Annotated in this window: 104 protein-coding genes, 1 other RNA gene and 1 pseudogene (2 of these 106 only partly in view); 68 read left to right on the top strand and 38 right to left on the bottom strand. The window is 62.1% G+C overall.

Annotated elements, in window-relative coordinates:
- Window positions 1-382: the end of a MerR family transcriptional regulator gene (locus G7009_RS12345; RefSeq protein WP_181130359.1), read on the top strand. Its footprint begins 554 nt before the window's first position; only the last 382 of its 936 coding nucleotides appear in the window; its start codon lies off the left edge, out of view; it ends in the stop codon at window positions 380-382.
- On the opposite strand, the gene G7009_RS12340 is transcribed toward G7009_RS12345, so the two are convergent.
- Window positions 367-984 (bottom strand): hypothetical protein, encoded by a 618-nt coding sequence (locus tag G7009_RS12340; protein ID WP_181130358.1) that lies wholly within the window; start codon window positions 982-984, stop codon window positions 367-369. The genes G7009_RS12345 and G7009_RS12340 overlap by 16 nt on opposite strands.
- Window positions 985-1,057: 73 nt before the next feature.
- A complete protein-coding gene (locus G7009_RS12335; RefSeq protein ID WP_181130357.1) occupies window positions 1,058-1,495 on the bottom strand; it encodes a PAS domain S-box protein in 438 nt (145 codons plus the stop codon).
- A gap of 112 nt (window positions 1,496-1,607) precedes the next feature.
- On the opposite strand from G7009_RS12335, the gene G7009_RS12330 reads away from it, so the two are divergent.
- Entirely contained in the window at window positions 1,608-2,063 is a 456-nt protein-coding gene (locus G7009_RS12330) for a flavodoxin (protein WP_181130356.1), read from the top strand.
- A 250-nt stretch (window positions 2,064-2,313) separates the two neighbouring features.
- The gene (locus G7009_RS12325) at window positions 2,314-3,219 is read left to right on the top strand and encodes an alpha/beta fold hydrolase (protein ID WP_181130355.1); all 906 of its coding nucleotides are present in this window, start codon (window positions 2,314-2,316) and stop codon (window positions 3,217-3,219) included.
- Between the two features lie 300 nt (window positions 3,220-3,519).
- Here G7009_RS12325 and G7009_RS12320 read toward each other — a convergent pair whose 3' ends face one another.
- Window positions 3,520-4,302, bottom strand: coding sequence for an IclR family transcriptional regulator (locus G7009_RS12320; RefSeq protein ID WP_181130354.1), 783 nt, complete (start codon window positions 4,300-4,302; stop codon window positions 3,520-3,522).
- A 182-nt stretch (window positions 4,303-4,484) separates the two neighbouring features.
- On the opposite strand from G7009_RS12320, the gene hmgA reads away from it, so the two are divergent.
- Genes hmgA through maiA form a run of 3 tightly spaced genes read left to right on the top strand, consistent with a single transcriptional unit; the run spans window position 4,485 to window position 7,721 of the window.
- Window positions 4,485-5,780 carry a homogentisate 1,2-dioxygenase gene (gene hmgA / locus G7009_RS12315; protein ID WP_181130353.1) on the top strand — a complete coding sequence of 432 codons (1,296 nt, stop codon included), beginning with the start codon at window positions 4,485-4,487 and terminating at the stop codon, window positions 5,778-5,780.
- Between the two features lie 3 nt (window positions 5,781-5,783).
- A complete protein-coding gene (gene fahA, locus G7009_RS12310; protein ID WP_181130352.1) occupies window positions 5,784-7,076 on the top strand; it encodes a fumarylacetoacetase in 1,293 nt (430 codons plus the stop codon).
- 12 nt (window positions 7,077-7,088) lie between these two features.
- A complete protein-coding gene (gene maiA, locus G7009_RS12305) occupies window positions 7,089-7,721 on the top strand; it encodes a maleylacetoacetate isomerase (RefSeq protein WP_181130351.1) in 633 nt (210 codons plus the stop codon).
- On the opposite strand, the gene G7009_RS12300 is transcribed toward maiA, so the two are convergent.
- Entirely contained in the window at window positions 7,715-8,521 is an 807-nt protein-coding gene (locus G7009_RS12300; RefSeq protein WP_181130350.1) for a SirB1 family protein, read from the bottom strand. The two genes, maiA and G7009_RS12300, sit on opposite strands and share 7 nt — an antisense overlap.
- Window positions 8,522-8,642: 121 nt before the next feature.
- On the opposite strand from G7009_RS12300, the gene G7009_RS12295 reads away from it, so the two are divergent.
- Window positions 8,643-9,662 (top strand): Leu/Phe/Val dehydrogenase, encoded by a 1,020-nt coding sequence (locus G7009_RS12295; RefSeq protein ID WP_181130349.1) that lies wholly within the window; start codon window positions 8,643-8,645, stop codon window positions 9,660-9,662.
- A gap of 10 nt (window positions 9,663-9,672) precedes the next feature.
- On the opposite strand, the gene G7009_RS12290 is transcribed toward G7009_RS12295, so the two are convergent.
- The gene (locus G7009_RS12290) at window positions 9,673-9,939 is read right to left on the bottom strand and encodes a YebG family protein (RefSeq protein ID WP_181130348.1); all 267 of its coding nucleotides are present in this window, start codon (window positions 9,937-9,939) and stop codon (window positions 9,673-9,675) included.
- Window positions 9,940-10,439: 500 nt separating this feature from the next.
- On the opposite strand from G7009_RS12290, the pseudogene G7009_RS12285 reads away from it, so the two are divergent.
- Both G7009_RS12285 and G7009_RS12280 read left to right on the top strand, forming a co-directional pair.
- A pseudogene (locus tag G7009_RS12285) lies at window positions 10,440-11,638 on the top strand (MFS transporter).
- Window positions 11,639-11,783: 145 nt separating this feature from the next.
- A complete protein-coding gene (locus G7009_RS12280) occupies window positions 11,784-12,227 on the top strand; it encodes a phosphate-starvation-inducible protein PsiE (protein ID WP_181130347.1) in 444 nt (147 codons plus the stop codon).
- 48 nt (window positions 12,228-12,275) lie between these two features.
- Here G7009_RS12280 and G7009_RS12275 read toward each other — a convergent pair whose 3' ends face one another.
- Both G7009_RS12275 and G7009_RS12270 read right to left on the bottom strand, forming a co-directional pair.
- Window positions 12,276-12,569 (bottom strand): DUF3509 domain-containing protein, encoded by a 294-nt coding sequence (locus G7009_RS12275; RefSeq protein WP_181130346.1) that lies wholly within the window; start codon window positions 12,567-12,569, stop codon window positions 12,276-12,278.
- 557 nt (window positions 12,570-13,126) lie between these two features.
- Window positions 13,127-13,489: an HPF/RaiA family ribosome-associated protein gene (locus G7009_RS12270; RefSeq protein ID WP_181130345.1), complete on the bottom strand. Its 363-nt coding sequence runs from the start codon at window positions 13,487-13,489 to the stop codon at window positions 13,127-13,129.
- 277 nt (window positions 13,490-13,766) lie between these two features.
- Here G7009_RS12270 and G7009_RS12265 point away from each other — a divergent pair, with 277 nt between their 5' ends.
- From G7009_RS12265 to G7009_RS12255, 3 genes are read left to right on the top strand one after another with little or no spacing between them, the layout of a single operon-like run.
- Window positions 13,767-14,069 (top strand): DUF3649 domain-containing protein, encoded by a 303-nt coding sequence (locus G7009_RS12265; protein WP_181130344.1) that lies wholly within the window; start codon window positions 13,767-13,769, stop codon window positions 14,067-14,069.
- Window positions 14,069-15,652 (top strand): PepSY-associated TM helix domain-containing protein, encoded by a 1,584-nt coding sequence (locus G7009_RS12260; protein WP_181130343.1) that lies wholly within the window; start codon window positions 14,069-14,071, stop codon window positions 15,650-15,652. Before G7009_RS12265 ends, G7009_RS12260 begins: the two co-directional genes overlap by 1 nt.
- Window positions 15,652-15,978 (top strand): DUF3325 domain-containing protein, encoded by a 327-nt coding sequence (locus tag G7009_RS12255; protein WP_181130342.1) that lies wholly within the window; start codon window positions 15,652-15,654, stop codon window positions 15,976-15,978. Before G7009_RS12260 ends, G7009_RS12255 begins: the two co-directional genes overlap by 1 nt.
- A gap of 37 nt (window positions 15,979-16,015) precedes the next feature.
- Here G7009_RS12255 and G7009_RS12250 read toward each other — a convergent pair whose 3' ends face one another.
- The gene (locus tag G7009_RS12250; RefSeq protein ID WP_181130341.1) at window positions 16,016-16,891 is read right to left on the bottom strand and encodes a helix-turn-helix domain-containing protein; all 876 of its coding nucleotides are present in this window, start codon (window positions 16,889-16,891) and stop codon (window positions 16,016-16,018) included.
- A gap of 134 nt (window positions 16,892-17,025) precedes the next feature.
- On the opposite strand from G7009_RS12250, the gene G7009_RS12245 reads away from it, so the two are divergent.
- Entirely contained in the window at window positions 17,026-17,928 is a 903-nt protein-coding gene (locus G7009_RS12245; protein WP_181130340.1) for a DMT family transporter, read from the top strand.
- 74 nt (window positions 17,929-18,002) lie between these two features.
- On the opposite strand, the gene G7009_RS12240 is transcribed toward G7009_RS12245, so the two are convergent.
- Together G7009_RS12240 and G7009_RS12235 are read right to left on the bottom strand one after the other, a co-directional pair.
- Entirely contained in the window at window positions 18,003-18,974 is a 972-nt protein-coding gene (locus G7009_RS12240) for a 2-hydroxyacid dehydrogenase (RefSeq protein WP_181130339.1), read from the bottom strand.
- Window positions 18,975-19,102: 128 nt separating this feature from the next.
- On the bottom strand, window positions 19,103-20,050 hold the full coding sequence (locus G7009_RS12235; RefSeq protein WP_181130338.1) for a LysR family transcriptional regulator: 948 nt from the start codon (window positions 20,048-20,050) through the stop codon (window positions 19,103-19,105).
- Between the two features lie 184 nt (window positions 20,051-20,234).
- Between G7009_RS12235 and G7009_RS12230 the strand changes: the two genes are divergently transcribed.
- Genes G7009_RS12230 through G7009_RS12215 form a run of 4 tightly spaced genes read left to right on the top strand, consistent with a single transcriptional unit; the run spans window position 20,235 to window position 24,996 of the window.
- Window positions 20,235-21,761 carry an efflux transporter outer membrane subunit gene (locus G7009_RS12230; RefSeq protein ID WP_181130337.1) on the top strand — a complete coding sequence of 509 codons (1,527 nt, stop codon included), beginning with the start codon at window positions 20,235-20,237 and terminating at the stop codon, window positions 21,759-21,761.
- Window positions 21,758-23,935: an FUSC family protein gene (locus tag G7009_RS12225; RefSeq protein WP_181130336.1), complete on the top strand. Its 2,178-nt coding sequence runs from the start codon at window positions 21,758-21,760 to the stop codon at window positions 23,933-23,935. Before G7009_RS12230 ends, G7009_RS12225 begins: the two co-directional genes overlap by 4 nt.
- The gene (locus G7009_RS12220; RefSeq protein WP_181130335.1) at window positions 23,925-24,125 is read left to right on the top strand and encodes a DUF1656 domain-containing protein; all 201 of its coding nucleotides are present in this window, start codon (window positions 23,925-23,927) and stop codon (window positions 24,123-24,125) included. The genes G7009_RS12225 and G7009_RS12220 overlap by 11 nt, the downstream gene beginning before the upstream one ends.
- A gap of 10 nt (window positions 24,126-24,135) precedes the next feature.
- Window positions 24,136-24,996 (top strand): efflux RND transporter periplasmic adaptor subunit, encoded by an 861-nt coding sequence (locus tag G7009_RS12215; RefSeq protein ID WP_181130334.1) that lies wholly within the window; start codon window positions 24,136-24,138, stop codon window positions 24,994-24,996.
- Window positions 24,997-25,213: 217 nt separating this feature from the next.
- Here G7009_RS12215 and G7009_RS12210 read toward each other — a convergent pair whose 3' ends face one another.
- A complete protein-coding gene (locus tag G7009_RS12210) occupies window positions 25,214-25,660 on the bottom strand; it encodes a universal stress protein (protein ID WP_181130333.1) in 447 nt (148 codons plus the stop codon).
- A 321-nt stretch (window positions 25,661-25,981) separates the two neighbouring features.
- Between G7009_RS12210 and G7009_RS12205 the strand changes: the two genes are divergently transcribed.
- The 5 genes from G7009_RS12205 (at window position 25,982) to G7009_RS12185 (ending at window position 32,777) form a co-directional block, all read left to right on the top strand.
- Window positions 25,982-26,890: a LysR family transcriptional regulator gene (locus G7009_RS12205; protein ID WP_181130332.1), complete on the top strand. Its 909-nt coding sequence runs from the start codon at window positions 25,982-25,984 to the stop codon at window positions 26,888-26,890.
- A 682-nt stretch (window positions 26,891-27,572) separates the two neighbouring features.
- Window positions 27,573-29,114: an MFS transporter gene (locus G7009_RS12200; RefSeq protein WP_181130331.1), complete on the top strand. Its 1,542-nt coding sequence runs from the start codon at window positions 27,573-27,575 to the stop codon at window positions 29,112-29,114.
- A gap of 29 nt (window positions 29,115-29,143) precedes the next feature.
- Window positions 29,144-30,205, top strand: a complete 1,062-nt coding sequence (locus G7009_RS12195) for an HlyD family secretion protein (protein ID WP_181130330.1) — start codon at window positions 29,144-29,146, stop codon at window positions 30,203-30,205.
- Complete coding sequence (locus tag G7009_RS12190; protein ID WP_181130329.1) at window positions 30,202-31,653, top strand: efflux transporter outer membrane subunit; 1,452 nt, start codon at window positions 30,202-30,204, stop codon at window positions 31,651-31,653. The genes G7009_RS12195 and G7009_RS12190 overlap by 4 nt, the downstream gene beginning before the upstream one ends.
- A gap of 329 nt (window positions 31,654-31,982) precedes the next feature.
- Complete coding sequence (locus G7009_RS12185) at window positions 31,983-32,777, top strand: SDR family NAD(P)-dependent oxidoreductase (RefSeq protein WP_181130328.1); 795 nt, start codon at window positions 31,983-31,985, stop codon at window positions 32,775-32,777.
- Here G7009_RS12185 and G7009_RS12180 read toward each other — a convergent pair.
- Window positions 32,774-33,598: an SDR family oxidoreductase gene (locus G7009_RS12180; protein WP_181130327.1), complete on the bottom strand. Its 825-nt coding sequence runs from the start codon at window positions 33,596-33,598 to the stop codon at window positions 32,774-32,776. The two genes, G7009_RS12185 and G7009_RS12180, sit on opposite strands and share 4 nt — an antisense overlap.
- A 130-nt stretch (window positions 33,599-33,728) precedes the next feature.
- On the bottom strand, window positions 33,729-35,069 hold the full coding sequence (locus tag G7009_RS12175) for an aminotransferase-like domain-containing protein (protein ID WP_181130326.1): 1,341 nt from the start codon (window positions 35,067-35,069) through the stop codon (window positions 33,729-33,731).
- Between the two features lie 155 nt (window positions 35,070-35,224).
- On the opposite strand from G7009_RS12175, the gene G7009_RS12170 reads away from it, so the two are divergent.
- Window positions 35,225-36,400, top strand: a complete 1,176-nt coding sequence (locus tag G7009_RS12170) for an MFS transporter (RefSeq protein WP_181130325.1) — start codon at window positions 35,225-35,227, stop codon at window positions 36,398-36,400.
- A 17-nt stretch (window positions 36,401-36,417) separates the two neighbouring features.
- On the opposite strand, the gene G7009_RS12165 is transcribed toward G7009_RS12170, so the two are convergent.
- From G7009_RS12165 to yaaA, 14 genes are all read right to left on the bottom strand, one after another.
- Window positions 36,418-36,882, bottom strand: a complete 465-nt coding sequence (locus G7009_RS12165) for a multidrug transporter (RefSeq protein WP_181130324.1) — start codon at window positions 36,880-36,882, stop codon at window positions 36,418-36,420.
- A 139-nt stretch (window positions 36,883-37,021) separates the two neighbouring features.
- Complete coding sequence (locus tag G7009_RS12160; protein WP_181130323.1) at window positions 37,022-38,473, bottom strand: mannose-1-phosphate guanylyltransferase/mannose-6-phosphate isomerase; 1,452 nt, start codon at window positions 38,471-38,473, stop codon at window positions 37,022-37,024.
- 35 nt (window positions 38,474-38,508) lie between these two features.
- Entirely contained in the window at window positions 38,509-39,156 is a 648-nt protein-coding gene (locus G7009_RS12155; protein ID WP_181130322.1) for an alginate O-acetyltransferase AlgF, read from the bottom strand.
- Window positions 39,157-39,170: 14 nt separating this feature from the next.
- Window positions 39,171-40,328 carry an alginate O-acetyltransferase gene (locus tag G7009_RS12150; RefSeq protein ID WP_181130321.1) on the bottom strand — a complete coding sequence of 386 codons (1,158 nt, stop codon included), beginning with the start codon at window positions 40,326-40,328 and terminating at the stop codon, window positions 39,171-39,173.
- A 10-nt stretch (window positions 40,329-40,338) separates the two neighbouring features.
- Window positions 40,339-41,796, bottom strand: a complete 1,458-nt coding sequence (locus tag G7009_RS12145) for an MBOAT family O-acyltransferase (RefSeq protein ID WP_181130320.1) — start codon at window positions 41,794-41,796, stop codon at window positions 40,339-40,341.
- A gap of 197 nt (window positions 41,797-41,993) precedes the next feature.
- A complete protein-coding gene (locus G7009_RS12140; protein WP_181130319.1) occupies window positions 41,994-43,097 on the bottom strand; it encodes a mannuronate-specific alginate lyase in 1,104 nt (367 codons plus the stop codon).
- A 7-nt stretch (window positions 43,098-43,104) separates the two neighbouring features.
- Window positions 43,105-44,547, bottom strand: a complete 1,443-nt coding sequence (locus G7009_RS12135) for an alginate O-acetyltransferase (protein ID WP_181130318.1) — start codon at window positions 44,545-44,547, stop codon at window positions 43,105-43,107.
- 13 nt (window positions 44,548-44,560) lie between these two features.
- Window positions 44,561-46,123, bottom strand: coding sequence for a mannuronan 5-epimerase AlgG (gene algG / locus G7009_RS12130; RefSeq protein WP_181130317.1), 1,563 nt, complete (start codon window positions 46,121-46,123; stop codon window positions 44,561-44,563).
- Window positions 46,124-46,141: 18 nt separating this feature from the next.
- The gene (locus tag G7009_RS12125; RefSeq protein WP_181130316.1) at window positions 46,142-47,620 is read right to left on the bottom strand and encodes an alginate export family protein; all 1,479 of its coding nucleotides are present in this window, start codon (window positions 47,618-47,620) and stop codon (window positions 46,142-46,144) included.
- Window positions 47,617-48,990 carry an alginate biosynthesis TPR repeat lipoprotein AlgK gene (algK, locus tag G7009_RS12120; RefSeq protein WP_181130415.1) on the bottom strand — a complete coding sequence of 458 codons (1,374 nt, stop codon included), beginning with the start codon at window positions 48,988-48,990 and terminating at the stop codon, window positions 47,617-47,619. Before algK ends, G7009_RS12125 begins: the two co-directional genes overlap by 4 nt.
- Before the next feature lie 144 nt (window positions 48,991-49,134).
- Window positions 49,135-50,298, bottom strand: coding sequence for an alginate biosynthesis protein Alg44 (locus G7009_RS12115; RefSeq protein WP_181130315.1), 1,164 nt, complete (start codon window positions 50,296-50,298; stop codon window positions 49,135-49,137).
- A 37-nt stretch (window positions 50,299-50,335) separates the two neighbouring features.
- A complete protein-coding gene (gene alg8 / locus G7009_RS12110; RefSeq protein ID WP_181130314.1) occupies window positions 50,336-51,826 on the bottom strand; it encodes a mannuronan synthase in 1,491 nt (496 codons plus the stop codon).
- Window positions 51,827-51,883: 57 nt separating this feature from the next.
- Window positions 51,884-53,200 (bottom strand): nucleotide sugar dehydrogenase, encoded by a 1,317-nt coding sequence (locus G7009_RS12105; RefSeq protein WP_181130313.1) that lies wholly within the window; start codon window positions 53,198-53,200, stop codon window positions 51,884-51,886.
- A gap of 930 nt (window positions 53,201-54,130) precedes the next feature.
- Window positions 54,131-54,910, bottom strand: coding sequence for a peroxide stress protein YaaA (yaaA, locus tag G7009_RS12100; protein WP_181130312.1), 780 nt, complete (start codon window positions 54,908-54,910; stop codon window positions 54,131-54,133).
- Window positions 54,911-55,043: 133 nt separating this feature from the next.
- On the opposite strand from yaaA, the gene G7009_RS12095 reads away from it, so the two are divergent.
- From G7009_RS12095 to moaE, 5 genes are all read left to right on the top strand, one after another.
- On the top strand, window positions 55,044-56,168 hold the full coding sequence (locus G7009_RS12095; protein WP_181130311.1) for a polysaccharide deacetylase family protein: 1,125 nt from the start codon (window positions 55,044-55,046) through the stop codon (window positions 56,166-56,168).
- Window positions 56,169-56,779: 611 nt separating this feature from the next.
- Window positions 56,780-58,174 (top strand): PhoH family protein, encoded by a 1,395-nt coding sequence (locus tag G7009_RS12090; protein ID WP_181130310.1) that lies wholly within the window; start codon window positions 56,780-56,782, stop codon window positions 58,172-58,174.
- A gap of 95 nt (window positions 58,175-58,269) precedes the next feature.
- Window positions 58,270-58,740 carry a cyclic pyranopterin monophosphate synthase MoaC gene (gene moaC, locus G7009_RS12085; protein ID WP_181130309.1) on the top strand — a complete coding sequence of 157 codons (471 nt, stop codon included), beginning with the start codon at window positions 58,270-58,272 and terminating at the stop codon, window positions 58,738-58,740.
- Entirely contained in the window at window positions 58,740-58,985 is a 246-nt protein-coding gene (moaD, locus tag G7009_RS12080; RefSeq protein ID WP_181130308.1) for a molybdopterin converting factor subunit 1, read from the top strand. Before moaC ends, moaD begins: the two co-directional genes overlap by 1 nt.
- 2 nt (window positions 58,986-58,987) lie before the next feature.
- Entirely contained in the window at window positions 58,988-59,434 is a 447-nt protein-coding gene (gene moaE / locus G7009_RS12075; protein ID WP_181130307.1) for a molybdopterin synthase catalytic subunit MoaE, read from the top strand.
- 93 nt (window positions 59,435-59,527) lie between these two features.
- Here the strand turns inward: moaE and rhlB are convergent, their stop codons facing one another.
- Window positions 59,528-60,985 carry an ATP-dependent RNA helicase RhlB gene (rhlB, locus tag G7009_RS12070; protein ID WP_308813321.1) on the bottom strand — a complete coding sequence of 486 codons (1,458 nt, stop codon included), beginning with the start codon at window positions 60,983-60,985 and terminating at the stop codon, window positions 59,528-59,530.
- A 101-nt stretch (window positions 60,986-61,086) separates the two neighbouring features.
- The gene (locus G7009_RS12065) at window positions 61,087-61,743 is read right to left on the bottom strand and encodes an alpha/beta hydrolase (protein WP_181130305.1); all 657 of its coding nucleotides are present in this window, start codon (window positions 61,741-61,743) and stop codon (window positions 61,087-61,089) included.
- Between the two features lie 334 nt (window positions 61,744-62,077).
- Here G7009_RS12065 and G7009_RS12060 point away from each other — a divergent pair, with 334 nt between their 5' ends.
- From G7009_RS12060 to G7009_RS12045, 4 genes are all read left to right on the top strand, one after another.
- Complete coding sequence (locus tag G7009_RS12060) at window positions 62,078-63,106, top strand: amino acid ABC transporter substrate-binding protein (RefSeq protein ID WP_181130304.1); 1,029 nt, start codon at window positions 62,078-62,080, stop codon at window positions 63,104-63,106.
- 67 nt (window positions 63,107-63,173) lie between these two features.
- Window positions 63,174-64,352: an amino acid ABC transporter permease gene (locus tag G7009_RS12055; protein ID WP_181130303.1), complete on the top strand. Its 1,179-nt coding sequence runs from the start codon at window positions 63,174-63,176 to the stop codon at window positions 64,350-64,352.
- A gap of 10 nt (window positions 64,353-64,362) precedes the next feature.
- Complete coding sequence (locus G7009_RS12050) at window positions 64,363-65,460, top strand: amino acid ABC transporter permease (RefSeq protein ID WP_181130302.1); 1,098 nt, start codon at window positions 64,363-64,365, stop codon at window positions 65,458-65,460.
- A gap of 11 nt (window positions 65,461-65,471) precedes the next feature.
- A complete protein-coding gene (locus G7009_RS12045; protein WP_181130301.1) occupies window positions 65,472-66,236 on the top strand; it encodes an amino acid ABC transporter ATP-binding protein in 765 nt (254 codons plus the stop codon).
- Window positions 66,237-66,420: 184 nt separating this feature from the next.
- Here the strand turns inward: G7009_RS12045 and algW are convergent, their stop codons facing one another.
- Complete coding sequence (gene algW / locus G7009_RS12040) at window positions 66,421-67,581, bottom strand: Do family serine endopeptidase AlgW (protein ID WP_181130300.1); 1,161 nt, start codon at window positions 67,579-67,581, stop codon at window positions 66,421-66,423.
- Between the two features lie 212 nt (window positions 67,582-67,793).
- Here algW and G7009_RS12035 point away from each other — a divergent pair, with 212 nt between their 5' ends.
- The 3 genes from G7009_RS12035 (at window position 67,794) to cysN (ending at window position 71,524) form a co-directional block, all read left to right on the top strand.
- Complete coding sequence (locus G7009_RS12035) at window positions 67,794-68,552, top strand: Nif3-like dinuclear metal center hexameric protein (protein WP_181130299.1); 759 nt, start codon at window positions 67,794-67,796, stop codon at window positions 68,550-68,552.
- A gap of 136 nt (window positions 68,553-68,688) precedes the next feature.
- On the top strand, window positions 68,689-69,606 hold the full coding sequence (gene cysD, locus G7009_RS12030) for a sulfate adenylyltransferase subunit CysD (protein WP_181130298.1): 918 nt from the start codon (window positions 68,689-68,691) through the stop codon (window positions 69,604-69,606).
- Between the two features lie 16 nt (window positions 69,607-69,622).
- Window positions 69,623-71,524: a sulfate adenylyltransferase subunit CysN gene (cysN, locus tag G7009_RS12025; protein WP_181130297.1), complete on the top strand. Its 1,902-nt coding sequence runs from the start codon at window positions 69,623-69,625 to the stop codon at window positions 71,522-71,524.
- Between the two features lie 779 nt (window positions 71,525-72,303).
- Here cysN and G7009_RS12020 read toward each other — a convergent pair.
- On the bottom strand, window positions 72,304-72,783 hold the full coding sequence (locus G7009_RS12020) for an Lrp/AsnC family transcriptional regulator (protein WP_181130296.1): 480 nt from the start codon (window positions 72,781-72,783) through the stop codon (window positions 72,304-72,306).
- 126 nt (window positions 72,784-72,909) lie between these two features.
- Between G7009_RS12020 and G7009_RS12015 the strand changes: the two genes are divergently transcribed.
- Window positions 72,910-74,106: a methionine gamma-lyase gene (locus G7009_RS12015; RefSeq protein WP_181130295.1), complete on the top strand. Its 1,197-nt coding sequence runs from the start codon at window positions 72,910-72,912 to the stop codon at window positions 74,104-74,106.
- A gap of 423 nt (window positions 74,107-74,529) precedes the next feature.
- Here the strand turns inward: G7009_RS12015 and G7009_RS12010 are convergent, their stop codons facing one another.
- Window positions 74,530-74,967: a YhcB family protein gene (locus tag G7009_RS12010; protein ID WP_181130294.1), complete on the bottom strand. Its 438-nt coding sequence runs from the start codon at window positions 74,965-74,967 to the stop codon at window positions 74,530-74,532.
- 139 nt (window positions 74,968-75,106) lie between these two features.
- Here G7009_RS12010 and G7009_RS12005 point away from each other — a divergent pair, with 139 nt between their 5' ends.
- The 3 genes from G7009_RS12005 to zapE all read left to right on the top strand — a co-directional run bounded on the left by G7009_RS12005 (window position 75,107) and on the right by zapE (window position 78,295).
- A complete protein-coding gene (locus G7009_RS12005; protein ID WP_181130293.1) occupies window positions 75,107-75,742 on the top strand; it encodes an alpha/beta hydrolase in 636 nt (211 codons plus the stop codon).
- A gap of 25 nt (window positions 75,743-75,767) precedes the next feature.
- A complete protein-coding gene (locus tag G7009_RS12000; RefSeq protein WP_181130292.1) occupies window positions 75,768-77,117 on the top strand; it encodes a tryptophan--tRNA ligase in 1,350 nt (449 codons plus the stop codon).
- A gap of 83 nt (window positions 77,118-77,200) precedes the next feature.
- On the top strand, window positions 77,201-78,295 hold the full coding sequence (gene zapE, locus G7009_RS11995) for a cell division protein ZapE (protein WP_181130291.1): 1,095 nt from the start codon (window positions 77,201-77,203) through the stop codon (window positions 78,293-78,295).
- 87 nt (window positions 78,296-78,382) lie between these two features.
- Here zapE and G7009_RS11990 read toward each other — a convergent pair whose 3' ends face one another.
- A complete protein-coding gene (locus tag G7009_RS11990; protein WP_181130414.1) occupies window positions 78,383-79,303 on the bottom strand; it encodes a GlxA family transcriptional regulator in 921 nt (306 codons plus the stop codon).
- Between the two features lie 514 nt (window positions 79,304-79,817).
- On the opposite strand from G7009_RS11990, the gene rplM reads away from it, so the two are divergent.
- From rplM to G7009_RS11955, 7 genes are all read left to right on the top strand, one after another.
- Window positions 79,818-80,246 carry a 50S ribosomal protein L13 gene (gene rplM, locus G7009_RS11985; protein WP_181130290.1) on the top strand — a complete coding sequence of 143 codons (429 nt, stop codon included), beginning with the start codon at window positions 79,818-79,820 and terminating at the stop codon, window positions 80,244-80,246.
- Between the two features lie 14 nt (window positions 80,247-80,260).
- Window positions 80,261-80,653, top strand: a complete 393-nt coding sequence (gene rpsI, locus G7009_RS11980) for a 30S ribosomal protein S9 (RefSeq protein WP_181130289.1) — start codon at window positions 80,261-80,263, stop codon at window positions 80,651-80,653.
- A 264-nt stretch (window positions 80,654-80,917) separates the two neighbouring features.
- Complete coding sequence (gene petA, locus G7009_RS11975; protein WP_181130288.1) at window positions 80,918-81,511, top strand: ubiquinol-cytochrome c reductase iron-sulfur subunit; 594 nt, start codon at window positions 80,918-80,920, stop codon at window positions 81,509-81,511.
- On the top strand, window positions 81,511-82,722 hold the full coding sequence (locus G7009_RS11970) for a cytochrome b (RefSeq protein ID WP_181130287.1): 1,212 nt from the start codon (window positions 81,511-81,513) through the stop codon (window positions 82,720-82,722). Before petA ends, G7009_RS11970 begins: the two co-directional genes overlap by 1 nt.
- The gene (locus tag G7009_RS11965) at window positions 82,722-83,501 is read left to right on the top strand and encodes a cytochrome c1 (protein WP_181130286.1); all 780 of its coding nucleotides are present in this window, start codon (window positions 82,722-82,724) and stop codon (window positions 83,499-83,501) included. Before G7009_RS11970 ends, G7009_RS11965 begins: the two co-directional genes overlap by 1 nt.
- Before the next feature lie 118 nt (window positions 83,502-83,619).
- Window positions 83,620-84,243 (top strand): glutathione S-transferase N-terminal domain-containing protein, encoded by a 624-nt coding sequence (locus G7009_RS11960; RefSeq protein ID WP_181130285.1) that lies wholly within the window; start codon window positions 83,620-83,622, stop codon window positions 84,241-84,243.
- Window positions 84,244-84,253: 10 nt separating this feature from the next.
- Complete coding sequence (locus G7009_RS11955; protein ID WP_181130284.1) at window positions 84,254-84,685, top strand: ClpXP protease specificity-enhancing factor; 432 nt, start codon at window positions 84,254-84,256, stop codon at window positions 84,683-84,685.
- 73 nt (window positions 84,686-84,758) lie between these two features.
- On the opposite strand, the gene G7009_RS11950 is transcribed toward G7009_RS11955, so the two are convergent.
- From G7009_RS11950 to G7009_RS11935, 4 genes are all read right to left on the bottom strand, one after another.
- On the bottom strand, window positions 84,759-85,337 hold the full coding sequence (locus G7009_RS11950; protein ID WP_181130283.1) for a BON domain-containing protein: 579 nt from the start codon (window positions 85,335-85,337) through the stop codon (window positions 84,759-84,761).
- Window positions 85,334-85,927, bottom strand: coding sequence for a phosphoheptose isomerase (locus tag G7009_RS11945; protein WP_181130282.1), 594 nt, complete (start codon window positions 85,925-85,927; stop codon window positions 85,334-85,336). Before G7009_RS11945 ends, G7009_RS11950 begins: the two co-directional genes overlap by 4 nt.
- Window positions 85,928-86,013: 86 nt before the next feature.
- Window positions 86,014-86,385, bottom strand: a complete 372-nt coding sequence (locus tag G7009_RS11940) for a YraN family protein (protein WP_181130281.1) — start codon at window positions 86,383-86,385, stop codon at window positions 86,014-86,016.
- Window positions 86,385-88,199: a penicillin-binding protein activator gene (locus G7009_RS11935; RefSeq protein ID WP_181130280.1), complete on the bottom strand. Its 1,815-nt coding sequence runs from the start codon at window positions 88,197-88,199 to the stop codon at window positions 86,385-86,387. Before G7009_RS11935 ends, G7009_RS11940 begins: the two co-directional genes overlap by 1 nt.
- Window positions 88,200-88,386: 187 nt before the next feature.
- Between G7009_RS11935 and rsmI the strand changes: the two genes are divergently transcribed.
- The 18 genes from rsmI to lpxC all read left to right on the top strand — a co-directional run bounded on the left by rsmI (window position 88,387) and on the right by lpxC (window position 107,776).
- Window positions 88,387-89,262: a 16S rRNA (cytidine(1402)-2'-O)-methyltransferase gene (rsmI, locus tag G7009_RS11930; protein WP_181130279.1), complete on the top strand. Its 876-nt coding sequence runs from the start codon at window positions 88,387-88,389 to the stop codon at window positions 89,260-89,262.
- A gap of 66 nt (window positions 89,263-89,328) precedes the next feature.
- An RNA gene (gene rnpB / locus G7009_RS11925) (RNase P RNA component class A) lies at window positions 89,329-89,688 on the top strand.
- 308 nt (window positions 89,689-89,996) lie between these two features.
- Window positions 89,997-90,452: a division/cell wall cluster transcriptional repressor MraZ gene (mraZ, locus tag G7009_RS11920; RefSeq protein WP_181130278.1), complete on the top strand. Its 456-nt coding sequence runs from the start codon at window positions 89,997-89,999 to the stop codon at window positions 90,450-90,452.
- The gene (rsmH, locus tag G7009_RS11915) at window positions 90,449-91,396 is read left to right on the top strand and encodes a 16S rRNA (cytosine(1402)-N(4))-methyltransferase RsmH (protein ID WP_375139552.1); all 948 of its coding nucleotides are present in this window, start codon (window positions 90,449-90,451) and stop codon (window positions 91,394-91,396) included. The genes mraZ and rsmH overlap by 4 nt, the downstream gene beginning before the upstream one ends.
- Window positions 91,393-91,686 carry a cell division protein FtsL gene (gene ftsL, locus G7009_RS11910; protein ID WP_181130277.1) on the top strand — a complete coding sequence of 98 codons (294 nt, stop codon included), beginning with the start codon at window positions 91,393-91,395 and terminating at the stop codon, window positions 91,684-91,686. Before rsmH ends, ftsL begins: the two co-directional genes overlap by 4 nt.
- Window positions 91,686-93,425: a peptidoglycan D,D-transpeptidase FtsI family protein gene (locus G7009_RS11905; protein WP_181130412.1), complete on the top strand. Its 1,740-nt coding sequence runs from the start codon at window positions 91,686-91,688 to the stop codon at window positions 93,423-93,425. Before ftsL ends, G7009_RS11905 begins: the two co-directional genes overlap by 1 nt.
- Window positions 93,425-94,888: a UDP-N-acetylmuramoyl-L-alanyl-D-glutamate--2,6-diaminopimelate ligase gene (locus G7009_RS11900; protein ID WP_181130276.1), complete on the top strand. Its 1,464-nt coding sequence runs from the start codon at window positions 93,425-93,427 to the stop codon at window positions 94,886-94,888. The genes G7009_RS11905 and G7009_RS11900 overlap by 1 nt, the downstream gene beginning before the upstream one ends.
- 4 nt (window positions 94,889-94,892) lie before the next feature.
- Window positions 94,893-96,248 (top strand): UDP-N-acetylmuramoyl-tripeptide--D-alanyl-D-alanine ligase, encoded by a 1,356-nt coding sequence (locus G7009_RS11895; RefSeq protein WP_375139554.1) that lies wholly within the window; start codon window positions 94,893-94,895, stop codon window positions 96,246-96,248.
- Window positions 96,248-97,330 (top strand): phospho-N-acetylmuramoyl-pentapeptide-transferase, encoded by a 1,083-nt coding sequence (mraY, locus tag G7009_RS11890; protein ID WP_181130274.1) that lies wholly within the window; start codon window positions 96,248-96,250, stop codon window positions 97,328-97,330. Before G7009_RS11895 ends, mraY begins: the two co-directional genes overlap by 1 nt.
- Before the next feature lie 6 nt (window positions 97,331-97,336).
- Complete coding sequence (gene murD / locus G7009_RS11885; RefSeq protein WP_181130273.1) at window positions 97,337-98,683, top strand: UDP-N-acetylmuramoyl-L-alanine--D-glutamate ligase; 1,347 nt, start codon at window positions 97,337-97,339, stop codon at window positions 98,681-98,683.
- Window positions 98,680-99,894 carry a putative lipid II flippase FtsW gene (ftsW, locus tag G7009_RS11880; protein WP_219856557.1) on the top strand — a complete coding sequence of 405 codons (1,215 nt, stop codon included), beginning with the start codon at window positions 98,680-98,682 and terminating at the stop codon, window positions 99,892-99,894. The genes murD and ftsW overlap by 4 nt, the downstream gene beginning before the upstream one ends.
- Window positions 99,884-100,963, top strand: coding sequence for an undecaprenyldiphospho-muramoylpentapeptide beta-N-acetylglucosaminyltransferase (gene murG / locus G7009_RS11875; protein ID WP_181130272.1), 1,080 nt, complete (start codon window positions 99,884-99,886; stop codon window positions 100,961-100,963). Before ftsW ends, murG begins: the two co-directional genes overlap by 11 nt.
- On the top strand, window positions 100,956-102,404 hold the full coding sequence (gene murC / locus G7009_RS11870) for a UDP-N-acetylmuramate--L-alanine ligase (RefSeq protein WP_181130271.1): 1,449 nt from the start codon (window positions 100,956-100,958) through the stop codon (window positions 102,402-102,404). The genes murG and murC overlap by 8 nt, the downstream gene beginning before the upstream one ends.
- The gene (locus tag G7009_RS11865) at window positions 102,401-103,360 is read left to right on the top strand and encodes a D-alanine--D-alanine ligase (RefSeq protein ID WP_181130270.1); all 960 of its coding nucleotides are present in this window, start codon (window positions 102,401-102,403) and stop codon (window positions 103,358-103,360) included. Before murC ends, G7009_RS11865 begins: the two co-directional genes overlap by 4 nt.
- 5 nt (window positions 103,361-103,365) lie before the next feature.
- Window positions 103,366-104,232 (top strand): cell division protein FtsQ/DivIB, encoded by an 867-nt coding sequence (locus tag G7009_RS11860; protein WP_181130269.1) that lies wholly within the window; start codon window positions 103,366-103,368, stop codon window positions 104,230-104,232.
- Between the two features lie 14 nt (window positions 104,233-104,246).
- Window positions 104,247-105,500, top strand: a complete 1,254-nt coding sequence (ftsA, locus tag G7009_RS11855; protein ID WP_181130268.1) for a cell division protein FtsA — start codon at window positions 104,247-104,249, stop codon at window positions 105,498-105,500.
- A gap of 55 nt (window positions 105,501-105,555) precedes the next feature.
- Window positions 105,556-106,752, top strand: a complete 1,197-nt coding sequence (ftsZ, locus tag G7009_RS11850; protein ID WP_181130267.1) for a cell division protein FtsZ — start codon at window positions 105,556-105,558, stop codon at window positions 106,750-106,752.
- 112 nt (window positions 106,753-106,864) lie between these two features.
- Window positions 106,865-107,776, top strand: a complete 912-nt coding sequence (lpxC, locus tag G7009_RS11845; RefSeq protein ID WP_181130266.1) for a UDP-3-O-acyl-N-acetylglucosamine deacetylase — start codon at window positions 106,865-106,867, stop codon at window positions 107,774-107,776.
- Window positions 107,777-108,486: 710 nt separating this feature from the next.
- Here lpxC and G7009_RS11840 read toward each other — a convergent pair.
- A complete protein-coding gene (locus tag G7009_RS11840; RefSeq protein ID WP_181130265.1) occupies window positions 108,487-108,954 on the bottom strand; it encodes a DUF721 domain-containing protein in 468 nt (155 codons plus the stop codon).
- A gap of 278 nt (window positions 108,955-109,232) precedes the next feature.
- Here G7009_RS11840 and secA point away from each other — a divergent pair, with 278 nt between their 5' ends.
- The 4 genes from secA to G7009_RS11820 all read left to right on the top strand — a co-directional run.
- Window positions 109,233-111,971 carry a preprotein translocase subunit SecA gene (gene secA / locus G7009_RS11835; RefSeq protein WP_181130264.1) on the top strand — a complete coding sequence of 913 codons (2,739 nt, stop codon included), beginning with the start codon at window positions 109,233-109,235 and terminating at the stop codon, window positions 111,969-111,971.
- A 126-nt stretch (window positions 111,972-112,097) separates the two neighbouring features.
- Window positions 112,098-113,315 carry a bifunctional glutamate N-acetyltransferase/amino-acid acetyltransferase ArgJ gene (argJ, locus tag G7009_RS11830; protein ID WP_181130263.1) on the top strand — a complete coding sequence of 406 codons (1,218 nt, stop codon included), beginning with the start codon at window positions 112,098-112,100 and terminating at the stop codon, window positions 113,313-113,315.
- 105 nt (window positions 113,316-113,420) lie between these two features.
- Complete coding sequence (locus tag G7009_RS11825; RefSeq protein ID WP_181130262.1) at window positions 113,421-114,053, top strand: glutathione S-transferase family protein; 633 nt, start codon at window positions 113,421-113,423, stop codon at window positions 114,051-114,053.
- A protein-coding gene (locus G7009_RS11820) for a Nudix family hydrolase (protein WP_181130261.1) crosses the window boundary here: on the top strand, window positions 114,050-114,267 show its 5' end (the start). 727 nt of this gene lie beyond the right edge of the window; only the first 218 of its 945 coding nucleotides appear in the window; it begins with the start codon at window positions 114,050-114,052; the stop codon falls past the right edge of the window. Before G7009_RS11825 ends, G7009_RS11820 begins: the two co-directional genes overlap by 4 nt.

Genomic DNA, 114,267 nt, shown 5'->3' with positions numbered 1-114,267 from the left:
GGAGCACCGTGTGCTGGTCGCGCCCTTGCCAGGCCCTGGCCATGAACTGGAACTGCTGGTGGCCGGACTGACGCTCGGGGGGGACGACATCGCGGTTACCGTACTGGCGCCCGGTCAGCCCTTCGAGGAGCTTGCCCTGGTCTGTGAGCGCCTGCATCCCGCTGCCTTGGTGCTGTTCTCGAACCAGCAGCAGGGGCCGACGCTGGTCAAACGCCTGAAACGCCTGGGACTGGGTCTGCAATGCCCACTATTGCTGGCCGGAGAGGCTTCGGAGCTGGCGCGGGCGAGTCTGGAGGGTACGCCGGTGGCCTGTCTGGGTACGGTAGGTTCCGCGATGCGCCCCCGCCTGAACCAATTCCTGGCCGGTCACCTGGATACGTGAGCGTGCAGTTCCGGGTGGGCCTGACGGTGGGCCTGGAGAATGTATTCGCGCAGGCGATCGGTTTCCTCGGGAAGGCTCTGGCTAAGATCATACGCGGCGAGATGCCCGTTGATGCGACGACGTAAAGTGCCGTGCAAGCCGATCGGCTCGGTGCCACCTGGGGAGAAGTACAGGTCGAAGCGGGTCGGGGGCTGTGGCAACTCACGAATTTCCACCAGCGCGCCCTTGAACGAGATGTCCCGAACCCATAGCCCGCTACCTGCGCCCTGCGCACTCAGCAGCGCCGCTGGCGTATCCAGCGTGAGTCGCCAGGGCCGCAACATAGGGCCATCTTCATAGATATCGGGTGAGCCGAGGTGCAGGTGCACAGCGTGAAACTCGTCTTCGACCAGTTGCAAGGGAAAGCTGATCTGCTGGTTTTTGAATTGCGCTTGCAAGGTCACCTGCTCATTGGCGACCAGGCGGGTGAGCAGATCCTTCAACTCGCGCTCGCCATTGACCAGCAGGCTCGACATCGGATCGGTCTTGTTCAACTGTGGGACATATTGCATGTCCTGTATGAAATCCAACTCGTCCTGCGTCAGGAGGGCATCTGCTTGCATGATCGAACTCGAAGGTCGGCAATCGGTAGGAACGATTTCTCCAAGGCCATGGACCTTGAACAAAGCGCTTGGTTCAGCCGTGGCGGTCGTTTTCCAGCGAGGATAGTCGAGCACGGGTCTCGGCCAGCTCTCGTTCCAGTTCGACCTGGCGAGTGACATCTTTCTGGATACCGATGTAGTAAGTGCGCTGATCGGCGTCATTGAATACCGGGGTGATGGACAGCTCGTTCCAGAAAACGCTGCCGTCCTTGCGATAGTTGCGCAGGACTTCACGGCATGGCTTGCCTTCGGCGATTGCCTTGCGCACCCGTAAGCGCGCGAGTTGATCGCGGTCGTCACCCTGCAGGAAGCGACAGTCCTGATAGAGGATGTCGTTGGCATCATGCCCGGTCAGGCGTTCGAATGCCGAATTCACATAGATAAGGATGTTGTCGTCACCCTCTTGTTCGGCGACCACGATGCCATCGTTCGACGCGTCGATGACAGCTTGCAGCAATTGGGCGTTGATCATGTCCGGGCTACGATGAGAGTAGGATCAGAGTACGGGAAAGCGCGATGCGGCCTTTTGCTACTTCCGGATGCTAGTATCCTACGTTTTCAGTCAGTTTCGGAATCCTCTCCCGATGAATGTCGCCATTATTTCCGGTTCGGTCTACGGCACCGCCGAAGAAGTTGCCCGCCATGCCGAATCCCTGCTCAAAACCGCCGGTTTCAACGCCTGGCATGCCGCCCGCGCTACCCTTCAGGACCTCGAGGGATTTGCCCCGGATGCGTTCCTGGCGGTGACCTCGACCACCGGCATGGGCGAACTGCCGGACAACCTCATGCCGCTGTACAGCGGGATTCGCGACGTGTTGCCCGCCCAGTGGCGTGGCCTGCCGGGGGCGGTCATCGGGCTGGGCGATTCCAGCTACGGCGACACTTACTGCGGCGGTGGCGAACAGCTTCGAGAGCTGTTCGGCGAACTGGGCATCCGTGAGGTGCAACCGATGTTGCGCCTGGACGCCAGCGAGACCGTCACCCCCGAGAGCGATGCCGAGCCCTGGCTGGAAGCCTTCGCGACCCAGCTCAAAGGTTGACCCGCGTCCGGGGTTGGCGCCCGCGGCGCTGGCTCGCGGGCAGAGCGCTGCGCCGCTACCGGGCACATGGCCATGACCGTTCGTGCCACTGTCCTGCTAAGTCATCAAGCTGGCTGCCAAGGCGACTCCCCTCGCCATCGGTGCTGTCTAGACTGTGTCCCATAGCAGAGCACACGTAAGTGCCGAGGTGACATGCAATGACCGCAGCCTTGCCCTATACCCTTCACACAACACCACCGAGATCAGTCTGATGCCTTTGGCCGAAATCCCATTGTGCGTCTGGCGAACTCGGGGGCAGAGTTTTTCCTTCCGAGGCCAGAGCATCCGTTTCTGGACAGCAGGACAGGGTGAGCCGCTGCTGTTGCTCCACGGTTTTCCCACCGCCAGTTGGGACTGGCATTACCTGTGGGGGCCGCTCGCTCAACACTATCGCGTGATCGCTTGCGACATGCTCGGGTTCGGCGACTCCGCCAAGCCCCTGAACCACGACTACAGCCTGCTGGAGCAGGCTGACCTGCAACAGGCGCTGCTCGCTCATCTGAACATCGCGCAGCCAGTGCACATGCTGGCGCACGACTACGGTGGCAGCGTGGCCCAGGAGCTGCTGGCAAGGCATCACGAGGGGCGTGCGGAAGTTGCCAGCTGCGTGTTCCTCAACAGTGGGTTGTTTCCGGAGACCAACCAGCCGTTGCTGATCCAGAAGCTGTTGCTCAGCCCCTTGGGCTGGCTGGTCGGTCGCACCTTCGGGCGTGACGATCTGGTACGCAACGTCTCCCAGATCTACGGCCCCTGTACCCATCCGAGCGAAAGCGCCCTTGATGACTACTGGAGCCTGATGGTCTCGAACCGGGGCACGCGTATCCTGCACAAGCTGATCACCTATCTGCCGGAGCGGCGTGTGCATCGCGAACGCTGGGTGGGGGCATTGCAACGCGAAGGTGTGCCGTTGCGCTTCATCAATGGCGTGGTCGATCCGATTTCCGGCGCGCGCATGGTCGAGCGTTATCGGCAGATAGTTCCGGATCCCGACACTGTGCAGTTACCCGGTATCGGACATTACCCGCACACCGAGGCGCCTGTGCAGGTTCTGCGGCACTACCTGGCATTTCGCGAGCAGCCGATGGCCTGTGTGCCGCAACGAGTCGCCTGGCGTTGATTGGGAACGTGAGGTCGGTATGCTCCTGGCAACTGTCACACTGATGCAGAACCATAAAAAAGGCCGCTGCACAGGCAGCGGCCAACTGAGACGTCAGATCAAGGAGCTTCAAAATCAACGTCGATACACCTCGCAAGCCCGCAGGGCAGGGGGAGTGCCCTCGTGCAGTGCCAGTGGAAAGATAATAAGTTTTTGATCGCGCTGGAAAAACAGCACCTTCTGACATTCACCTTTACGATTTGGGCAAGAGTGATGGCGCGCCACTCGATCCATCAGTCTCGTCGTGCGACTTTCAGTCGCTCAACGATCTGCCGCGTAGCCCATCCGCCAACTGATCGCTTGCGTGGCCGCCAACAGACGCTTGGCCGCCGGACCGTGCTCGTCGGCCTGGAACATCGAGGTCGGCCCCACTACCGTCATCACCGCGGCCACCTGCCCCAAGGCGTTGAACACTGGCGCCGATAGCGCGTCGACCCCTGGCATCAACAGTCCATGTACATGGTGCAGGCCGCGCTCGCGAATCCCGGCCAGCAGAGGCGCGTAGTCCTCGATCTGGCTGTTCAGCTCGGCAAGCTCGCGGTCACGCAGTTCCGCGGTCTCCCGATCCGGCAGGTAAGCGGCGAACACCAGGCCCGTGGACGAGCTGAGCAACGGCAGGACGGAGCCGATCTGGGTCACCACAGTCACCGCGCGCACCGCCGGCTCGATGCTTACCACGGTGGCACCCTGGTTACCCCACACGGCGATGAAGCAGCTTTCGTTCAGCTCGTCGCGCAAGTCCGACAGCGGTACCGCGCCTACCTTCAATACATCGATGCTGCCCAGCGCTGCCAGCCCCACACGCAATGCTTCACGGCCCAGACCGTAGTGGTTGGTGGCCGGATCCTGTTCGGCGAAGCCGCTCGCGATCAGCGCCTGGAGGTAGCGATGCACCTTGCTCGCTGGCATGTCGACATGTTCGGCCAGACGTGACAGCGAGGTGGAAGGGGAGAGCTCGGCAAGGGCCCTGAGGATGTCGGTTCCGACTTCCGCCGAGCGGACCTTCTGCTTGCCGTTTTCGACAGGGGAACTGGCTTTGGCCATGGGACAACATCCGGAAATACAGGGGCGTCTTTATAGCTTGACGCAGATCGGCAATCAAATTACGTTTAACGTAATCGGATTACGATAAAAACAATGCAGGTGCGCTGATGAGATCCGGACTCCTTTTCCGGATGCATCGGCACCGTCTGCCAGCATGGCTCGCGTCGAGCCCGGAGGCGTATATGAACCCCGAGACAATCCCCGAGTACATGAGTGGATTCGGTAACGAATTCGCCAGCGAAGCACTGCCCGGTGCCTTGCCGGTTGGTCAGAATTCCCCGCAGAAAGCGCCTTACGGCCTGTACGCCGAACTGCTCTCCGGGACCGCCTTCACCGTACCGCGCAGCGAACTGCGTCGGACCTGGCTCTACCGTATCCGCCCCTCGGCATTGCATCCGCGTTTCGAACGCCTCGCGCGCCAGCCGCTGGCCGGCCCGCTTGGCGCTGTCACGCCCAACCGCCTGCGCTGGAGCCCACAGCCGATACCGCAAGAACCCACCGATTTCATCGATGGCTGGGTCCCGATGGCCGCCAACTCACCAGCGCCGACGCCGGTGGGTGTGAGCGTGCATATCTATCGTGCCAACCGCTCCATGGAACGGGTGTTCTTCAACGCCGACGGCGAGCTGCTGTTGGTACCGGAACAGGGTCGCCTGCGAATCGTGACCGAGCTCGGCGTGCTCGAGGTCGAGCCATTGGAAATCGTCGTGCTGCCCCGCGGCATGAGGTTCCGTGTCGAGCTGCTCGACGGCGAGGCCCGTGGCTATATCGCCGAAAACCATGGCGCGCCCTTGCGCCTGCCCGATCTCGGGCCGATCGGCAGCAATGGCCTGGCCAACCCTCGGGACTTCCTGGTGCCGGTCGCCCGCTATGAAGAGGTCAGCGGCCCGGTCCCGCTGGTACAGAAGTACCTGGGCGAGTTCTGGGGCTGCGAGCTGCAGCACTCCCCGCTGGACGTCGTCGCCTGGCATGGCAGCAATGTGCCCTACAAGTACGACCTGCGTCGTTTCAACACCCTCGGCACGGTCAGTTTCGATCATCCCGATCCATCGATCTTCACGGTACTGACCTCGCCCGGCAGCGTGCACGGGATGGCCAACATGGACTTCGTGATCTTCCCGCCGCGCTGGATGGTGGCCGAGAACACGTTCCGGCCGCCATGGTTCCACCGCAACCTGATGAACGAATTCATGGGGCTGATCCAGGGCGCCTACGACGCCAAGGCCGAAGGCTTCCTGCCGGGTGGCGCTTCGCTGCATGGCTGCATGAGCGCCCACGGGCCGGATGCCGAGACCTGCACCAGGGCGATCGCGGCAGACCTGGTACCACACAAGATCGACAACACCATGGCCTTCATGTTCGAGACCTGTCAGGTCCTGCAACCAAGCCACGTTGCGCTGGAATGCCCGCAGTTGCAGCCCGACTACGACCGTTGCTGGGCCACCTTGCCCAGTACCTTCACCCCGAATCGGAGATAACCCATGAACCAGACCGCCATTGCCCGCAGTTGGGTCGAACACGCCAACGGGCATAACGATTTTCCGCTGCAGAACCTGCCGCTGGGCATCTTCAGTCGCCCAGGCGAAGCGCAGCGCTGCGGCGTGGCCATCGGCGACGCCGTCCTCGATCTTGAAGCGTTACTGGTCGCCGATGTCTTCGAAGGAGCGGCCAAGGTCGCTGCCGAGGCCACCCGAGGAGGCGCTCTGAACGGCTTCTTCGCCTTGGCCCCCGAGACTCGCCGTGCCCTGCGCGAATGCCTGCAGGCATTGCTCGGCGAGCATGGCGAGCACCGCTCGACCGTCGAAGCCGCGCTGTACCCGGCCAGCGAATGCCAGCTGCACATGCCCGCGCGCGTGGGCGACTACACCGATTTCTACGTCGGTATCGAGCATGCCAAGAACGTCGGCAAGCTTTTCCGCCCCGACAATCCCCTGCTGCCCAACTACAAGTACGTGCCAATCGGCTACCACGGCAGGGCATCGACCCTGCGCCCGTCCGGCACCGAGGTGCGCCGCCCCAAGGGCCAGACCCTGCCGGCAGGCCAGACGGAGCCGAGCTTCGGCCCGTGCGCGCGGCTCGATTACGAGTTGGAGCTGGGTATCTGGATCGGACAAGGCAATGCCCTGGGCGAGGCCATACCTCTCGCGCGGGCCAGTGAGCACGTGGCGGGTTTCTGCCTGCTCAACGACTGGTCGGCACGGGATATCCAGGCGTGGGAATACCAGCCATTGGGGCCGTTCCTGTCCAAGAGCTTCATTACCAGCGTATCGCCCTGGGTCGTGATGTCCGAGGCCCTGGAGCCTTTCCGTTGCGCCCAGCCGGGCCGTCCGGAGGGCGATCCTCGGCCGCTGCCTTACCTGACGGACGCTGTAGACCAGGCGCGCGGGGCTTTCGACATCGAACTGGAAGTATTGCTGGTCACCCCTCGCATGCGCGAACAGGGCCTGGCGGCCCATCGCCTGACCCTGAGCAATACCCGCAGCATGTACTGGACCGTGGCGCAGATGGTCGCTCACCACAGTGTCAATGGCTGCCAGTTGCAACCGGGTGACCTGTTCGGTTCCGGCACCCTGTCCGGCGCGCAACCCGGCGCGTTCGGCAGTCTTCTGGAAATCACCGAGGGAGGCAAACAGCCGATCGAGCTGGCCAGTGGCGAGGTTCGGACTTTCCTCGAGGACGGTGACGAGATCATCCTGCGCGCCCGTTGCACGCGCGAGGGTGTGGCCAGCATCGGGTTCGGCGAATGCCGTGGCACGGTCATCGCGGCCAATTGAGAGGGTAGGGCGATGGAGCTCTTCGGCTATTTTCGTTCGACCTCGTCCTACCGGGTGCGCATCGCCTTGGCATTGAAGGGGCTGGATTGCCAGGCCCTGCCAGTCAACCTGCTCAAGGGCGAGCAGCGACAGGCCGGGTACCTGGCCATCAATCCCCAGGGACGGGTGCCTGCCTTGCGCCTCGATGATGGGCAACTGCTCCTGCAGTCGCCGGCCATCATCGAGTATCTCGAGGAAGTCTGCCCACGGCCGCCGCTATTGCCCGCCGTCGCCGAGTCGCGGGCCAAGGTTCGCGCCGTGGCGGCATTGATCGCCTGTGATATCCATCCGTTGCACAACGTCAGCGTGCTCAACCAGTTGCGCCTGCTGGGGCATGACGAAGTGCAGGTGAACCAGTGGATAGCTCATTGGATCAGCCAGGGCCTGGCGGCAGTCGAGCACCTGATCGGTGACGACGGTTTCTGTTTCGGGACCGAGCCGGGGCTCGCGGACGTCTACCTTGTCCCGCAACTGTATGCCGCCGAGCGCTTTGCGGTCGATCTGGAGGGCTATCCACGGATTCGCCGCGTCGGTGCCCTGGCAGCAGTGCACCCGGCCTTCATGCAGGCTCATCCTGCCCGCCAGGCCGATGCGCTGCCTCAGTGAATCGAGCGGGTGGTGCTCGGTAGCTTGCCCAGGCGTTCGCTCAAGCGGTGGCGCTGGATCGGATCGTCGGTCAGCAGCAGCGCATGCTCCAGGTCGAAGCGCTCGGCCTGAGGGCAATCCAGGCGTTGGTAGAGCGTGGCCCGCGCCAGATAGTCGCTGACCACCACCGGTCCGAGCTGCATCACCCGCTCGGCGTCCACCAAGGCGGCCAGGTCATTGTCATTGCTCGAATGCAGCTGGCGCAGATTGCGCGACAGCCGCTGCAGCATCTGCCGGGGAGTCGCCACCTGCAGGTGCTCCGCGGTCAAGGGCAGTTGCGGACCGAACTGACGCCCCAGCAGGTCGCGACAATCACGCGGATACAGGCGCCTGCCGCCACAAGGGTCGAGCAGATGATCGGCGCCCGGGACCCGCAACAGGAAATGACCCGGAAAATTCACGCCTTCCAATGGGATCGACAGACGCTGGGCCAGCTCCAGGGCGAGTATGGCCAAGGCCAGAGGCTGACCGCGTCGACGCTGCAGAACCTTGTCCAGCAGGGCGGCCTGCGCGCGCAGTGGATGGTACTCGTCCTGCTGGAAACCCAAGGCATTGAGCTGACGCAAGAGAGGTTGTGCCAGTTCATTGACCGGCAGCATCGGCAAGTGCGTGCTGACCTGTCGCTGTATGTCCTGGAGCTGTGCCAGGCAAGCGGCAGGATCGACGCTGCGATCATGTTCGATGGCGATCCAGAGGGCTGCTTCCAGCAGGGCAACAGGCGTGCGATCCAGGCAGGCCAGACAGGTTTGGCGTGGGTTCATGGGCATCTCCGCTCAAGCTTAACTATTAGTCCTCGCAAGGCCTTTCGTCCAGTGGTCTGCCAGCCGCGTGCCGCTCGACGAGCTGCCTATACTGGTAACAGCACTTCAACGGGGAGCCCGTATGTTCGCGCTCATGCAAAGCACCCGCACCCAGTCCCTGTACCTGTGCGTCGATCCGCCCACAGGACTCAAGGCTGTGGTTGCGATTCATAGCGAGCAACTCGGCCCTGCCATCGGCGGCTGCCGCTACCTGCCTTACGCGGACGATGAAAGTGCCATGGCCGATGCCATCCATCTGGCCCAAGGCATGAGCTACAAGGCTGCCCTGGCCGGATTGCCCGTAGGCGGCGGCAAGGCCGTGATCATCCGTAATCCCCATGTGGAAAACAGGGCGGCGCTGTTCGAAGCGTTCGGGCGCTTCGTGGATACCCTGCAAGGACGTTTCATCACCGCCCTCGACAGCGGTACCTCGACACTGGACATGGACTGCATTGCCCAGGTGACCCCGCATGTCACCAGTACCACGGCTTCGGGTGATCCCTCTCCGCATGCGGCCATGGGCGTTTTCGCCGGCATTCGCGCCACCTCGATGGCCAGGCTGGGCAGCGATAATCTCGAAGGCCTGCGCGTCGCCATCCAGGGGCTTGGCAACGTTGGCTATGCATTGGCCGAACAGCTTCACGCCGCGGGCGCGGAGTTGCTGGTCAGTGATCACGACCCTGGCCGACTGCGCCTGGCCATGGAGCAGTTCAACGCGCACCCGGTCGCCAACGAGGCACTGGTAAGCACCCCATGCGATATCTTCGCGCCTTGTGGCGTCGGCCCGGCGATCACCGGGCAAAGCGTTCAGCAACTGCGCTGTGCGGCAGTGGCCGGTTCAGCGAACAACCAGCTGACCTCGTTGCAGGTCGCCGACCAGCTGGAGAAGCGCGGCATTCTCTATGCGCCGGATTACGTGATCAATGCCGGAGGGCTGATCTACGTGACGCTGACCTATCAGGGCGCGGAGGCGGGGACCATCACCTCGCACCTGGCGCGAATCCCGACTCGGCTCACTGAAGTGTTCGCCCACGCCCAGGCGGAAAAGCGTTCGCCCGCGCGGGTGGCACAGATGCTGGCGGAGCGTTTGCTGTACGGGTGAATCACTCCGGTCAATCGTCTGCCGCCGCCCCTTCGAGCAATTCCGACAGGGCGTCGGGCTGACTCTTGAACGCGCGGGCGAAGACATCGCGATTGCGCGCCATGTAGATCCCGGCTTCTTCCAGCTGGCTTTCGTTCAGCGAAGGGACTGCCTTGTGCAGTACTTCGGCCAAACGCTCGGCCAATTCGAGCATCTTGTCGTGACGGTCTGCTTCGGCTTTATCCATGAACAAGCGCTCCGGATCGCGGCTGCTGCGGTATACCACTTCGACGGCCATTCATCACCTCTGTGCCTTTTGCTGTTTATGTGCGGACTGCTGTATTTATATACAGTATTCCCGATAACGCGTTTGCCTGCAACCGGCAGTGGCTCATTCTCCGCGCCAGCGGCGACAAAAGGGTGGTTCACAGGTGCCTTGCAATCTGAGAGCCACGTCATGCCGCCTCCGCTTTTGCAATGGCTTGGCTGATGCTTTGCGGATCCTGTCGCAGGAACCACCTTTCAACTATTGAGCCATGACGAAACGCAGGCCTTGATCGGATAATCCGACCGCCAGTGAATGCAGCAATCTCGAGTGTGCATGAATCAGGACCCCCGGCGGCACATGCGCTGGTTGGCGTGTAAGAGATGCAGTGCCGTCAGGCCACCGACAGGATGATCAGGCGTGCCCAGCCGAGCACACTAGGAAGTCCCTTCATTTTCGCCCCTGATGAGCAGCAATTTTTAAGGGGCGGAGAGAACGTCAACCAGGCGGCGAACCAAGAGCAAAGTGTCGACATGCAAGCATTGAATCTAAACCACAGTACGCGCGCGCTCACGGTGGGGTACTTTTTCTCCAAATGTGGAGAATTCGCTTTCGAAACGGCATTTGCCGTTGCGGTGGTATCCATGGCCGAAGCGAACCTGCTGCTCATCGGTGTGGTGTATTTTTTCGCTATCTGCCCAGTGCGTTGTTTCCCCCGATTGGTGGATGGCTGGCGGACAACTGCCAGAAGCGGCGTACCCTGGTAAGGGTAGAGCTTGCCAAGGGGCGGCTGGCACTGGCTTTCCTTGCTCTTTTTTCCTTCTCAACGCCGGCCTTGGCAACAGTCATTCTCCTGGCGATGGTGATGACTATCTTGGACTGTCTCTATGTACCGACCTTCCGCGCGTATTTTCCGGACATCGTGGAAAAGGAACGGTTGTCGTCGGTGAGCAGTGGGGTACAGGTGGTCGAAGACGTTTCTTCCATCCTCGGACCATTGGTGTTTTCTGCCTTGGCGTTGTTCCTGGGAAGCACGGCGACCTTCCTGTTCTTCGCCGCATGCCTTGTCAGTCATCAGCATTGCCACGCTGCTGCCAGGAAAGGCGGGAGTAAAGGCGGCATTTGACGGGCGAGTGGTAATCCGCGATGCGGCACGCAGCGTGGTAGAGCTGCGAGTGAGCAACGCACCGTTGTTCGCGGTGATCTGTTGCACCACGCTTTGCGCGATGTTCGCGACGTCGGGGATCCGCTTCATTCTGCCGACATCGGTGTTGGAACACTTCGGTTCAGAGGCGGCCGTCGGCTATGTCTTTTCGCTCTTGGACGCTGGCACAGTGCTAGGCGGCATGCTCTACACCCGGTTCAACAGACAAACCACCGCGCGTCAGGTATTGCGCTATTGGGCGCTGTATGGCGCGCTGTTCTTCGCCGCCGCGATGGCGCTGGAATTCAACAGCTGGACATTTCTGGCGATCCTGTTCGCGGTCGGGTTTGACGGCGCCTTCGTGATATCGCCATCGTGACCAACATTCAGTGCCTGTCCAACGATCATGAGGTCGGCAGGAACTTCTCTCTGTATTATTTCACGGCTGTCATCGGGGACGTGGTCTCAGGCCTGATTGCCAGCTTGGGGTTCATACTGGCGGGACCTGCGACCTTCATGTGGATGACGCTGATGCTGTTTTTCGCGCCCTTGCGCTGGAACATGAAGCGAAGCTCAGATGATTGCTAGAATCGTGCTTGGCGTGGACCTTGTTTTAAATGACTGAATCAGACCACTCCGTGAATTATAGAGTAACCTTGCCGTCCATGATGTGGTCTGCAGCTCGGTAGCTGTGCCAAGTCTTTTTGCCGTTTCGGCGTTTGAGGGGAGGGGGTTGGTAATGAAATGGGCGGATCGCATGAGGGTGAGGCTCCATGCCGGGGCTAACAGCCTTGGTAATCTCGGGGTCGAGCTATTTCATTACCTCGCGCTGTTTGGAATTGGCGCGATTACGGTCTATGCAGGGATGTCCACATTTGTAGACATGCTGCATCAAGATAAAGTCAGCGTCGATGACATACTGCTGCTTTTTATATATCTGGAACTGCTCGCCATGAGTGGTATATATTTTAAAACAAATCATATGCCGTTGAGATTCCTTTTGTATATTGGTGTCACGGCATTGATTCGGTTATTGATTAGCGATGTGTCGCACCATAAAGCCCCGGATGAAGGAATTCTATACGTCTGCGGCGGCGTGTTGATCCTGGCGTTGTCAATTTTGGTCGTTAGATACGCATCATCGAAATATCCGTCGGTCAGAGATCGACAGGAATAAAAATAAAACCGGCGGCGCTAAAGGTCGAGCCGCAAGTCTGCGTCCGGATCAGAGCGGGGCTGCTCGATGACGGCTCTCGCAGCCCCCACCCCGAGGCATGGAAGCCAAGAGTTCTCTGGCATTACCGCCATTGTCGATGGCCAGTCCCAGTTGAATACTGTCGATCAGCCGCTGCAGGCGCTCTGGATCGTTACGTTGGTCTTGGCTGATGAGGCGTTTGGCGGCCACGCCGCTATCGTTCGACAAGGTCAGCATGATGCTGCCGTCCAGTCGCTCGATGCTCAGGTTGACACGGTATTGCGGCGCGAAGGCTGCACTGATCTGGTCGAATGGATTGGTCATGATGGCGAGGGGTCTGCAATGGGATATGCAGCAATGGACCGGCAGTCAAGGCGCAGGTTCAGCTCCGTTGATCGGTCCTGCGTGTCTGTCGGCGGGCCAGGACAAAACCGGTCCGAGGAAAAAACGTCGGGCTTCTAGGCCGTGATGTTGCTCACTCAAGCAACACCGTTGAGGTTCTTGGGGCCGCTGCGCAGCCTGGCGCAGGCGGTCCGGCGTACCGGCGAGCCCGCTCTCATAGAACAAGTCTTATCTTCTGATTTACGGAGTTGCCGCGGTATCTGTGGGAGCGGGTTTACCCGCGAATAAGGACGGGCCTCTTCGCGGGTAAACCCGCTCCCACAGGTACTACGGTAGCTCCAAAATTGTTCTTCGCGACAGCGCAGCCCAACGAGCGGGGCGGGCGCCTACAGGTTTCGCGACGAACAGGGAGATAAGACGTTGCGAAGTTGTAGCTGGCTTGCCAGGATGCCGGACCGCCTCCCTTGGGCTGCGCAGCGGCCCAAGGGAGGCAACGATTTACGGATTCAAGGACGAGCGGTTTTCAGGCACCTATCGCCTTACTCATCGTCGACTTCAGTCACCTGCTCGTTCACTTGAGGAGCCACCCGGCGACTGCGCAGCTTGCCGTAGAGATGCTCCAACGCATTGTTCAGCTTGTCGGCGGCACCTTCGACCGCCAGCTCCAGCGACGGAGCGGTATGGGTCACGGAAATCGGCTGATGGCCTTTGGGGCGAGCCTCCAGTTGGCAGCGTTTGTCATGCGAACCGGACTTGGCGCCGTTCTCGTCGCTCAAGTGCACTTCGATCCGGGTGAGGTCATCCTCAAAACGGTCGACCGCGCTTTCTACCGATGCCTGAACCCATTCGTTCAACCGGGCACTGCCTTGGATATGGTTGTCGCTATTGACCTGGATCTGCATGATTCAATCCTTATTCAGCTAGCTCGCAAGAAGCGTGTCCGATCCGTTCGTGGCTCGGGAAACCATCGCCTCTTGACTCTAAGGTCAGGCAATCGATCGGTGATTTCAACCCCTTGGCAAATATAAATTTTCTGTAGCAAACGGCTTGGAACTTTATGAGCTTTCCGGACCTGCATGACTGTCCTGGGCTGTGCCGTAGCCGGAATGACAGCCAGTATCTTTGCTTATGAGAATTGAAATCATTATTATCGAGGCCTGATTTTTCAGGGTTCTCGTCATGAAGAGCAAAGCCACCGGCCCTACCCTCAGCTATCGCCTGGCCGTGACCTCGCGCAGCCTGGCCGCGCTATTGGGTGGTTATCTGCTGGCCTCGCTCGGCAGTATCTGCATCAGCCTGCTGGCGCCGATGCAGAAGGTCGACGCGGTACTCAGCGGCATGATGTTGTCCTTCGTGTTCTATCTGCTGGCCTTCATCTGGTGCTTCGCCTGCCGCAGTGCCCGGCGCGCCTGGATCGGTGTGCTGCTACCCAGTCTTGTACTGGGGATGATCGATGGCCTGGCCTACTGGATGAATTATTGATGAAAGAAGGCTTCCGCCAGGCCATGGCCTGGTTGCACACCTGGACCGGACTGATCTTCGGCTGGCTGCTGTTCGCTATCTTCCTGACCGGCACGATGTCGTATTTCAAGGAAGAAATCACTCACTGGAGCCAGCCGGAGGTGCGTAGCCATCCGCTGGATGCCGCGGCCAGTCTTGGCCTTGCCCAGCAGTACCTGCAGGCCAATGCAGGCAACGCCGGTAGTTGGTTCATCCGCTTGCCGAACGAGCGCGAGGCAGCCCTGAACGTCGGCTGGCGTGAGGAGGGCAGCGTCGGGCGCCGCGGATTCGTCAGCAGGAAGCTCGACGCCCAGAGCGGCCAGGCAGTGGTCGCCCGCGACAGCCGCGGAGGGGATTTCTTCTATCGCTTCCACTTCCAGCTGGAAATGCCACATCCCTGGGGCCGCTGGCTGTCGACCTTCTGTGCGTTCATCATGCTGTTGGGCCTGGTGACCGGCATCATCACCCACAAAAAGATCTTCAAGGAGTTCTTCACCTTCCGGCCTGGCAAGGGCCAGCGCTCCTGGCTCGACGGGCACAATGCCATCGGCGTGCTGGTGCTGCCGTTCCATCTGATGATCAGCTACAGCAGCCTGGTGCTGTTCATGTACATGGTCATGCCCGCCGGCATCATGGCCAGTTACGACAACAGCCGCGAGTACTTCAACGAGGTGTTCGGCCAGCGCGAGGCGCCCAGGGCAGCCGGAATACCGACATCGCTGGTGGCGCTGCCGGAGCTTTATGCCAAGGTGCGGGACCAGGTGCCCGGTGCCCGCCTGGGCTGGATCGAGGTGCAGAATCCTGGCGATCTCAATTCCCGTGTGATCATGACCCGCGCCTCGGCCGACAGCGTGGCGTTCAAGCGCAGCGACAACTGGACATTCGATGGCGCCAGCGGCGAACAGCTTTCGCGGGGCAAGCCCGAGAGCACGGCGATGCTGGTGTCCTTCACCTTTGCCGGCCTGCACATGGGCAACTTCGCCGACAGCTGGCTGCGTTGGCTGTACTTCGTCTTCGGCCTGGCGGGTACCGCCGTCATCGGCACCGGCCTGGTGATGTGGCTCGGCAAGCGCCAGCTCAAGCATGCCAAGAGCGACAGCATGCCCACCGAACTGCGACTGGTGGAGGTGCTCAATATCGCCAGCATGAGCGGCCTGCTGCTGGGTGTGGCGGCCTTCTTCTGGGCCAACCGTCTGGTGCCCGTGACCATGGAAGGGCGCGCGGACTGGGAGGTCAACAGCTTCCTCCTGGTCTGGGCCCTGTCATTGCCGCACGCCATGCTGCGCCCGGGCCGGCGAGCCTGGGCCGAGCAACTGGCACTTGGCGCCCTGGCCTTCGCCTTGCTGCCGCTACTCAACGCGCTGACGACCGATCACGGGCTTGTCCGCGCTATCGCTGCCAACGACTGGGCCATGGCCGGGTTCGACCTGACCGCTCTGGCCGTCGGCCTGTTTCTGGCATGGGCCGCCAGCCGCATGATGCGTGCGCCGAAGCTTGCCGACAAACGCGTCTCACGCGCGGTGAAGGCGCCCCCTGAAACCCTGGGCGAACCGGAGGCGAACTGATGTTGAGCATTGCCATGATCGGCTATGCCGGTTTCGCCGCTCTTTGCCTGGCGATGGAAAAACACTTCAACGAGTTGCTCAAGCGCAAGGCCACGGCCAATCAGTCGCGTGGATTGCGCGTGGTCGGCTGGGGGCTGCTGATGCTATCGCTGGTGCTGGCCGTGCAGCATCGTGGCTGGGCACTGGGCCTTGTCGAATGGCTGGCGGTGCTGATGGCTGGCGTCACCTTGTGGGTGTTTCTTCTGCCATACCGACCGCGCCTGCTATTGGCCCTGGCAGCGGTCAGTGTGGTACTTGGCCCCGTGCTTGCGGTGCTGGCCAACTGACCGATTGCTTCGAGCGCGCTAGTGGCCGCACAGACCACTAGCCACGCAAGGCCTGGCGATAGGCACCGGGCGTGGCGCCTAGCGTCAGGCGAAAACGATTGTTGAAGTGGCTGGCGCTGGCGAAGCCGCAACACAGGGCGACTTGTCCCAGAGGCAGGTCACCTGTGCGCAACAGGCGGCAGGCGCGCTCCAGACGGCGCGCAAGCAGGTACTGGTGCGCGGGCAGGCCGAAACTTTGACGGAACATGCGTGCGAAGTGATATTCGGACAACGCGCAGCGCGAGGCCATTTCGCTCAGAGTAACAGGCTGGTCCAGGTTGGCTTCGATGTACTCCACCAGGCGTCGACGTTGATGCGGCGCCAGGCCACCCTTGAGGCGCAAGCCCTGACGCAGGCCAGCCTGATCGAGCACCGCATGGTTGACGATCTCGTGCGCCAGGCTGCTGGCCAGCAGGCGTTCGCCAGGTTCCTGCCAGTTCAAGGCGATCAGCTGGCGGAAACGTCGGGCCTGCAGCGGATCATCCATGAATGTCGCCTCGCGCAACTGCATCTCCCTGGGCTCGCGATCGAGCAGACGAATGCAGCCAAGGGCGAACTGTTCCTCGCTGATGTACAGATGAGCCAGGCGAATCGGCCCGTTGACCACCCAATTGGATTCGTGACCGGCGGGCATGATGCACAGCTTGTCCGGCGCGCCCTTGTCGGCGGGGCGTTGGCGCCTGAAGGTGCCAGTGCCGTCGGCGATGTAGCAGGATAGGGTGTGGTGGCTTGGCGCCTGGTAATCACGGGCGTCGTCGCGGTTGCCCCATAGCGCCGCCGCCAGGCCGTCGCCGAGCTGCGCGCTGAGTTCCAGGCGCGCGTGGGGCGATGAATGCATGGCATTGAAAACGTGTAGCTGATTCAGTGGAGTCATGGGCTCTACCTCTGCGCCCATCCTACCCCGCCGCACGCCTGCCGACAGCCGCCGCAGCGGCAAAACCGCAAGTTTGTGCAAGCGCCTCGAGATCGACGGCCCGACACTGGCTGCCATGCCTGAGGACTCCCGCCATGAATCTATCGCTGTACTTGCTGACCGTGCTGATCTGGGGAACCACCTGGATCGCCCTGAAACTGCAACTCGGGGTCGTCGCCATCCCGGTATCCATCGTCTATCGTTTCGCCCTGGCCGGCGTGATCCTGTTCGCGATACTGCTGCTCACGCGGCGGCTGCAACCCATGGACCGACGCGGGCATCTGATCTGCCTCGCCCAAGGCGCATGCCTGTTCTGCATCAACTTCATGTGCTTCCTGACCGCCAGTCAATGGATTGCCAGCGGTTTGATTGCGGTGGTCTTTTCCACGGCGACCTTGTGGAATGCCCTCAACGCCCGGATCTTCTTCGGCCAGAGGATCGCTGCCAATGTACTGGCCGGCGGCGGCCTGGGACTGGCGGGGCTGGGCCTGCTGTTCTGGCCTGAACTGGGCGGTCACGCAGCCAGCCGCGAAACCCTGATCGGCCTGGGTCTCGCATTGCTCGGCACCTTGTGTTTCTCGGCTGGCAACATGATGTCCAGCCTGCAGCAGAAAGCCGGCCTCAGGCCCATGACCACCAATGCCTGGGGCATGCTCTACGGCGCCGCGATGCTCGGCGTGTACTGCCTGGCAAGCGGCATCCCCTTCAACATGGAGTGGAACGCGCGCTATCTGGGTTCGCTGATGTACCTGGTGATCCCCGGATCGGTGATCGGTTTTACGGCCTACCTGACGCTGGTCGGCCGCATGGGGCCGGAACGCGCGGCCTACTGCACGGTACTCTTTCCACTGGTGGCGCTGAATGTCTCGGCCTACGTCGAGGGCTACCAGTGGACCGGACCGGCGCTGATGGGACTGGTCCTGGTGATGCTGGGCAACGTGCTGGTGTTTCGCAAGGTAAGGCCGAAGGTCATGCAGGAAGCGGTTGCCCTGAGGTAGGTGCGCGTAGGTTCACGGCAGGCAAGCCGCATGGCTTGCCTGCACTCTGTCGAAAGCCACCGCGGCTCTCTTGGCTACTTCCAGACCTGCGGATTCACCAGGTCGCGCGGCCGCTCGCCCAGGAGTGCCGCGCGCAGGTTGTCCATCGCCCGCTGGGCCATGGCATCGCGGGTTTCGGCGGTGGCGGAACCGATATGCGGCAGTGTCAGGGCATTGGGCAGCTGGAACAGCGGCGACTGCGCCAGCGGCTCTTTCTCGTAGACATCGAGGCCGGCGCCGCGGATGGTGCCGTTTTGCAGCGCCTCGATGAGCGCGGCCTCATCGACCACCGGGCCACGGGCGATATTGATCAGGAACGCGCTGGGCTTCATGAGTTGCAGTTCGCGCGCACCGATCAGCTTGCGCGTGGCATCGCTCAGAGGTACCACGATACAGACGAAATCGGCTTCGCCGAGCAACTGATCCAACGTGCGATAGTGCGCGCCAAGTTCCTGTTCCAGCTCCGGCTTGCGGCTGTTGCCGGTGTAGAGAATCGGCATGTTGAAGCCGAAGCGGCCCCGACGGGCAATGGCGGCGCCGATATTGCCCAGGCCGACGATACCCAGGGTCTTGCCGTAGACATCGCTGCCGAAATGGCTCGGGCTGACAGTGGCCTGCCAGTGACCGGCCTTGGTCCAGGCGTCCAGCTCGGCGATACGACGCGCGCAGCCCATGATCAGGGAAAACCCAAGGTCCGCGGTGCTTTCGGTGAGCACATCGGGCGTATTGGTCAGGGCGATGCCGCGCTCGTTGAAGTAATCTAGGTCGTAGTTGTCGTAGCCGACCGATACGCTCGAGACCACTTCCAGCTTTGCAGCACCTTCGAGCTGCGCCCGTCCCAATTTGCGGCCTGCGCCGATCAGGCCGTGGGCCTCGGGCAGCGCTTCGTTGAACTGGGCGCTGATGTCGCCACGCTTGGGATCGGGCAAGATCACGTTGAAATCTCGCTGCAGCGTTTCCGTCATGGACGGAGTGATTCGGCTGAAGGCCAGGACAGTCTTTTTCATCGGCACTCTCTGCAAGGCAATGGCATGATGCCAGGCAGCGTCGGCGGGGATGGCCCTCCCTCGGCTGTCTGGCGCTGGAACGATGCACATGAACCTATCATCGACCGCCGCCCGCGCGCAGCAAGTTTTCAGTTGGTGATCAGCAGTTCATGGGTCTTGAGGTCCGCCTCGTGGGCCGCGAGGATTTCCGGCAGGGAGTTGCGCAGGTACTCGACCCAGGTCTTGATCTTGGCATCCAGATACTGGCGCGACGGGTAGATCGCGTAGAGATTGAGTTCCTGCAAGCGGTACTCGGGCATGACCCGCACCAGGGTGCCATCGCGCAGGCCGTCGATGGCCGAGTAGATCGGCAGTACACCCACACCCATGCCGCTGCGGATGGCCGTCTTCATGGCATCGGCGGAATTGACCTGGAACGGCGCTTGGGTGATGTTGACCATCTCCTGGCCTTCAGGCCCGTTGAACATCCACTTCTCCAACGGAATCACCGGGCTGACCATGCGCAGGCAGGCATGCTTGAGCAGGTCGGCCGGCCGCCGTGCGATACCGTGCCTGGCGACGTAGTCGGGCGACGCGCAGACGATGCTGTAGGTAATACCCAGGCGTTGCGACACGAAGCCCGAGTCCGGCAGCTCGCTGGCCAGCACGATGGACACGTCGTAGCCCTCGTCGAGCAGGTCAGGTACACGGTTGGCCATGGTCAGGTCGAAGGTCACATCCGGATGCGTCTCGCGGTAACGGGCAATCGCATCGATGACGAAGTGCTGGCCGACGCCGGTCATCGAATGCACTTTCAACTGGCCTGCCGGGCGCGCGTGCGCATCGCTGGCCTCGGCTTCCGCTTCCTCCACGTAGGTGAGGATCTGCTCGCAACGCATCAGGTAACGCTTGCCCGCTTCGGTCAGGGCAATCCGGCGGGTGGTGCGGTTGAGCAGGCGGGTTTGCAGATGGGCTTCCAGATTGGAGACCGCTCGCGAGACGTTCGCGGTGGTCGTATCCAGTTGCACGGCGGCGGCAGTGAAACTGCCCACCTGGGCCACGCAACTGAAAGCACGCATGTTTTGCAGGGTGTCCATGGGTCGCTCTCAAGATAGACGACAAAGTGTGACATGAAGTAGGCAGGACGTTAGTGCTACCAAAGGCGGATTATCGCTGTTTTGGTAATAAAGATTCGCAGGAATTCACGCTTATCGCCAGTGCGACCCCATCCTAGAATTGCCACCTCCTTCGTGGTCTCACCTTGCTCGGGAATTTGCAGCTGTGCCGCTTCGCATCATCAGAGCGCTGAATGCGCTCAGTGCCTGTGCCCTTGGATTGACCTTGAGCGGCTGTATCGGAACCTGGGGCATTGCCCCGCAGAGCAAAACGCTGCAAGCCAACACCCTGATCACCGACGATGCCATCCGCGACGCCGCTCGGGACGCTCACTGGCCTGAGCGGCAGTGGTGGCGCGCCTTCGGCGACCCTCAGCTGGACCATTGGGTCGACCTGGCCCTGGCGGGTAGCCCGAACCTGGCCATTGCCGCGGCCAGGGTGCGCGAAGCCAAGGCCATGGCCGGCGTGGTCGAGTCCGCGGAACGCCTCCAGGGCAACGGCCAGGCCAGCCTCAAGCGGCACAACTGGCCAGAAGATCAATTCTACGGGCCCGGCGCGCTGTCGGGTGCCAATACCTGGGACAACGATGCCACCCTGGGGCTGAGTTATGACCTGGACCTTTGGGGACGCGAGCGCAACACCAGCGAGCAGGCCGTCGACCGGGCACACATGAGCGTGGCCGAAGCGCGCCAGGCCCAGCTCGAATTGCAGGGCAACCTGGTCAAGGCCTATATCCAGCTGTCACTGCATTTTGCCCAGCGCGACATCGTCCAGGAACAGCTCGAACAGCAGGAGCAGATCCGCGCCCTGGCCGAGCGCCGTCTCGCGGGAGGGATCGGTACGCACCTCGAGGTCAGCCAGGCCGAGGCACCGTTACCGGAAACGCATCGACAGCTCGATGCACTCGACGAGGAAATTGCCCTCACGCGCAACCAACTGGCCGCGCTGGCCGGACGCGGGCCAGGGGAGGGAGCGAAGATCCTGCGTCCGACCTTGACCCTCGGCGCGCCGCTGGGGCTGCCCTCTGCCTTGCCGGCCGAACTGATCGGCCAGCGTCCCGACGTGGTCGCCAGCCGCTGGGGGGTCGCGGCACAGGCGCGTGGCATCGATGTCGCCCATGCGGGCTTCTTTCCCAATGTCGATCTGGTGGGCAGTCTCGGTTTCGTGGCTACCGGCGGTGGCCCGCTGGAATTCCTCACGGGGCGCAAGTTCAACTACAACGTCGGGCCGGCCATCAGCCTGCCGATCTTCGACGGCGGTCGCTTGCGCTCACAGCTGGGCGTGGCGGCGGCGGGGTACGACATTGCCGTGGCGCGCTACAACCAGACGGTCATCGGCGCCCTCAAGGAGATTTCCGATCGGTTGATCCGTCGGGATTCCATGAAGGAGCAGGCGCATTTCGCCGCCGAATCGGTGGCCGCGGCACGCAAGACCTATGACATCGCCCTGGTTGCCTTCCAGCGCGGCCTGACCGACTACCTTGATGTGCTCAACGCCCAGACCTTGCTGCTGCGCCAGCAGCAAATCCAGCAACAGGTTCAGGCCACGCGCCTCACCTCCCATGCCGACTTGGCCACTGCCCTGGGCGGGGGACTCGAGGCGGGGCGGGACGTACCCGCGCAACGGCGTGAGGCCGCGCCGGAGACGCCCGCCGCCCTGGCCCTGCTCCATTCGCAAGGCCCGTCGCGATGAGCGCATCGAGTCTGCCGCTGCGCTGGCTGGCGAACCTGGAATGGCGGCGCGGCTTCTTCGCCTGGGCGCGTACCGATGGCGTGACCTGGGTCTACATCTTCAAGGTCCTGGCCGCAGCGTTCATCACGCTCTGGCTGGCCATGCGCCTGGAACTGCCGCAGCCGCGTACCGCGATGATCACGGTGTTCATCGTCATGCAGCCGCAGAGCGGGCAGGTCTTTGCCAAGAGTTTCTATCGGGTGCTCGGGACTTTGGCCGGGTCGACGATGATGGTCGCGCTGATCGCCCTGTTTCCGCAGAACACCGAACTGTTCTTGCCCAGCCTTGCCCTCTGGGTCGGGCTCTGTTCGGCGGGGGCGATGCGTTACCGCACCTTCCGCGCCTATGGCTTCGTCCTGGCGGGCTACACCGCGGCGATGATCGGCCTGCCGGTGCTGGAACATCCCGATCAGGCATTCATGGCAGCGGTGTGGCGGGTGCTGGAGATTGCCCTGGGCATTCTCGTCTCGACCTTCGTCAGCGCCGCGATCCTGCCGCAATCGGCCAGTGCCGCCATGCGCAACGCCCTGTACCAGCGCTTTGGGGTGTTCGCCGGGGTGGTGGTCGAGGCCTTGCGCGGCGACAGTCAGCGCGACCGCTTCGAGAGCAGCAACCTGCGCTTCGTGGCCGAAGCGGTGGGGCTCGAGAGCCTGCGCAACGTCACCGCCTTCGAAGACCCGCACATGCGCCGACGCAGCGGTCGACTGGTGCGCATGAACAGTGAGTTCATGGCGATCACCACACGCTTCAACGCCTTGCTTCGTTTGCTCGAACGGCTGCGTGCCCGTGGCCCGCTGCAGATCGTCGGCGCCATCGAGCCGGGCCTGGAGACGCTGGTCGAACTCCTTCGTCCCTATGTGGACCGGGCCCTGACCGACGCAGATGCGCTGCGCCTGACCCTGGAACTGGCTGCCTACAAGGAGGGCCTGCAAGCTCAAGTGCGCGGCCTGCGCGCCGAATACCTGCAGACCGATCCCCGCGAGTCGGACCTGCTCGATTTCCACACCGCCTTCGAACTGCTCTACCGCTTCGTCGACGAGATGTACAGCTACGCCGAAACCCATGCCTCGCTGGCGGCGCACAAGCATGAGCGTGAACAGTGGGACGAACCCTACGTGGCGCAGACCAGTTGGCTGGTCTCGCTGGCCGCCGGTGTACGCGCCTCGGCGGTACTCTTGCTGCTGGGCAGCTACTGGCTGCTCAGCGATTGGCCCAGCGGCGCCATGATGACCCTGATCGCCACCGTGACCGTGGGCCTGTCGGCGGCCTCGCCGAACCCCAAGCGCATGTCGTTCCAGATGGCTTGCGGCACCGCGATCGGCGCCTTTGTCGGCTTCTTCGAGACCTTCTTCGTGTTCCCCTGGATCGACGGCTTCCCGTTGCTGTGCATGGTCCTGGCCCCGGTGTTCGTGTTGGGTGCCTTTCTGTCTTCGCGGCCTGCCTACGCGGGCTACGGCATCGGGCTGCTGGTGTTCTTCGCCATCGGTTCGGTGCCGAACAACCTGACCGTCTACGACCCTTACACCTTTATCAACGATTACATCGGCATGGTTATCGGCATGTTCGTCTGCGCCGCGGCTGGTGCGATCATTCTGCCGCCCAACAGCCGCTGGCTGTGGAGCCGCCTGGAACAGGACCTGCGCGAGCAGGTGCTGTTCGCCATCAGCGGGCGCCTGCGCGGGCTGGGCTCGGCGTTCGAGAGCAGCACCCGCGACCTGCTGCACCAGGCCTATGGCCTGGCCGCAGGCAAGCCGCAGGTACAGAGCGCGCTGATGGCCTGGATGTTCACTGTGCTGGAGATCGGCCATGCCATCATCGAGCTGCGCAAGGAGCAGGCCCGCGCGCCGATCCACCCGGCCTATGCCGAATCGCAGCCGTGGCGCCAGGCCATTCGTGTCATGGGCCGAGCTCTGGCGCGGCTGTTCCTGCAACCCAATGCCAGCAACCACGAACGCGCGCTGGTCGCGGTGGATCACGCCATCAGCCGTGTGCAGGCCACCGACGAACCCTTTGCCCGGCACTTCGACACCTCGGTGCTGCGCCGCGCGCAAAGTTACCTGCACTTCATCCGTTCCTCCCTGCTCGACCCACAGTCGCCACTGGCACCGGCGAAAGGATCGCACCATGCCCCGTGAGATCGCCTTCCATGGCGTGTACATGCCCACCATGACCCTGATGTTCGTGTTCGCCCTGGGCCTGGCCTGGGGCCTGGATCGCTTCATCGCCAGCCATGATGGCTATCGCTTCTTCTGGCATCCGGCGCTGCTGCGCCTGAGCCTGTTCGTCTGCCTGTTCGGCGCCCTGGCGCTGTCGCTCTACTGGTGAGAAACCTTCGATGAAAAAGTTCTTCAGCCTGATCGCCACCCTGCTGGTACTGGCCGCTGCCGTGGTGATCGGTCGCCAGTTGTGGTTGCACTACATGACCACGCCATGGACTCGCGATGGCCGTGTGCGCGCCGACATCATCAACGTCGCCGCCGATGTGCCAGGCTATGTGGTGGACGTGCCGGTGCACGACAACCAGCGAGTGAAGAAGGGCGATCTGCTGATCCGGATAGACCCCGAGCATTACCAGGTGGCGGTGCGCCAGGCCCAGGCACTGGTGGCCTCGCGCAAGGCTACCTGGGAGATGCGCAAGGTCAACGCCAAGCGCCGCGCCGACCTGGACAACCTGGTCATCTCCCGCGAAAACCGCGACGACGCCAGCAACATCGCCAGCGCCGCCCTGGCCGACTACCAGCAGGCCCAGGCCGCCCTGGCGGCGGCCGAGCTCGACCTCAAGCGCACCCGCATCCTCGCCACTGTCGACGGCTACGTCACCAACCTCAATGTGCACAAGGGCGACTACGCCCGCACCGGCGAGGCGAAGATGGCCGTGGTCGACGAGCAGTCGTTCTGGGTCTATGGCTTCTTCGAAGAGACCAAGTTGCCCCATGTGAAGATCGGCGACCCGGCCGAGTTGCAGATGATGAGCGGCGAGCGACTCAAGGGGCACGTGGAGAGCATCGCCCGCGGCATCTACGACCGCGACAACCCGCAGAGCCGCGAGCTGATTGCCGATGTGAACCCGACCTTCAACTGGGTGCGGCTGGCGCAGCGGGTGCCGGTGCGAATCCACATCGATGAAGTGCCGGAGGGGGTTCTGCTGGCGGCGGGGACGACTTGTACGGTAGTGGTAAAGCCGATAAAGGGTTGAATGCGTCTACCGCCGCATGACGAGCGCGTCGTACAAGACCTGTCCTCGTGGCCGGCCTGCTTTACGACTCGAATTGGTGTGTCAAAGCGGCAGCAACCCTGTAAGAAAAGATCTTTAAATAGATCGTTTGCTGGACGTCGATGAGGATATTGCTCGGTTGGCCGAGCAAATACGTCCGAGGCTTCTGGCTGACCCTTGAATCGTCCTGGTTCTTGGCTCAAGTCGCCCCCACTAATACGGGCACCTTCACTCGATCGATCACCTTCGCGCTGATGGACGGGTCCAGCAACCGCCCCAGTCGCGACATATGCCGGTGCCCCATGATGATCAGCTCGCAGCCCAGCGCCTGAGCCTTGTCGACAATGGCCTCCACCGGCTGCCCGGCCACCATGCAGCCCTGGCTGGCGAAGCCGGCCTCTCGCAGCCACTGCACGGCCTCGGCCACGGCCTGGTCGGCCACGCGCTGTTCCTCGCAGGCGGCGGGGTATTGCTCGAGCTCTTCGGCGGTATAAGGCGCGGGCTTGTCGTGTACGGCGAAGGTCGAATCGATGGCCAGCAGCACGTGCAGCTCATGTTCACCGGGGCGGCAGTAGCGGCGGGCAAGGGCGAGCAGGGCGGAGGCGGCGGGGGAGGCGTCGATGGCGATCAGGATTGGGCTGGGCATGCGGGATCCTTGATTGAGGCTGGCTGATGTGTCGGCAGCTGGCCCCTTCACGGGACAAGCCCGCTCCCACGGGTTGGATCGTTCTAAGGGTGGACTGCTGTCCAACTTCTTGGAGGCAGTCCAGGTACTGCTCCGTACTCGAATACCTTGGGGGCCTGTGGGAGCGGGCTTGTCCCGCGAAGAGGCCGACACTGCCAAAGCATCATTCTTGGCCGAACCTGGCCAGGAATAAATGCCCCGCCACGCACGAACGCATTGCGTCTGGCGCAATCGTCCGACCTGTTACCATTGCCATTCCCACACCCGCCATGGAAATTGGCCATGCAACTCCCAGACATGAACCTGCTCGTCGCCCTCGACGCCTTGCTCGACGAAGGCAGCGTGGTCGGCGCCGCGCAGCGCATGAACCTGAGCCCGGCGGCCATGAGCCGTACCCTGGGGCGCATCCGCGATGCCTTGGGCGACCCGATCCTGGTGCGCGCGGGCCGTGGCCTGGTGCCGACGCCGCGAGCGCTGGCCCTGCGCGAGCAAGTGGCGACGCTGGTGGAACAGGCCGGCGAGGTGTTCCGTAGCGCCGACGAAGTCGACCTGGCCAAGCTCGAACGGGCCTTCAACATTCGCACCAACGACCTGTTCATCGCCCTGTACGGCGCTCAGCTGCTGCGCCGCATGCACGAGCAGGCACCGCGAACGGTGCTGCGTTTCGTGCCCGAGAGCCCCGGCGGCGATGACGACAGCGTGCTGCGCGACGGGCGTACCGACCTGATCATCAGCTCGACCGCCGACCTGGGGCCGGAGATCAAGGTCCAGAGCCTGTTCCAGACCTTCTACGTAGGGCTGGCGCGGCGCGATCATCCGATCTTCGACCAGCCGATCACAGCGCAGAGTTTTGCCGGTTATCCACAGATCAGTGTGTCCCGGCGTGGTCGGGCCAATGGGCCGATCGATGTCGAGCTGGCGCATTTCAAAGTGCGGCGGCGGGTCGCGTTGATTACCCCGAGTTTTCACTCGGCGCTGTTCTCGTTGCCGGATTCGGACCTGATCCTGCCGATGCCGGCGAACATCCTCAACAGCGTGCACAAGCTGGGGTTGCCGCTGCGTTCGTTCGAGATTCCGGTGCCGCTGGAGCGGGTCAATGTGTTGCAGGCGTGGCATCCACGCTTTCATAACGACCCGGCGCATCGCTGGTTGCGGCAGACCCTGAAGGCCTGTTGCAGTGTTGACCCTTGATACCGCGTCGTCCTTTTTCGCGGATAAATCGCATCGGCGAGCCGCCGCTCCCACAAGAGTTGAGCTGCCCCAAAATGTTGAATATCCGGTGGCATCTCTCAGGCCCTGGCCTGCACCCCGAATAGTGAATATCCGCTGGCACAACTCAAGCTCCAAGGAGCTGGCTTGGCCCGCGATCGAGCCCGAAGGACTCGCCTGGTAATGAAGAATGCTCAACCAGCACGGTAGTCGAGGATGCACTAAATGCAGGCAATCCGTGTACCCACAAACCATCAGGGTCAAAAGAGCCTTAGCGTTACCAGGCGAGCCCCTTGGGCTTGATCGCGGCAAGCCAGCGCCTACCTGGAGCCATGCACGCCAGGAGAATAGGTGTCATACCCAGGCTTCAAAGTGCGCATGGAATCTGGAGAGGGCTTCCCATGCACCATAGAATCTTACATGGGCCTGAGTTGTGCCACCGGATGTTCAACATTAGGAGGCAGTCCAAATACTCCGGTGAGGCTGAGGTGGTAGAGCTCGGTGAGAGCGGCGGTTCGCCGAGGCGATTTACCTGCGAAGAAGGCAGCGGCAATATTACGATTGCGTCAGGCGCAACTTAAAGCTATCGAGAAGTCAGTTTTCGTAAGTATTCAATCTCCATAGACTTGTCCAGGTCGCAATTTATTGCTGGAGATTTTTGTTCATGAGTTCCCTGCCCGTCCCTGCTGTCGTGATTGCCGCCGCGCCCGCGCCGGCCGCGCCTGCGCAGGCGGCGTTCGGCCTGCGAATAGTGGTCGGGCTGTTCGGTGTATTGCTGGCGGTGCTGTGCGCCGGCCTCAACGAGTCGGTGACCAAGATCTCCCTGGCCGATATCCGTGGCGGCATGGGCATCGGCGCCGACGAGGGCGCCTGGCTGCTGGCGGTGTACAGCGCCGCTTCGGTTTCGGCCATGGCGTTCGCGCCCTGGCTGGCCACCACGTTCTCCCTGCGCCGCTTCACCATGAGCGCGGTCGGCCTGTTCGCCGTGCTTGGCCTGCTGCAACCTTTCGCCCCCAACCTGCACAGCCTGATGCTGCTGCGCATCCTCCAAGGCTTCGCCTCGGGCGCCTTGCCGCCGATGCTGATGAGCGTGGCGCTGCGTTTCCTGCCGCCGGGCATCAAGGTCTACGGCCTGGCCTGCTATACCCTGACCGCTACCTTCGGCCCCAACCTCGGCACGCCATTGGCTGGACTGTGGACCGAATACGTCGGCTGGCAATGGGCGTTCTGGCAGATCATTCTGCCCTCGGCTCTGGCCCTGTTCTGCGTTGGCTGGGGGCTGCCGCAGGACCCGCTGCGCCTGGAGCGCTTCAAACAGTTCGACTGGCGTGGCGTGTTGCTGGGCCTGCCGGCCATCAGCTGCATTGTCCTGGGTCTTTCGCTGGGTGATCGCTGGGGCTGGTTCGACTCGCCACTGATCTGCTGGCTGCTGGGCGGTGGACTGCTGTTGCTGGTGCTGTTCATGTACAACGAATGGTCCGAGCCGCTGCCGTTCTTCCAGTTGCGCATGCTGTCGCGGCGCAACCTGAGCTTTGCCTTGGTGACCCTGGCTGGCGTGCTGATCGTGCTGTCTGGGGTAAGCAGTATTCCCTCCGCGTACCTGGCGCAGATCCAGGGCTATCGACCGGCGCAGACCAGCCCGCTGATGATGCTGGTGGCCATGCCGCAGCTGATCGCCCTGCCGCTGACGGCGGCGCTGTGCAATATCCGGGCGGTGGACTGCCGCTGGGTGCTGGCCTTGGGGCTGGCCATGCTTGCGACGTCGTGTGTCGGCAGCAGCCTGCTGACCTCCGAATGGATCCGTGGCGACTTCTACCCATTCTACCTGCTGCAAGTATTTGGCCAGCCGATGGCGGTACTGCCGCTGCTGATGCTCTCCACCAACGGCATGACGCCGCAGGAAGGCCCCTTCGCCTCGTCCTGGTTCAATACCGTCAAGGGCCTGTCCGCGGTGATTGCCGGTGGCCTGCTGGACGCCCTTGGCACGCTGCGCCGGCACTTCCATTCCAACCATCTGGTGGACAACCTGGGCAATGCCCCGCTGATCGACGACAACGCTGCGGGCCTGGCCAAGCGTATCCACGACCAGGCGCTGGTGCTGACGTCGGCCGACCTGTACCTGGTCATGGCCTGCGTCGCCGTGGCGCTGATCTGCCTCATTCCTTTCGTGCCTACCCGGGTCTACCCACCGCGCGCGGTGGCCTGAGTCCTGGCTGAATTCGAGACTGCTGAAAAATGACCAACAACCGCAAGACAATCGTGATCGGCTCGGTGCTCGCCGTGGCCGTGCTGGCCGGCATCGTCGGCCCCTGGCTGTTCGGCAGCGATCACCGACAGAGCACCAACGATGCCTATGTGATCGCTGACTACACCGTGGTCGCGCCCAAGGTCGCTGGTTTCATCAAGGACGTGCTGGTGGAGGACAACCAGCAAGTCCAGGCCGGCCAGCTGTTGGCGACCATCGATGACCGCGATTACCAGGCCGCCTTGGATGCGGCCCAGGCCCAGTTGCTGGTGGCCAAGGCGCAAAGCGCCGATGCCCGCGCCACTCTGGATCGCCAGGGCTCGCTGATCGCCCAGGCCGAGGCGGCGGTAAAGGCGGCCAAGGCCGAAGCGTCCTTCGCCGTCCACGAGGTCAACCGCTACAGCCGCCTGGCCGATCAGGGCGCCGGCACCGTGCAGAACGCCCAGCAGGCGCGCAGCCGAGTCGACCAGGCCAATGCGCGACTGGCCAATGCCCAGGCGTCGCTGGTGGCGACGCGCAAGCAGGTAGACATCCTCAACGCCCAGGTCGCCAGTGCCGACGGCCAGCTCAAACGTGTCGAAGCGGGCCTGGAAAAGGCCCAGTTGGACCTGTCCTACACTCGCATCACCGCGCCGGTCGACGGCATGGTCGGCGAGCGCGCGCTGCGCGTGGGTGCCTTCGTCAATCCGGGCGCACGCCTGCTGTCGGTGGTGCCGCTGCAGCACGCCTATGTGGTCGGCAACTTCCAGGAAACCCAACTGACCCATGTGCAGCCAGGCCAGCCGGTCAGCATCAGCGTCGATACCTTCGCCGGTGAGACTCTGCATGGCCACGTCGAGAGCATCGCGCCGGCCACCGGCGTGACCTTCGCCGCGGTCAAGCCGGACAATGCCACGGGCAACTTCACCAAGGTGGTGCAGCGCATTCCCGTGAAGATCGTCTTCGATGATGGCCAGGCATTGCTCGCGCGACTGCGCGTGGGCATGTCGGTAGAAGCGACCATCGACACTCACGGCGACAAGCTTGCCGGCAAGGAGGTGAGTGCCCGATGAAAGCTGCATTACGCTTGAGCCCGTTGCTACTGGCCGTACTGATGACCGGCTGCACCCTCGGGCCAGACTTCCAGCGCCCCGACAGCCAGGCGCCGCAGCAATGGGCGCCGTTGCAGAGCGAGGCCGCCGCCAGTCAGCCGCGGGCCGAACCGCTGGAGCTGCGTTGGTGGGACTCCTTCCACGATGCTCGGCTGAGCGCGTTGATCCAGCGTGTCGCCGAGCGCAACCTCGACCTGCAGATGGCCAGCGCGCGCCTGCTGCAAAGCCGTGCCCTGCGCGGGACGGTAGCTGCCGACGAAACGCCGTCGGTGGATGCGAATGCCGGCTACAGCCGCGCCCGCAACAGCGCCGAAGGCCTGAGCGATCCGTCTGGTAACGAGGGCAAATCGGCATTCAACCTCTGGCAGGGCGACCTGGTCGCCGGCTGGGAGCTTGACCTCTGGGGACGGGTGCGCCGCCAGGTGGAAGCTGCCGATGCCAGCGTGGAAGTGGCCGAAAACGACCGTCGCGGCGTGCTGCTGGCACTGCTGTCGGAAACCGCCGGCAACTACATCCAGTTGCGCGCGGTGCAGCACACCCTCGATATCACCCAAGACAACCTCGAGGTGGCGCGGCACAGCCTGAAGCTGTCCGAAAACCGTCAGGCCGAAGGTGTCGCAACCAGACTCGACGTGGCCCAGGCCAGTGCCCAGGTCGCTTCGATCGAAGCCCGCCTGCCGAGCCTCGAGGCCAAGCGCGATGACCTGATCAATGCCCTGAGCCTGCTTGCGGCCGAGCCGCCGCGCAGCCTGCAGACGCAGTTGCTGGAAGGCGCAGAACTGCCCGCGCCACAACAGACATTCGCCATCGGCCTGCCGTCCGAGCTGGCGGAGCGCCGGCCGGATATCCGCCAGGCCGAGGCGCGGTTGCATGCGGCAACCGCCAGCATCGGCGTGGCCAAGGCGGATTTTTACCCCAGCATTCGGCTATCGGGCAGCATGGGCTTCCAGGCCATGCAACTGTCCGACTTCGGTGGCTGGGACTCGCGCCGCTTCGCCTTCGGTCCGCAATTGTCGTTGCCGATCTTCGAAGGGGGCCGGCTCAAGGGCATGTTGCAATTGCGGGAAGCGCAGCAGCAGGAAGCGGCGCTCAACTATCGCAAGGTGGTGCTCGGTGCCTGGCACGAGATCGACAATGTGCTACGCCTGTACAACGCAAGTCAATTGCGTCGCGACCGGCTCGCCGAGGCCGTGCGACAGAACCGCATTGCCTTGCAGACCGCTCAGCAGCAGTACGTCGAAGGCGCGGTCGATTTCCTCAATGTGCTGACGGTGCAGGGGGCCTTGCTGGCCAGCGAAGAACAGTGGATCGACAGTTCGGCGGCGGTATCCCAAGCACTGGTCGGTCTCTACAAGGCGTTGGGCGGCGGCTGGCAGGCGTTCGACGAGCAGTTGCCGAACAAAGCCTGAAGCAGGGTGGGGCTTGAGGCGAGTCAAGAAGGTGAGATTTGCTGCGTTGCCGCTGGCCTCATCGCGGGACGCCACTGACGCGCGGCGCATCCAGGTGGCGAGCGGGCTTGTCCCGCGATGAGGCCAGCAGCAACACAGCAAAGCCCATCGCCTGAACGATAAGCTTCAAGCCATGAACATCGAAGGCCTTTCCTTGGCTGACCGAGACCAGGTTTCTCGTGAAAGGCCAGCCGCAACACAGCAAACCTCAGCCAGGAAAACAGATGGTTCCTGGATCTGAATCCATTGTGACTGCTCCAGGCATTCACAGATAACCCCAGGAGGCAAACATGCACATTTCCCTGAACGGCAAACGCGCCATCGTCAGCGGCTCCACCGCGGGCATCGGCCTGGCCATCGCCACGGGCCTGGCCGAGGCCGGCGCCGAAGTGGTCGTCAACGGGCGCACCCAGGCACGTGTCGACGAGGCCCTCAAGTTCATCCGCGAGCGCTTGCCCCAGGCTCGCATCATCGGCATCGCCGCCGACCTGAGCGGCAAGGATGGCGCGCAAAAGCTGTTCGACCAGGTGCCGCACACCGACATCCTGGTCAACAGCCTCGGCATCTTCGAGCCCAAGCCATTCTTCGACATCGACGACGAGGACTGGCAACGTTTCTTCGACGTCAACGTGCTCAGTGCGGTGCGTCTGTCGCGCCACTACGCCCAGGGCATGGCCGAGCGCAAATGGGGGCGGGTGATCTTCCTGTCCAGCGAGTCGGCGCTGCAGATCCCGACCGAGATGGTTCATTACGGCATGACCAAGACCGCGCTCTTGGCGGTGTCGCGTGGTTTGGCCGAGACCTTGGCGGGCACCGGGGTGACGGTGAACGCGGTGTTGCCGGGACCTACCCGCTCCGAAGGCGTGGGTGATTTCTTTGCCAAGCTGGCTCGAGAACAGAGTGCCTCCACCGATGAGCTGGAGGCCAGCTTCCTTGCCGAGCACCGTCCGACCTCGCTGCTCAAGCGCCTGGCGACGGTGGAGGAAGTGGCGAACATGGTGGTGTACCTGGCGTCCGTGCAGGCCAGTGCCACCACCGGCGCGGCATTGCGCGTCGACGGTGGCGTGCTGCGGTCGATCGCCTAGAGTGGTCGCATGAGGCCGAAACGCTTGCGCAGGATCTTGTCCAGCAAGCGTTGCGGCAGAACCCGCGCCAGCAGCGGCAGCGCGGTACTGCCATTGCCCAGCCGTACGAGTGCCGGGATCGGCTGCTTGCCGGCCGCCGCCAGGACGCCCTGGGCGAACACCGCTGCAGGTGTCGGACGATCCTGCGATGCGCGAGCCCGAGCCTGGATCTGATGGCGTAGCGGCCACCACGGCGAACTGGCGTTCACCAATTGTTCGGCCTGATGCTGGGCATTGTTGGCGAACTGCGAGTCGATCGCGCCCGGCTGCACTTCCATGACCCTGACCTCGAACGGTGCCAATTCCAGGCGCAGGGCATCGCTCAACGCGTGCACCGCGGCCTTGGAAGCGCAATAGGCGCCCGCGAAAGGCGTGACCAGCACCCCGGAGACACTGCCGATATTGACCACAAGCCCACGCGAACGACGCAGCAATGGGAAAAACGCACGAGTGACGCCGACCAGCGCGAAGACATTGGTCTCGAATTGCCGGCGCATGGCCTCGACGCCGCCATCCAGCAGCGGCCCCATGGCGCCGTAGCCCGCGTTGTTGATCAGGATGTCCAGGGCGCCATGGCGGTCTTCTAGCTCCGCGGCCAGGCGCTGCAAGCCTTGTTCGTCATTGACGTCCAGCTGCCGTGCGGCGAATCCGGATGCGCCCAATCGCTCGACGTCCTCTTCCTTGCGCGCGGTCGCCCACACTTCGTGGCCGGCATCGCGAAACGCATCGGCCAGCGCGCGGCCAATGCCGCTGGAACAGCCAGTGATCAGGACGGTAGGCATGACGGGACCTTCGCAAGTGGGGGTGGATGATCATAGCGTTTTCACAGTACCGCTTCGACAAACCGAGGGTTACCAGGGGCGGTAAGGCCTGAACCGCTTCGCACATCCAGACCGTGACGGGGATCCGCCGCTATCGAACCGAAAAGTGCTCCTCGAGTGCGTCGGAAAAGTGCGTGCAGTTGATACGCGCGAACCGCTGATAATCGCGCGTCACCGAAAACGCCGAACCCGGCATCAACAGAATCTTGTGCCGCTCGAGCTTGTTCACGAAGTGCCCCAGATCGGGGAGGTCGGGATGGTAGGCCCAGATGAACATGCCGCCCTGCGGGACGATATCGAATTTCCAGCCTCTGCCCTGCAAGGACCGTTGGGTCTGGACCTGCTGCCTGATCAGCCGCTGCTGAAGATTCTTCATGTGCCGGGCATAGGTGCCATCGGCCAGAATCGTATTGACGAACCGCTCGCAAAACGCCGGAACCGCGACGCAGGTCAGCAGCTTCAGGCGTGTCAGCGGTTCCATGAGTTCTGGCGAACAGGCGATGTAGCCCACGCGCAGCGACGCGGAGAGACATTTGGAAAAACTGCCGATGTAGATCACTCGCTGCAAATTATCCAATTCGGCGAACGTCTGGCGGACAGTGGGGCTGAAGTCGCCATAGACGTCATCTTCGACCACATGAAACCCGTGCTCCACTGCCAGGCGCAAGACCTTGAAGGCAGTGTGCGGGCTGATATTGCTGCCGGTCGGATTATGGAAGGTGCTGTTGCAGAAAAAGGCTTTGACGGAGTGCTTGGCCAGGTAACTTTCCATCTCGGCAGTATCCGGCCCGTCCTGGGTCCGCCGCACGCCGACGACCTGACCGCCAGCCAACTCGATCAGCCTGATCAAGTTCCCATTGCCTGGTTCGTCTACGAATACATGATCCCCAGGCTTGATCAATAACCGAGCGACCAGGTCCAAGGCCTGTGTCGCTCCCAAGGTGGTAAGCACCTGGCTCGGCCGAATGTCGATACGGGTCAAGCGCTTGAGGTGCATGCACAACTGTTTGCGCATGGGTAGATAGCCCGAAATGTCACCGTACTCGGCCAACGAACTCTGCTCCAGCCGCGCTGTGCGCCGAATGGCCTTGGCCAGCAATTCGGTGTCGCGCCACGCTGGCGGCAGCCAGCCGCATCCCAGCTTGGTGTAATGCGGCCCGCCTTGCAGAAGCTTGAACAGCGGATCCGCACTCATGCCCTCGGGTTCGCGCGGGCTTGCCTGCGTTACCCCGCCGATCACGAAAAAACCACGTCCGGCGGAGGCTGACAGCATGCCTTCACTCACGCAGCGAGCGTAGGCCGATACCACGGTGTGGTAGCTGACGCCTGCGATCGAGGCCAGCTTTCTGATCGACGGCATTCGCTGCCCGGCCGACCACTCTCCTGCCTCAAGGCGCTGTTTCAGCACTTCGTGAAAGGCATCGGAACTCATAAGGGAATCCAGCGAACTGATAGAAAAAACAGGCTAACAGTTAGCCAGAAGGACTGTCGACTGTGTGCCTGCGGCGGTCGGGCAAATGCGAGTATGCGTCTCCCAGCGTTTCCCGACGCGGAAATCGATTTGTCTCTCTACCCTGAGCACTCCCTATGACGAGCACACTTCCACGACGTACGTACCTGTACTTCACCGCGCAGTCTATCAACCTGACTACCGCTGTGATGTCGGTGACCATGGCAGCTGTCGTCGGCTCGGCACTGGCCCCCGCGGCACGGTTATCGACGGTGCCCTATGGCTTCCAGTTTCTTTTCCTGATGCTGGCGACGTATCCGGCCTCCAGGTTGATGAGCAGAATCGGCCGGAAAAAAGCGTTCATGCTGGGCAACCTCCCGCTGGTGATATCGGGTCTGAGCGGCTTCTGGGCAGTCGAACACGGGCATTTCTCGATGCTCGTGGTCAGCCATGCAGCGCTTGGAGTGTATATCGCGTTCGCGAACTTCAACCGATTCGCCGCGACCGACAACCTGGACCGGACGCTGAAGCCCAAGGCCATATCACGGGTGGTGGCCGGCGGCGTCATTGCCGCCGTGGTCGGGCCTGCCCTTACCGAGTTGCTGCGAGACGTGGGCGGTTATGCCCTGTTTTCGCTCTGTTATGCCTCGTTCATCGGCCTGGCGGCCCTGTCGTTACTCATAGCCGTTTGCCTGCCCGACGATCTCGTCTTGTCTACGGCGCATGGAGAGCGAGAAGCATCCGCGCAAGGGCACCAGCCTTCCATGACCTCGTCGATCATGATTGCCATGTCAGTCGCGGCGCTGGGGTATGGGGTGATGAACCTGCTGATGATCCAGGCTTCGATGCACATGAAACATATGCATGAAGATTTCTCGGATATCCGTCTCGCGATTCAGTGGCATGTGATCGCCATGTTCGCACCTTCCTTTTTTACTGGCGCGATCATCCAGAAACTTGGGATAAAAACCACCATTTGCGCAGGCCTGATCATGTTGATTGGCTGCGCCGCTACCAACATGGAAGCGAACAGTCATGCGGTAATGACCTTTTCGCTGGTCGTCCTCGGGCTAGGCTGGAATCTGACCTATGTCGGAGGCGGGGCGCTCCTGGCTCAAGCCATGCAAAATACCCCTGGAGCCATCCGGATGCAGGGCAAGAACGACCTGGCCATCGCGGTCTTCGCAACCCTTGGCGCTTTTACCCCTTCACTGCTGCTCGGCACCCTGGGTTGGGCAGGGACCAATGCCATTTGCATGACACTGTGCATCATATTGTTGGCAGCGACTGCTGGTCTGCTGAAAAGGGTATAGGACGAACAGGTCAACCTTCAATCCGTGAAACTCCCCTGCACATGTTCCGCCCGAAACTCCAGCGTCTGCGGCCGATAACCCGGGCGCAGTGGCGGCAATGGCAGGCAATCGCTCCATTCGACCTGCGGTTGCAACTCGCCAGGACCTCGGTAGCGCGGGGTGCTGTACATGTTCTCGGCAAGGTTGACCGTGTCCCCGGGGGCATAGGCCGCCACGCGCCAGCGCAGGGTCCGAAGCGGGACGTCGTTGCTGTTCTTCATCCGTACCCGCAGGGCGCGGTCCGGTGGACATTGCTGGGGTGCATAGTCCAGGCGCAGGTCCAGCCGGGCAAGTTGGGTCGCCTCGCGATGGTCCTGCCAGACCACCCATAAGGCAATCAGGCCCAGACCGAGCGCGGCAGCCAGGGAAATGGACAACGCCTTGGCCGGATAGCGCAGGAGCAATACCAGCCAGGTCAGGATCAGCAGGGCACCGATAAGCATGTGCAGACCTCTTTTTCAGGGTCCGCCCATCTTGTAGCCACACGCCCCGAGCGGCAAGTACCTGTCCCTGAGCGCGCTGTCGCCATCGCTGCCGACGACACCGCGCTGCTCGTTGCGACCGCTCGAGACCTACGCTGCGCTACTGCGCGATAGTCTTGACCGAAATCCCGCGCTCGATAGGCGTCGAGCGTCCATAGACGTCCTCGAAGCGCTCGATGTCATCTTCGCCAAGGTAGCTGCCGGACTGCACTTCGATGATCTCCAGTGGGATCTTGCCAGGGTTGCGCAGGCGGTGGACCGAGGCGATGGGGATGTAGGTGGACTGGTTTTCGGTCAGCAGGAACACTTTCTCGTCGCAGGTCACTTCGGCGGTACCGGATACCACGATCCAGTGCTCGGCGCGGTGATGGTGCATCTGCAGCGACAGGCTGGCGCCCGGCTTGACGGTGATGTGCTTGACCTGGAAGCGGCCGCCCATGTCCACCGAATCATAGGAGCCCCATGGACGGTACACTTCGCAATGGTTCTGGGTCTCGCTACGCCCTTGCCGGTCGAGCGTGTTGACCATCTGCTTGACGCCCTGGACCTTGTCCTTGTGGGCGATCATCATGGCATCCTTGGTCTCGACCACCACGATGTTCTCGAGGCCGATCACCGACACCAGCTTGCCGTTGCCATGAATCATGCAGTTGCGGCTGTCCTGCACCACCACGTCGCCCTTGGTGACATTGCCGTCGTCATCCTTCTCGTGCACATCCCACAACGACGACCAGCAACCCACGTCGCTCCAGCCCGCCGACAGCGGCACCACGCAGGCGCGCTCGGTCTTTTCCATCACGGCGTAGTCGATGGAGTTGTCCGGGCAGCAGGCGAAGGTGGCCTCGTCGATGCTCAAGGTATCGTCGTCGTCCTGGCTGCGCTCCAGAGTCAGCACACAGGTGTCGTAGATGTCCGGGTCGTGCTTCTTCAACTCCTCGAGGAAGCGGCTGGCACGGAACAGGAACATACCGCTGTTCCAGAAGTAACCGCCGGCACGCACGAACTCGTTGGCCCGCTTCTCGTCAGGCTTCTCGACGAACTGGGCGACGCGCGCGATGCCCTCGGGCAACAGGGCATCCTGGCTGGAGCGAATATAGCCGTAGCCGGTTTCGGGTTTGGTCGCCGGCACGCCGAACAGCACCATCTCGCCTCGTTCGGCGGCCACGGTGGCCAGGGCCAGGGCGCGTTGCAGGGCTTTCTGGTCATCGATCACATGGTCGGCCGGCAGGACCAGCATCAGTTCGTCACGCCCGTCGTTGATCAGCTTCATCGCGGTCATGGCCACCGCCGGCGCGGTGTTGCGACCAAAGGGCTCCATGAGGATGGCCTGGGTCTCCAGGTCCAACCCGGTCAATTGCTCCTGGACGATGAACTTGTGGTCCTTGTTGCACACCACGATCGGCGCATCCATGCCTTCGAAGACCAGTCGCTCGAGGGTTTGCTGGAACAGGGTATGTTCCCCGGTGAGCGCCAGAAACTGCTTGGGGAACTGCTTGCGCGACAAAGGCCAGAGACGGGAACCGCTACCACCAGAAAGAATTACCGGAATCATGTCGTTTCTCCAAAAAGGTCGATAGGTGTCGGGAATCAGTTGGTCGCTACAGGACGGGTAACCCAGACCGGCGACAGTGCGTTACCGGAGCCGGTGACATACAGCACGGCCGCTTCACCGCGCTCGAGGGCGACAGGCTTCACGTCGCTGACTTTCTTGCCGTCCTGATAGAGCGCCAGGTTGACCTTGACCGGATTGATCTCGCGTTCGCCACGGCCGCTGGCGGCGACCGGCTTGACCACTTCGGTCTTGCCGTCGGCGGTCTTCAGCGTGAGTGGCTGGCTGCTGAGGTTCTGCATCCGAACCAAGGCTTTCTGCTTGTTCTTGAACGGTGGCTCTTCGATCAACTGCGGCTTTCCGCTGCCGGTGTTGACCAGGGTGTAGTAGTGGTCGGCAGCCAGCTTGACCGGCACGGTCTGGCTGCCGAGCCGGGCGCTATAGTCACCTTGGGGCATGAAGCTGAAGTCGCTGCTGCCCTGGGCACTCACCTGATCGATGGCGGTGTTGCCGACAGTGGCGCTGACGGGGGCGCTGGTCGCGTTGTAGACGCGCACGAAGGACGAACCCTTCGGCGCGCTAGGGCCATAGAGCGCCGCATCGGCACCCGCCATGGCTTGGAGCGAGAGCAGGCTCAGGCCGGCGGCGAGGGTGAAAGCCTTGGTGATGGAGGGCTTGGTGGTCATGTTCGTTTTCCTCTTCAGTGGTCCGTCCGATTGGACGACAGGGCCAGGTTTGCTTCGGTATTGCGGGTGTTTTTCAGCTGTGCGATCCAGTTCGGGTCGAAGGCGCCGAGGTCGTTCTTCATGGGCAGGTAGCGTTCCGGGAATTCCCACACCACGACCTGCGGAGCGCCGTTCTTGAAGGCATCGCTCTGCAGATACTTGAGCATCGGCAACAACGGTCCATGGCCGTCTTCGGCGTGATTGACCACGTCGCTGCGCAAGGCCTGCTGCAGCGCGCCCAGGAAATTCCAGTGCGGGTTGGCGCTGTAGCTGGTGCCGACCAACGCCACCGGCACTTGGTCATCGGCGAACAACGCGTCTTCGCCGACGTCCTCGGCGACGGCGGGGTGAGTGCTGCGCTGCTGCAAGCGATCGGGCGCTGGCAACAGGTCGCTGAACAGCGGTTCGAGCGGTAGGAAGTTGGTCAGGTCGCCTTTGTAGGGAGCAGTCTTGCCGGTTTGCGTGACAAAGACCTGCGGCTCGCCACTGAGCAGGGCTTGACGTCCGACCGCTTCGGCCAGGGTTTGGGCAGCGACCTCGGCGCCCATCGGCGTCCAGTGGGTGTCGGTGCGCAGGAATACCTGGCCACGGTCCTTGGCCTGTTGCAGGGGCGCCAGCAGGTCAGGGGCGAACACACCTGCCTGGCGCGCCTGGGCATGGAAGCGGTTGTACAGGTCGTCGTGCAGACTGGCAGGCGCTTGCTCGCCGACATATTCGGCATACACCCGCGCCTTGGCCGGGACGATTGCCAGGACCAGCTCGCTGCCGTGGCGGCGCAGGGTGTCGCGTACACCGCGCACCAGGGCCAGGTTCTCTTGCATCAGCGCGTCGGCCTCAGCGCTCGGCTTGAATTCTTCGTCGCTGAACAGCCATTGATGACGGCCGAGCACCACGCCCGGGCGGCCTTCATTGAACAGCTTGAAATCCAGCGCCGCCCACAGGTTGGTACCAATGCGCTTGATCGGGAAGTGCTCGTCGTAATGGGTCTCTGCCGCCTTGGCCAGGCGACCGTTGAGCACGGTCATCTGCGCGGTGCGTTGGAAACCGTCCAGCCCGCCCAGGGACCACAGGCCCAGCGCCAGGAGCAGGGCCAGGAACAGCAGTGAGTAGAAGATACGCAAGGTCCGGGTCATGGCATCTGCCTCAGAACTGGAAATAGAGGAACGGCGAATAACTCTGCGCCGACAGCTTGAGGATCGAGGCAACGAACAGCAGCAGGACCAGCGCGCGCACCATGACGCGCGTCCAGTCCAGGCTCAGTGAGCCATCCGCGTTCACGGCGACCGGGGTGGCCTTGGGCGGCGGAGTGGCATTGCGGTAGAAGTCGCGCAGGCCGAAAAACGCCAGGGTGGCGTAGGCCAGGACCAGCGTCGCGACCTGCAGCCCAGTCAGGTTGGCGCGGTTGAGTTCCGACAGTTGCCACTCGCCGAAGCTGAACATCGCGCCGTACATGCGCCCGGCCACGGCGAGGTTTTCGGCGCGGAAGAGCACCCATCCCGTCACCACCAGGAGGAAGGTGAAGGCCCACTTGATCGGGTTGAAGCGCTGCGGATTGCTGTCGATGCCCAGCGCGCGCTCGATCGCCAGCCACAGGCCGTGCCAGGCGCCCCAGAGAATGTAGGTGAAGTTGGCACCGTGCCAGAGCCCGCCGAGCAACATGGTCAGGAACAGGTTGCGGTAGGTGTTGAAGGTGCCTTTGCGGTTACCGCCCAGGGTGATGTAGAGGTAGTCGCGCAGCCAGGTCGACAGGCTGATGTGCCAGCGCCGCCAGAACTCGGTGATCGACTGGCTGATGTAGGGCTGCTTGAAGTTTTCCATGAAGCGGAACCCCATCATCAGGCCCAGGCCGATGGCCATGTCGCTGTAGCCGGAGAAGTCGAAGTACAGCTGCGCGGTGTAGGCCAGGGCGCCGAGCCAGGCATCGCCCGTGGTCGGGTTCTGCAAGGCGAAGCAATGGTCGGCGACGACCGCCAGGGTGTCGGCGATGAACACTTTCTTGATGAAGCCCTGCATGAAGCGGGTGCAGCCTTCGGAGAACTTGTCCAGGGTATGGGTGCGGTTGTTGAACTGGTCGACCAGGTCCTTGAAGCGCAACACGGGGCCTGCGATCAGGTGCGGGAAGATCGCCACGAAAGCCGCGAAATCGATCAGGTTGCGTGTGGCCGGGGTATCGCCGCGGTATACGTCGATGATGTAGCTGATCGACTCGAAGATGTAGAACGAGATACCGATGGGCAGCAGCACATGGGTGAGGATGAAGGGTTCGAGACCGAACGAATTCATGATCGCGTTGAGGCTGTCGACGCCGAAGTTGGCGTACTTGAAGTAGCCGAGGATAGCCAGGTCGATACCTACGCCCAGCAACAGCCAGCGCTGCGCGGGCTTGGTACGCACGCCCGCGGCACCCACTTTCAGGCCGATCCAGTAGTTCCACAGGGTGACCCCGGCGAACAAGGCGAGGAAGTCCACCCGCCACCAGGCATAGAAGACATAGCTGGCGATCAGCAGCAGCAGGTTGCGGTAGCGCTGCCCGCTCAGGTAGTACAGGCCGAGAAACACCGGCAGGAACAGGAACAGGAACACGTTGGACGAAAAGACCATCCCGGTTCTCCTAATTTGTTCACAGCATTCAGGGCAAAACGCCCCCCAAACCCCCCAATACAAAACCGGAGAGCACTTCGTATTCCTGTGGGAGCGGGCTTGCCCGCGAACAAGGGCGAAGCCCTTGCCAGACACCGCAGTGTCTTCTTCGCGGGCAAGCCCGCTCCCACAGGGTTCTTTCCCTCAATGGGCTCAACTCATTGCTTGATCTCTGCACTCGGGTCATAGATCCGGGTCAGATCACCGCCCAACCTGAAGCTGTTGAACGGCTGCATGCCGCGCTTGCGTTGGAGGGTGTCGGCATTGCACCGGTAAAGGCTGCAATACGGCTCCATCCACGAGTACTTGCTGTCGCTCTTCAGGTCTTTCATGTCCTGCTTCTCGCCATTGCGGGTCTTGAATGCGCTTGGGTCCTGCGAACCGGTCAGCACCCGCTGGGCCAGGCGCTGCAAGGCGTTATTGTTCTCGCCACGCAAGTCCACGCCGTTGACCTGGGCGAAGCTGGCAATCATCGCCAGCGGAGGCAGGGCATAGTTGTGATAGGCCAGGGCGCGTTGCTTGCGCTTGAGTTCGTTGGGCAGGAAACCTTGCTCGTCGACCTGATTGGCGCCGACCTTGTATTCCTTCACCGCCCAGTCGAACAGGTCGCGGCGGTCGGTCGCCACGGCGGTCGCCATGACCGACCAGGCCGCCCAGTAGCTGTGGTTGTTGATCTTCTCCAGCGGCAGGTCGCTCCAGTCGCGCACCGTCTGTTCGGCCAGGCGCGCGAACCACTTCTCGATCGCCTCGGCCTCGGTCTGGTGCGCGGCCAACGGCTGCGAGTTGGAGAACTTCAGGCGCAGCCAGGCGCCGCTGAGGCTGCCCAACGCCCATTTGCGCATGGACTTGCCGGTGTGGTTGTAGTCACGGGACGTCAACGCATCGGCCCTGGCCCAGTCGCCTAGCCAGGCCAGGGCGCAGTCGAGCTGCTGCGGGCGACCGTCGCGCAGGTACTGGCCGACCATCTTGGCCACGCCCCGCTCGAGGGTCGTGATATTCGCGGTGGAATCGCGAAAGGCTTTTTCCGACATCTTGTTCAGCGTCGCCCGGGCCTTGTCAGAGCCTTCGTACTTGCTGCGAAACTGCAGCGAGCCGGTATGGGGCGCGGGCACGGCCTCACAGCGAAAGGTGTTCTTGCCGGTCTTGATCTTCTCGATCCCGGCGTAATAGCCCTGGGGAGGCACCAGGGCCGCCTGGGCGCCGGTACCGAACAGCATCAGGGCCAGCAGCGCGGGAGCGGTCAGCTTGCGTGGAATCTTCATGGTCGCCTCACTGGCCGGCCTGCGCGGTACGCTGCGCGGCGTCGGCAAAATGGTTGCGTTTGCACAGCTTGGCCTCGATCTTCTGGCTGCCGCTTTCCGGGCCCTGCACTTCGACGGCGAGCACGGTCTGGCTCGCCCAGTCCTCGTCCTCGCGCAGCTGGAAGACGAAGCGGCCGTCGGTGTCGGAGGTCTCGGGCTTGTCGATCTTGATGTCTTCGTGACGACCATTGAGGTACCAAAGGGTGGCCTGAAGGGTCTTGACCGAGGTGTCCTCGAAACGGATATCGAGCTGATGATCGCGGTTGACCAGGTCCTTGATCACGCCACCCTTGCCGTTGACCATCAGTTCGTTCTTGCCGGGCTTGAGCACGGCGCTGGCGCTCATCTGCGCGGGGCGGTCTTCGCAGCCGTTGTCCAGAAGGGCCAGGATCTGGCGCCAGATGGTCTCCTGGTCAAGGCTGTAGAGCGGCGAGAACTCCCAGATGAGGATCTTCGGCGGGTTGTTCTTGAAGTCGTCGCTGCCCAGGTACTGGATCATCGAGCCTTCCAGACCCCCGCCCGGGAAAGCGACGTTGAGCACGTCGGCGCCAATGTACTGCTGCAGGAAACCGGAGAAGTTGTAGTTCTTGCCGCTGTGGCTGGTGCCGACCAGGGTGATCTTCGGGTTGCCGGCGTCGCCGAACAGGTCGTCGCCGCCGCTTTCGCCCTTGGGTTCGGTGGTGAACTGGTCCATGTACTGCACGGCATAGCTGGTGTTGCACAGTTGTCCGGCGACGTTGTGCAAGGTGCCGGTCTTGCCCATGCGCCCGGACTTGTGGCTTTCGAACTCACGGCGCGGGATATCGGCGAACGCGGGCATCCCGTGCACCGTGTCCGCCACGATCTTCGCCGCGCGCTCGGCGCCATAGGGCGTCCAATGCTGGTCGCCGCGGAAGTAGAAATCCTTGCCTTGGTCGGCGGCGGCCAGTTGCTCGTTGGTCAGCGGCGACAGGTCGGGAACCTTGTAGCCCATCTTGCTGAACCGACCGAGCATGGCCTGGTAGTTGTGCAATGCCTTCTGGTAGTCGAAGGCAGCCTTGTCCTCGGGCTTGAGCATGTTGCGGTTCACCAGGCCACGGGTCGGCTGATACACCAGCACCAATTCGATGCCGCGCGCCTTGAAGGCATCGTGCACCTGTTGCAGGCGCTTGTAGCCGGACGCCGAAGTATCGAATTCGGTGCGCAGGTCTTCGCGGGTGCGGAACAGCCAGTCGCCCTGGGCCTGTACCAGGGTGGTGAAGTTCTGCTGGTAGCGCGTGGTGTAGCGGCTGGCGTCGTGCGCCTGCGGGCACAGCTGGCAGCAGGGCTCGGCGGTGAAGGTCGGCGCCTTGATGTCGGCGGCGCGCAGGCCCTGGCTGGTAGCCAGCAACGCGGCGCCGAGACCGAGCAGTTTGATCAGGTGGGGGGTCATGGTCGTGGCTTCCTCAATCCAGCATTTCGGTCTGGCGTTCGACCGGGTCGATCAATACCGCCTTCCGCTGGCGTACCAGCAGGTCGAGAATCTCGTCCTGGCGCTCGCCCAGCACACCGTTCAGGCTGATACCGCTGGACTTGCGCGGGGCCAGCATGGAGACGCGGTACAGTTCGACGGAGAGGGGCGAGTCGATCGATAACGGGCCGCTGCCGTTGGCGGCCAGCTCGCCGCCGACGACGATCAGCGAGACCTTGGTATCGAACGGGTCCAGGGCGATATCGCGGTCAGTGTCGGACAGATCCTTGATGTGCCCATAGACGCCGACCAGGCCGTTGGCCATGGCCAGGTTCTCGTACAGCCGGATGTTCACGCTGTTGCGCACGCGGATACCGTGGCGACGGTTGCTGATCAGCTTGTTGCCCCAGATCAGGTTGTCGCCGCTCTCGTACAGGGTGATGCCGTCGGTGTGGTTGCGGTAGATCTCGTTGTAGGCGATCAGGTTGTTGACGCTGTTACGGTCGATCACCACCCCCGAGAGCTTGTTGTCATAGCTCTTGTTGTTGATGATCCAGCTGTCGTTGACTTCGCGGGAAATGATGATCCCGTGCTTCTTGCGCGTGCCATGGACGGTATTGCCCGCGATGATCAGGCGCCGCGAACGGTCGTGCGGGTCGATGCCGTAGACGATGTTGTCGCGGTAGGTGCTGTCCTTGACCACGAAGTCGCTGGTCTCGTAGCAGTAGAAGCCGTACCACATGTCGCTGAATTCCGAGCCGAGGATCCAGCCGGTCGGCTCCGCGCGGCCCATGCGCTTGGCCATGTTCGGCGTGTATTGGGAAATGCTCACGCCGTAGGACTTGCTCTTGGCGTAGCCGAAGCTGGCCATCTTGCTGTTGACGATGTAGGTCTCGGTGCCGCCCCAGGACAACAGGAAGGGACGGAACGCCTCGGGCGAGCGGAACGTGGCGGGGCCATTGTCCTTCTCGCGCCAGCCGGTCACCTGGGTATCGGTGACGAACAGCTTGCCGTCGTTGACCATGAACGCGCCAGCTTCCTCCGACAGACGCAGTTCCTTGACCTTGCCATCGATTTCCAGCACGCCCTTCTGGCCTATCACGATCGGCAGACGTGCCAGGTAGACGCCTGGCGCGGTCTCTCGCAGGTATTGGCGGGGTACCTGTCTGCCCAGCTGCTCCAGCGTGACATGGCCGTCATCGATGAAGATCGCCTGGGGGATGCCATGCTGGCGCTGGACCCACTCGGCGGCCTTGTTGTCGCCGCCGATGAACTCCTTGAGCGATTCTTCCTGCAGCATGCGGCGCACGCTGACCTTGCCTGGGCGGCTGCGGTTGATCTTCTTCTGCACGGCTTCGGCGGTATAGCCGCTGAGGTCGGGCAAGGTCGGCGGGTCGATCTGCAAGGGCTCGATCGGCGCGCTGCTGATGGTGTAGGTCTTGGCCTGTTGCAGCTCCTTGGCCAGCTTGGCGGGTTCCGCGGCCAGGGCCGGGCTCGCATTGATCAGCAGCAGGACGCTGGTCAGGACGCTGAGACGAAGGCGGTGATGAAGGTTCATGTCAATGCACTCCCGGTCTCAGAACCGCCAGATGACGTCGACGAAGGCGCGGTGCATGTACGAATCCGCCTCCTTGCCGTAGGCGTCGCCTGGCTTGAAGACACCGCCGCGAAAGCGCACCAGCGCCGACGGTTCGTCGATCGACTGGCTCAGCGCGGCCGGCAGCAGGCCTTGCTTGAAGTACTTGGTGACCACCAGATCCATCTCCTGGCCCAGATCCTTCTCGCCGTTGACCAGCGGACGGTTGATGCCGTTGTCCTCGACCAGTGCGTTGATGCCGCTGCCGCCGATGTTCTGCTGGTCATCCACGCGCCAGAACTTGTGGTAGACCAGGCTGGCGTCGTAGTCGTCGCGCAGTTGCCAGGAGGTGAACAGGGTGGCGGCCTGCAGGTTGCCCAGCTCGCCGCGGAAGGCCTCGCCAAAGCGATGGATGCGTGAGCGGGTCCCGGTGAAGTTGGAGCGGTTGCTTTCCAGCCCGGTCTGTTCGTAGTTGCCGGAGCCATCGCTGCCACCGCCACCGCTGCCGCGGGCATAGGCGGCGCCGACCTGCCAGTTGGGGTCCAGGCGCAGGCGGATACCCAGGTCGGTGGCCCAGGCATTGACGTCGCCGCTCTGCTTGCCGGTGGCGACCTGCTCGCCGTTGACGGTCTCGCTGCCGAGCGTGTCGCGGTCACCCGTCAGCCAGGTCAGGCTACCCCAGTAGTTGACGGTGTTGGGGTTGCGCCAGTTGTAGGCATCGCTGTCGGCTTCCAGGCCGAGCCAAGTGAGGTCGCCGGTGCGAGTCTTGTCCAGCCCGTCGACGGTTTCGCCAGGACTCTTGAGCGTGCCGTCGTCATGGGTGTGGTGGGCGCGCAGGCCGACCCAGTGCCCTGGGGTCCACTGCGTGGCGATGTCGCCGTAGACGTGCAGGCGATCCTCGTCCTCCGGAGCCAGCTCGGTAAGGTCGGTGCGGTATTCGCTGAAACGCTGGGCCATGCCCAGGTTGGCCCGCAGCAAGGTGGTGTCGAAGGTCCAGTTCAAGGCTTCGATATTGGTATCGCGCCACATGCCATCGTCATTGCGCAGACGCTGGCGGCCCAGGCGCAGTTGCTCGCCCGGATAGGGAGTGAGGCCGCTGTAGCCGATCCAGAATTCGCGCAGGGCCAGGTAGCTCTTGTCGGCCTTGCGGCTGTCGTCGCCGGTCCGCACTTCGCTGCCGTCGTCGGACTGGCGCAGGGTGTCGGTCTCGATGATGTCGGTCGCCGCGACCGCCTGGCCCATGGCGAAGGCGCTCCAGTTGCCGCGCTCGCCATAGACCCAGGGGCGCAGGTCCAGGCCGATGCCGCTGACGTCACCGCCCGATCGGGTGCCCAGGTCGCGGTCGCTCTCGGATTGGCCGGTGATCTTCACGTCGAGGCCGAAGTTCTTCTCGGCCGTTTCCAGGGCCAGGGTCGGGCATGACCAGAGCAGGGCGCAGCCCAGGCCGATGCCGGCCTTCATGAAAGGATTGAGCGTCATAGGGCGTCCTCGCCGTCGTCTTCTTGCAGGGCTTGCATGGCCAGGGCGCTGCCATTGACCGGCCCCATGGCGCCCCGCGCCTGCTTTTCCCGCTCCAGCAGGCGCTGGGCCTGGCTGCGTTGCTCAGGCGTCAGTTGCTGGTCGAGTCGTTGCAGCAGCTCGGTCGATTGCGGCGTCGGGTTGGCCTGCGCCAACTGGGCGAAGATCCAGGCATGGCCAGGGTTCTGGGCGATGCCATGGCCTTCGCTGTAGAGCTGCGCCAAGGCATAGTCGGCGCTGAGCTGGCCGGCGCGGGCGGCGCTGAGCAGGTGGTCGACGGCTTTCTGCGGCGCGACGCTGCCCAGGTAGCCGCGGCGGTACAACTGGCCCAGGTAGTAATGGGCACTGGTCTCCCCGGCATCGGCGGCGGCGAGCAGGTGTGTCTCGGCCTTGGCGGCGTCGGCGGGGAGCGTCTTGCCCTCGTAGTAGAGGCGACCCAACAGCAGGTCGGCGCGCGGCTGTTCGGCGTTGCGACCTTTTTCGATGTAGCCGAGCATCTGCTCGGTGTCGCCCAGTTCGGGGAAGTCGGCGAGCAACTGCGCCAGACTCACCCAGGACGGTGGATTGGCCGGCGCTACCTGCTCGAGCAGTCTCTGGGCGGTTTTCTCGTCGGTCTGGCCGAGGCCGCGATCAGCCAGGACACGGGCCACGCTGTCGACGCGGCTCGCGGATACGTTGCCGCGGGTATAGGCGGCCTCGAGCTGTTCGATCAGCGCGGCCTGCTGGTCGGCTTGCGCGCGCTTCTGGTAGACGGTGGCGAGCTCGACGTAGCAGATGTCCGTGGTTTGCAGGGCGGCCTTGCAGATCGTCTCGACCTCGCCAAGGTGTTGGTCGTAAGTGCCCTGGGTGCGATAGAGAAGAACCTGCGCCAAGGCCGCTTCAGGATTACCGGCTGTTCGCCATTGATCGATCTGCCGCTGGGCATTGACCTGCGGAAAGCTTTGCGGGTACTGCAGATAGAGCATCGCCAGAGGGACCAGTGTATTGCCCTGGCCTTGCGCGGCCGCGAGCTTGAGCAGGGTCTCGGCTTCTTCGCGTTCGGCCTGGGTGCTGTCGGTCTTGGCCACCAGCAGGCGGCCGAGACGCGCCTGGGCACGCGGTGAAGTGGCGGCCGCGGCGCGGTAGGTGGCCTCGGCTTCGCGCAGCTGTCGCGGGTCGCGGGTGGCTACCTGGATATCCGCCAGGCCGACCTGGGCGTCGCTGTAGCCCAAGTCGGCGAGGGCCTTGTAGTTGCGCTCGGCCAGGGCTGTGTCACCGCGTTCGAGCGCTTCGTTGGCCAGGCGCTGATCGGGCAGCCCGGCACAGCCGGCAAGGCCGATGGTCAGGGCCATGGCGTAGAGACCGAGGTGTCGTGGCGATGGGCGGGCATTGCGCGCTCGAGCGCCGGACAAGTCGCATCGGCGAACCGCCGCGTCTACGGGGTGTGGCAGGGTGGTTGCCGGTAGGCAATCTACAGGATTCATGCCGGGATTCCCTCAGAGCCCGCGGGCCGCGGCTTTGTCGATCAACCAGCCCAACGACGGCCCACGATCGCTGTCGACCGAGGTCGGGCGACCGGCGAGTTCGGCGGGCAGGATGCTGTCGGGCTTGATCTGCACGCGGATGTCGGACGCGAGGCTGTCGCTGTCCAGACTGGTGCTGCTGACGATGCGTCCGGTGCGCACTTCATCTTCACCGGCGACCTGGAAGTTGACCGGGGTACCCGGCTTCACTTCATCGAACTGGCGGTAGCTGAAGCGTGCCTCGACTGTCGCTTCGGTGGTGCGTGGCACCAGCTGGAAGATTACCTGGCCCTTGCTGGCGTACTGGCCGTCATCGACCAACTGACGAGAAACCACGCAATCGCAGGGGCTGGTCAAGGTCCCGCTCATCTGCTTGCCGAACAGCTCTTCAACCTTGGCCGGCTCCAGCTGTTGCTCGTCCAGGTGGCCCTTGAGCAGATCGAGCATGCTCGTGCTGAAGGAGGCCAGCGGCGCACCCTTGACGACCTGGCCGCCGTCTTCCACAAGGCTCTGCACGGTGCCGTCGCGCGGCATGGTGACCTGGGTCATGGGCACGGAGACCACGCCTGCCTGGGCGTGACTGACGAAGTACAAGCCGTACATCGACTTGGCGATGAAACCGAACGCCGCCACGCCGACGGCGAACACGCCGAGGCTGACGGCCACGGCGCGCAGGCGAGCGAAACCGCTGAGGCCCGAACCGTTGTCCTTCTGCTTGCGTGCCTTGGTGAAGTTGTCACGTTGCAGAGTGCTGAGCACGTCGCCGACGCTGATCAGTTCGCCAGACAGGTGCGTGGTGATGATATGTCGCAGCGTGGCGATATCGCGGGGCTCGAGGTTCTGGAACTGCGCGCCGGTACGCCCGCTGGAGGGGTCGTGGGAGCGCACCTGCAGTTCGACATCCATCGACAGCCCCAGGTTGTCCACCACGAACAGCAGGCGAGCGCGCAGCACTTGGCCCAAGGTCAGCGGTTGTCTGGCGTGAAAGCTCAGGCCACCGGCCGAGAGGTCGTCGACCTTGACGTCGTGGGGCTGACGCTCATCCAGCAGACGCAGCTTGGCCGGGATGCGCACTCGGGCATGCTGGCGCTGGGCTTCGGACTCATGCACGACATTGACGTTCACGGCGGTATTCATGGTGTTTTCTTCCTGTTGGATCCGGTCCGGGGTGGGCTCACACGACCATGAACAGCACAGCCACGAAGATGCTGGCCGCCGAGAAGGTCATGGTCCGCGAGGACCAGGTGTTGAACCATTGTTGAAAGCTGGCGAGGTCACGCTTGAGGGCAGTGGGCTGGCGGGTCCAGGACTGCCTGTCGAGGCGGAAGAACACGTAGATCTTCATCAGCGCGCCGACGATCTGGTTGTAATAGAGGATCACCGGGTACGCCGGGCCGACGCTGTGGCCGGAGCACAGCAGCATGATGGTCAGGATCAGGCGGGTGATCCCGATCCACAGCAGGTAGACCAGGAGAAAGCCCAAGCCGAACTTGAGGCTGGCGATGACTGCCGCGGTCAGGCCCAGCAAGCTGGTCCACATGGAGACGCGCTGGTCGAACAGCACCAGGCTGGTGAACGGGCCCAGCCGCTTGATGCCCAGGCCCAGGGCGCGCGAGTTCTGCCGCAGATTGTTGCCATACCAGCGGTACATCAGTTTGCGGCTGGCCTTGAAGAAGCTCTTCTCCGGCGGGTGTTCGACCGTGTTGATCGCGGCGTCCGGGACGTAGAAGGTGTCATAGCCCAGGCGCATCAGGCTGAACCAGCTGGACTTGTCGTCGCCAGTGAGAAACTTGAAGCGGCCCAGACGCCAGTGCTGCAGCGAATCGCTCTCGACGTCGGCGATGAACTCGGGGTCGGTCACCACGGCGGCGCGGAACATCGACATGCGCCCGGTCATGGTGAGCACGCGCTTGGACAGGGCCATGGAGCACATGTTGATGTGGCGCTGGGCGAAGCGCAGCTTGTGCCACTCGCTCATGATGTAGCCGCCACGCACTTCACAGAATTCGTTGGTGGTCAGGCCACCGACCTTGGGGTACAGCTTGAACCAGGGAACGGTCTTGCGCACGACGCCTTCGCCGAGCACGGTGTCGCCATCGATCACCGCGACCACGGCATGCTCGTCGGGCAACTGTCGGGAAATGGCGCGGAAACCATAGGCCAGACCATCGCGCTTGCCCGTGCCGGGAATGCGTACGAAGTCCAGCTTCACCCGTTGCGGCGGATTGAAGCGTTGCCACAGGCTCCTGACCAATAGCTCGTCGGACATTTCCACCAGCGAGCAGACCACGGTGGTCGGGTAGCCGCTGTCGATCGCCTCGCGAATCACCGAGCTGTAGACCTGAGCGGTGGTCAGGGCATCGATGCGAAAACTGGTGACCATCAGGAAGACATGCGACGGATCGGCCGCCTCGCCCAGTTTGCGGACCTTGCGGCGCTGATAGGGGTAGACGCCGTAGAGGAAGATCATGCCGCGTACGAAATGGGTCGCGCCCATCGAGTAGCGCCAGATGCCGACAGCACCGATCAGGAAGATGAAGTGCCTGGACTGCGGGTCGAAGATATCGCTGGGCAGGGCCAGGGCGATCATCATGAGCAGGCTCATGTAGAACAGCCACCCGGCGCACTGCAGCAGCATCGTCTGAAACCTTTGCATGTTCTGCATCCGTCGCGAATCAGGAGGAGGTGAGGGTGCGGGGCCGGGGCGCCCGCACCCGGGCGTTTACCAGCAGATGCCTTCGGTGCGGCTCGAAGGGCAGGTCGGCTTGCTCATGAAACCGACCAGGTCGATGACTTGCTTGCCGGCGGGTGCCTGTTGGGCGAGGTTGCGGAACTTTTCGTCACGGTTACCCAGCACGATGATGTCGGCGTTGCCGATCACCTGTTCGAAGTCCGCGTTGAGCAACGACGAGACGTGGGGGATCTTCGATTCGATGTAGTCCTTGTTCGCGCCGTGGACACGGGCGTACTCGACGTTGCTGTCGTAGATGTTCAGCTCGTAGCCCTTGCCGATCAGGCGCTCGGCCAATTCCACGAGCGGACTCTCGCGCAGGTCGTCGGTCCCCGCCTTGAAGCTCAGACCCAGCAGGGCGACCCTGCGCTTGTCATGGCTTTCGATGATGTCGAAGGCGTTCTGCACCTGGCTTTCGTTGCTGCGCATCAGGGAATCGAGCAGCGGTGCCTTGACGTCCAAGCTACCGGCCCGATAGGTCAGGGCGCGTACGTCCTTGGGCAGGCAAGAACCACCGAAGGCGAAGCCCGGACGCATGTAGTACTGGGACAGGTTGAGGGCCTTGTCCTGGCAGACCACGTCCATCACGTCGCGGCCATCGACACCCACCGCCTTGGCGATGTTGCCGATCTCGTTGGCGAAGGTGACCTTGGTGGCGTGCCAGACGTTGCAGGTGTACTTGATCATCTCGGCGACTTCGATGTCCTTGCGGATGATCGGCGCGTCCAGTTCTTCGTAGAGCGCTTGCAGCACGTCCCCGCTGGCGCGGTCCAGCTCGCCGATGACGGTCATCGGCGGCTGGTCGTAGTCCTGGATCGCGGTGCTTTCGCGCAGGAATTCCGGGTTCACCGCAACGCCGAAGTCGACCCCGGCCTTCTTGCCCGAACACTCCTCCAGAATCGGGATCACCACATTCTTCACGGTGCCAGGCAATACCGTGCTGCGCACCACGATGGTGTGGCGGCTGGTCTTGTCGCGCAGCACGTAACCGATTTCGCGGCAGACCGATTCGATGTATTCCAGGCCCAGGTCGCCGTTCTTCTTGCTCGGCGTTCCAACACAGATCATCGACACTTCACTGGCCCGTATGGCTTCGGCGAAGTCGGTAGTACCCCGCAGGCGGCGATTGGCGATACCTTGTTGCAGCAGCGTTTCGAGGCCGGGTTCGACAATGGGCGATTTGCCCTGATTGATCAGGTCGATCTTGGTGCTGGAAACATCCACACCAATAACTTCATGGCCTCGTGCCGACAGACAACCCGCACAGACCGCACCCACGTAACCCAAACCAAAGATGCTGATACGCATCGTATTCACCTCGTGTGTTTATCACGCCGACTCCTATGCAAAGAGCCAGTCCCGTTTATTGAACCGCTGTTTTCGGGCGCACGGGTCCATGGCAAGATGCACACTTCGCCGAACGCAGGCATAAGTAAACCCTGAGCACGGAAGTTGTGTGCTCATTGTTAAACGCCAAAAGCCATTAATTAAAAGGCGTGCCCTGATAGGCAGCCGTCTTTGCTGCAGTGCACTAGTGGGTGAACTGCCGTGCTTGTCTTTTCAATTGGAAAAACCTTTTGAAATCAACCACTAGGACGACTCTAGGGGCGTCTCTTGTCTTGCTGGGGCAGGCCTGCTGAACGCGTTGCGTCTGCCTGGGTCATTGAAGTGGACGGTGTGACCGCCGTCCATTTGTTGTAAGTAATCTCTCACAGGGTGTGCTCAAGAATCGTTACGGCACCTATGAGCGGTAATTGCCGGGAGAAGTTCCTGGGGGGGCAGGCAGAGCAGCAGGAAATGATGAATATTCCAGCGTCTTCATGTACTTTCATATTGATGGCACTGCTCGATGGCATGCCTGCTCATACAGGGCGAAAAGCGCAGGGAATATTCTTGTGCCACTATCGAGAACTTTTTTCAAAATATTTTCAGAAAATCTAGAAAAGGTCTCATGGCACTTTGCAATAAAAGAGGGGGTATTTTATTGACGCCGTTATTCTGGCTGATGGCGATTTGTGTTCACCCCGAGTCGAGGCGATCGGACTTGATAGAAATTGACAGGACCCCGAGTGCCCAGGCAAGACAAACCCTCTAAAAAGCACCACAACCCGGAGCTGGCTTGCCGGGACGCCGGACCGCCTGCGATCGAGACCGCAGGACTCGCCTGGAAATGCAATTGTCCATCCTGCACGAGAGTCGTGGATGCTCGCGCGTTTCCTCGAACGCCGGCACGGTCTCTTACGCTTGGGGCTCGTCGCGCAGGAACACCAGATTGTCCGCTTTCGAGGCCTCGGCACTGTAGTAGTACCCCTGAAGGTCGAACTGCTTCAGACGCTGCGGATCGTCGATCCTTTCCTGGATCACGAAACGGCTCATCAACCCACGCGCCTTCTTGGCATAGAAACTGATGATCTTGTACTGCCCGTTCTTCAGGTCACGGAACTCGGTGTTGATCACGCGTGCCTTGAGGGCACCGCGCTTGACCGCGCTGAAGTATTCATTACTGGCCAGGTTAAGCAGCAAGTCGTCGCCTTGGTCGGCCAGTGCCTGGTTCAGCCATTCGCTGATCCGCGTCCCCCAGAAGGCGTACAGGTCCTTGCCACGGGCATTGGCCAGCTTGGTGCCCATCTCCAGACGGTAGGGCTGCATGAGGTCGAGCGGGCGCAGCAGGCCGTACAACCCGGACAGCATGCGCAGATGATCCTGTGCATAAGTGAAGTCGTCCTCGCCCAGCGTTTCGGCATCCAGACCGGTGTAGACGTCGCCCTTGAAGGCCAACAGCGCCTGCTTGGCATTGGCGGGCGTGAAATCCGGGCTCCAACTACCGAAGCGCGCGGCATTCAGGCCGGCAAGCTTGTCGGACAGGTGCATCAGTTCGCTGATCTGCGCAGGCGTCAGGTCACGTAACTGGCCGATCAGCTCCTGCGAGTCATCCAGGTGCTGCGGCAAGGTAAAGCGTTGAATTACGGGAGGGGTATCGTAGTCGAGGGTCTTGGCGGGTGATATCACCGTCAGCATCGGGTCGGCTCCTTGATCGTCGGGCGAATTCTACGGGCGCGCCGCACGATCTCCAAACTATGCCGACGATAGTCACAGACCATCGTCCGGCCAACGGCTATAGTGCGCAACATGCTTTGAGGAGAGTCCGAACGTGCGTATCGCCTTGGCCGTGGTGGCCATCCTGATGAGTCTTTCCGTTCAGGCGGCGCCGACGCCGTTCGCCAGCCTCGATCGCGATCTGTGGCCCGAACGGTTGGACAGTCCGGTGCTGTTCGACGTCGCTTCGCGAGCGCAGATCCTGTCCTTCGCCCAGGTCCTGCAGGAAAGCGAGCAGCTCGACGAAACGGCGCTGGCCGCGCGTCTGCAGCTTCGTCAGATAAACCTGCAGATGATCCGCTCGGTACGCGCGCGGATGTGGCAGCGGCTCTGGAAGAGCTATGAACAGGCGCAGCTGAGTTGCGAGCAGGATGCCTCGTTCTGTTTCCCGGTGACGTCCATGGATGACCTGCGCACCCAGGCCGTCTCGTTTTCCGCCAATGTCGGTGAGTTCTACAGCGAGTGGGTCGAGCCGAGCCGTCGATTTCACGTGAGCTACCTTGACGAGCAACTGCGCAAGGCCGCGCTGTTCCCGCAGACCACCAGCGAAATCGAGCGGCTTTCGGAGCAGGAGCGCACGGGTGACGAGCTCAATGACCGATTGTTCCTGTTGACGTTCGTCGGTGGGCCAGGCCCCGAGGGAAGCGCCAGCGACGGTCTGGCCGACTATCTGCGTCGGCAGAGGGTCAGCGGAATCTTCTTCGTGCTGGGCAGCCGCCTGCAGCAGCGGCGCGATGCCGGCACGCCCGATACCTTGCGTCACCTGTATGCCAGGCAGTGCGTGGGGCTTCAGGGCTGGGAGTACCGCTCCCATGCGCAGTGGCAGGGCTGGCAGGATTCCCTGAAGCGTAGCCAGGCCCGTATCCAGAGCGAACTGCCGGAACAGTATGTTCCACTGTTTCGTCCGCCTTATGGACAGCGACGAGCCGATGGCCAGGCGTTCATGCAGGCTCAGGAGCTGCAGGTTTCACTCTGGGACATCGACGCGCAGGACAATGGGCCGCTGACAGCTGAGGCCTCTGCACATCGCGTGCTGAGCCTGATGCTGCTCTGGCGCAAGGGAGTGATCCAGTTTCATGACAGTCTGCCTAATGCTCAACCAGCCGTGACGTGGCTGTTGGAGCACACGGCGCAGAGCGGGATAGGCTGGGAAGATTGCCAGGATTACGGACATAGGTGATCGCGGCAGACCGGTGAGCGGATCGTAGCCATGCGATTTTGCCGATGCTGTTTTCTGTCTTCAATGATGATTCCGCCAATGGTGGTCCTGGGTAATATGGCAAAATTTTTATATGGCTGAGTCGTGATTAATCGTAGTCAGAAAAGGACTCGACTGTAGGGGTAGGCGTGCGCACAGCAAAAGCCGTACTTGAGGCCCAAAAACCGGTTGGGCGACATCCATCCGCAGCTCGCCAATGCGCGCTAGGGTGTCTTGCTTTCTCGATTGCGGCTCAACGCGTCACACAGGCAGCGCGCGTTGCAGCGCATCCTCGGGGAACTTTTCCGCGCAAGTACAGGGCGCGCATTCAGTCTAGCAGCCGTTTCTTTGCGCTTGAAATCTATTTGTCGCACGAAAAAAAAACCTCAAGCCTGTGAAAAAAAATGCTTTTTCCCGTGACCGCTTTGCGGTATCAAGGAGACAGACAGCCGAATCCTGCAGCACAGGTGGCGTCAGGCCTACCTTCTGTCAGGTGTGCTTCCCGCCCGTAACGACGCGGATACGGGGAGGACGGTAGTCAATCTACGGCGCTGCGCAAGCTCGCCGTCTGGCCTCGCATAAGGTGACCGAGTATGGATGACCAAGGACGCAACCCTTCCTCCAACCAGCCAATCCTGTATGTGCTTGATACCAACGTCCTGATCCACGATCCCAACGCATTGCTCAACTTCGAGGAGCACCATGTCGCCATACCGATGACGGTGCTGGAGGAACTCGACAAGCTCAAGGCAGGCAAACACACCGTCGCCGCTGAATGTCGACAGGCGATCCGACTGATCGACCAGACCTTGGGCGATGCCTCGCCCAGCGATGTCGAGCTGGGTGTGCCGATCCAGCGTGGGAAGGGTGGACCCAAGGGTTTCCTGTCCATCCTGATGAGCCCGCGCAACGAGCCCAATCGCTTGTTGCCGGAGAACCTGAACGACAACATCATCATCAACCAGTTGCTCGAAGTGCGCGGCAAACGCACGGACCTGGACGTGGTATTGGTGACCAAGGACATCAACATGCGCCTCAAGGCGCGGGCGTGCGGGATCGCCGCCGAGGATTACAGCACCGACCAATTGGTCGATGACGTGTCCCTGTTGTCCAAGGGCTACCACTCCGTCAGCGGCTCGTTCTGGGACCGGGTCAGCAAGGTCGAGACCCGCCAGGAGCGCGGTCGCACCTGGCATCGCGTGCAATTGAGCGACAACCTGCCGGCTGTCCACATCAACGAGTTCATCATCGATGAACAAGGCTTCGTCGGCTGGATCAAGGGCGTGCGGGAGGATGAACTGCTGCTGCTCGACCTGCATCAGGAACCCTTGCTGCATCAGGAGGCCTGGGGGCTCAAGCCACGCGATATCCACCAGAGCCTGGCGTTGTTCGCCCTGCTCGACCCGGATATCCATCTGGTCAACCTGACGGGCGCCGCCGGCTCCGGCAAGACCATCCTGGCGCTGGCCGCCGCCATCGAGCAGACCATGGTCAGCAAGCGCTATCGCCGCATCATCGCCACCCGCAGCGTGCAGGGGCTGGACCAGGAAATCGGTTTCCTGCCCGGTACCGAGGCCGAGAAGATGGAGCCTTGGCTAGGCGCGATCACCGACAACCTCGAAGCCCTGCACATGGATGACGAGAATACCCACGGCAGCGTCGAGTACATCCTCGAACGCGTGCCGCTGCAGTTCAAGTCGCTGAACTACATTCGCGGTCGCAGCTTCCAGCAGAGCCTGATCCTGATCGACGAATGCCAGAACCTTACCCCGCACCAGATGAAAACCATCATCACTCGTGCCGGTGCCGGTTCCAAGGTGGTCTGCCTGGGCAACCTGGCGCAGATCGATACCCCCTACCTGTCCGCGACCAGCTCCGGTCTCACCTACCTGACCGAGCGTTTCAAGGACTTCCCCCACGGTGTCCATATCACCCTGCAAGGGGTGCCGCGCTCGGTACTGGCCGAGTACGCGGAAGGGCATCTGTAATCCCCATTCTCCGGGCGGCGTCGCCGCCCGGATTTTTCGCTGCCAGAACCTGACCGCCGGGTTTACACTCTTTGCTCCCTTATAGGAGGAAAGCTGTGCTGACTCATCTCGATTCCCAGGGGCGGGCCAATATGGTCGACGTCACCGAAAAGGCCGTGACCGCGCGCGAGGCGGTGGCAGAGGCGCGGGTGCGCATGCTGCCGCAGACCTTGCGGATGATCGTCGATGGCGAGCACCCCAAGGGCGATGTGTTCGCGGTAGCGCGTATCGCCGGTATCCAGGCAGCGAAGAAGACCAGTGACCTGATCCCGCTGTGCCACCCGCTGATGTTGACCAGCGTCAAGGTCGAGCTCACCGCCCAAGGCGCGGACAGCGTGCGTATCGTGGCGCGTTGCAAGCTGGCCGGGCAGACCGGTGTCGAAATGGAGGCGCTGACCGCGGCCAGTGTCGCGGCCCTGACGATCTATGACATGTGCAAGGCCGTGGACAAGGGCATGGTCATCGAGCAGGTGCGTCTGCTGGAGAAGCTGGGCGGCAAGAGCGGCCATTACCAGGTGGAGGCGTGATGAAAGTCCGGGTCGTGTATTTCGCTCGTTACCGTGAAGCCTTGGGGCGCGATGGGGAACAGCTGGAAGGCGACTTCAAGGTCGTCGACGATGTGCGCCAGGCCTTGCTGGAGCAGGGCGGCGATTACCTGCTGCTGGCCGAACAGAACCTGATGTGCGCGTGCAACCAGGACTTGTGCAAGCTTGATGAGCCGGTCCGGGAGGGCGATGAAGTGGCGTTCTTTCCACCGGTGACAGGAGGTTGAGCATGGGTGTTCGGGTTCAGCAGGCAGCGTTCGACCCCGGTCTGGAAGTCAATGCCATGCACGCCGCCAATGTCGGCGTCGGCGCGGTGGTCGCCTTCGTCGGCTATGTACGGGATTTCAACGATGGGCGGGAAGTGGCGGGCATGCTGCTCGAGCACTATCCCGGCATGACCGAGAAGGCGCTGGGCAAGATCGTGGTCGACGCGAGCGAGCGCTGGCCGTTGCTCAAGGTCGAGGTCCTGCATCGCATCGGCGCGCTGGAGCCGGGCGAGCCAATCGTCTTCGTCGGCGTGGCCAGTGCTCATCGGCAGGCCGCCTTCGATGCCTGCAACTTCATCATGGACTACCTGAAGACCAGGGCGCCGTTCTGGAAAAAGGAGAACACGGCGCAGGGGGCGCATTGGGTGGAAGGCAAGCAGAGCGATCAGGATGCGGCGGGGCGGTGGTAGTCGGAGCATGGATCGTGTCGCTTGGCTGGAGCGACACTTCTCGCATCCAGCCATGGAGGCCCTTGTCCGACCTGAACCGGGCCCTTCGGTTTCTCAGCCTTGCTTGCGTGGTACCGGCTTTACCAACTCGTCCGACGGCATCTCGCAGGTGATCTTGCGCCCGAGCAGGGCTTCGATCGCAGGCAGCTGGTAAGAGTCGTCCTCACCCGCGAAACTGATCGAGACACCGCTGGTGCCTGCGCGACCGGTACGACCGATACGGTGCACGTAATCATCGGGGTCTTCCGGAAGGGTGAAGTTGATCACGTGGCTGATGCCGTCGATATGGATGCCACGGCCGGCGACATCGGTGGCCACCAGTACGGTGATATGGCCTTCGCGGAACGCTTCCAGGGTACGGATGCGCTTGTGTTGCGGCACATCGCCAGACAGCTGTGCGGCGTTCACCCCATCGCGCACCAGGCGCTCCTCGATGCGGCGCACCTCGTCCTTGCGGTTGGCGAACACCATGACCCGCTCCCACTTGTTGATGGTCACCAGGTTGTACAGCAATTTGTACTTGTCGCTGCCGGCAACGGCATAGACATGCTGTTCCACGGTTTCGCTGGCGACGTTCTCCGGCTCGATCTCGACGATGGCCGGGTCGGTGGTCCATTGCTTGGCGAGGTTCATCACGTCTTCGGTGAAGGTCGCGGAGAACAGCAGGGTCTGGCGCTCGCTCTTGGGCGGGGTCTGGCGGATGATCTGCCGGACCTGGGGGATGAAGCCCATGTCCAGCATGCGGTCGGCCTCGTCCAGGACCATGACCTCGACCATGTCCAGGTGCACTTCGCCACGCTGATGGAAGTCCAGCAGTCGACCGGGCGTCGCGACCAGGATGTCGCAATGACGCGCTTCCAGGGCCTTGAGCTGCTTGTCGAAATCCATGCCGCCGACGAAGGTCATGACATTGAGCCCGGTATAACGGGTCAGGCCCGCGGCATCCTTGGCGATCTGCACCACCAGCTCGCGGGTCGGCGCGATGATCAGCGCCCGTGGCTCGCCCATGTAGCGTTCCTTGGGCGGTGGCGTCTGCTGCAGCTGGGAAATGATCGAGATCAGAAACGCAGCGGTCTTGCCGGTGCCGGTTTGCGCTCGGCCAATGGCGTCCTGACCACGCAGGGTGTATCCCAGCACTTGGGCCTGGATCGGCGTGCAGTAGGGGAAGCCCAGGTCATGGATGGCATGCATCACTTCAGGCGAGAGCTTGAAGTCGTGGAAGCGGGTCTTGCCTTCCTGCGGCTCGACCACGAAGTCTTCGAGCTTCCATAGCGACGCCTGGGGCTTGGGTTTGCGCTCGCGTGGGCGGCGAGGCTTGTCTTGGGTGGCGGGTTTGCCGGCCGGCGCGATGCCGGTCTCGACATCGGCCGCAGGTCGCGCCGCGGGCGCGGATTCAAGTGCCGGGGTGGCAGGAAGGGCGGGCGCCACTGGCGCGGTCACGGTGGCAGCGGGTTCAACGGGCTGCGGTGAGGCGTCTCCCTTGCCGAATATTTTCTTGAGTGCCTTGAGCACAGTCATCTCATCAATTGGTTAAGGAATGTACGCCGGGCAGTGTAATGCAAGATTCGGGCGCGGCGTAGTGGATTGCTCCTACAACTACAGAAGGGTGGCGCTCAACGCAGCTTCTCGCTAAGCCAATCATGGATATCGCTCAGCTCCGCGACGTTCACCTCATGCTCCATCGGGTATTCCAGCCAGCGGGCAGCCACCCCCCAGGTATCGAGGTATTCGAACGCGGTACGGCCCATGGCCGGGTATACCACAGGGTCATTCACGCCATGCAGGCACAGGGCCGGGGTGCGTTGCTGGCAGGCGCCTAGCTGATGGTCGTCGCTGAAGGTCGGGGCGTAGGTGGACAGGGCCATGACCCCACCAAGCGCTTCCTGCCACTTTATATAGGCCGTGTGCAGCACGACCGCGCCACCCTGAGAAAAGCCTGCCAGGACGATACGCGTCAGGTCGATGCCCTTGGCCCGCTCGGCTTCGATCAGGTCGATCACCTGGTCGGCGGACTCTTCCAGCTGCGCCTCGTCGATCGCGCGCGCCGGCGTCATGGCCTTGATGTCGTACCAGCTGGGCATGGCGTAGCCGCTGTTGATGGTGACCGGGCGGGTCGGCGCCTGGGGCATGATGAAGCGGGTGCTCTGCAGGCGTTCCTGGAGAAATTCGGCCACGGGTAGAAAGTCGTAACGATCGGCGCCCAGGCCATGCAACCAGATAACACAGGCATCAGCGGTCTTCTGGGGTTCGAGAATCAGGGGGTTGGTCATGACTGCTCCGAAATAGTGCGTGCGTTCTTGTCAGGTGCGTAGAAAGGAGGCAATACCGAGGAATGCCAAAAGTAGATGTCGCAACTCTACAACTTTTCCTACTTGACGTGCGCTTAAACGCTTAGGACTGGGACTATGGTACGCGCTTTGCTACTCAGACCTCGATGCAAGGTAAGGCGGTTGCGACGGTAACAACCCTCGCACCGATAAGGCTGTCACAGAACAGTCCATTGCGCCAATTGACCCGAAAACAAGCCAACAAAGGGTCGGATGCGCCTCATAAGGGCGCGGTGCGATTCCGGCTCTATACAACAAGAGCGACCTGGAGGTTTTGATGAAGATGTGGAAATCCACCCTGGCAGTGCTGGCCGCCGCTACCGCCCTGGGTACCAGTGGCCTGGTGCAGGCCGGTGCGACATTGGATGCGGTGAAAAAGAAAGGATTTGTCCAGTGTGGCGTCAGCGACGGTCTTCCGGGCTTTTCGGTGCCGGATGCCAAAGGCAACATCATCGGTATCGATGCCGATGTCTGTCGCGCGGTGGCAGCGGCGGTGTTCGGCGATGCGACCAAGGTCAAGTTCAGCCAGCTCAATGCCAAGGAGCGTTTCACGGCGCTGCAGTCGGGGGAAGTCGACGTCCTGTCGCGCAACACTACCTGGACCAGCTCCCGCGATGCCGGCATGGGCCTGATGTTCGCCGGTGTCACCTACTACGACGGTATCGGCTTCCTGGTGAACAAGAAACTGGGCGTCTCCAGTGCCAAGGAACTCGATGGGGCGACGATCTGCATCCAGGCCGGCACCACCACCGAACTCAACGTTTCCGACTACTTCCGTGCCAATAGCCTGAAATACACCCCGATCACCTTCGATACCTCCGATGAAAGCGCCAAGTCGCTGGAGTCGGGTCGTTGCGACGTGCTCACCTCCGACAAGTCGCAGCTCTACGCACAGCGTTCCAAGCTGGCCGCCCCGGCCGAATACGTGGTTCTGCCGGAAACCATTTCCAAGGAGCCCCTGGGACCGGTCGTGCGCAAGGGCGACGAAGAATGGTTCAGCATCGTCAAGTGGACGCTCTTCGCCATGCTCAACGCCGAAGAGGCAGGCGTGACCTCGCAGAACGTCGAAGCCGAAGCGAAAGGCACCAAGAACCCCGACGTGGCCCGCATGCTCGGCGCCGATGGCGAGTATGGCAAGGACCTCAAGCTCCCGAAAGACTGGGTCGTGCAGATCATCAAGCAGGTCGGCAACTATGGCGAAGTGTTCGAGAAGAACCTTGGCAAGAGCACCCCGTTGGAAATCGACCGCGGCCTGAATGCGCTGTGGAACAACGGCGGCATCCAGTACGCGCCACCCGTGCGCTGATGGCTGCATCCTGCGGTGGCCTCGCGCCGCCGCAGGCTGTTCGGTTCCCTTCCTTGCGGGGCATTTCATGCAAAATCAAATCGGCGCACCCAAGGGATTCTCCCTTAGCGATCCACGTGTGCGTGCGTGGCTGTTCCAGATCATCACGGTGGCTTTCGTGGTCGGTCTGGGCTGGTACCTGTTTCATAACACCCAGACCAACCTTCAGCATCGGGGTATCACCTCCGGCTTCGACTTCCTCGAACGCAGCGCCGGGTTCGGCATCGCCCAGCACCTGATCCCCTACGTGGAGTCGGACAGCTATGCCCGGGTGTTCCTCATCGGGCTGCTCAACACGCTGCTGGTGACGGTCATCGGCATCGTCCTGGCGACCCTGCTGGGCTTCATCATCGGCGTGGCGCGACTGTCGCCCAACTGGATGATCAGCAAACTGGCGACCGTCTATGTCGAGACGTTCCGCAATATCCCGCCGCTGTTGCAGATCCTCTTCTGGTATTTCGCGGTCTTCCTGACGTTGCCGGGGCCGCGTGGCAGCATCAATATCGATGACCTGTTCTTCATCAGCAACCGCGGCCTGAACATGCCTGGCGCGTCCATGGCCGAGGGGTTCTGGCCATTCGTCGTCAGCGTGGCGCTGGCGATATTGGCGGTCGTTCTGATGGTGCGCATGGCCAATCGTCGCTTCGAGGAGACTGGCGAGCCGTTCCACAAGTTCTGGACGGGCCTGCTGCTGCTCCTGGGTATCCCAAGCCTCTGCGTGTTGCTGGTCGGCAGTCCGGTCAGTTGGGAAGTGCCCCAGCTGAAGGGGTTCAACTTCGTTGGCGGTTGGGTGCTGATCCCCGAGCTGCTGGCGTTGACCCTGGCGCTGACCATCTACACGGCCGCATTCATCGCCGAAATTGTCCGTTCGGGTATCCGCTCGGTCAGCCATGGCCAGACGGAAGCGGCCCGCTCCCTCGGCCTGCGCGAGGGGCCGACTTTGCGCAAGGTGATCATCCCGCAGGCGCTGCGAGTGATCATTCCGCCATTGACCAGCCAGTACCTGAACCTGGCGAAGAACTCGTCGCTGGCCGCGGGTATCGGTTATCCGGAAATGGTCTCGCTGTTCGCGGGCACCGTGCTCAACCAGACCGGTCAGGCCATCGAAGTCATTGCCATCACCATGAGCGTCTACCTGGCGATCAGCATCAGCATTTCGCTGCTGATGAACTGGTACAACAAGCGCATCGCGCTGATCGAACGGTGAGGATGAGCGCATGAATGCACATGTTTTCAAACCCGATATGCCGCCACCGGTCAAAGTGGTCGGTGTATTCGCGTGGATGCGAGCGAACCTGTTCTCCAGTTGGCTGAACACCCTGCTGACCCTGTTCGCGCTCTACTTGATCTGGCTGATCGTGCCGCCGCTGTTGCAGTGGACGATCATCGATGCGAACTGGGTCGGCACCACCCGTGCCGACTGCACCAAGGAAGGTGCCTGCTGGGTCTTCATCCAGCAGCGCTTCGGCCAGTTCATGTACGGTTATTACCCGACCGAATTGCGCTGGCGGGTCGACTTGACCGTGTGGCTTGCCGTGGTCGGCGCGGCGCCGCTGTTCATTGCGCGTTTCACGCGCAAGACAGCTTATGGACTGGGGTTCCTGGTGCTATACCCGATCATTGCCTACCTGCTCCTGCATGGCGGCTACCTGGGGCTGACCACCGTGCCGACCACCCAGTGGGGCGGCCTGATGCTCACCCTGGTGATCGCCACGGTGGGCATCGTCGGGGCCTTGCCACTGGGCATCCTGCTGGCATTGGGGCGGCGTTCGAACATGCCAGCGGTGAAGGTGGTCTGCGTGACCTTCATCGAGTTCTGGCGCGGCGTGCCGTTGATCACCGTGCTGTTCATGTCCTCGGTCATGCTGCCGCTGTTCCTGCCCGAGGGCATGAGCTTCGACAAGCTGCTGCGGGCGATGATCGGGGTGATCCTGTTCCAGTCGGCCTATGTCGCCGAGGTGGTGCGTGGCGGTCTGCAGGCCATTCCCAAGGGCCAGTACGAGGCAGCCGCCGCGATGGGCCTGGGCTACTGGCGCTCGATGGGCCTGGTCATTCTGCCGCAGGCCCTGAAGCTGGTGATTCCCGGCATCGTCAACACCTTCATCGCCCTGTTCAAGGACACCAGCCTGGTGATCATCATCGGGCTGTTCGATCTGCTCAACAGCGTCAAGCAGGCAGCGGCCGATCCGGCCTGGCTGGGCATGGCCACCGAAGGCTATGTATTCGCCGCCCTGGTGTTCTGGATTTTCTGTTTTGGCATGTCCCGCTACTCCATGCACCTGGAGCGCAAGCTGGACACGGGCCACAAACGTTAGGAGTTTTCGTGATGAATGAAGCGATCAAGCAGCCTGCTGGCACCGAAGGCATCATCCAGATGCAGGGCGTGAACAAGTGGTACGGCCAGTTCCATGTGCTCAAGGACATCAACCTCAATGTGCGTCAGGGCGAGCGGATCGTTCTGTGCGGACCGTCCGGGTCCGGCAAGTCCACGACCATTCGCTGCCTCAACCGTCTGGAAGAGCACCAACAAGGGCGCATCGTGGTCGATGGGGTAGAGCTGACCAGCGACCTCAAGCAGATCGAGGCGATCCGGCGCGAGGTCGGCATGGTGTTCCAGCATTTCAACCTCTTCCCGCACCTGACCATTCTCGAGAACTGCACCCTGGCACCGATGTGGGTGCGCAAGCTGTCCAAGCGCAAGGCAGAGGAAATCGCCATGCACTATCTGGAGCGCGTGCGTATCCCTGAGCAGGCGCACAAGTACCCGGGGCAGTTGTCCGGTGGTCAGCAGCAGCGCGTGGCGATTGCCCGGGCGTTGTGCATGAAGCCGAAGATCATGCTGTTCGACGAACCGACCTCGGCGCTCGATCCGGAAATGGTCAAGGAGGTGCTCGATACCATGGTGAGTCTGGCCGAGGATGGCATGACCATGCTGTGCGTGACCCACGAGATGGGCTTTGCCCGGACTGTGGCGAACCGGGTGATCTTCATGGACAAGGGGGAGATCGTCGAGCAGGCCTCGCCGGATGACTTCTTCGATCGTCCACGTAGCGAGCGGACCCGGCTGTTCTTGAGCCAGATCCTGCATTAGGGAGAGCGTAACCACAGCCAACGCGTCGTTTGGGTGGTTTACATTGCCAGGCGAGTCGAGGTCTTGCCTGGCAATGCATGACATCGAGCCCGCGCGGTAGCGAGGGAAACCTGGTCTAAAGCACATTCCAGGTTCAACCCTCGGTCCAGACTCACATCAAAGCCGCTTCGCAGCAACCGCCCTCTTATTTCTCTTCCTTGCTCACCGCAGGCGTCGGCGGCGGACGCAGGCCCACTTCGGCGACCAGCTTGAGCTGCTTGCCGTTGCGCATCACTTCGATAGCCACCTTGTCGTTCGGCTTTATCCGGGCCACCTGGTTCATGGACCTGCGGCCGTCACCGGCGGGTTCGCCATTGATGCTGAGGATCACGTCGCCCAGTTGCAACCCGGCCCGTTGCGCCGGCCCGTCGCGGAAGATCCCCGCCACCACGATCCCCGGGCGGCCTTCCATGTTGAAGGATTCAGCCAGCTCCGGGCTCAACGGCTGAACTTCCAGGCCCAGCCAGCCACGGATCACCTGGCCATGCTCGATGATGGACTTCATCACTTCCAGTGCCAGCTTGACCGGGATCGCGAAGCCGATGCCCTGGGAGCCACCGGACTTGGAGAAGATTGCCGTATTGATACCCGTGAGGTTGCCGTTGGCATCGACCAGCGCGCCTCCGGAGTTGCCCGGGTTGATCGCGGCGTCGGTCTGGATGAAGTCCTCGTAGTTGTTCAGCCCCAGCTGATTGCGGCCTGTGGCGCTGATGATGCCCATGGTCACGGTCTGACCTACGCCGAAGGGGTTGCCGATGGCCAGGGCGACGTCGCCGATGTGGATATTGTCGGAGCGGCCTATGGTGATGGCCGGCAGGTTCTTCAGGTCGATCTTCAGCACCGCCAGGTCGGTCTCGGGGTCGCTGCCGATGACGCGCGCCAGGGTCTCGCGTCCATCCTTGAGCGCCACCACGATCTGGTCCGCGCCAGTGGTCACATGATTGTTGGTCAGCAGGTAGCCTTCCGGGCTCATGATCACCGCCGAGCCCAGGCTCGATTCCCAGCGACGCTGCTTGGGCAGGTTGTCGCCGAAGAAGCGGCGAAATTGCGGGTCTTCGAATAGCGGGTGGGAACTCTTGTTGACCACCTTGGTGGTGTAGAGGTTGACCACCGCGGGCGCGGCGAGGGTCACCGCGTCGGCATAGGATACCGGTCCCTGCATGATCCGCGTGGTCTGCGGCGCCTGCTGCAGGTTGACGTCCTGGCTCGGCAGGCCGACCCATTGTGGAAAGCGCTGGATGACCAGCAGGGCGATCAGCGTGCCGGTGAGTAGCGGCCAGCCAAAGTAACGCAGTGCCTTGAGCATGGAAGAGGTCCTGGATTGAACGGGGGCGCTGCGGTGCGACCCACAAAGCAAGCGCGCGCGATCATACACCTGAAGCGGATGAACGGCGATGGTGAGTCGAGCCTGCGTCCAGGCGACTGGCATCGGTATCCTCGAAGCCAGTGACAGCCCATAATGGCGGCCATTATACGGGCCTCTACGCCCGGTAGAACCGCTGATCGAGGAGACTTTACATGGCCGTCGCCCTGAGCACCCTGGTCGAGGAAGCCGACCGCTACCTGGCGAGCGCAAGAATCCAGGATTACTGCCCTAACGGCCTGCAGGTGGAGGGTCGCCCGCAGGTCCGCCGTATCGTCAGCGGCGTGACCGCCAGCCAGGCCTTGCTCGATGCCGCCGTCGAAGCCGAAGCCGACTTGATACTGGTGCACCATGGTTACTTCTGGAAAGGCGAAAACCCGTGCATCACAGGGATGAAGCAGCGGCGCCTGAAAACCTTGCTCAAGCATGACATCAGCCTGCTCGCCTACCACCTGCCACTGGATGTCCATGCGGAGGTGGGCAACAACGTGCAGTTGGCGCATCGATTGGAGATTACCGTGGAAGGGCCGCTCGACCCGGACAATCCCCGCGTGGTCGGCCTCATCGGCTCGCTGGCCGAGCCCCGTTCGGCGCAGGACTTCGCTCGCAGGGTCCAGGAAGTCACGGGCCGCGAGCCCTTGCTGATCGAGGGCGACCAGGTGATTCGCCGGGTCGGTTGGTGCACGGGAGGCGGGCAGGGCTATATCGATCAGGCTATCGCCGCGGGGGTCGATCTTTTCATCAGTGGCGAAGCCTCGGAGCAGACCTTCCACAGTGCGCGGGAGAACGGCATCAGCTTCATCGCCGCCGGCCATCACGCTACCGAGCGCTACGGCGTCCAGGCCTTGGGCGATTACCTGGCGCGACGTTTCGCCGTGGAGCACCTGTTCATTGACTGCCCCAACCCTATCTGAACGTCAAAACGCGCGGGCATATGGTTAGATTGTTTCGTTCTAGTTGCGCGTCTAAATAGAATCGGGTGCTGTGATAAAGTGCCCTGCTCGAACACGGCCCGTTGGCCGTCCATAAGATCGTTTTTCGTGAGTAGCCATGGTCGACAAACTGACGCACTTGAAACAGCTGGAGGCGGAGAGCATCCATATCATCCGCGAGGTGGCCGCCGAGTTCGACAATCCGGTGATGCTGTACTCGATCGGCAAGGACTCCGCTGTGATGCTGCACCTGGCGCGCAAGGCCTTCTTCCCGGGCAAGCTGCCGTTTCCAGTGATGCATGTCGACACCCGCTGGAAATTCCAGGAGATGTACAGCTTCCGCGACAAGATGGTCGAGGAAATGGGCCTGGAGCTGATCACCCATGTCAACCCTGAAGGTGTGGCGCAGGGTATCAACCCGTTCACCCACGGTAGCGCCAAGCACACCGACATCATGAAGACCCAGGGCCTCAAGCAAGCGCTGGACAAGCACGGCTTCGACGCTGCGTTCGGTGGTGCTCGTCGCGACGAAGAGAAGTCGCGTGCCAAGGAGCGCGTGTATTCCTTCCGCGACAGCAAGCACCGCTGGGACCCGAAGAATCAGCGCCCGGAGCTGTGGAACGTCTACAACGGCAAGGTCAACAAGGGCGAGTCCATTCGCGTCTTCCCACTGTCGAATTGGACCGAACTGGACATCTGGCAGTACATCTACCTCGAAGGCATCCCGATCGTGCCGCTGTACTTCGCCGCCGAGCGTGAAGTCATCGAGAAGAACGGCACCCTGATCATGATCGACGACGAGCGCATCCTCGAGCATCTCTCCGATGAAGAGAAGGCCCGTATCGTCAAGAAGAAAGTGCGTTTCCGTACCCTTGGCTGCTACCCGCTGACGGGCGCTGTCGAGTCGGAGGCCGAGACCCTGACGGACATCATCCAGGAAATGCTCCTGACCCGGACGTCCGAGCGCCAGGGCCGTGTCATCGACCATGATGGCGCAGGCTCCATGGAAGACAAGAAACGCCAAGGCTACTTCTAATTTTCAGGGTTACTCCATGTCGCATCAATCTGATCTGATCAGCGAGGACATCCTCGCCTACCTGGCCCAGCACGAGCGCAAGGAACTCCTGCGCTTCCTGACCTGCGGCAACGTCGACGACGGCAAGAGCACCCTGATCGGGCGCCTGCTGCACGACTCCAAGATGATCTACGAGGACCACCTCGAGGCCATCACCCGTGATTCGAAGAAGTCCGGCACCACGGGCGAGGAAGTCGACCTGGCGCTGCTGGTCGATGGCCTGCAGGCCGAGCGTGAGCAGGGCATCACCATCGATGTCGCCTACCGCTACTTCTCCACCGCCAAGCGCAAGTTCATCATCGCCGACACCCCGGGCCACGAGCAGTACACCCGCAACATGGCGACCGGTGCCTCGACCTGCGACCTGGCGATCATCCTGGTCGATGCCCGCTACGGCGTGCAGACCCAGACCCGTCGACACAGCTACATCGCCTCGTTGCTGGGCATCAAGCACATCGTCGTGGCCATCAACAAGATGGACCTGAAGAACTTCGACGAGGAAGTCTTCGAGTCGATCAAGGCCGACTACCTCAAGTTTGCCGATGCCATCAACCTGACCCCGAGCAGCCTGCAGTTCGTGCCGATGTCCGCGCTCAAGGGCGATAACGTGGTCAATCGCAGCGAGCGTTCGCCGTGGTACACCGGCCCTGCGTTGATGGAAATCCTGGAAACCGTCGAGGTCGCCGCCGATCGCAACTTCACCGATCTGCGTTTCCCGGTGCAGTACGTCAACCGTCCGAACCTGAACTTCCGTGGTTTCGCCGGTACGCTGGCCAGTGGCATCGTGCACAAGGGCGACGAGATCGTCGTGCTGCCATCGGGCAAGAGCAGCCGCGTCAAGTCCATCGTCACCTATGAGGGCGAGCTGGAGCACGCGGGCCCCGGCCAGGCCGTGACCCTGACCATGGAAGACGAGATCGACATCTCCCGTGGCGACCTGCTGGTACACGCCGATAACGTGCCGCCGGTCACCGACCAGTTCGACGCCATGCTGGTGTGGATGGCCGAAGAGCCGATGCTGCCGGGCAAGAAGTACGACATCAAGCGCGCGACCAGCTACGTACCGGGCTCGGTTGCAAGCATTGTCCACAAGGTCGATGTCAACACCCTGGAAAAGGACGCCGCCAGTTCCCTGCAACTGAACGAGATCGGCCGCGTCAAGATCAGCCTCGATGCGGCGATCGCCCTGGATGGTTACGAGAGCAACCGCACCACGGGTGCTTTCATCATCATCGACCGCCTGACCAATGGCACCGTGGGCGCCGGCATGATCATCGCCCCGCCGGTGCTGCCGCACGGCAACAGCGGTCAGCATGGCAAGTCGTCCCACGTCACCACCGAAGAGCGTGCCCTGCGCTTCGGTCAGCAACCGGCTACCGTGCTGTTCAGCGGCCTGTCGGGCGCTGGCAAGAGCACCCTGGCGTATGCCGTCGAGCGCAAGCTGTTCGACATGGGGCGCGCGGTATACATCCTGGATGGCCAGAACCTGCGGCACGACCTCAACAAAGGGCTGCCACAGGATCGCGCGGGGCGTACCGAGAACTGGCGTCGCGCCGCCCACGTGGCGCGTCAGTTCAACGAAGCGGGCCTGCTGACCCTGGCTGCTTTCGTCGCACCGGATGCCGAGGGCCGCGAACAGGCCAGGGCCCTGATCGGCAAGGAACGGCTGGTAACCGTCTACGTCCAGGCCTCCCCGCAGGTCTGCCGCGAGCGCGACCCGCAGGGCCTGTATGCCGCCGGTGGCGACAACATCCCGGGCGAAGGCTTCCCATACGACGTGCCGCTGGATGCCGACCTGGTCATCGACACCCAGGCCACCAGCGTGGATGAAGGCGTCAAGCAGGTGCTGGATGTGTTGCGCAAGCGTGGCGCGATCTAAGCGTTCGGCTTGAACGAAAACCCGCCATGGTGATGAGCCTGGCGGGTTTTTTTGTTTTCCGGTGCGGGGCTTCCCCGCAATGGCCCATGGAAACGCTTGAGCATGCCTCGTCACCTGTGTCTCGAGCACTATGACTTGGCTGGCATTTGGCCCAGCGACCTTTCAAGGAGAGCATCATGAAAGTTGAAGCTAGCGACTACCGCTTTGAAATCCTGATCATGCGTGGCGGTGATGACGAGGAGAATGGTCACGGCTGGCGCAAGCCGTGATCTGACCGCGAGACGTCCCGTCTCGGCGCGAACTGAACAGTTTCGATGACGGGGCGGGGTTTCTGTTGCCGAGGTTGCAGGAACTCACGCTATAGGTGTTTCTCCGCTACCGGAGCCGCCGCTCCTTCACTGCCCTGGGCTTGAGTAATAGGTTCTCGAAGTTTGTATTTTCTTGAAGCGATAGGTGTCTCGCCTATGCGCTGAGATTCGCTAGCTTTTCACTCGTAATTACGGAGCCGTTTAGCAAAAATTGATGAGTAGGATCTCATGGGCCTTCGCAAAGAATTAATGCCGCCTCATCTTGCTGAGTCTTTGGTCGCTCGACTTACGAAACTCGCGCAAGACATTGATGGCGGCGACCCTGAGCTCACCCGGGCTCAGCTGGAATCCTTAATCGAGAAGCCATGACTGAACTTGATTTCAAAGACTTCCAAGGGATTTATGGGGCGAGGAGCATGATTGCTGGGTTTGCAAGGTCTTGGCCGAGCCTTTCGAAAAATTGGTGCCGAGCTAGATATGATTTTCCGATACTGGAATTATCCGTCGTTCCTTCACCGCCTTATACGAAAAGCTGGAATAAATTTCCTTCACACCGGGCAATCGCTGCAGTACTTCCCGAGCGAATTCTCCGAACGACTCCAGATCCCGTGCCAGTATTTCCAACAGAAAATCGTAACGCCCGGATATGTGGTGGCAGGCGACGATTTCGGGGATTTCCATCAGCCTTTTTTCGAACGCCCTGGCCATGTCCTTGGTATGGGAGTCCATCATGATGCTGACGAAAGCGGTCACGCCAAAACCCAGGCTCTTGGGAGATAGGGTGGCCTGATACCCAGTGATATATCCCTGTTCCTCGAGCTGCTTGACCCGCCGCCAACAGGGCGAAGTGGTTAGCGAAACCTGATCGGCGAGTTCGGCGATGGTAAGCCGGGCGTTGTCCTGAAGAGCCGCCAGTAGAGCACGGTCGATGCGGTCGAGGGTCGTGGGCATGGCTTGCCCTCCGGTAGGTTGGTTTGTTCTTTTTGTTCCAAAGGACACGAGGTTTCGAGAGGATTTTGGAAAAATCTTGGCCTCGCAGTGGCATAAGCTTAGAACAAAGCACAAGAGGCCGTTGCCATGAGCGAGTCCGACAAACACCGTGGTTTTTCCACCCGTGCGATCCATCACGGCTACGATCCGATGTCTCATGGCGGCGCACTGGTGCCACCGATCTACCAGACCGCGACCTACGCCTTCGCCAACGTGGAGTACGGTGCTGCTTGTTTTGCCGGGGAGGAGTCGGGGCATTTCTACAGCCGTATCTCGAACCCGACGCTGGCCATGCTCGAGCAGCGCGTGGCGTCGCTCGAGGGAGGAGAGGCAGCGTTGGCCCTGGCCTCCGGCATGGGGGCGATCACGTCCACGCTATGGACGCTGTTGCGGCCTGGGGACGAGTTGATCGCAGGCCGCACGCTCTATGGCTGCACCTTTGCTTTCCTGCACCACGGTATCGGCGAATTCGGGGTTCAGGTACGTCATGTCGACCTCAATGACCGAGTAGCGCTTTCAGCCGCCATCACCCCCAGAACACGTGCAATCTACTTCGAGACGCCCGCCAATCCGAACATGCAGTTGGTGGACATCGCTGCCGTCGTCGACCTGGCGCGCCAGCACGGCATCTGCGTGATCGTCGACAATACCTATTGCACCCCTTACCTGCAGCGTCCACTGGAGTTGGGCGCCGATCTGGTGGTGCATTCGGCGACCAAATACCTCAGCGGGCACGGAGACCTCACCGCAGGGCTGGTGGTAGGGCACAAGGCTTTGATCGATCGCATTCGTTTCGAGGGGCTCAAGGACATGACCGGCGCGGTTCTGTCGCCCCACGATGCGTCGTTACTGATGCGTGGAATGAAGACGCTGGCGCTGCGGATGGAACGCCACTGTACCAATGCCCAACAGGTAGCCGAGTTCATCGAGCGCCATCCGATGGTTGAATCGATCCACTATCCCGGATTGTCCGGTTTTGCCCAATATGCCCTGGCACAACGACAAATGCGCCTGCCGGGCGGGATGATCGCTTTCGAACTCAAGGGCGGGATCGAGGCCGGCCGGCGCTTCATGAATGCCCTGCAACTGTTCGCGCGCGCGGTGAGCCTCGGGGATGCCGAGTCGCTGGCGCAACATCCGGCGAGCATGACGCATTCGGGTTACAGCGTGGAGGAACGGGCGCACCATGGGATTTCGGAAGGGTTGGTGCGATTGTCGGTGGGGTTGGAGGATGTGGAAGACTTGATCGCGGATGTACGGCAGGCGTTGGAGGCCTGTAGTTGAGCAGCGCATGTCAGCCAAGAAAGCGGCTCCTGACGGATTGACGGACATTCGTGAGACCAGGCGCCACATTACAGCGCAACGCGGCCAGCCTGTTTCCGCTCCCGAGGCTCCACCAAAGTTCTGTCACGCAGATGGGGCCGAGACACTTTCTCATGGAGCAAACGCCAACTCATTAAGTTAGCTGGGCCTTGTGGGAGCGGGCTTGCCCGCGAACACCGGCAAAGCCGGTGCCACACACTGCGGTGTCTGCTTCGCGGGTAAACCCGCTCCCACAGGTACCCCGGCAGCTTCAAGACTGTTTCTGTGCGACAGCGCAGCCCAACGGGCCGTGCGTGGTAAGTCACCGGAATCCAAAGGTTCCCCCACAATCCGTGAGGAGCCAAGAAAAAGGCCTCTCGCGAGGCCTTGTTTCATTTCAGCGTATCAACGCTTGATTCCGTAGCTCTCGTCGAGCATGCCCGGCGAGTTCGGCGACTTCGGCGCATAGTCGCGAGGGACTTCGGCAGTGTCCTTGGGTGGGGTCAGGCGGTCGCGTGGAGCTTGCGCGGCTTCGGAGTGCAAGGCGGCGAGCAGGCGCTGACGGGTCAATTCGTCCAGGGCCAGGCGGTTGGCGCCTTCGGCCAGGTGATCCTGGACATCCTGGTAGCTCTGGGTAAGCCGCTGGACCAGCGAAGCGGTGCTGTTGAAGTGGGTGACCACTTCGTTCTGGTAGCTGTCGAAGCGCTGCTGGATATCGTCGAGCTGCCGCTGCGTGCTGCTTGGCGCGGCGTTGGGCAACAGTCGGGCAACCACGAAACCAACGATGACGCCCACGACGAGGGCCAGGGTCGGCAACAACCAAACTAAGAGCGAGAGTTCCACGAGTCCTTCCTCTATAAACGGCTTTGCTTTACGTTAACGGCTCAGACCTGCGCTGTATACCGCGAGCGATCGCAAATATCTCAGAGCAGAATTTTTCACCTAGACGAGTCGACCCATTCCGAGGTCACGGAGTAGTGCCTTGCTTACCCGCGAAACCCCTGTGTTCATCGACGGTCCCTGCGGCCAGTTGGAAGCCTTGTACCTGGAGGTCGCCGATGCCCGCGGCAGCGTGCTGATCTGCCATCCCAACCCCGTCCAAGGCGGCACCATGCTCAACAAGGTGGTTTCTACCTTGCAGCGTACGGCGCGGGACGCAGGATACAGCACCTTGCGCTTCAATTACCGCGGCGTCGGTCAGAGCGCGGGCGGTCATGACATGGGTAGCGGTGAAGTCGACGATGCCGAAGCCGCGGCGCATTGGCTGCGTGACCGGCAATCGACGCAGCCGCTGGTCTTGATGGGCTTCTCCTTCGGTGGCTTTGTCGCCGCGGCCCTGGGTGGGCGCCTCGAAGCGGCGCAAGTCGAGCTGCAGCAACTGTTCATGGTGGCACCGGCGGTCATGCGCCTGAGCAGCGAGTTCCCGTTGCCCCAGCGCTGCCCGCTGAGCGTGATCCAACCGGACGCCGATGAAGTGGTACAACCCCAGCTCGTCTACGAATGGTCCGACGCACTGTCGCGCACCCATGAGCTGCTGAAAGTGGCAGAATGCGGACACTTCTTTCATGGCAAGCTGACCGATCTGAAGGATCTGGTGCTGCCGCGTCTCTCGAACTGAGCCAAGCCTGATCAAGCGATAACCCATGACTACGCGCATTCTCACCGGTATCACCACCACTGGCACCCCGCACCTGGGCAACTACGCCGGCGCCATCCGCCCGGCCATCCTTGCCAGCCAGCAGCCTGGTGCCGATTCGTTCTACTTCCTGGCCGACTACCATGCCTTGATCAAGTGCGACGATCCGCTGCGCATCCAGCGATCGCGCCTTGAGATCGCCGCCACCTGGCTGGCCGGTGGCCTGGATCCGGAACGGGTGACTTTCTATCGCCAGTCCGACATCCCCGAGATCCCCGAGCTCACCTGGCTGCTGACCTGCGTTGCCGCCAAAGGCCTGCTCAATCGTGCCCACGCCTACAAGGCGTCGGTGGACAAGAATCTGGAAAACGGTGAAGACCCGGACGCCGGCGTGACCATGGGCCTGTACAGCTATCCGGTACTGATGGCCGCCGACATCCTGATGTTCAATGCCCACAAGGTGCCGGTCGGCCGTGACCAGATCCAGCACGTGGAAATGGCCCGGGACATCGGCCAGCGCTTCAATCACCTGTTCGGGCAAGGCCGAGAGTTCTTCGTCATGCCCGAAGCGGTGATCGAGGAGAGCGTCGCGACCCTGCCTGGCCTGGACGGTCGCAAGATGTCCAAGAGCTATGACAACACCATCCCTCTGTTCAGCAGCGCCAAGGACATGAAGGATGCCATCTCGCGGATCGTCACCGACTCGCGCGCCCCTGGCGAGGCCAAGGATCCGGACACTTCGCACCTCTTCACCCTGTTCCAGGCCTTCTCTACGCAGGAGCAGTCGACCCTGTTCCGCGACGAACTGTTGCAAGGTCTGGGTTGGGGCGAAGCCAAGCAGCGTCTGTTCCAGTTGCTCGACGGCCAGTTGGGCGAAGCGCGCGAGCGCTATCATCAGTTGATCGCTCGGCCTGCCGACCTCGAAGACATTCTCCTGGTCGGCGCACAGAAGGCACGCAAGATTGCCAGCCCGTTCCTGGAACAGTTGCGCGAGGCCATCGGTCTGCGCTCGTTCCGCACCAATGTCCAAGCTGCCGGTGAAGTGAAGAAGAAAGCCGCCAAGACAGCTCGCTTCGTCAGCTTCCGCGATGAGGACGGCAGTTTCCGCTTCCGCCTGCTGGCCGCCGATGGCGAGCAGTTGATGTTGTCGCGCAGCTTCGCCGACGGCAAGAGCGCCGGAGCGGTGAGCAAGGGATTGCAGCAGGGCGATGAGCTGGACATCCGTGTAGAGGGCCTGGGTTTCAGCCTCTGGCTGGATGGCGAAAACGTCGCCAACGGGCCGCGATTCGCCCATGACGAGGCACGCGATGCAGCCATCCAGAGCCTGCGCGCGGCCCTGCGGCCACAGCAGGACTGAGGCATTTTGCCGCAAGTCCGATTGCCATTATCCAGGGCCGTCGTTACAGTGACGGCCCGCTTTTGTTACCTCGCCAGCGAATTATGACGCCCCTAGAACGATATCAAGCAGATCTCAAACGTCCCGAATTCTTCCATGATGCGGCGCAGGAAACGGCGGTGCGTCACTTGCAGCGCCTGTACGACGATCTGGTGGCCGCGCAGAACAACAAGCCCGGCGTGTTCGGCAAGCTCTTCGGCCGCAAGGAGCAGGCGCCAGTCAAGGGGCTCTACTTCTGGGGCGGAGTAGGGCGGGGCAAGACCTACCTGGTCGATACCTTCTACGAAGCATTGCCGTTCAAGCAGAAGATGCGCACGCACTTCCACCGTTTCATGAAGCGCGTCCACGAAGAGATGAAGACGCTCAAGGGCGAGAAGAACCCGCTGATCGTCATCGCCAAGCGTTTCTCCGACGAAGCGCGGGTGATCTGCTTCGACGAATTTTTCGTGTCCGACATCACCGATGCCATGATCCTGGGCACGCTGATGGAAGAGCTGTTCAAGAACGGCGTGACCCTGGTGGCGACGTCCAACATCGTCCCCGACGGCCTGTACAAGGACGGCCTGCAACGCGCGCGCTTCCTGCCGGCTATTGCCCTGATCAAGCAGAACACCGACGTGGTCAACGTCGACAGTGGCGTCGATTATCGCCTGCGCCATCTGGAGCAGGCGGAGTTGTTCCACTTCCCGCTCAACGACGCGGCGCATGAAAGCCTGCGCCAGAGCTTCAAGGCCTTGACCCCCGACTGCACCCAGGCCGTCGAAAACGATGTGCTGGTGATCGAGAATCGCGAGATCCAAGCCCTGCGTACCTGTGACGACGTGGCCTGGTTCGATTTCCGCGCCTTGTGCGATGGGCCGCGCAGCCAGAATGACTACATCGAGCTGGGCAAGATCTTCCACGCGGTGCTGCTGAGCAACGTCGAGCAGATGAGCGTCGCCACCGACGACATCGCCCGGCGCTTCATCAACATGGTGGACGAGTTCTACGACCGCAACGTCAAGCTGATCATTTCCGCGGAAGTCGAGCTCAAGGACCTGTATACCGGCGGTCGCCTGACCTTCGAGTTCCAGCGTACCTTGAGCCGCCTGTTGGAAATGCAATCACACGAGTTCCTCTCGCGCGCTCACAAGCCATAGGCGCAGGGAAGGGCTCCTGCCCTCGAACATGGCACATGGTCGCTTGCGCAAGCGGCTTTGTGCCATGTGGATGTGCGATCCGCCCGCTCATGCCTCCTGCATGAACTGCTGCCGGTACTGGTTCGGTGACAACTCCGTATGCTGGCGGAACAACCGCGCGAAGAAGCTGGCATCGTCATAACCCACTTCATAGCTGATCGTCTTGATGCTCTTGCGCGTGCTCGACAGCAGGCCCTTGGCGGTCTCGATGCGCAAGCGCTGCAGGTAGTGCAAGGGCTTGTCGCCCGTGGCGCCCTGGAAGCGGCGCATGAAGTTGCGAATGCTCATGCCATGGTTGCGGGCCACATCCTCGAAGCGGAACTTGTCGGCGTAGTGCTCTTCGAGCCAGTGCTGGATCTGCAGGATGATCAGGTCCTGATGCAGCTTCTGGCCACCGAATCCCATGCGCCCCGGGGTGTAGTTGCGCTGCACTTCGTAGAGGATGTCGCGGGCCACGGCACGGGCGACATTGGCGCCGCAGAAGCGCTCGATCAGGTAGATGTACAGATCGCAGGCCGATGTGGTGCCACCAGCGCAGTAGAGGTTGTCGGCATCGGTCAGGTGCTTGTCCTGGTTGAGGCGGACCTTGGGGAAGCGCTCGGCGAAACTGTCGAAGAAGCGCCAGTAGGTGGTTGCCTCCTTGCCGTCGAGCAGGCCGGCTTCGGCCAGCCAGAACACGCCGCTGGCTTCGCCGCAGAGCACGGCGCCGCGCTCATGCTGCTCGCGCAGCCAGGGCAGTACCTGGGGGTAGCGCTGGCACAGGTTGTCGAAGTCGTCCCAGAACGCCGGGAGAATGATCACATCGGCCTCTTCGAGGCCACCATCGACCGGGACCTGGACATTGCTGAAGCTGTCCACGGGCAGGCCGTCCGGGCTCACCAGGTGGATTTCGAACATCGACTTCAGGCCTAGCCCCAGCTGCTTGCCATAGCGCAGGCTGGCAAGGTGGAAGAAGTCCTTGGCCTGCATCAGGGTCGAAGCGAATACCTGGTCGACAGCCAGGATACTGACGCGCCGCAGGGACGCGGAGGGTTGGGTAAACATCATTGTCATTGTTCTTATGGGGTAGAGTGGTCAATCACTGGCTGGATCGTCTTATGTTTTGGGAAGAGTGTCTACCCCGGGTGTCTGTGATCATGCCAGACATCGATTACTTCAGCGGGCTGGACCGTACCGTCCCAGGGCGTGTGCGCTTGTCTGGCTCGGTGTGGTCGAGCTGCCTGCGGACCCTGATCAGGGAATGATTAGGCAAATAAGTGATAAATCAGGTTGAGTTTTTTTCTGTAATCTGGATAATTCTGCAGCTCTCCGTGCGGTGGGAGTGATGCACCACCCCATCGGAAGAACCCTGCCGAGTATGGACGCGCTGACCCGAGCCCCCTATAGCGTCCGTGTGCGGCTGCGCGCTTGAGTTGTCAAGCGAAGCACTATCCAGTAAGATCCGCCGTCTTATTTCGCTGGACGGCCTCTGAGGCTATAAAGAATGAAAACTTTTACTGCTAAACCAGAAACAGTAAAGCGCGACTGGTACGTGGTTGACGCCGCTGGTCAGACCCTGGGTCGTCTGGCTACCGAAATCGCACGTCGTCTGCGTGGCAAGCACAAGGCAGAGTACACTCCTCACGTTGACACCGGCGACTACATCGTCGTCATCAACGCCGAGCAGGTGCGTGTCACTGGCGCCAAGACCACTGACAAAATGTACTACTCCCACTCCGGTTTCCCAGGCGGTATCAAGGAAATCAACTTCGAGAAGTTGATTGCCAAAGCCCCAGAGCGCGTGCTCGAGACCGCGGTCAAAGGCATGCTGCCTAAGAACCCGCTGGGTCGCGACATGTACCGTAAGCTGAAAGTCTATGCGGGCGCTGCTCACCCTCATACTGCTCAGCAGCCTCAAGAACTGAAGATTTAACGGAATAGTTCATTATGTCGGCGACTCAAAATTACGGCACTGGCCGTCGCAAGACCGCAACCGCTCGCGTTTTCCTGCGTCCGGGCACCGGTAACATCTCTATCAACAACCGTCCCCTGGACGTCTTCTTCGGCCGCGAAACTGCTCGCATGGTTGTTCGCCAGCCGCTGGAGCTGACCGAGACCGGTGAAAAGTTCGACATCTACGTCACCGTCATCGGTGGTGGTGTCAGCGGTCAGGCTGGTGCTATCCGTCACGGTATCACCCGTGCACTGATGGACTACGACGAGTCCCTGCGTGGCGCGCTGCGTCGTGCTGGCTTCGTTACTCGCGACGCCCGTGAAGTCGAGCGTAAGAAAGTGGGTCTGCGTAAAGCACGTAAGCGTCCTCAGTACTCCAAGCGTTAATACCGCTTCGGCAGTCGAAAAAAGCCCGGTTCCCTTGTGGAGCCGGGCTTTTTTTATGGCTTGAACTAACCTCTCAGCATGTCCGTGAAACAGCACCGCATAGACGCAGATCAAGCAATGCGAGGGTTTCAGCCCGTCCAGGGGGTAATCACCTTGTCAGTGTGTGGATTTGTTCTTTACCATGCGGCAAATTTTAGTGCCACAGACATTACCTAAGTAGATGCCTGTTTCAACAGGCCACCAATGCCGATGGGAGAGGACTGAATGAGCAATGACGGCGTCAACCCAGGCCGACGCCGCTTCCTTGTAGCTGCTACATCCGTCGTGGGGGCGGCGGGGGCAGTGGGGGCTGCGGTACCGTTCGTGGGGTCATGGTTTCCTAGTGCCAAGGCGAAGGCCGCCGGTGCGCCGGTCAAGGTCAATATCGCCAAGATCGAGCCTGGTCAGCAGATGGTTGCCGAATGGCGCGGTCAGCCTGTCTTCATCATGCGGCGCACGGAAGAGATCCTTGGCAATCTGCAGAAACTCACGGGTGATCTTGCCGATCCTGACTCCAAAGCCTCGGATCAGCCGAGCTACGTCAATCCGCAGAGTCGCTCGATCAAGCCGGAAATCCTTCTGCTGGTAGGTCTGTGTACCCATCTGGGTTGCTCGCCGACCTTTCGCCCCGAAGTCGCGCCCGCCGATCTCGGCCCCAAATGGCTGGGGGGTTACTTCTGCCCCTGCCACGGCTCGCATTACGACCTGGCCGGCCGCGTCTACAAGTCCCAGCCGGCGCCTCTCAACCTGCCGGTACCGCCGCACACGTATGAGTCTGACAATGTCATCGTCATCGGCGTCGATCAGGAGAATGCGTGATGAGTAAGTTCATGGACTGGATCGACGCGCGCTTTCCCGCCACGAAGATGTGGGAAGACCATCTCAGCAAGTACTACGCGCCTCGGAACTTCAATTTCCTGTACTTCTTCGGATCCCTGGCCTTGCTGGTACTGGTCAACCAGATCGTCACCGGTGTCTGGCTGACGATGAGTTTCACGCCTTCGGCCGAGGAAGCCTTCGCCTCCGTCGAGTACATCATGCGCGACGTGGAGTACGGCTGGATATTGCGCTACCTGCACTCCACGGGTGCTTCGGCGTTCTTCATCGTGGTCTACCTGCACATGTTCCGCGGGCTGCTCTACGGTTCCTATCAGAAGCCTCGCGAGCTGGTCTGGCTGTTCGGCATGCTGATCTACCTGGCGCTGATGGCTGAGGCTTTCATGGGTTACCTGCTGCCTTGGGGGCAGATGTCCTATTGGGGCGCGCAGGTGATCATTTCGCTGTTCGGTGCGATCCCGGTCATCGGCGCTGATCTCACCCAGTGGATTCGCGGCGACTATCTGATTTCCGGCATCACCCTCAACCGCTTCTTTGCCCTGCACGTGGTCGCATTGCCCATCGTCATTCTCGGCTTGGTGGTGCTTCATATCCTGGCGCTGCACGAGGTCGGGTCGAACAACCCGGATGGCATCGATATCAAGAAGAACAAGGACGAGAACGGTGTGCCGCTGGACGGTATTCCCTTCCATCCGTACTACACCGTCAAGGACATCGTCGGTGTCGTGGTCTTTCTCTTCGTGTTCTGCGCCGTGGTGTTCTTCTTCCCGGAAATGGGCGGATACTTCCTGGAAAAACCGAACTTCGAGCAGGCGAACGCATTCAAGACGCCAGAGCATATCGCCCCGGTTTGGTACTTCACACCGTTCTACGCGATTCTTCGCGCAGTGCCCGACAAGCTGTTCGGTGTCATGGCGATGGGCGCTGCGATTGCGGTGCTCTTCGTCCTGCCGTGGCTGGATCGCAGCCCGGTACGCTCCATGCGCTACAAGGGCTGGTTGAGCAAGATAGCGCTGTTGCTGTTCTGCGTCTCCTTCGTGATCCTAGGCGTGCTTGGCGTCCTTGCGCCGACTCCGGGACGGACCTTGCTGTCGCAGGCCTGCACGGTGCTGTACTTCGCCTACTTCCTATTGATGCCGTTCTACAGCAGGCTCGAAAAGACCAAACCGGTTCCGGAAAGGGTGACTGGCTGATGAAAAAGCTTATCGCTGTATTGATCCTGGCAGTGATGCCCGTACTTTCCTTCGCCGCAGACCATGGCTTCGAGCTGGACAAGGTCGATATCGACCTGGCGGACAAGGCTGCCCTGCAGGATGGCGCCCGTACCTTCGTCAACTATTGCATGGGTTGTCATGGCGCCAAGTTCCAACGCTACGAGCGGGTTGCCGATGACTTGGGGGTTCCTCATGAGCTGATGCTCGAGAAAATGGTATTCACCGGTGCCAAGATCGGTGACCACATGAACAGCGCAATGCGGCCCGACGATGCCAAGGCATGGTTTGGCGCTGCGCCACCCGATCTGACGCTGGTTGCCCGCGTGCGTGGCAACGATTGGCTGTACACCTATCTGCGTACGTTCTATGAGGACACCTCGCGGCCTTTGGGCTCCAACAACAAGGTCTTCCCCAACGTCGGCATGCCCAACGTGCTGGTCGGGCTGCAGGGCAACCAGGTCATCGGTTGCAAGCAGGTGCAAAGCGTGGTCGATGGCAAGCGACAGTTCGATCCGCTCACGGGCAGTCCATTGACGCACGAGGCCTGTGATCAGCTGACCATCGAGCCGAATTCCGGTACCCTGACACCCGAGCAGTTCGACGAGAAGATCAAGAACCTGGTGACCTTCCTGGCCTATTCCGCCAACCCGGTCAAACTGGAAAGTCAGCGCATCGGTACCTACGTGTTACTCTACCTGGCTTTCTTCTTCGTCTTCGCCTACTTGCTCAAGCGCGAATACTGGAAGGACGTGCACTGATCATCCAGTAGTTTCTGGTAGTTGAGCGCGCCCTGGGGCGCCCCTGCATGCGCGGGGGATGCCTGCAGGGCGCGTTTGCATTTATGGTTTACACGCACCTCGTGCGAGGAGTTACACCATGGGCGCAACCAATCGGTTAGCCTGCTATTCCGACCCCGCCTGCCATTATTCCCAGCGGGTCCGCCTCGTTCTTGCCGAAAAAGGCATCACGGTCCAGATCATCGACGTGGATGTCGGACGGTTGCCGCCCAAGCTTGCCGAGGTCAACCCCTATGGCAGCGTTCCGACATTGGTCGATCGGGACCTGGCGCTGTACGAATCGACCGTGGTGATGGAGTACCTTGACGAACGCTATCCGCACCCGCCGCTGTTGCCGGTCTATCCGGTAGCGCGCGGCAACAGCAGGCTACTGATGCACCGCATCCAGCGTGATTGGTGCTCGCTGGCGGACATCATCCTCGATCAGCGGAGCAAGGAAAGCGCCCGTGTCCAGGCGCGCAAGGAACTGCGCGAAAGCCTGACCGGAGTGTCCCCGCTCTTCGCGGAAATGTCCTGCTTCATGAGTGAGGAGCAAAGTCTGGTCGATTGCTGTCTACTGCCCATACTCTGGCGGCTGCCAATCATGGGCATTGAATTGTCGCGACAAGCAAAGCCGCTGCTCGATTACATGGAGCGACAGTTTGCCCGCGAGCCTTTCCAGGCAAGTCTGTCTGCAACCGAACGTGAAATGCGTAGAATTTAAGGAGCTGTTGATGAACTCCAGTCGCCCCTATCTGATTCGTGCCCTGTACGAATGGATCGTCGACAATGATTGCACCCCGCATATGCTGGTCAATGCCGAGTACCCCGCGGTCCAGGTGCCACCGGGGTTTGCCAGCGATGGTCAGATCGTCCTCAACGTGTCCCCCAATGCGGTACGCAGTCTGCACATGGACAACGAAGCAGTCAGCTTCGAGGGTCGTTTCAGTGGTGTTGCCCATACCCTCTTCGTGCCGGTAGGCGCGATCCTGGGTATCTATGCGCGCGAGAACGGCCAAGGCATGGTCTTTGAGCTCGAGCCTCCGCTGATGGGTGACGAAGAGTTGGAAGATGATGGCGTGGAGTCGGATGATGACGGCCCGCCTGATGATGGTGGTCAGCCACCGCGACCCACCGGACGTCCAAGTCTCAAGGTGGTCAAGTAAATGAAAAAGGCGATCCCTCGGGGTCGCCTTTTTCATTGGATGCGCACGTCAATGGTGCGATTCACGGCTTGAGTCAGTCGATGTATTCGAACAGCTTGACGATCTTCTGTACGCCCGAAACACCCTGTACCAGGCTGGTGGCTCGATTGGCTTCCTCTTGGGTCAGCAAGCCAAGCAGGTAGACGATACCGTTCTCGGTAATCACCTTGATGCGCGAGCCAGGCACATTGGCATCGGTGAGCATCTGGCTCTTGATCTTGGTTGTCAGCCACGCGTCGTTGTTACGCGCCAGCAGCGGGGAGGGCTGCATGACCTGTAGCTCGTTGTGCACCTTCTTGACTCGCTGCACCTTGCTGGCGGTTTGCTCGGCCAGGCTCTTGAGCTCGGCGCGAGGTGTCTGGCCAGCCAGCAGCACGATGCCGTTGTAGCTGCTCACGACGATGTGCGAGCTCTTGTCCAGATCAGCGTTGGCCTTGGAAATATTGACCGATACCTTGGTTTCTATCAGGGAATCGTCGATCTTGCTGCCGATAGTGCGGGTGCCGCGATCATCCTCGATCGAATTGTCGCGCGCGGAGGTCAGTACCGAGCTGCACCCGGTGATGCTCAGGCACAGTGTCAGGGCCATGAGGCCAAAGCGTCTAGGGATCATTCTTCACTCCCGAACAATTGGCTGTCGATCAGATCGCACAAGCAGTGGATCGCCAGCAGGTGGACTTCCTGGATACGTGCCGTGACCGTCGATGGCACTCGGATCTCGACATCTTCTGGCAGGAGCAGTGAAGCCATGCCGCCACCGTCGCGTCCGGTCAATGCTACGACAACCATTTCTCGATCATGTGCGGCCTGGATCGCCTGGATGATATTGGCCGAGTTGCCACTGGTGGAAATGGCCAGCAAGACATCTCCCGGCTGTCCCAAGGCACGGATCTGCTTGGAAAAAACCTCATTGTAACTGTAGTCGTTGGCGATCGAGGTGATGGTCGAGCTATCGGTAGTCAGGGCGATGGCCGGCAGGCTCGGACGTTCACGCTCGAAACGATTGAGCAGTTCGGACGAAAAATGCTGAGCGTCGCCAGCCGAGCCGCCGTTACCGCAGGCGAGCATCTTGCCCTCGTTGAGCAGGGCATTGACCATGACCTGGCTGGCTAGCTCGATGTGCGGTGCCAGGATGTCCATCGCCTGTTGCTTGGTTTCGATGCTTGCCTGGAACAGCCGGCGAATTCGGGATTGCATGTCCATCTGGGTGACCTTAAGTGGGGCGGTGGCCGGCGCGGCGCGCGACAAGGGGCCAGCCCGCGAAACATGGAGCTAGGAAAATGATCGGGTTAGCATTCGAAGGCGTTTTTCAGCCATTGAAGCGGTTGGCCCGCATGGCGGCTGCCCTGCAGGGCGACAACGTCGAAACGGCAGGGGTGATTGGCCCAGCGGGACTCCTTCTGCAAGAACAGCGTGGCGGCAAGTACCAATCGTTTTTGTTTGCGCCCGTCGACACTACCAAGGGCTCCGCCAAAGTCCGCGTGCAACCGATAGCGGACTTCGACGAATACTACTGTATCGCGATCGAGCATGACCAGATCAAGCTCGCCACCGCGGCATCGCCAGTTCTGCGTCAACAGGCTCAGGCCTTGTCCTTGAAGGTATTCAAGGGCTTGCCGTTCGGCGACCTGGCCGGCAACGCTGGGCGATGCCTTGAGCATCAGCGCGGTGTGTCCGGCAGGCGCCTGATCTGGCCGTCGGCAAATTCGGCCCATGGCAGCTGGCGCTCGACACGCTGGTTGGCGTTCAGGCTCAGGCTTCCGGATTGGCCTTCGACACGGCTGCCCGGTAGTGCCTTCATCTGGCCGAGATGCGGTGCCAGGGTATAGGCATCCACGCCCATGGCATACAGGCGGCCCAGGCTGCCCGCCGCTTGTGGCCATTGCTGCACCACCTGCTGGCGGAGGCTGTTGCCGCTGTCCAGCAGCCAAGGGGTTTCGCAGAAGCGGATACCGTTCATGTCCTTGTACTGGTTGACGTCACCGCTGGCGCTGTACAGGTTCGACGTGGCATACACAGGCAAGTCAGCCGCGTACTGGAAGTTCAGGGTCGGCTTGATCTGTTGGGCCTGCTGTGGGGTCGAAGCCAGGAACAGGAAGTCGGCGTCGTGGCGACGTGAAGGCTGTGCGGCAACGTCACCACCTACCGTGCTCTGCAGGGCTTGGGCGCGTCCTTCGCTCTGACGCAGCTTGAGCAGTTCGGCGATCTGCTGGGCGAGAGCGACGGGCTGTGCGATATGCTCGGCGGCGAGGAGGGTGCCGCCTTGTGCTTCCCAATCCTGACGGAAGGCTTTTAGGACCCGATCGCCCCATTCACCGCTGGGTACAAGGGCTACAGCACGAGTCATGCCGTCGGCGTGCGCGCGGCGAGCGACTTCCCGTGCCTCGTCTTCGGCGGCAAGGCCGAACTGGAACAGCTGCGGCGACGCCTGCTGACCCGCGTCAGCGTAGTTCAGTGCCAGCGTGGCGATGGGAAGCTGAGGGTAGGCGGCAAGCTGCTTGACCAGCGGCTTCTCCAGCGGGCCGATCACCAGTTGCACGCCCGCGGCCTGTGCCTGGCGATAGAAATCGTCCAGGGAGGTCATGCGGGAGCTGTCGAAGACTTGCACTGCCGGAGCGGGCTGGCCGCTCTGCTGAGCCTGGAAGTGCGCGGCCATGAAGCCGTCACGCAAGGCGCGGGCCACACCCGCCAGTGGGCCTTCCTGAGGTAGCAGCAGCGCGACCTTGGTCAGCGGCTGGCTGGCCAGCGCCTTCAACTTGACCAGCGCCTCGGGCAGCTGTTGCGCCGCCGGGTGGTCGGGGTGCTGGGCGCGCCAAGTGTCGATGGCTGCCTGTTGAGCTTCCAGTGTGCCGGCGCTCTTCACCGCCAGTGCCAGGCTCGTCCAGCCTGCCAGGCTGTCGGTTCCGCCTGCCTGCAGTTGTTCGACCGGCAGCGAGGCGACCAATGCCCAGATGGCATCGTTGTTGGCGGTGGCCGCCTGGCCGCTGAGCAATGGTGCCAGCAGTACTCGCTGCTTGGCCGCGGCCAGTACCTGGCCATCCGCCTCGAGGGCGGCGGCATGCACCGCATAGGTGCGCAACTGCTGCTCTTGCGGCAGTTCGCCCACTCGCTGAAGGCTCGGATGCGAAAGGGCATCCAGGGCGGCCTTGGGCTGGTTGCGGCTCATGGCCAGCTCCGCGGCAAGCGTGCTGGTGAACACCTGCTGGGCGGGCTTGAGCGAGTCCAGGGGGACCAGTTCGAGGATGCGCGCGGCGCGCGGATAATCTTGCTGGCGGTAGGCCTGATCTGCGGCGCTCAGTCGCAGCAAGGCGGCTTCCTCCGCGGATTTGCTGGAAGCGGCCTGCTCAAGCAGTTGCTCGATGCTGGCATCCGGGGTGCGTGGCAGCTCACCCAGGCCGGACGAGGGCGAGCTGGCGCAGGCTGCGAGCAAGGCAGCAAGGCAGAGGGCTGTGAACAGCCGCAGACAAGCGATCATGTAAAAGTCCTGTTACTCGATCAAGTTGGCCGGCAATTGTACCCAAGCACTGGCCAAGGCGCGATCTTGCTGACGCGGAACATTCAATATAGGTCGTGCACTGAGAAGCGCGGATGAAGATGTTTGCGCCGTGTAACCGATGGACGGGCTACAATGGCGCCTTTGATCAGCAAGGCAGGTGTGCGCAGTGACGGATGTTCCAGGGGCTTCGAAATCCACGACGGGTACGCTTTATGTCGTCGCAACGCCTATCGGCAACCTGGACGACATGAGTGCGAGGGCGCTGAAGGTGCTGGGCAGCGTGGCGTTGATCGCCGCCGAGGACACCCGTCACACGGTCCGCCTGCTTCAGCATTTCGGCATCGATACGCCGTTGGCGGCCTGTCATGACCATAACGAGCGGGACGAAGGGGGGCGCTTTCTTGCGCGGTTGCAGGCTGGCGACGACGTGGCGCTGGTTTCTGACGCGGGCACGCCGCTGATCTCCGATCCCGGCTATCACCTGGTGCGCCAGGTACGAGCTGCCGGCATCGCCGTCGTTCCGGTCCCGGGGCCCTGCGCGCTGATCGCCGCGCTGTCGGCAGCGGGGCTGCCTTCGGATCGGTTCATCTTCGAGGGCTTCCTGCCAGCCAAGGCGGTAGGGCGGCGCGCGCGACTGGAACAGGTCAAGGAAGAGCCGCGCACCCTGATCTTCTACGAGGCGCCCCATCGCATCCTGGAGTGCCTCGAAGACATGGAAGCGGTATTCGGCGCACAGCGTCCGGCCTTGCTCGCACGTGAGATCACCAAGACCTTCGAGACGCTCAAGGGGCTGCCGCTGGCGGAACTGCGAGCCTTCGTCGCGGGTGATGGCAACCAGCAGCGCGGCGAGTGCGTGGTGCTGGTAGCAGGCTGGAGCGCGCCTGAGGATGACCAGGCGATCAGCGATGAGGCATTGCGTGTGCTCGATCTGCTGCTGGCCGAGATGCCACTCAAGCGTGCGGCGGCACTGGCTGCGCAAATCACCGGCGTGCGCAAGAACTTGCTCTACCAGGCGGCTCTGGAGCGGCAGCAAGCGCACTAGCCCCAGTCGAGATTAATTACTTTATTGCTTGTTCTTGCGGCTGCCTGCCGTTAACCTTGGCGGCGGAGAGTCGATCGGACAGTCGCTGCCGTCTTTTGTTCCGCAAAAGATGGGGGAGGAAAGTCCGGGCTCCATAGGGCAGAGTGCCAGGTAACGCCTGGGAGGCGCGAGCCTACGGAAAGTGCCACAGAAAATAACCGCCTAAGCGCTTCGGTGCCGGTAAGGGTGAAAAGGTGCGGTAAGAGCGCACCGCGCGACTGGCAACAGTTCGTGGCTAGGTAAACCCCACTCGGAGCAAGACCAAATAGGGTTCCATACGGCGTGGCCCGCGTCGGAACCGGGTAGGTTGCTAAAGGCGTCCAGTGATGGCCGCCGTAGAGGAATGACTGTCCTCGACAGAACCCGGCTTACAGATCGACTCTCCACCTCCTTCCCCCTCGCCTGAATCGAGAGCAGATAAGCATTCGTAATGCTCAAATAGTCTTACTCTTGATAATTCACTTTAAGTGCGCTTTCTATCCGTCTGAGTATGCTCGTTTTTCTTGCTCGAAAATCCCCATATACTTGCCTTTTACATTCCTTTTGCGCGCTAAATCTCCGTTCCATAAGGGATTTCCTTCCGAACGTGCCTTGACGGTGCAGCGAACGGATTCCTATAGTGTGCGCAAGTGGCAGAAAGTGGCATGAAGTGGGTTTTCTGACGCAACAACGCTAATATTTTGGGGGCAGCCACCGTGTTTCGCGGAGCAAACGCTATCAGCCTCGACGCCAAGGGCCGACTTGCCATGCCGAGCAGGTACCGCGACGAGCTGGATTCGCGTTGCGCCGGCCAGCTGATCGTGACCATCGATGCGGTCGATCGTTGTCTATGCGTTTATCCCCTCGACGAATGGGAGCAGATAGAAGCCAAGTTGCGTGCCTTGCCATCGTTGCGTGAGGAAAACCGCCGCCTGCAGCGCCTGCTGATCGGCAACGCGGTGGACCTGGAGCTCGATGGCAGTGGGCGTTTTCTGGTGCCACCGCGCTTGCGCGAATATGCCCGGCTCGACAAGAAGGCGATGCTGGTGGGGCAACTGAACAAATTCCAGCTGTGGGATGAAGAGGCCTGGAACCTGGTTTCGGCAGCCGACCTTGCAGCTATCCAACAACCGGGCGCCATGCCCGACGATTTGCGTGATTTGATCCTGTGACAATAGAGAGCGGCTTCAACCACATTACAGTGCTGCTCGACGAAGCTGTCGAGGCCCTGGCTCCGCGTGCCGATGGCTGCTATCTCGATGGTACCTTTGGGCGGGGCGGGCACAGTCGCCTGATCCTGAGCAAGCTGGGGCCGCAAGGGCGGCTACTGGGGTTCGACAAAGACCCACAAGCGATTGCCACGGGGCAAGCGCTGGCGGCCGAAGACGGCCGCTTTGTCATTGTGCAGCGCAGCTTTGCCGAATTGGGCGAGGAAATGGCCACGCGCGATCTGACCGGCAAGGTCAGCGGTGTGCTGCTCGACCTGGGCGTTTCATCGCCGCAGCTCGACGATCCCGAACGAGGTTTCAGCTTTCTCAACGATGGTCCGCTGGACATGCGCATGAACCCTGAACGAGGGTTCAGCGCCGCCGAGTTCATCGCCAGCGCGCCGGAAGAAGAAATCGCCCGTGTCTTCAAGGAGTATGGCGAGGAACGCTTCGCCAAGCGGATGGCGCGCGCGGTGGTGCTGCGCCGCGAGGAGAGCCCGTTCATCCGCACCGCGGATCTGGCCGAAGTGCTGAAGGTCGCCAATCCCGCATGGGAAAAGGGCAAGAACCCTGCGACCCGGGCCTTCCAGGGCTTGCGCATTCACGTCAACAATGAGCTGGGCGACCTGGAGGCCGGCCTCGAGGCCGCGATCGAATCGCTCGAGATTGGCGGGCGCCTGGTGGTGATCAGCTTCCACTCGTTGGAAGACCGTATCGTCAAGCTGTTCATGCGCAAGCTGGCCAAGGGCGAGGCCGATAACCTGCCGCGCAACCTGCCGGTGCAGCACAAGGTCTTCGAACCGAAGATCCGTGTCCACGGCAAGGCCCAGTTCGCCTCCGAGGCCGAGCTCAAGGCCAACCCGCGTTCGCGCAGCGCCGTGATGCGCGTGGCGGAGAAATTGCGGTGAGCCGGCTATTGGACAAGCCTCTTCCAGGTGGAAGCTTCCTGATGCTGCTGCTGTTCGTGGCCGTCCTCGTGTCGGCCATTGCCGTTTCCTACAGTGCGCACTGGAACCGCCAGTTGCTCAACTCCCTCTACGGAGAATTGAGCGAACGCGACAAGGCCCAGGCCGAATGGGGCCGATTGATCCTCGAGCAGAGTACCTGGACGGCCCATAGCCGGATCGAGACCCTGGCCTCCGAGCAATTGAAGATGCGCATCCCGGCCGCGGACGAAGTTCGCATGGTGGCGCCATGATGAAGCTCGAAGGCGCACTCTACCCGTGGCGCTTTCGGGTGGTAATCGGTTTGCTGGCCTTGATGGTCGGTGCCATCTGCTGGCGTATCATCGACCTGCAGGTGGTGGATCGCGACTTCCTCAAGGGACAGGGCGATGCCCGCAGCTTGCGCCATATTCCCATTGCCGCGCATCGAGGCCTGATCACCGATCGCAATGGCGAGCCTCTGGCCGTCAGCACGCCGGTCACGACCTTGTGGGCCAATCCCAAGGAGATGCAGGCATCGAAGGATCGCTGGACAGAGCTCGCGCGCGCCTTGGGGCAGGATCCTCAGAAGCTGACGGCGCGCCTGACCCAGCAGGCAAGCAAGGAATTCATCTATCTCGTGCGCGGGCTGACCCCGGAGCAGGGTCAACACGTGCTCGACCTCAAGGTCCCTGGCGTCTATGGTCTGGAGGAATTCCGGCGCTTCTATCCAGCGGGCGATGTGACCGCGCACATGGTCGGCTTCACCGACCTGGACGACCATGGTCGCGAAGGCGTCGAGTTGGCCTATGACGAGTGGCTCGCCGGTGTGCCTGGCAAGCGCCAGGTGATCAAGGACCGCCGTGGACGCCTGATCAAGGATGTCCAGGTCACCAAGAATGCCAAGCCAGGCAAGACTCTGGCATTGTCGATCGACCTGCGCCTGCAATACCTGGCCACGCGCGAGCTGCGCAACGCCATTGCCGAGCAGGAGGCCAAGGCCGGCAGCCTGGTGATCATGGACGTCAAGACCGGCGAAGTGCTGGCGATGGTCAACCAGCCCACCTACAACCCCAACAACCGGCGCACCATGGTTCCGGCGGCCATGCGCAACCGCGCGATCATCGACGTGTTCGAGCCCGGTTCGACGGTCAAGCCGATCTCCATGAGCGCGGCGCTCGAGAGCGGGCGCTGGAAGCCCACTGACAAGGTCGAGGTCTATCCCGGCAGCCTGCAGATCGGTCGTTACACCATCAAGGACGTGTCGCGCAGCGAAGGTCCCGTGCTCGACCTCACCGGCATCCTGATCAATTCCAGTAACGTCGGCATGAGCAAGGTCGCGTTCGACATCGGCGGCGAAGCGATCTTCCGGGTCATGTCGCAGCTGGGCCTGGGGCAATACACCGGGTTGGGCTTCCCTGGAGAGCGCGTCGGCAACCTGCCCAACCATCGCGAGTGGCGCAAGGCCGAGACCGCGACGCTGTCTTACGGCTATGGCGTCTCCGTTACCGCCTTGCAATTGGTGCATGCCTACGCGGGCTTGGCAAACGACGGCAACATGGTCCCGCTGAGCATCCTCAAGGTCGACAAGACGCCAGAGGCGAACCAGGTCGTTCCCAAGGACACTGCGGAAACCGTCCAGGGCATGCTCCAGCAGGTCATCGAGGCACCGCGTGGCGTCTACCGCGCGCAGGTGCCGTTCTATCACGTGGCCGGCAAGAGTGGTACGGCGCGCAAGGCGACGGTGGGTTCCAAGGGTTATACCGAAAATGCCTACCGCTCCTTGTTCGCGGGCTTCGGCCCGATGAGCGACCCGCGCTACGCGATCGTGGTGGTCATCGACGAGCCGAGCAAGAGCGGCTACTTCGGCGGCCTGGTCTCGGCGCCGGTCTTCAGCAAGGTCATGTCGGGCACCCTGCGGCTGATGAACGTGCCGCCGGATAATCTGCCGCCGCCTGCACCCGCTGAAACGCCACAGGTCAATGCCGCAGTCGCCAAGGGAGGGCGTGGTTGATGACAATGCCGCTGAGCAAGCTATTCACCAATGCCAGTCGCGATCCATTGATTCGCGAGCTGACGTTGGACAGCCGTACTGTACGGTCGGGAGACCTGTTCCTGGCTGTGCCCGGGGCCATGGTGGACGGCCGCGCGCACATCGCCGATGCCCTGGCCAAGGGTGCCGCCGCGGTCGCCTATGAAGAGCAGGGCGCAACCGTGCTGCCCATCACCGATATTCCCCTGATCCCGGTCAAGGGTCTGATCGCCCAGTTGTCCGATATCGCCGGGCGCTTCTATGGCGAGCCCAGCCGCCAGCTGCACCTGATCGGCGTCACTGGCACCAACGGCAAGACCAGCGTCACTCAACTGGTGGCGCAGGCACTGGATGTACTCGGGCAGCGCTGCGGCCTGATCGGGACCCTCGGCACCGGTTTTCATGGCGAACTGCAAAGCGGCCGCCTGACGACCCCGGACCCGATTGCCGTACAGGCGACCCTGAATGATCTGAAGAAGGCCGGCGCGAAAGCCGTGGCCATGGAAGTCTCTTCCCATGCTCTGGATCAAGGGCGTGTCGCGGCCCTGGCCTTCGATATCGCGGTAATGACCAACCTGTCTCGCGATCATCTGGACTACCACGGCAGCATGCAGGCGTACGAAGCCGCCAAGGCCAAGCTGTTCGGCTGGCCCGACCTGCGCTGCCGAGTGGTCAACCTGGACGACGACTTCGGTCGTCGGCTGGCCGAGGAGCATGCCAAGCCCCGCTTGATCAGCTACAGCCTGCGCGATCCGCAGGCAACGCTGTTCTGCAAGGAGGCTCGCTTCCACGATGATGGCGTACGCGCGGTCATCGTCACGCCTCAGGGTGAGCGCGATCTGCGCAGCCGGCTGCTGGGACGCTTCAACCTGAGCAATATGCTGGCCGCCGTCGCTACCTTGATGGCACTGGACTATACCTTGGACGAAATTCTCAAGGTAACCCCGCAGTTGCAAGGTCCGATCGGGCGAATGCAGCGCCTGGGCGGTGGCGACAAGCCTTTGGTCGTCGTCGACTACGCCCATACGCCCGATGCGCTGGAAAAGGTTCTCGAGGCACTCCGTCCGCATGCCCAGGGCAAGCTGCTCTGCCTGTTCGGCTGCGGTGGCGACCGTGACCGTGGCAAGCGTCCGTTGATGGCCGAAGTAGCCGAGCGGCTGTCCGATCGCGTGCTCGTCACCGACGACAATCCGCGTAGCGAGGACCCTCGACGCATCTTCGACGAGATCCGCCCGGGCTTCACCGATCTCGAGGCCGTCAGCTTCGTTGCCGGGCGTGGAAACGCTATCGCTCAGTTGATCGCCGAGGCGGGTGTCGACGACATCGTTGTCCTGGCGGGCAAAGGGCACGAGGACTACCAGGAAATCAACGGTGAACGCCATGACTTCTCCGATCTGGTCGAAGCCGAAAAAGCACTTGCCGCCTGGGAGACCCCACATGCTTGAAACAATGACGCTGGGCCAGATCGCTGCGCCACTCGATGGGCGTTTGGCGACGATCGATGCCCGCTTTGACGGCGTCAGCATCGACAGCCGCAGCGTTGGGGCTGGGCAGCTTTTCGTTGCCTTGACCGGTCCTCGGTTCGACGGCCACGACTATCTGGCGGAGGTCAAAGCCAAGGGCGCCGTCGCGGCCCTGGTCGAGCGTGAAGTCGAGGGTGTCGAGCTTCCTCAACTGGTCGTGGCTGATTGCCGGCTGGCCTTGGGGCAACTGGGTGCGCTCAATCGGGCTGCGTTCGAGGGCCCGGTCGTGGCGATTACCGGTTCCAGTGGCAAGACCACGGTCAAGGAAATGCTCGCCAGTATCCTGCTTACGCGCGGACCGGTGCTGGCCACCCGCGGCAACCTGAACAACGACCTGGGCGCCCCCTTGACCCTGCTGGAAATCACGGCCGAGCACAGCGCCGCGGTAATCGAACTGGGTGCGTCGCGCGTTGGCGAGATCGCCTACACCGTGGGGTTGACGCGTCCTCAGGTGGCCCTGATCAACAATGCCGGGACCGCTCACGTGGGTGAGTTCGGCGGCCCGGAAAAGATCGTCGAAGCCAAGGGCGAAATTCTCGAAGGCCTGGACGAGGAGGGCGTGGCTGTTCTCAATCTGGCCGATAAGGCATTCGCCACCTGGCAGCAACGCGCCGGTACTCATCGCGTGGTCACCTTCGCCCTGGATGACGCCCGGGCCGATTTCCATGCCACCGATATCGCTCACGACGACCGTGGCTGCCCTTCCTTCATCCTCAACGGTGCTGGAGCACGCGTTGCGGTCCAGCTCAACCTGCTCGGCATTCACAATGTCAGCAACGCGCTGGCCGCGGCGGCCGCCGCACATGCCTTGGGCCTGGAGCCAAGCGGCATTGCCGCGGGCCTGGCTGCGATGAAGCCGGTCAAGGGGCGCGCCGTGGCCCAGATCGCACCCCACGGTGTGCGTGTCATCGATGATACATACAATGCAAATCCCACCTCCATGTGCGCTGCCATTGATATACTCGCCGGCTTTTCCGGCCGCACCGTCCTGGTGCTCGGAGATATCGGTGAGCTCGGGCAGTGGGCCGAGGAAGGACACCGACAGGTCGGTGACTATGCGCGGGGCAAGGTCGATGCCCTGTATGCGGTTGGGCCCCACATGGCTCATGCCGTCGACGCTTTCGGTACCTACGGACGACATTTCGCTACTCAGGCTGACCTGATCGACGCTATTCGCGACGAACAGGTCAGCGATACCACTATCTTGATCAAGGGCTCGCGTAGCGCTGCGATGGAAAACGTCGTGGCGGCATTGTGCGGTGCCAGCGGGGAGAAACATTAATGCTGCTGCTGTTGGCTGAGTATCTGCAACAGTTCCACAAGGGCTTCGCGGTCTTCCAGTACCTGTCCCTGCGCGGGATTCTGGGTGTACTGACCGCGTTGTCCCTGGCGCTGTGCCTGGGTCCCTGGATGATCCGAACCCTGCAGATTCGCCAGATTGGTCAGGCTGTCCGTAACGACGGCCCGCAATCCCACCTGTCCAAGTCGGGCACCCCGACCATGGGTGGCGCCCTGATCCTGTCCGCTATCGGCATCAGCACGCTGTTGTGGGCCGACCTGGGCAATCGCTATGTCTGGGTAGTCCTGATCGTGACGCTCCTGTTCGGGGCGATCGGCTGGGTCGACGACTACCGCAAGGTCATCGAAAAGAACTCCCGGGGCCTGCCGAGTCGCTGGAAATACTTCTGGCAGTCGGTATTCGGCCTGGGCGCCGCGGTGTTCCTGTACGCGACCGCGCCGACCAGCGTAGAGACCACCCTGATCGTGCCGTTGCTCAAGGATGTCACCATCCCGCTGGGCATCGGTTTCGTCGTGCTGACCTATTTCGTCATCGTCGGCTCGAGTAACGCGGTCAATCTGACCGACGGCCTCGACGGCCTGGCGATCATGCCGACGGTGATGGTCGGCGGCGCGCTCGGTATCTTCTGCTACCTGTCGGGCAACGTGAAGTTTGCCGAATACCTGTTGATCCCCTACGTACCGGGCGCGGGCGAACTGATCGTGTTCTGCGGCGCGCTGATCGGTGCCGGCCTCGGCTTCCTGTGGTTCAACACTTATCCGGCCCAGGTGTTCATGGGCGACGTCGGCGCGTTGGCGCTGGGCGCAGCGCTAGGCACCATCGCCGTGATCGTTCGCCAGGAAATCGTCCTGTTCATCATGGGCGGCGTGTTCGTCATGGAAACCTTGTCGGTCGTCATCCAGGTTGCCTCCTTCAAGTTGACCGGCAAGCGCGTGTTCCGCATGGCACCGATCCACCACCACTTTGAACTCAAGGGTTGGCCCGAGCCTCGGGTGATCGTCCGCTTCTGGATCATCACCGTGATTCTCGTACTGGTCGGCCTTGCCACCCTGAAACTGAGGTAGATGAGCGTGTCACTGATCGCGTCTGACCACTTCCGCATCGTTGTCGGTCTCGGCAAGAGCGGCATGTCCCTGGTTCGCTTCCTGGCGAGTCGGGGCATTGCCTTTGCCGTAGCCGACACCCGTGCGCAGCCGCCGGAGCTGGAAACCCTGCGCCGCGACTATCCGCAGGTGGAGGTGCGCTGTGGCGAGCTGGACGTGGACTTCCTCTGCCGCGCCGATGAGCTCTACGTCAGCCCCGGTCTGGCCCTTGCCACGCCGGCACTGCAGCACGCGGCCGCGCGAGGTGTGCGACTGTCGGGCGATATCGAACTGTTCGCTCGCAACGCCAAGGCGCCGATCGTGGCGATCAGCGGTTCCAACGCGAAGAGCACCGTGACTACCCTGGTCGGCGAAATGGCCGCTCGGGCTGGCAAGCGCGTGGCAGTGGGCGGCAACCTGGGCACGCCGGCGCTCGACCTGCTGGACGACGATATCGAGCTCTATGTACTCGAACTCTCCAGCTTCCAGCTGGAAACGACCGATCAGCTCAACGCCGAAGTGGCTACCGTCCTGAACATCAGCGAAGACCACATGGATCGCTACAGCGGTCTGCCGGCCTATCACCTGGCCAAGCATCGGATCTTCCGCGGCGCGCGTCAGGTGGTGGTGAATCGCCAGGATGCCCTGACCCGTCCATTGCTGACCGAGGACCGTCCCTGCTGGACATTCGGGCTCAATGCGCCTGATTTCAAGAGTTTCGGCCTGCGCGAAGTCGACGGCGAGAAGTACCTCGCCTACGAATTCCAGGTGCTCATGCCGGTGCGCGAACTGAAGGTCCGCGGCTCGCACAACCACAGTAACGCCTTGGCCGCGCTGGCCCTGGGACATGCGGTGGGGTTGCCGTTCGAGGCCATGCTCGAGAGTCTTCGCCAGTTCGCAGGCCTCGCCCACCGCTGCCAGTGGGTCCGTGAGTTGCGTGGCGTGAATTTCTACGATGACTCCAAGGCCACCAATGTCGGAGCGGCATTGGCCGCGATCGAGGGCCTGGGAGCCGATATCGAAGGCAAGCTGGTATTGATCGCCGGTGGCGATGGCAAGGGTGCCGATTTCGCTGCCCTGCGCGAGCCCGTGGCTCGGCATTGCCGGGCCGTGGTGCTGCTGGGCCGTGATGCCGAGCGCCTCGCGCAAGCCTTGGGCGACAACGTGCCGCAAGTGCGCGTCAAGACGTTGGAAGAAGCCGTGCAACGCTGCGCCGAATTGGCCCAGGTGGGCGATGCGGTGCTGCTCTCGCCCGCCTGCGCGAGCCTCGACATGTTCAAGAACTTCGAAGAGCGTGGGCGGTTGTTCGCTCAGGCGGCGGGAGGTCTGACATGATCTTCGGCATGATCAAGCCTTATCCGTCGCCGCTGATCAGCGGTCGTGGCATCGACCTTGATTTCGCGTTCCTGGCCGGCTGCCTGGCGCTTTTGGGCCTGGGCCTGGTGATGATCACCTCGGCCTCCTCGGAAGTGGCCGCCGTGCAGTCGGGCAACCCGCTCTACCACATGTATCGCCATCTGATTTACGTGGTGCTGGGCCTGATCGCCTGTGGCTCCACCATGCTCGTGCCGATAGCGACCTGGCAGCGCATGGGGTTCACGATGCTGCTCGGCGCCTTCGGCCTGCTGGTGCTGGTGCTGGTGCCCGGCATCGGTCGCGAGGTGAACGGTTCGATGCGCTGGATCGGTTTCAGCTTTTTCAACGTCCAGCCCTCGGAAATCGCCAAGGTCTTCGTGGTCATTTACCTGGCCGGCTACCTTGTGCGGCGTCAGCAGGAAGTGCGCGAAAGCTGGATGGGCTTCTTCAAGCCCTTCATCGTCCTGCTGCCCATGGCCGGCCTGCTCCTGATGGAGCCCGACTTCGGCGCCACCGTCGTGATGATGGGCGCGGCGGCGGCGATGCTCTTCCTCGGAGGCGTGGGGCTGTTCCGCTTCAGCCTGATGGTGGTGCTGGCCGTGGTCGCGGTGTTCGTCCTGGTCCAGGCTCAACCCTACCGGATGGCGCGCCTGATCACCTTTACCGATCCGTGGTCCGACCAGTTCGGCTCTGGCTACCAGTTGACCCAGGCGTTGATTGCCTTCGGCCGTGGCGAGTGGTTCGGGGTGGGGCTAGGCAACAGCGTGCAGAAACAGTTCTACCTGCCCGAGGCGCACACCGACTTCGTGTTCTCGGTGCTGGCCGAGGAGCTGGGCGTGATCGGCACGCTGGCGACCGTGGCGCTGTTCGTCTTCGTCACCGTTCGCGCCCTCTACATCGGCCTGTGGGCCGAAAAGGCCAAGCAGTACTTTGCCGCGTACATGGCGTTCGGCCTGGCGTTCCTGTGGATCGGCCAGTTCCTGATCAACATCGGCGTGAACGTCGGCCTGTTGCCGACCAAGGGGCTGACTCTGCCGTTCCTCAGTTACGGCGGTAGCTCCCTGGTCATCTGCTGCGCGTGCGTGGGGTTGCTCCTGCGCATCGAGTGGGAGAGTCGAACCCACCTGGGCAGCGAGGAACACGAATTCAACGAAAACGATTTTGCCGAGGAGCCCACACATGGCCGCTGACGGCAAGACCGTACTGATCATGGCAGGTGGTACCGGGGGGCATGTATTCCCCGCGCTGGCCTGTGCGCGTGAATTCCAGGCGCGTGGCTACAGCGTGCACTGGCTGGGTACCCCGCGGGGTATCGAGAACGAACTGGTGCCACAGGCCGGGTTCAAGCTGCACCTGATCCAGGTCAGCGGGCTGCGGGGCAAAGGCAAGCTGTCGCTGCTCAAGGCGCCATTCACCCTGGTCAAGGCCATCATCCAGGCGCGCCGTATCATCCGCCAACTGCGGCCGGTATGCGTGCTGGGCTTCGGCGGCTACGTGACCGGGCCTGGCGGCGTGGCCGCGCGATTGGCTGGAGTACCTCTCGTCATCCACGAGCAGAATGCTCGCGCGGGTACCGCCAATCGGCTGCTGGCTCCTATGGCGGCACGTGTCTGTGAAGCTTTCCCCGACACCTTCGAAACCAGCGAGAAGCGCCGTACCACGGGCAATCCGGTACGTCCCGAACTGTTCCTGGAGGCATCGCGCGAACCTCTTGCGGCCCGTCGTGCTCGCCTGCTGGTGATGGGCGGCAGCCTCGGCGCCGAACCGTTGAACAAGTTGCTGCCTCAGGCCCTGGCCGAAGTGCCGGATGGCCTGCGGCCCGAAGTCTTCCACCAGGCCGGCAGGCAGCATGCGCCGGTCACCGCCGATCGCTATCGCGAGGCAGGCGTCGAGGCTCAGGTAGAGCCTTTCATCAAGGATATGGCCCATGCCTATGGCTGGGCAGACATCGTGGTCTGTCGAGCGGGCGCGCTCACGGTCAGTGAGCTGGCCGCCGCCGGTCTGCCGTCGGTGCTGGTGCCATTGCCCCATGCCATCGACGACCACCAGACACACAACGCCCATTATCTGGCACGCGAAGGCGCCGCCTTCCTGATGCCACAAGCGACAACTGGCGCAGCGCAGCTCGCTGAACGCCTGAACGAGGTTCTGATGCATCCGGAAAAACTCAACTCCATGGCCAGCACCGCACGGCGCTTGGCCAAGCCCGCCGCAACAGGCGCCGTTGTCGATATCTGCCTGGAGGTGGCCCATGGTTGAGAGCCAAAAAGCCATGCACCAACCGGAAATGCGTCGGATCCGCCGGATCCACTTCGTCGGTATCGGCGGTGTCGGCATGTGCGGCATCGCCGAGGTGCTGCTCAACCTGGGTTACCTGGTCTCGGGCTCCGACCTCAAGGCTTCGCCGGTGACCGAGCGCTTGCAGTCGTTCGGTGCCGAGATCTTCATCGGTCACCGCGCCGAGAACGCGGCCAGCGCCGATGTACTGGTGGTCTCCAGCGCGATCAATATCGCCAACCCCGAAGTGGCCACGGCCCTGGAGCGTCGTATCCCGGTCGTGCCACGCGCCGAGATGCTTGCCGAACTGATGCGCTATCGCCACGGTATCGCCGTTGCCGGTACCCATGGCAAGACCACGACCACCAGCCTGCTGGCTTCGGTATTCGCCGCCGGTGGCCTGGACCCGACCTTCGTGATCGGGGGGCGACTCAATGCAGCGGGTACCAACGCCCAGCTCGGCACCAGCCGCTACCTGATCGCCGAAGCGGACGAAAGCGATGCGAGCTTCCTGCACCTGCAGCCGCTGGTGGCGGTGGTGACCAACATCGACGCCGACCACATGGCCACCTATGAGGGCGACTTCAACAAGCTGAAGAAGACCTTCGTCGAGTTCCTCCACAATCTGCCGTTCTATGGCCTGGCCGTGGTGTGTCTGGACGATCCGGTGGTGCGCGAGATTCTTCCGCTGGTCAAGCGCCCGGCAGTGACCTACGGCTTCAGCGAAGAAGCCGACGTGCGTGCCATCAACGTGCGTCAGTCAGGCATGCAGACCCACTTCACCGTGCTGCGCCGCGAGCGCGAGCCGCTGGACGTGTCCGTGAACATGCCCGGCAACCACAATGTGCTCAACGCCCTGGCCACGATCGCCATCGCCACCGATGAGGGCATCAGCGACGAGTCCATCGTCCAGGGGCTGTCCGGCTTCCAGGGTGTCGGCCGTCGTTTCCAGGTCTACGGCGAGCTGCCGGTCGACGGTGGCAGCGTGATGCTGGTCGACGACTACGGCCATCATCCGACCGAAGTGGCTGCGGTCATCAAGGCCGTGCGCGGTGGTTGGCCGGAGAGGCGCCTGGTGATGGTCTACCAGCCGCATCGCTACAGTCGGACTCGTGACCTGTACGACGATTTCGTCCAGGTGCTGGCCGACGCCAACGTCCTGCTGCTGATGGAGGTCTACCCGGCGGGCGAAGAGCCGATCCCGGGCGCCGACAGTCGTCAGCTGTGTCACAGCATCCGCCAGCGTGGTCAGCTCGATCCGGTCTACATCGAACGCGGGGTGGAACTGGCACCCGTGGTCAAGCCGATGCTGCGCGCCGGCGACATTCTGCTTTGCCAAGGCGCCGGTGACATCGGTGGCCTGGCACCGCAGTTGCTCAAGAGCCCGCTGTTCGCCGGCGTCGGCCAGGAGGTATTGAAATGACGCTCGTCGCCTACGACAAGTTGCACTCGACCCTGGATCCGAAGGCCTTTGGTCGCGTAGCGGTGCTTTACGGCGGCAAGAGCGCCGAGCGTGAAGTGTCGCTCAAGTCCGGCGCTGCCGTGATCGACGCGCTGACCCAGGCGGGCGTCGATCTCGTTGCGATCGACGTGGGCGATGACCTGCTCGAGCGGCTGCAGAGCGAGAAGATCGATCGCGCCTTCATCATCCTCCACGGTCGTGGCGGCGAAGATGGCAGCATGCAAGGCTTGCTGGAGTGTCTGGGCATCCCCTACACCGGCAGCGGCATCCTCGCCTCGGCCCTGGCGATGGACAAGTTGCGTACCAAGCAAGTGTGGCAGAGCCTGGGTATTCCGACGCCGCGACATACTGTATTGAGCAGCGAAGATGACTGTATTTGCGCGAGCAGGGAACTGGGCTTCCCGTTGATCGTCAAACCCGCCCATGAAGGCTCCAGTATTGGCATGGCGAAGGTGAGCAGCGAGCAAGAGCTGGTCGCCGCCTGGAAAGATGCCGCCACCTACGACTCGCAGGTTCTCGTCGAGCAATGGATCCATGGTCCCGAATTCACCGTGGCCACTCTGCGTGGCCAGGTTTTGCCGCCGATCGCCCTGGGCACCCCTCACACGTTCTATGACTACGACGCCAAGTACGTGGCCAATGACACCCAATATCGTATTCCTTGCGGTCTCGACAGCAGCAAGGAACAGGAACTCATCGAACTCACCGCCCGCGCCTGCGATGCCATCGGCATCGAAGGCTGGGGCCGTCTGGATGTGATGCAGGACGAGCAGGGTCGTTTCTGGCTGCTCGAAGTCAACACCGCGCCCGGCATGACTGATCACAGCCTGGTGCCCATGGCGGCGCGCGCTGCCGGCCTGGACTTCCAGCAACTGGTGCTGGCGATCCTGGCCGCCAGTGTCGAGACGCGAGGTTAACTGTCATGCAAGGGGCGATGGTACGTCATCAGCAACCCGTTACCGGCCGCAGCAAGCCGGTGGCGCGGGGTGCCAGTCGGCTGGTAGCGCCTGAGCCCCTGTCGGCTCGCCTGCCGCGCAACATGAGCATCTTCAAGCGCGTGCTCTGGCCGATCCTGCTGGTGGCCGCCGGGTTCGGCGCCTATGAAGGGGCCCTGCGGCTGATGCCTTATGCCGACCGGCCCATCACCAAGATCGCGGTGCAGGGCGACCTCAGCTATATCAGCCAGCAAGCGGTGCAGCAGCGCATCGCGCCTTACGTGGCGGCCAGCTTCTTCACCGTCGACCTGCCCGCCATGCGCGCCGAGCTCGAGCAGATGCCATGGATCGCCCATGCCGAAGTCCGCAGGGTGTGGCCGGACGAGGTCGTGGTGCGGCTGGAGGAACAGCTGCCCGTCGCGCGTTGGGGTGACGAAGCCCTGCTCAACAACCAGGGCCAGGCATTCACACCGCGCGAGCTGGCCAATTACGAGCACCTGCCGCAGTTGTTCGGGCCTCAACGCGCCCAGCAGCAGGTCATGCAGCAATATCAGGTATTGAGCCAGATGCTGCGTCCCCTGGGCTTTTCGATTGCCCGCCTGGAGTTGCGCGAACGTGGCAGCTGGTTCCTGACCACGGGTGCCGGTAGCGCCGGGCCAGGCATCGAGCTGCTATTGGGACGCGACCACCTGGTGGACAAGATGCGCCGCTTCATTGCCATTTACGACAAGACGCTCAAAGAGCAGATCACCAATATCGCCCGCGTTGATCTGCGATACGCCAACGGCCTGGCCGTGGGCTGGCGGGAACCGATTGCACCGACGACGGCCCAATCCGCCGTTGCGAAGAATTAGAGAGAGGCAGGACCATGGCAAATGCGCATAGCGGCAAAATGATCGTCGGGTTGGACATCGGCACCTCCAAGGTGGTCGCGCTCGTGGGCGAAGTCGCCGCGGACGGTACCCTGGAGATCGTCGGTATCGGCACCCATCCCTCGCGCGGCCTGAAAAAGGGCGTGGTGGTCAACATCGAGTCGACGGTGCAGTCGATCCAGCGCGCCGTGGAAGAAGCGCAGCTGATGGCGGGCTGCCGGATTCACTCGGCGTTCGTCGGCGTGGCCGGTAACCATATCCGCAGCCTCAATTCCCATGGCATCGTCGCCATCCGTGACCGCGAGGTCAGCACCGCCGACCTCGAGCGCGTTCTCGACGCTGCCCAGGCCGTTGCCATCCCGGCCGACCAGCGCGTCCTGCATACCCTGCCGCAGGACTACGTGATCGATAACCAGGAAGGCGTCCGTGAGCCGTTGGGCATGTCCGGCGTGCGTCTGGAAGCCAAGGTCCATGTGGTCACCTGCGCGGTCAACGCCGCGCAGAACATCGAGAAGTGCGTACGCCGCTGTGGCCTGGAAATCGACGACATCATTCTCGAGCAGCTGGCGTCGGCCTATTCGGTGCTGACCGATGACGAGAAAGAACTGGGCGTCTGCCTGGTCGACATCGGTGGTGGTACCACCGACATCGCCATCTTCACCGAAGGCGCCATTCGCCACACGGCGGTGATCCCGATCGCCGGCGACCAGGTGACCAACGACATCGCCATGGCCCTGCGTACCCCGACCCAGTACGCCGAAGAGATCAAGATCCGCTATGCCTGCGCCTTGGCCAAGCTGGCCGGCGCCGGCGAGACTATCAAGGTGCCGAGCGTGGGCGATCGTCCCCCGCGCGAGCTGTCGCGCCAGGCCCTGGCCGAGGTGGTCGAGCCGCGCTACGACGAATTGTTCACCCTGATCCAGGCCGAGCTGCGTCGCAGCGGCTACGAGGATCTGGTACCGGCGGGCATTGTCCTGACCGGCGGCACCGCGAAGATGGAAGGTGCGGTCGAACTGGCCGAGGAAATCTTCCACATGCCGGTACGCCTGGGCGTGCCGCACAGCGTTCGTGGGCTGAGCGATGTAGTACGCAACCCGATTTATTCCACCGGTGTGGGCTTGCTCACTTACGGCCTGCTGAAGCAGTCCGAAGAGGTGCCCCTGACCGGCCACAGCAGCAGCACCTATGGCGAGGAACCGAAGGCTCCCGTGCTTGAGCGTTTCAAGCGTTGGGTCCAGGGCAATTTCTGAGTTTCAAAGCAGTAGTGGTAGGCGCAATAACTAGAGAACTGTAAGGAGAGGGAAAATGTTCGAGCTCGTAGACAACGTCCCGCAAAGCCCGGTCATCAAAGTGATCGGTGTTGGAGGCGGCGGCGGTAACGCCGTCAACCACATGGCCAAGAGCAACATCGAAGGCGTGGAGTTCATCTGCGCCAACACCGATGCCCAGGCGCTCAAGAACGTAGGCGCGCGTACCATCCTGCAATTGGGTACCGGCGTGACCAAGGGCCTGGGCGCAGGCGCGAATCCGGAGGTCGGCCGTCAAGCCGCACTGGAAGACCGCGAGCGCATCGCCGAAGTCCTGCAGGGCACCAACATGGTGTTCATCACCACGGGCATGGGCGGTGGTACCGGTACCGGTGCCGCACCGATCATCGCCGAAGTGGCCAAGGAGATGGGAATCCTCACCGTTGCGGTGGTGACCCGTCCGTTCCCGTTCGAAGGCCGCAAGCGCATGCAGATCGCCGACGAGGGCATCCGCGCGCTGGCTGAAAGCGTCGACTCGTTGATCACCATTCCCAACGAGAAGCTGCTGACCATCCTCGGCAAGGACGCCAGCCTGCTGTCCGCCTTCGCCAAGGCCGACGACGTGCTCGCCGGTGCCGTTCGCGGTATCTCGGACATCATCAAGCGCCCTGGCATGATCAACGTCGACTTTGCCGACGTGCGCACCGTGATGGGCGAGATGGGCATGGCCATGATGGGTACTGGTTGCGCCAGTGGCCCGAACCGTGCTCGCGAGGCTACCGAAGCCGCGATCCGCAACCCGCTGCTCGAGGATGTGAACCTGCAGGGCGCGCGCGGCATCCTGGTGAACATCACCGCGGGTCCTGATCTGTCCTTGGGCGAATACTCCGACGTGGGCAGCATCATCGAGGCATTCGCTTCCGATCATGCAATGGTCAAGGTCGGCACCGTGATCGATCCGGACATGCGCGACGAACTGCACGTGACCGTGGTCGCGACAGGCCTGGGCGCACGTATCGAGAAGCCGGTCAAAGTGGTCGACAACACCATGCAGACCGCTTCGGCATCGATGCAGACGGCCGCGCCCGCGCCGGTTCGCAACGAGCAGCCATCCGTCAACTACCGTGACCTGGAGCGTCCTACCGTGATGCGCAACCAGGCTCACGCGGGGGCGTCGGCTGCAGCCAAACTCAACCCTCAGGATGACCTCGACTACCTTGATATCCCGGCTTTCCTGCGTCGTCAGGCTGATTAATGAAATTTATCAGGGGTATAAGGGTGATTGGTATTCAGCAAAGGCCGGGTCTGTTATCATCTCCAGCCTTTGTTGATACCTGTTCGCAACTTGCGCTAAAGCGGCCAATGCCATGATTAGACAACGCACCCTGAAGAATACTATCCGTGCCACAGGTGTCGGCCTGCACTCCGGGGAGAAGGTATACCTGACCCTCAAGCCAGCGCCCGTGGACACCGGCATCGTCTTTCGCCGTGCCGACCTCGATCCTGTGGTCGAGATCCCGGCCCGTGCGGCAAACGTTGGTGAAACCACCATGTCGACGACGCTGGTTGCCGGCGACGTCAAGGTCGATACGGTAGAGCACCTGCTTTCGGCCATGGCTGGCCTGGGCATCGATAACGCCTACGTCGAGCTCTCCGCATCCGAAGTACCTATCATGGATGGTAGCGCGGGGCCCTTTGTATTCCTGATTCAGTCTGCCGGCCTGGAAGAGCAGGACGCAGCCAAGAGGTTCATCCGTATCCTGCGCGAAGTGACAGTGGAGGACGGCGACAAGCGCGCTACCTTCCTGCCGTTCGAAGGGTTCAAGGTGAGCTTCGAGATCGACTTCGATCACCCGGTCTTCCACAACCGGACCCAGAGCGCCAGCGTGGATTTTTCCAGCACCTCGTTCGTGAAGGAAGTCAGCCGCGCGCGTACCTTCGGTTTCATGCGTGACATCGAGTACCTGCGCAAGCACAACCTCGCACTCGGCGGCAGCGTCGACAACGCGATCGTGGTCGACACCGACGGCGTGCTGAACGAAGACGGTCTTCGTTACGAAGACGAATTCGTCAAGCACAAGATCCTTGACGCCATCGGTGACCTCTACCTGCTTGGCAACAGCCTGATCGGCGAATTCCGTGGCTTCAAGTCCGGCCACGCGCTGAACAACCAGTTGCTGCGCAAGCTGATTGCCGAGACGGACGCCTGGGAAGTGGTTACCTTCGAAGATGCCAGCACGGCACCGATCTCTTACATGCGTCCCGTAGCGGCCGTGTAAGCTCGAACACTCTCTAGTTCATTAAGGCCACCTTCGGTGGCCTTTTTTATTGGCTGAGCGAGGGGGGAGCGAAGCGCGAAGGTTATGCCCGGCGTTATCTGAAACTGAATGGCCATGGGAAGGATCATGTGCTCACCAGTTTGATTGCGGATGATTATCTAGCTGGAATGCGCCGATATGGATCTCAATCGGCGTAACTTGGAGGCGTTGATGCTTCCATGGGAAAGTGAGCTGCGTCCCAGATGCTGAATATCTCTCTATCACTGTGGCGTAACTCAAACCCGTGTCGGAGATTCTAGGGCGCATGGGAGGTCCTCTGCTGATTCCAGGCACCCTTGTGAATTGGCCCAACACTGATTCTGCTAGCTTGCACAGACCCAGGTGGGAGCTGGCTTGCCCTGCGATCGAGCCGCAGGGCTCGACTGGTAACGCCATGCCCTTTTCACCTTGGTGGATGTGGATGCGTGGATTACCTGCATCCAGTGCGCCCACGACTTCCGTGCTGAGAGAGCGGCCTTCATTACCAGGCGAGCCCTGTGGGCTCGATCGCAGGGCAAGCCAGCTCCCACCTGGGTCTGTGCACGCTAGCAGAGTCGATGTTGGGCCGGTTCTCAAAGGTGCCTGGAATCAACAGAGGGCTTCCCATGCACCATGGAATCTCCTAAATGGATCTGAGCCATGCCATAAACCAGCATCTGGGGCGCAGTTCATCAACCCTTGGACGTCACCTTGTCCCGGGCATGCCCGGCCAGCCTTACCAGGGCTTCTCGCAACCTCGGATCAGTGATCCCTTCGGCACTCTGGCGGATACTCTCGGCGGCGTCGCTGGACAGCTCGATGACATGCCCCGGACGAGGCGCGGGTGTCAAAGACGGTTGCACCTTGAACAGGATGCGGCGCAGATTGGCGAAAGCTTCCAATGCCTGCAACTGGCGCTGCAGGCGTTTTTGCTGGTAACGCAGCCGGGTGGCCCAATGTCCGTCCGTTACCACGAGCTGCAATGTGCCTTCGCGCCATGAGGCCACATGGCAATGGGCACGAGCGGCCGGTTGCAGCTGGCTCTCCAGCAAACGCTGCAGGTGCGCGAGGCGCTGCGCCTTGTTGAGCAGCAGCTTCAGTGGTCGGTTTTGACGCAGCAGGTCGGCTGGCGGCCGGGCAGGCGAGGGCTTGTAGGCCATGAGGGGACACCAGAGGTTACAGAAACCGCATCTTATCAGATCTGCTCAGGACTCTTCGGCACGTGCGAGCGTGTGCTTTCATTTCCCATGCCTTGAACTTGCGCGAAAAGCCCTTATCTTAGAAAAGCCCCGTCAAAGTGCTGTGCCAGTATCGTGGAAATCCTCCGCTTTCCTCACCATCGTTTCCGGGTAGAATGCTCGTTCGCATGCGGCCTCAGGGCTGCACGGGCGACTCACGGGGCCGCCCTCCATCCCTACGTGTGGAAGATCCTGCCGATATGTTTGCGCCTTTGTTAAAAAAACTTTTTGGAAGCAAGAACGAGCGCGAAGTCAAACGCATGCTCAAGACGGTGGCTATCGTCAATGCCTTCGAAGAGAAGATGGTCGCGCTCTCGGACGAGCAGCTGCGGGGCAAGACCGCGGAGTTCAAAGAGCGCCTGGCCAAAGGCGAAACCCTTGACCAATTGCTGCCTGAAGCGTTCGCCGTGGCCCGTGAGGCCGGCAAGCGTGTCATGGGCATGCGTCACTTCGATGTGCAGCTGATCGGCGGCATGACCCTGCATGAGGGCATGATCGCGGAAATGCGTACCGGCGAAGGCAAGACCCTGGTCGCAACCCTGGGTGTGTACCTCAACGCCTTGTCCGGCAAGGGCGTCCATGTGGTGACCGTCAACGACTACCTGGCTCGCCGGGACGCCAACTGGATGCGTCCGCTGTATGAGTTCCTGGGCTTGACCGTGGGCGTGATCTCGGCGTTCCAGCCGCCGGAAGAGAAGCGCGCCGCTTATGCCGCCGATATCACCTACGGCACCAACAACGAATTCGGTTTCGACTACCTGCGCGACAACATGGCGTTCAGCCTGGATGAGAAATTCCAGCGCGAGCTGAATTTCGCCGTGATCGACGAAGTCGACTCCATCCTCATCGACGAAGCCCGCACCCCGCTGATCATCTCCGGCCAGGCCGAAGACAGCTCCAAGCTCTACATCGAGATCAACCGCCTGATCCCGCGCCTGGTCCAGCACATCGAGGAAGTCGAAGGCGAAGTGACCCAGGAAGGTCACTACAAGGTCGACGAGAAGAGCCGCCAGGTCGAGCTCAACGAAGCCGGGCACCAGTTCATCGAGGAGATGCTCGCGCAATCGGGCATGTTGGCCGAAGGCGAGAGCCTGTATTCGGCCCATAACCTGGGCCTGTTGACCCACGTCTATGCCGGCCTGCGCGCCCACAAGCTGTTCCATCGCAACGTCGAATACATCGTCCAGGACGGCCAGGTCCTGCTGATCGACGAACACACCGGTCGTACCATGCCGGGGCGTCGCCTGTCCGAGGGCCTGCACCAGGCCATCGAGGCGAAGGAAAACCTGAACATCCAGGCCGAAAGCCAGACCCTGGCCTCGACCACCTTCCAGAACTACTTCCGTCTCTACAACAAGCTGTCCGGCATGACCGGTACCGCTGACACCGAGGCGTTCGAGTTCGCCCAGATCTACAACCTCGACGTGATGGTCATCCCGCCGAACAAGCCGTTGGCGCGAAAGGACCACAACGACCTGGTCTACCTCACCGCCGAAGAGAAGTACCAGGCGATCATTGCCGACATCAAGGAAAGCATGGCCCAGGGCCGTCCGATCCTGGTCGGTACCGCGACCATCGAGACCTCCGAGCACATGTCGAACCTGCTCCAGAAGGAAGGTATCGATCACAAGGTCCTGAACGCCAAGTACCACGAGAAGGAAGCGGAGATCATCGCCCAGGCCGGTCGTCCGGGCGCATTGACCATCGCCACCAACATGGCCGGTCGCGGTACCGACATCCTGCTGGGCGGCAGCTGGGAAGTCGAAGTGGCGGCCATGGACAACCCGAGCGCCGAGCAGATCGCCCAGATCAAGGCCGATTGGCAGAAACGCCATCAGCAGGTCATCGAGTCGGGCGGCTTGCACGTGATCGCTTCCGAGCGTCATGAGTCCCGCCGGATCGACAACCAGCTGCGCGGCCGTTCCGGTCGTCAGGGCGACCCGGGTTCCAGCCGCTTCTACCTGTCGCTCGAAGACAGCTTGATGCGCATCTTCGCCTCCGACCGGGTGAAGAACTTCATGAAGGCGCTCGGTATGCAGTCTGGTGAGGCCATCGAGCACCGCATGGTCACCAACGCCATCGAGAAAGCCCAGCGCAAGGTCGAAGGGCGCAACTTCGATATCCGCAAGCAGTTGCTCGAATACGACGACGTCGCCAACGAGCAGCGCAAGGTGATCTACCACATGCGCAACAGCTTGCTGGCCGCGCAGAACATCGGCGACACCATCACCGAATTCCGTCAGGAAGTCCTCGATGCCACCATCAGCCAGCACATTCCACCGCAATCGCTGCCCGAGCAGTGGGACGTCGCCGGCCTGGAGGCTGCGCTGGCCAGCGACTTCGCGGTCAAGCTGCCGATCCAGCAATGGCTCGACGAGGACGATCACCTCTACGAGGAGACCCTGCGCGAGCGCCTGTTGAAAGAGATCGTCACGGCTTACAACGAGAAGGAAGACCAGGCCGGCGAAGAGGCCCTGCGCACCTTCGAGAAGCAGATCCTGCTGCGCGTACTGGACGACTTGTGGAAAGATCACCTGTCGACCATGGATCACCTGCGTCACGGTATTCACCTGCGTGGCTACGCGCAGAAGAACCCGAAGCAGGAGTACAAGCGCGAATCCTTCACTCTGTTCCAGGAGCTTCTGGAGTCGATCAAGCGCGACACCATCCGCGTTCTCTCGCACGTTCAAGTGCGTCGCGAGGATGCCGAAGAGGAAGAGGTCCGCTTGCGTCGCGAAGCCGAGGAACTGGCGCAGCGCATGCAGTTCCAGCACGCCGAGGCGCCAGGTCTGGAAGCCGCGGAGCAAGTGCAGGAGGAGGGCGCTGAAGTCGCCGTCGCCACCGCGCCCGTGCGCAACGACCAGAAACTGGGCCGCAACGAACCTTGCTGGTGTGGCTCGGGCAAGAAGTTCAAGCATTGCCACGGGCAGATCGATTGATCGATCCATCCCTGGTTCACGCCGATAACTGAACACTGCGCCGCGAAAGGTCTCTCCCTTCGCGGCGTTGTTCCATCTCAAGCAGTGCCGTACCCGGTACGGTTTATTTTTTCTAGGAGCGCTTTCATGGCTGTTGGTCTCGGTCCTTTGCCAACCTTGCACCCGGTTCCCGGTTTCGAACTCGGTATCGCTTCTGCCGGCATCAAGCGCCCCGGGCGCAAGGACGTCGTGGTGATGCGCTGCGCCGAAGGCTCCAGCGTGGCCGGAGTGTTCACCCTCAACGCATTCTGCGCGGCGCCAGTGATCCTGGCCAAGCAGCGTGTCCAGGGCACGGTACGTTACCTGCTGACCAATACCGGAAATGCCAACGCCGGTACCGGTGCCCCGGGCCTGGCCGCGGCCGAGCGTACCTGTGCCCGGCTGGCCGAGCTGACCGGTATCGACGCCAGTGCCGTGCTGCCGTTCTCCACGGGTGTGATCGGCGAGCCGCTGCCGGTCGAGAAGATCGAAGGCGCCTTGCAGGCCGCTCTGGACGATCTCTCGGAAGACAACTGGGCCCAAGCCGCCACGGGCATCATGACCACCGATACCCTGCCCAAGGGCGCCAGCCGTCAGTTCCAGCATGATGGCGTGACCGTGACGGTCACCGGCATCAGCAAGGGCGCGGGCATGATTCGCCCGAACATGGCCACCATGCTTGGCTATATCGCTACCGACGCCAAGGTCGCCCCCGGCGTGCTCAAGGATCTGATCCTGGATGGCGCCAACAAGTCGTTCAACCGTATCACCATCGATGGCGATACCTCGACCAACGACTGCTGCATGCTCATCGCCACGGGCAAGGCCGACCTTCCGGAAGTCACCGCGGCCGAGGGCGCGCTGTTCCAGGCGCTCAAGCAGGCGGTCTTCGAAGTCTGCATGGAAGTGGCGCAGGCCATCGTCCGTGACGGCGAAGGCGCGACCAAGTTCGTCACCGTCCAGGTCAATGGCGGCGGCAACCACCAGGAGTGTCTGGACGTCGGCTACGCGGTGGCGCATTCGCCACTGATCAAGACCGCGCTGTTCGCTTCCGACCCGAACTGGGGCCGCATCCTTGCCGCCGTTGGCCGGGCGGGCGTGCCGGAGCTGGATGTCAGCCTGATCGACGTCTACCTGGGCGATGTCTGCATCGCCAGCAAGGGCGGTCGCAGCGCGAGCTATACCGAAGAGCAGGGCAGCGCGGTCATGGCTCGGGAAGAGATCACCATTCGTATCGAACTGGGCCGTGGGCAGTGCAGCGAGACCATCTGGACCACCGACCTGTCCCATGAGTACGTGAAGATCAACGCCGAATACCGGACTTGATCGACTGATCGTCCCGTCGGCGCGCTTCCTGCCTCCTGCCGGGGAGCGTGCCGGCGACGGGCTTGCCATGGCCCCTGCCTTTCCCAAACATCGATGGAGCGTACCATGAGCTATCACCTGATCATCGGCGACAAGCTTTACTCTTCCTGGTCGCTACGTGGCGCCCTGGCTCTCGAACTGGCTGGCGTCCCCTATGAGGAAACCCTGGTCAGACTCAGGCAGCCTGATACGCGCGCGCGCCTGCTGGCCTATTCCGCGACCGGCAAGGTTCCCTTGCTGAAGACCGAGCACGGCATGATCGCCGACTCGCTGGCGATTGCCGAATACTTGGCCGAGCGTCATCCCGAAGTACACTTGTGGCCTGCCGATATCGCCGCGCGCGCTCAGGCGCGTTCGGCCTGCGCGCAGATGCATGGCGGCTTCATGGCCTTGCGCACGCATATGCCGTTCGACCTGTCGCGTGACGAGGCGCTTGAAAACATGCCCCTCGACGTCCAGGTCGATATCGACCGGATTGTCGCCCTGTGGAACGAGTGCCACTTGGCAGGAGGTCAACGTGGTCCGTTCCTGTTCGGTGAACCGAGCCTGGCCGATGCCTTCTTCGCCCCGGTGGCCGTACGGCTGCGTACCTATCGGGTAAACGTCCCCGCGCATGCTGCTGCCTATATCGAAACCATCTACCAATGGCCGGCCTTCCAGGCCTGGCGGCAGGCCGGGCTGGCGGAGCGTGCAAGTTGAAGAGGATCCATGTTGCAGCGGCCGTCATCCGCGGTGATGACGGACGCATCCTGATTGCCCGCCGTGCCGATACCCAGCACCAGGGTGGCCTGTGGGAGTTTCCCGGCGGCAAGGTGGAGGACGGGGAGTCCATCGAACAGGCGCTTGCACGCGAATTGCGCGAAGAGCTCGGCATCGAAGTCACCCGGTCGCGACCACTGATCAAGATCAGTCA

The organism is Pseudomonas capeferrum (assembly GCF_013523055.1).
Classification (GTDB): domain Bacteria; phylum Pseudomonadota; class Gammaproteobacteria; order Pseudomonadales; family Pseudomonadaceae; genus Aquipseudomonas; species Aquipseudomonas capeferrum_A.
The sequence above is the reverse complement of the archived record's forward strand: the minus strand, read 5'-3'. Positions and strand labels throughout refer to the sequence as shown.

Bases quoted from the DNA above. Each gene is read 5' to 3' on its own strand.
- G7009_RS12165 (WP_181130324.1), bottom strand. From the start codon at position 36,882: ATGCTTATCGGTGCCCTGCTGATCCTGACCTGGCTGGTATTGCTCCTG.
- G7009_RS12145 (WP_181130320.1), bottom strand. From the start codon at position 41,796: ATGGTCTTTTCGTCCAACGTGTTCCTGTTCCTGTTCCTGCCGGTGTTT.
- petA (WP_181130288.1), top strand. From the start codon at position 80,918: ATGAGCAATGACGGCGTCAACCCAGGCCGACGCCGCTTCCTTGTAGCT.
- G7009_RS11990 (WP_181130414.1), bottom strand. From the start codon at position 79,303: ATGCAGGCCAAGGACTTCTTCCACCTTGCCAGCCTGCGCTATGGCAAG.
- cysD (WP_181130298.1), top strand. From the start codon at position 68,689: ATGGTCGACAAACTGACGCACTTGAAACAGCTGGAGGCGGAGAGCATC.
- G7009_RS12300 (WP_181130350.1), bottom strand. From the start codon at position 8,521: ATGAACCCACGCCAAACCTGTCTGGCCTGCCTGGATCGCACGCCTGTT.
- G7009_RS11935 (WP_181130280.1), bottom strand. From the start codon at position 88,199: ATGATCGCTTGTCTGCGGCTGTTCACAGCCCTCTGCCTTGCTGCCTTG.
- ftsA (WP_181130268.1), top strand. From the start codon at position 104,247: ATGGCAAATGCGCATAGCGGCAAAATGATCGTCGGGTTGGACATCGGC.
- G7009_RS12225 (WP_181130336.1), top strand. From the start codon at position 21,758: ATGAGCGCATCGAGTCTGCCGCTGCGCTGGCTGGCGAACCTGGAATGG.
- rplM (WP_181130290.1), top strand. From the start codon at position 79,818: ATGAAAACTTTTACTGCTAAACCAGAAACAGTAAAGCGCGACTGGTAC.
- moaD (WP_181130308.1), top strand. From the start codon at position 58,740: ATGAAAGTCCGGGTCGTGTATTTCGCTCGTTACCGTGAAGCCTTGGGG.
- rpsI (WP_181130289.1), top strand. From the start codon at position 80,261: ATGTCGGCGACTCAAAATTACGGCACTGGCCGTCGCAAGACCGCAACC.
- G7009_RS12320 (WP_181130354.1), bottom strand. From the start codon at position 4,302: ATGGCCAAAGCCAGTTCCCCTGTCGAAAACGGCAAGCAGAAGGTCCGC.
- G7009_RS12175 (WP_181130326.1), bottom strand. From the start codon at position 35,069: ATGAGTTCCGATGCCTTTCACGAAGTGCTGAAACAGCGCCTTGAGGCA.
- argJ (WP_181130263.1), top strand. From the start codon at position 112,098: ATGGCTGTTGGTCTCGGTCCTTTGCCAACCTTGCACCCGGTTCCCGGT.
- G7009_RS12015 (WP_181130295.1), top strand. From the start codon at position 72,910: ATGAGCGAGTCCGACAAACACCGTGGTTTTTCCACCCGTGCGATCCAT.
- G7009_RS12180 (WP_181130327.1), bottom strand. From the start codon at position 33,598: ATGCCTACCGTCCTGATCACTGGCTGTTCCAGCGGCATTGGCCGCGCG.
- G7009_RS12235 (WP_181130338.1), bottom strand. From the start codon at position 20,050: ATGGACACCCTGCAAAACATGCGTGCTTTCAGTTGCGTGGCCCAGGTG.
- G7009_RS12035 (WP_181130299.1), top strand. From the start codon at position 67,794: ATGGCCGTCGCCCTGAGCACCCTGGTCGAGGAAGCCGACCGCTACCTG.
- G7009_RS11970 (WP_181130287.1), top strand. From the start codon at position 81,511: ATGAGTAAGTTCATGGACTGGATCGACGCGCGCTTTCCCGCCACGAAG.
- G7009_RS12190 (WP_181130329.1), top strand. From the start codon at position 30,202: ATGAAAGCTGCATTACGCTTGAGCCCGTTGCTACTGGCCGTACTGATG.
- G7009_RS12155 (WP_181130322.1), bottom strand. From the start codon at position 39,156: ATGACCACCAAGCCCTCCATCACCAAGGCTTTCACCCTCGCCGCCGGC.
- mraY (WP_181130274.1), top strand. From the start codon at position 96,248: ATGCTGCTGCTGTTGGCTGAGTATCTGCAACAGTTCCACAAGGGCTTC.
- G7009_RS11865 (WP_181130270.1), top strand. From the start codon at position 102,401: ATGACGCTCGTCGCCTACGACAAGTTGCACTCGACCCTGGATCCGAAG.
- maiA (WP_181130351.1), top strand. From the start codon at position 7,089: ATGGAGCTCTTCGGCTATTTTCGTTCGACCTCGTCCTACCGGGTGCGC.
- alg8 (WP_181130314.1), bottom strand. From the start codon at position 51,826: ATGCAGAACATGCAAAGGTTTCAGACGATGCTGCTGCAGTGCGCCGGG.
- G7009_RS11955 (WP_181130284.1), top strand. From the start codon at position 84,254: ATGAACTCCAGTCGCCCCTATCTGATTCGTGCCCTGTACGAATGGATC.
- G7009_RS12290 (WP_181130348.1), bottom strand. From the start codon at position 9,939: ATGGCCGTCGAAGTGGTATACCGCAGCAGCCGCGATCCGGAGCGCTTG.
- G7009_RS12020 (WP_181130296.1), bottom strand. From the start codon at position 72,783: ATGCCCACGACCCTCGACCGCATCGACCGTGCTCTACTGGCGGCTCTT.
- G7009_RS12250 (WP_181130341.1), bottom strand. From the start codon at position 16,891: ATGACTCCACTGAATCAGCTACACGTTTTCAATGCCATGCATTCATCG.
- G7009_RS12150 (WP_181130321.1), bottom strand. From the start codon at position 40,328: ATGACCCGGACCTTGCGTATCTTCTACTCACTGCTGTTCCTGGCCCTG.
- algG (WP_181130317.1), bottom strand. From the start codon at position 46,123: ATGAACCTTCATCACCGCCTTCGTCTCAGCGTCCTGACCAGCGTCCTG.
- G7009_RS11945 (WP_181130282.1), bottom strand. From the start codon at position 85,927: ATGGACATGCAATCCCGAATTCGCCGGCTGTTCCAGGCAAGCATCGAA.
- hmgA (WP_181130353.1), top strand. From the start codon at position 4,485: ATGAACCCCGAGACAATCCCCGAGTACATGAGTGGATTCGGTAACGAA.
- ftsZ (WP_181130267.1), top strand. From the start codon at position 105,556: ATGTTCGAGCTCGTAGACAACGTCCCGCAAAGCCCGGTCATCAAAGTG.
- G7009_RS12340 (WP_181130358.1), bottom strand. From the start codon at position 984: ATGCAAGCAGATGCCCTCCTGACGCAGGACGAGTTGGATTTCATACAG.
- G7009_RS12160 (WP_181130323.1), bottom strand. From the start codon at position 38,473: ATGATTCCGGTAATTCTTTCTGGTGGTAGCGGTTCCCGTCTCTGGCCT.
- G7009_RS11895 (WP_375139554.1), top strand. From the start codon at position 94,893: ATGACGCTGGGCCAGATCGCTGCGCCACTCGATGGGCGTTTGGCGACG.
- G7009_RS12050 (WP_181130302.1), top strand. From the start codon at position 64,363: ATGAATGCACATGTTTTCAAACCCGATATGCCGCCACCGGTCAAAGTG.
- G7009_RS12140 (WP_181130319.1), bottom strand. From the start codon at position 43,097: ATGAAGATTCCACGCAAGCTGACCGCTCCCGCGCTGCTGGCCCTGATG.
- G7009_RS12275 (WP_181130346.1), bottom strand. From the start codon at position 12,569: ATGACCAATCCATTCGACCAGATCAGTGCAGCCTTCGCGCCGCAATAC.
- murC (WP_181130271.1), top strand. From the start codon at position 100,956: ATGGTTGAGAGCCAAAAAGCCATGCACCAACCGGAAATGCGTCGGATC.
- G7009_RS12065 (WP_181130305.1), bottom strand. From the start codon at position 61,743: ATGACCAACCCCCTGATTCTCGAACCCCAGAAGACCGCTGATGCCTGT.
- G7009_RS12045 (WP_181130301.1), top strand. From the start codon at position 65,472: ATGAATGAAGCGATCAAGCAGCCTGCTGGCACCGAAGGCATCATCCAG.
- G7009_RS11965 (WP_181130286.1), top strand. From the start codon at position 82,722: ATGAAAAAGCTTATCGCTGTATTGATCCTGGCAGTGATGCCCGTACTT.
- G7009_RS12105 (WP_181130313.1), bottom strand. From the start codon at position 53,200: ATGCGTATCAGCATCTTTGGTTTGGGTTACGTGGGTGCGGTCTGTGCG.
- G7009_RS11825 (WP_181130262.1), top strand. From the start codon at position 113,421: ATGAGCTATCACCTGATCATCGGCGACAAGCTTTACTCTTCCTGGTCG.
- yaaA (WP_181130312.1), bottom strand. From the start codon at position 54,910: ATGCTGACGGTGATATCACCCGCCAAGACCCTCGACTACGATACCCCT.
- G7009_RS12270 (WP_181130345.1), bottom strand. From the start codon at position 13,489: ATGCAGATCCAGGTCAATAGCGACAACCATATCCAAGGCAGTGCCCGG.
- lpxC (WP_181130266.1), top strand. From the start codon at position 106,865: ATGATTAGACAACGCACCCTGAAGAATACTATCCGTGCCACAGGTGTC.
- G7009_RS12335 (WP_181130357.1), bottom strand. From the start codon at position 1,495: ATGATCAACGCCCAATTGCTGCAAGCTGTCATCGACGCGTCGAACGAT.
- algW (WP_181130300.1), bottom strand. From the start codon at position 67,581: ATGCTCAAGGCACTGCGTTACTTTGGCTGGCCGCTACTCACCGGCACG.
- G7009_RS12255 (WP_181130342.1), top strand. From the start codon at position 15,652: ATGTTGAGCATTGCCATGATCGGCTATGCCGGTTTCGCCGCTCTTTGC.
- G7009_RS12195 (WP_181130330.1), top strand. From the start codon at position 29,144: ATGACCAACAACCGCAAGACAATCGTGATCGGCTCGGTGCTCGCCGTG.
- ftsW (WP_219856557.1), top strand. From the start codon at position 98,680: ATGATCTTCGGCATGATCAAGCCTTATCCGTCGCCGCTGATCAGCGGT.
- G7009_RS12240 (WP_181130339.1), bottom strand. From the start codon at position 18,974: ATGAAAAAGACTGTCCTGGCCTTCAGCCGAATCACTCCGTCCATGACG.
- G7009_RS12220 (WP_181130335.1), top strand. From the start codon at position 23,925: ATGCCCCGTGAGATCGCCTTCCATGGCGTGTACATGCCCACCATGACC.
- G7009_RS11840 (WP_181130265.1), bottom strand. From the start codon at position 108,954: ATGGCCTACAAGCCCTCGCCTGCCCGGCCGCCAGCCGACCTGCTGCGT.
- G7009_RS12245 (WP_181130340.1), top strand. From the start codon at position 17,026: ATGAATCTATCGCTGTACTTGCTGACCGTGCTGATCTGGGGAACCACC.
- G7009_RS12325 (WP_181130355.1), top strand. From the start codon at position 2,314: ATGCCTTTGGCCGAAATCCCATTGTGCGTCTGGCGAACTCGGGGGCAG.
- G7009_RS12125 (WP_181130316.1), bottom strand. From the start codon at position 47,620: ATGACGCTCAATCCTTTCATGAAGGCCGGCATCGGCCTGGGCTGCGCC.
- cysN (WP_181130297.1), top strand. From the start codon at position 69,623: ATGTCGCATCAATCTGATCTGATCAGCGAGGACATCCTCGCCTACCTG.
- G7009_RS11940 (WP_181130281.1), bottom strand. From the start codon at position 86,385: ATGCTCAAGGCATCGCCCAGCGTTGCCGGCCAGGTCGCCGAACGGCAA.
- zapE (WP_181130291.1), top strand. From the start codon at position 77,201: ATGACGCCCCTAGAACGATATCAAGCAGATCTCAAACGTCCCGAATTC.
- secA (WP_181130264.1), top strand. From the start codon at position 109,233: ATGTTTGCGCCTTTGTTAAAAAAACTTTTTGGAAGCAAGAACGAGCGC.
- G7009_RS12215 (WP_181130334.1), top strand. From the start codon at position 24,136: ATGAAAAAGTTCTTCAGCCTGATCGCCACCCTGCTGGTACTGGCCGCT.
- G7009_RS12295 (WP_181130349.1), top strand. From the start codon at position 8,643: ATGTTCGCGCTCATGCAAAGCACCCGCACCCAGTCCCTGTACCTGTGC.
- G7009_RS12185 (WP_181130328.1), top strand. From the start codon at position 31,983: ATGCACATTTCCCTGAACGGCAAACGCGCCATCGTCAGCGGCTCCACC.
- murG (WP_181130272.1), top strand. From the start codon at position 99,884: ATGGCCGCTGACGGCAAGACCGTACTGATCATGGCAGGTGGTACCGGG.
- G7009_RS12330 (WP_181130356.1), top strand. From the start codon at position 1,608: ATGAATGTCGCCATTATTTCCGGTTCGGTCTACGGCACCGCCGAAGAA.
- G7009_RS12210 (WP_181130333.1), bottom strand. From the start codon at position 25,660: ATGCCCAGCCCAATCCTGATCGCCATCGACGCCTCCCCCGCCGCCTCC.
- G7009_RS12200 (WP_181130331.1), top strand. From the start codon at position 27,573: ATGAGTTCCCTGCCCGTCCCTGCTGTCGTGATTGCCGCCGCGCCCGCG.
- G7009_RS12060 (WP_181130304.1), top strand. From the start codon at position 62,078: ATGAAGATGTGGAAATCCACCCTGGCAGTGCTGGCCGCCGCTACCGCC.
- G7009_RS12090 (WP_181130310.1), top strand. From the start codon at position 56,780: ATGGATGACCAAGGACGCAACCCTTCCTCCAACCAGCCAATCCTGTAT.
- G7009_RS12170 (WP_181130325.1), top strand. From the start codon at position 35,225: ATGACGAGCACACTTCCACGACGTACGTACCTGTACTTCACCGCGCAG.
- G7009_RS11905 (WP_181130412.1), top strand. From the start codon at position 91,686: ATGAAGCTCGAAGGCGCACTCTACCCGTGGCGCTTTCGGGTGGTAATC.
- algK (WP_181130415.1), bottom strand. From the start codon at position 48,990: ATGGCCCTGACCATCGGCCTTGCCGGCTGTGCCGGGCTGCCCGATCAG.
- G7009_RS12135 (WP_181130318.1), bottom strand. From the start codon at position 44,547: ATGACCCCCCACCTGATCAAACTGCTCGGTCTCGGCGCCGCGTTGCTG.
- moaE (WP_181130307.1), top strand. From the start codon at position 58,988: ATGGGTGTTCGGGTTCAGCAGGCAGCGTTCGACCCCGGTCTGGAAGTC.
- G7009_RS12205 (WP_181130332.1), top strand. From the start codon at position 25,982: ATGCAACTCCCAGACATGAACCTGCTCGTCGCCCTCGACGCCTTGCTC.
- G7009_RS11860 (WP_181130269.1), top strand. From the start codon at position 103,366: ATGCAAGGGGCGATGGTACGTCATCAGCAACCCGTTACCGGCCGCAGC.
- G7009_RS12055 (WP_181130303.1), top strand. From the start codon at position 63,174: ATGCAAAATCAAATCGGCGCACCCAAGGGATTCTCCCTTAGCGATCCA.
- G7009_RS11950 (WP_181130283.1), bottom strand. From the start codon at position 85,337: ATGATCCCTAGACGCTTTGGCCTCATGGCCCTGACACTGTGCCTGAGC.
- G7009_RS12000 (WP_181130292.1), top strand. From the start codon at position 75,768: ATGACTACGCGCATTCTCACCGGTATCACCACCACTGGCACCCCGCAC.
- G7009_RS12265 (WP_181130344.1), top strand. From the start codon at position 13,767: ATGAAGAGCAAAGCCACCGGCCCTACCCTCAGCTATCGCCTGGCCGTG.
- G7009_RS11900 (WP_181130276.1), top strand. From the start codon at position 93,425: ATGACAATGCCGCTGAGCAAGCTATTCACCAATGCCAGTCGCGATCCA.
- G7009_RS12115 (WP_181130315.1), bottom strand. From the start codon at position 50,298: ATGAATACCGCCGTGAACGTCAATGTCGTGCATGAGTCCGAAGCCCAG.
- fahA (WP_181130352.1), top strand. From the start codon at position 5,784: ATGAACCAGACCGCCATTGCCCGCAGTTGGGTCGAACACGCCAACGGG.
- G7009_RS11960 (WP_181130285.1), top strand. From the start codon at position 83,620: ATGGGCGCAACCAATCGGTTAGCCTGCTATTCCGACCCCGCCTGCCAT.
- G7009_RS12260 (WP_181130343.1), top strand. From the start codon at position 14,069: ATGAAAGAAGGCTTCCGCCAGGCCATGGCCTGGTTGCACACCTGGACC.